Below are 113,429 nucleotides of genomic sequence, written 5' to 3'. Positions count from 1 at the left end.
GGCCTCGAACTTGAGCAGCACGGTCTTGAGCGCGCGCGCCAGCCCTGCCCGCTGCGGCGGCGTCAGGGCGGCGAAGTCCTTGCAGGGTGCGGTCGGCATCACCCACACCTCGTAGGGATAGCGGGCGCAGGCCGGCACGAAGGCGATCGCATGGTCGTCGTGGTACAGCACGCGCTTGCCGTCCGCGGCTTCGTCGCGCGCCATGTCGCACAACAGGCTGGCGCCGTGCTGCAGGAAGTATTCTCGCTCCTGCGCCAGCTGGCGCGCCGGCACCGCCGGCACGAAGGGATAGGAATAGATCTGGCCGTGCGGATGGTGCAGGGTCACGCCGACCTCGGCTCCACGGTTCTCGAAAGGCAACACGTAATGGATGTGCGGCAGGCGGCCGATGCGCGTCGTGCGGTCGCCCCACACCGACAGCAGCAGTTCGATGCGCGACAGCGGCAGCGAGGCCAGCGAGGCAGTCGGATCCTGCGTGAACACCACCACTTCGCAATGGCCGTTGGCCGGCGCGCTCGGCACCGTCACGATCGGCGGGTCGTGCGACTCCAGCGCCAGCGAGGGAAAACGGTTGTCGAACACGGCGATCTCGTAGTCGCCGGCCGGCATCTCGGTCGGGTGCTGCGGGTCGTTCATCGGCGCCAGCGGGTTGTATTGCGGCGGCGGCTGGTAGGTGCGGTTCTGGCGGAAGGCGGCGTAGGTCACCCATTCGCCGCGCAGCGGGTGCCAGCGCAGGTGCGGATTGGCATGCTGGGGATCGGCAAACGGGCTGGGCGCAGTGATGCCTTCCGGGATCGGCTGGTTGCTGTACAGGGTTAAGTTGCGTCCGTCCGGCTTCCTGAGATCTTGACTGTGCATGGCATCCAAAAAATGTCGGGCATGGAAAAGCAATGAACGCGAGCCGGCACCGGGATCACCGGTGTCCTCGCGGTCTGTGACAGGAATCGTATCATGCTGTTTTCGCCACATTTTCTCCCTAGAACGAGGGTATTTTCCGGCTATCAATGCCGTGCGGACGCAGGGCGAAATCCCGGTTTGCAGCCTGCCCTGTCGCACCTAGGGAAAGACGACCTTGCCCCTCGTCGGCAGCTGGCCTTCGTAAGTCCAGTCCTACAGAACGATCAGAAGTATTTACACATTTTGGCGCGTCAAAACCCTACGAGAGCCGCCTGGCTACGAGGGAGAGCCGCGCCGCAGCGCGCAAAAAAAAGGCCCCGGACAGTGCCGGGGCCGGAACGCATGACGGCGGACCGCCTACTTGGCCAGCTCGACCAGCACCGCCGTGTACATCTGCAGGTTCAGCAGCAGCTGTTTCTCGGTGATGAACTCGTGCTCCGAGTGGCCGGTGTAGACCTTGCCCGGCATCGCCGGCCCGAAGCTCACCGCCCCCGGGAACAGGCGCGAATTGGTGCCGCCGCCGATTGCCACCGGTTGCGGGTCCTTCATGCCGGTGAAGTACGAGAACACGTTCATCAGGGTCGGCAGGTGCGGCGCGTTCTTCTGCACCCAGGGGTCGCCGATGCGCACGGTGACGTTGGCCAGCGGCAGCCGGCGCGCCTGCCAGTCGGCCAGGGCGGCGTTGACCTCGCCGGTCAGCTGCTCGGCGGTCTTGCCCTGCGGGCGGCGCAGGTTGATCGACACTTCGATGCCGTCATCGCGTTGCGTGATCACGGTGGGGGCAAAGCTCATCGGGCCCATGAAGCTGTCGCGGTAGGCGATGTTGCCGAACTTCTCGCCGTAGATGCCGGTGCCGATCATCTCGTTGAGGTAGTTGACCACGCCGCCGGCGGTGGTGTTGGCCCACGGGCGCACCGCCAGCGCGTCGGCCAGCATGCTCACGGCGTTGACGCCGTCTTCCGGCTTGGACGAGTGGGCCGACACGCCCTTGGCCTTGACCAGCAGATTGCTGCCCTGCCAGCTGAAGCTGTACTGCATGCCTTCCTGCCTGGCGCCGCGCGCGCGGATCTGCTGCTCGAGTTCCGGCGTGGCGTTGGCGATGGTGGCGTTGGCATCCTCGGGGATCTGGGTGCGGAAGAAACCGCCGCCGAATGCCTCGACATACGGCTCGCCGGCCGGCGGTGTGGCTGCGCCGGCCTTCGGCACCGTGACGGCCACCAGGCCGGATCCCTTTTCCGCAGTCACCGCCGGGTATTCGGCGTCGAGCGTGATGTTGACCTGGGGCGGCTGGTGGGTCTTGAGGAATTCGACCAGCGGCTGCCAGTCGGATTCCTCGCCCATGTACACATACAGTTCGATGCGCTTCGACAGCGGCAGGCCCTTGTCGCGGATCGCCTTCATCGCGTACAGCGCAGTGGCGATCGGGCCCTTGTCGTCCTCGGCCCCGCGCGCCAGCAGCTTGCCCGGCTCGCTGCTGCGGTCCAGCACGAAGGGCGACTTCTTCCACTTGGCCGGGTTCACCGGCTGCACGTCGCCGTGGGTGACCACGCCCACGCGTTCGCTGCCCTGGCCCAGGCCGATGATCACGGTCCAGCCGTGGTCGGCGTAGTCCAGGCCCAGGCGCGCGGCTTCGGCCTTGAGGGCTTCCTTGAAGGCGATGTGGACCGGGTTCCGGTCGGAAGGGACGGCCTTGTCGGCCACCGTGTTGTAGCTCACCAGCTTGGCCAGGGTATCGACGATGTCCTTGCGGTAGGTGCTCGCCGCATACTTGGCGGTCCTGACCGCGACCTCGCTCGGGGCCTTGGTCGCCGGGACCGCCGAGACTGCCGGCATCGTGAAGGAAGCCAGCAGCAGGCTGGCAAGCAGTGTTTGTCGAATCATGGTTGGCTGTCTCCAATGCAAAGCTTGAGTTGCTTTATCGCAAAGAGTCTAGCATAGGCCCGTCTCGCGCCGCAGGACGGCCCCCCGGCGCCGCTTTCGGGTATCGTGAGGCCATTGCATCCACTGGAGCCACCCGCCATGACTGCCCGAAGTGTCCGCCGCCTGCACCCCGCGATGCGCGACGATATCGGCGACCTGATCACACAGCGGCCCCTGCCGGGCCGCCTGATCGACCAGATCGATCCCTTCCTGTTCCTCAACCACCACGGGCCGCAGACCTACCCGCCGCACAACCACGGGCTGCCTTTCGGCCCGCACCCGCACCGCGGCTTCGAGACCGTCACCTTCATCCTCGAGGGCATGCTGGCCCACCGCGACAATGCCGGCCACGAAAGCGTCATCCACGCCGGCGGCGTGCAATGGATGACGGCCGGGCGCGGCATCGTGCATGCGGAAATCTCGCCGCGCGAATTCCTCGAGCGTGGCGGGCCGATCGAGATCCTGCAGCTGTGGGTCAACCTGCCCGCGCGCCTGAAGATGAGCGAGCCGGCCTATACCGGCCTGCAGCGCGCCGACATCCCGGCCTTGCCGGTGGACGACGGCAAGGTGACGCTCCATCTGATCGCGGGGGAATGGGAAGGCCGGACCGGGCCGGTGCAGTCGCTCACCGGCGTGTTCATGAGCACCGTGGAGCTGCGCGCCGGCGGCCGCATCCGCTTCGGCGCGCTCGAGGGGCGCAACGTGTTCCTCTACGTCGCGCGCGGCGTGATCCAGGTGGGCAGCCATGCCGACCTGGTCAGCCCGATGCACCTGGTGGAGCTGGACGAGGAAGGCGACACGGTCGAGATCACCGCCAGCCAGGACGCGCTGCTGGTGTTCGGCCATGCCGACCCGATCAACGAAGCGGTGGTCTCGTACGGTCCCTTCGTGATGACCACGCGCGAGGAGATCGCGCAGGCCGTCAGCGACTACCAGGCGGGACGCTTCGGCTCAGCGCTGGGCTAGCGCGAGCTGGCGCCCGTCCTGGCTGGTGATGCGCACGGTGTCCGGGATGCGCCGCAGCCCCGCCTGCTCGAAGCTGAGCCGCACATCCTTGCCGAGCGCAGCGAAGCGGTATTTGCCGACGCGCACGATCTCGGTCGGCCCGTCGCCGAAGTCGGCATACAGCGTGCGCTGCTCGCCGTTGCGGGTGCCGGTGACGCTCAGGATGCGGCCATCGTCGAGCTGGTATTGCCCCTGCACGCTGTGGAAAGTGAAGGCGCCGATCCTGGCCGCGGCCGGCTGGGCGCCGACGACCTCGACGCGGCCGGTATCGACGCCTTGCGGCGCGGCGTTGGCATTCAGGGCGAAGCAGGCGGCCGCCGCCAGCAGGAGTTTGGTGCGTGTCATGGCAGTATCCTTTCGGGTCGATGTGGGCAGGCGGCTCAGCGCTGGGCCAGTGCGAGCTGGCGTCCGCTTGCGCTGCTGACGCGCACGCTGTCCGGCAGGCGGCGGCTGTTCGGGCGCTCGAAGGCGAAGCGCAGGTCCTTGCCCATCGCGACGAAGCGGTTCTTGCCGACGTGGACGATCTCGGTCGGGCCATCGCCGAGGTCGGCGTACAGGGTGCGGGTCTTGCCGTCGACCTTACCGGTCACGGTCAGCACGCGGCCGTCTTCGAGGCCGTATTCGCCCTGCACGGCGTCGAACATGAAGGGGGCCATCCTGGTCTGCTTCGGCTGGGCGCCGACGATGTCGACGCGGCCGGTGTCGGCGGCTTGCGGTGCGGCGCTGGCGTTCAGGGCGAAGAAGGTGGCGGCGGCGGCCAGCAGGAGTTTGGTGCGCATGATGGGTACTTCCTTTCAGGTCGAAAACGAGGGTCGGACCTGTGCGGCTGGGGTACTCGCGCCGCGCGGTCCACATGGTCGGTTTCGCCAGCGTCTATCAAGTGTTTGTCTGGCGATGAGAGAAGTGTAGCGAGCTGGCGCGCAGCCTCAAGCGGCAAGCGCCGAAACGCCGAAAACACGCGACGAACTGCGTAAAACCGATACCAAACGGGAGGTACATATCGGTGCGCCTTCCCGATGTCTGCATCCAGTGCAGATGTCCCGCACAGCCTGGATTTACGGGCGAAAAGCGCATGCATGGAACGTGCGTCGCGCGCCATGCAGATGCCTTACAGTAGGCTGTTTTCCATCAACCGGAACCCTCATGCAAGCCATTCCCCTCGTCGCCACCACGCGCGGCTACCCCGATACCGGGAACGTGATCGAGAACGTGCACGCCGGGGCGATCGCCGTCGTCGACACCCGGGGACGCCTGCTGTACGCAAGCGGCGATCCGCACTACCCCACCTTTACCCGCTCGGCGCTGAAGCCCTTCCAGGCCCTGCCCTTCATGCTGTCGGACGGCCCGGCGCGCTTTGGCCTGACGCGCGACGAACTGGCCCTGCTGTGCGCCAGCCATTCGGGCGAAGACATGCACCTGGAGGGCGTCAGCGCGATCCTGAACAAGATCGGCCTCGACCCCGGCCACCTGGAATGCGGCTGCGCCACGCCGCTGTTCTACGAATTCACCGGCCAGCCGGCGCCGGCGGACCGCCAGTGGACGCCGCTGCACCACAACTGCTCGGGCAAGCACAGCGGCTTCCTGGGCTGGTGCCGCCTGCACGGCGCGCCCACCCGCGGCTACGTCGAGCGCAGCCATCCGCTGCAGGCGGCGATCCGCAGCACGCTGGCCGATGCGGTGGGCATGCCGGCCGACCGGATGCCGACCGGGATCGACGGCTGCTCGGCGCCGAACTATGCGCTGCCCCTGTCGAAGCTGGCCCACCTGTATGCACGCCTGGCGCAAGGGGCGGCCGACCCGCGGCTGGGCGGCGCCATGGGCATGCTGTTCGATGCCATGACGGCGCGCCCGGACCTGGTCTCGGGCACGGCGCGCACCGACCTGGCCTGGATGAGGGCGGGCGGCGGCGACTGGGTGGCGAAGATCGGGGCCGACGCGGTGCAGGCCATCGGCATCCGCTCGGCGGGCCTGGGCATCGCCATCAAGATCGCGGACGGCAACAGCCGCGCACTGCATCCGGCGGTGTACGGCGTGCTCGACCAGCTCGGCCTGCTGGACGAGGACCGCCGCGCCCAGCTCGAGCAATACCGCCAGCCGCCGATCCGCAATGCGCGCGGCACGGTGGCCGGCGACATCCGTACCCTGTTCACGCTCACGCCGGCCAGATCGGCCAGCAGCGGCCGGCGCAGGCCCTCAGGCAGCCAGGCGGCGCAGCATGGATGCGATGGCCTCGACCACGGTGGGGTCATCCCAGTAACTGTTGTGCGACAGCGGATTCCAGCTGCGTAGCAGCAGGCTGGCGACGCCGCCGTTGGCGTTGACGATGCGGTCTTCGACCAGCTCGTGGTAGCCGCCCGGCAGCGGCTGCAGGGGCCAGCCCAGCACGTCGTCCGGATCGTAGAAGTTGATCCACTTGAAGTGCCTGGTCGGGCGCTCGATCGGGATGATGTGCATGACCTTGTGCGCGGCGATGAACACCGGGATGTTGCAGCCGGTGGTGACCAGGGCGGCGCAGGTGCCGGCGCCGAGAAACATCTTCTCGCTGGCGGTCAGCGCCCGCCCCAGGGTGCTGGACGCCCAGGCGTCGATATTGCGCCAGATGCCGGCGCCGACCGGCAGGCCCTTGGCCGCCTTCTGCGCGTCGTAGATATAGCTCGACAATACCTGGCAGCCGAGCGACTGCGCCACGAACAGCACCGGCATGCTGGGCCGCACCGCATGCGCCGACAGCAGGGTGCGAGCGATCTCGCCCTGCGCCAGTTCGTAGACCGAGCCGGGAATCTCCTTGCGGTTTTCCAGGCCGGCGGCATCGCCGAAACCGTACAGGACGAACTTGCGCAGGTCGGCGTAGCGCACCGAGCTGCGCTCGCGGGTGCGCTCCCAGATGGCGTTCTGGTTGTCCTGCAGAATCTTCTGGTAGTACACGGAGCGCATCGCCACCTGCCCCGCCAGCGCCCCGAGCTGTCCGCGCAGGCGCTCCATCAAGCCGTCGGCATAGGTGGGCGGGGTTGCCCCCATTCCGTGCACCGTGATCAGCGCCACGTCGGCCATGGCATCCTCCCCTTTGCGCGTCGCGTTGCGGTGTCGCCCGCCGCGCTTCCATTGTTGGGGATAGCGTACCAGTTTTCGCTCCCACGCACGCGTTCGCTCCAGCATGCCGGCCTGCGCTACCATGGCGTTTTTTTCCAGCCCGACGCCGATGCCAGCGCTGCTCTTTCCCCGCTACCGCGACGCCATCCGCGGCCTCGACCTGGCGCAGGTGGCGACGCCCGCGCAGATTCCCGCCGCCTTCCTGCTCGGCCGCGCAGGCCGCTACAGCAGCCATTACATCCCCTTCGAATCGGTGCACATGCAGGCGCGCCTGGTCGTGGCCGGGATCACGCCGGGTTTCGCCCAGTGGAAGAACGCGATGCGCGAGGCGCAGCGCCAACTGGCGGCCGATGGTGACGACAAGGACGACGAGCGGGTGCTGCGCGCCACGCGCCTGGCGGGCGCCTTCAGCGGCGCAATCCGGCCCAACTTCGTGGCCCTGCTGGATGCGATCGGCGTGCAGCGCTGGCTCGGCATCGCCAGCTGCGCCACCGTGTTCGGAGAGGATGCGGGACTGGTGCAGGTGAGCGCCATCCTGCGCCACCCGGTGTTCGTCGACGGCAAGAACTACAGCGGCTCGCCGGCGCCGCTGCGCCATCCTTTCTTGCGCGAGATGGTGCTGCGCTGGTTTGCCGAGGAAGCGCGCCAGCTGCCCGACGCGCTGTATATCCCGATGGGCGCCAGCGTCAGCGATACGCTGGACTGGCTGGTGGCGGAAGGCGTGATCCCGGCCGGCCGCGTGCTGCACGGGCTGCCGCATCCCTCGGGCGCGAATGCGGAGCGGGTGGCCTACTTCCTCGGCCGCAAGGAGCGCGCCGCGCTGTCGAGCAAGACCAACGGGGCGCAGATCGATGCGGCGCGCGCGCAGCTGCTGGCGCAGATGGAGGCGCTGCTGGCTTCGCGCCCTACGCGATAGTCAACTCGAACGTGGTCACCCCCTCCACCCCGCCGCGCACCCGGTCGCCCGGCGCGAGCGCCGCGACGCCGGCCGGCGTGCCGGTATAGATCAGGTCTCCCGGCGCCAGCGTCACCAGGCGCGACAGGTGGCTGATGACGTCCGCGATCGGCCAGATCATCTCGTTCAGGTTTCCTTCCTGGCGCAGCGTGCCGTTCACCTCGAGCCAGATGCGCGCCTCGTGCGGATGGCCGAGCGTGGCGGCCGGGATCAAGGGGCTGCACGGCGCCGAGGCGTCGAAGCCCTTGGCCATGTCCCAGGGCCGGCCGGCGTCCTTGGCCACGGCCTGCAGGTCGCGCCGGGTCAGGTCCAGGCCCACGCCGTAGCCCCATACCAGGGCCATCGCAGCGCGCGGTTCGATGTCGGTCCCGCCGACGCCGAGCGCGACCACCAGCTCGACTTCGTGGTGCAGGTCGCGGGTGGCGGGCGGATACGGCACGGCGCCGCTGGCCGGCACCACGGCGTCGGCCGGCTTGGTGAAGAAGAACGGCGGTTCGCGGTTCGGGTCGCTCCCCATTTCGCGCGCATGGGCGCCGTAGTTGCGGCCGACGCAGAACACGCGGCGGATCGGGAAGCGCTCGGGGCTGCCCGCGACGGCCAGCGAAGGCTGGGCGGGCGCAGTGATGACGTAACTGGACATGCGGATCCTTTCATGGACGGGACGTCCACGATCATACCCGCGCCGCAGTTCGCTTGCCGGACTGGCTCAGGCGGCGGCGCTGGGCGCTTGCGCGCGCGCCGCGGTCGCCTCCACCGACTCCAGCACGCGTACCAGCGCCGTCATGTCGACCGGCTTGACCAGGTGGTGTGCAAAGCCGGCCTCGATGGCGCGCTCGCGGTCGCGCGCCTGGCCGTAGCCGGTAATGGCCACCAGCACCGTGTCGCGGGTTTCCGGCATCGCGCGCAGCTGTTCGGCCAGGTGGTAGCCGTCGATGTCGGGCAGGCCGATGTCGACCAGCATGGCATCGGGCCGGTCGGCGCGCGCGCGCCGCAGGGCCGAGCGGGCGTCGTATTCGACCGCGGTGCGGTAGCCCTGCACGTTCAGGAGCTGCGACAGGCTGTCGACCGCATCGGCGTTGTCGTCGACCAGCACCAGGCGCAGCGGACGGTCCAGTTGCCCCCCCTCGGTGGCGGGCGCCGCGCCGGCGCCACCGGTGTCGGGCGCCGCATCGACACAGGGCAGCGCCAGCGTGAAGCTGCTGCCCAGGCCGACGCCGTCGCTGTGCGCGCCGACCTCGCCCTGGTGCAGTTCGACCAGGCGCTTGACCAGGGTCAGGCCGAGCCCCAGGCCGCCCTGCGAACGGGCCAGCGTACGGGCGCCCTGGGTGAACAGGTCGAACACGTTGGGCAGCAGTTCGGCCGGCATGCCGGAGCCGTTGTCGCTGATCGTCAGGCGCATGCGGCCGTCCTGCGATTCGAGCGCCAGCGCGATGCGCCCGCCCTTCTGGGTGTACTTGGCGGCGTTGTTGAGGACGTTGGTCACGCTCTGCACCAGGCGGGTCTGGTCGCCGCGCACGTACACCGGAAGCGGCGGCAGCGCCAGCGCCACCTCGTGCGCCTTCTCGTCGATCAGGGGACGGGCCTGGTCGAGCGCGCCCGAGACGATGTCGCGGAAGTCGACCACGCCCAGTTTGAGCTTGACCAGGCCGCGGGTGACGCGCGAGACGTCGAGCAGGTCGTCGATCAGGCGGCTCATGTGGCGCACCTGGCGGCTGATGATGGTGCTGGTCTGGCGAATGCGCGGCTCGTCCTTGAACTGCATCGACAGCAGGCTGGCCGAGCTGCTGATCGGAGCCAGCGGGTTGCGCAGCTCGTGCGCCAGCATCGCCAGGAATTCGTCCTTGGTGTGGCTCAGGCGTTCGGCCTGCACGCGCGCCGCGCGCTCGCTCTGCAGCAGCGCGTCGCGCTCCTGCGCCGACTTCTGCGCCACTTCGTACAGGCGCGCGTTGTCCATCGCGATGGCGGCCTGGATCGCCACGGCGGCGACGATGCGCTCGGTGCGCTCGGTGAACATGCCGGGCTCCGGGTGGCCGAACAGCAGGCCGCCCAGCATTTCGCCGGAGCGTGAAATGACCGGCACCGCCAGGAAACTGCGCACCGCCAGGTGGCCGGCAGGCATGCCGGCCTTGGCCAGCTGGACCGGTCCCAGGTCGGCGTAGCGTGGGTCGCGCGTGACGTCGTCGCTGCGCACCGTCGCTTTGCCCTCGAAGGTCGGGCGGAACATGGCGGTGGTGCGCGGCTCGCCGAGCCGCTCGAACTCTTCGCGCAAGGCCCCCGACAGCGTGTACAGGCGCAAGCGGTCGCCCTGCTCGTCGCGGGCGTTGTAGAAGAAGCCGCCGAAGCGCGCGCCGGCCAGCTCGGTGCCGGCGTCGGTGATCGCCTGCAGCAGCGTGTCCAGGTCGAGCGTCGAGGCCAGCGCCTGGCCGGTGCGGTTGACCATCTCGAGCACGCGCTTCTCGTCGCGCAGCGATTCCTCCACCCGTGCGCGCCGCACGACTTCGCGGGTATGGCGCGCCACGTCCTCGGCCAATGCGACTTCCTGGTCGGTCCAGTGGCGCGCACGCTGTTCGTGCAGGTAGAAGATGGCGGCCAGCCGCCCTTCCTCGATCAGGGGCACGCTGATCAGGGCGCGCGCGCAGATGCTGGCATAGCCGGCCGCATAGGGCGCGGCGCGCTGGTCGAGGGCGATGTCGTCGAGGCGCAGCGTGCGCCCGGCGCGCAGCCCGTCGATGATGGCCGGGCCGAAGCCGTCGAGTTCGCGCGATTCGCCGGCCAGGCTGGCGATGCTGCCGTCGGTCCAGTCGCGGTCCACGCTCACCATGCGGCCGGCCGCATCGACCTCGCCATAGCCGACCCGGCCCACGCCGAGGTATTCGCCGGTGAGGCTGCTCGCCGCCTCCATGACGTGCACGGCGTCGACCAGGCCGCGCAGGGTCTCGCTGAGTTTCAGGTGGAAGGCATGGCGCTGCTCGGCCAGCACGCGCGAGGTGCAGTCGGACAGCACGAAATACGCGCCGATGATCTGCCCGTCATGGCGCACCGGCGTGATCGAAGCCGAGAAATAGCGGCGTTCCAGCAGGCCGTTGCGGTAAAAGTCGGTCAGCGCATTCTCGAAGCGCACCGGCTGGCCCGCCAGCGCGTCGAGGATATAGGGCTGCAGCCGCGGCCACAGCTCAGGGCGCACCAGCGGAAAGGGCTGGCCCAGCGCGGCTGGGTGCTTGTCGCCCAACAAGTCAGCATAGGCATCGTTGTAGAACAGCCGCAGTTCCGGGCCCCAGACGATCGCCATTGGGAAATGCGACGCGACGATCAGGTCGGCGATGGCCTGCATGCCTTCGGGCCACGAATCGGATTCACTCGCGGTTTTTACGGATGGAAAGACGGGCCAGGGCCGTTGGGGCGCATGGCCGGACAGCGTCGCGCCGCATTCCGTCAGGAGGGAGAGACTGCTTTCGTTGCTCATCAGGGTAGTTCCGGTTCGATTCCGTGGCGTTCGGTCGCGCTGATTCGTGATGTGTTATCACGTCGCCAACTTCTCGTAATCGATCGATTATAACGAGCTATCCGGATGAGCCGCGCGCGATAGGCTGTGCCGGCCAACGCGCGGCGGCGCGCTCAGTCCACCGAAAAGCGGAAGCGCGACTCGGTCCGGTACACCTCGCCAGGACGCAGGATCGTATTCGGGAACTGCGGCTGGTTGGGCGAATCCGGGAAATGCTGCGGCTCCAGGCAGAAACCGCTGCGGTGGGCATAGACCTGGCCCTTGCCTGCAAGCGAGCCGTCGAGGAAGTTCCCGCTGTAGAACTGCACGCCCGGCTCTTCGGTGAACAGTTCCAGCACCCGGCCCGATACCGGTTCGTGCACGCGGGCGGCCCGCGTCATGGCCTTGCCTTGCGGCTTGTTCAGCGCGAAGCAGTGGTCGTAGCCCTGGCCGTTGCGCAGCTGGACGTCGTCCTCGCCGATGCGCGCCCCGATCGGCTGCGGCGTGCGGAAGTCGAAGGGCGTGCCTTCCACCGGCGCCAGCGCCCCGGTCGGGATCGACTCGGCATCGATGGCCACGAAGGCATCGGCATCGATGCCGAGCAGGTGGCCGAGGATGTGCCCGGCTCCGGCCAGGTTGAAGTAGCTGTGCTGGGTCAGGTTGACCGGGGTCGGCTGGTCGGTCACGGCATGGAAGCGCACCACCAGTTCGTTGTCGTCGTTGAGCTCGTAGACGACGCGGACGTCCAGCCTGCCCGGATAGCCCTGCTCGCCGTCGGGGCTGACGTAGGCCAGGCGCAGGCTGTCGCCTTCGATGGCGGCGTCCCACTTGACCTTGTCGAAGCCGGGCGCGCCGCCGTGCAGGTGGTTGTTGCCGTTGTTGACCGGCAGCTGGTAGTCGCGGCCATCGAGCGTGAAGCGCCCCTTCGCGATGCGGTTGCCGTAGCGCCCGATCAGGGCGCCGAAATACGGACTCTCGCCCTGGTAGGGTGCAAGCGTGTCGAAGCCCAGCACGACGTCGGCCAGCCTGCCCTCGCGGTCGGGGGCATGCAGTTCGGTGATGATGCCGCCGAAATCGATGATCCTGGCCACCATGCCCTTGGCATTGGTGAGCGTGAACTGGGTGATGGTGTCGCCGTCCGGCAGGCTGCCGAAGGGCGCTTGGCTGATACCGGTGCGCACGTTGAGTCGTCCTTGGTCTGGTGAATGGGCCGATCCTAACATGGGGTCCGGCAGGCCCGCGCACGCGGGCGGCCAAGCCGGCAAGGGCGACTCCGTTACCTAATTACAACAGTCGAATAGGTAGAACTACTTACTTTGCGCTGGGTCGTGCGGTTTTTTGGCCACGCGCACATGCTTCACAGAAACCGAATAAGCAAAGAGCTAATGAATCGTGGCATCATTTCGATTGAATTAGTAAGGTGAGCTTTTTGCAACAGTACGTTTCTGTCAATTGACAACGAGAACGGCGTTCGGACACCCCATTCAACCACCTGGAGAGCATCAATGAAAAAGAAGAGCCTGGCCATCGCCCTGTTATCCCTCCTGCCGCTGGGCGCCGCCCACGCGCAGACCAGCGTCCAGATCTACGGCATTGCCGACGCCTCGATCGGCATCGAAGACAATGACGCGCCGGGCGAAGACCGCCGCACCGTGATCAGCTCGGGCACCCAGTCCACCAGCCGCATCGGCTTCCGTGGCACCGAAGACCTGGGCAACGGCCTGAAAGCGCTCTTCAACATCGAAGCCGGCGTGGCCCTCGACACCGGCGCGGGCGACGCCGCCGGCACCTTCCAGCGCCGCGCCGTGGTCGGCCTGCAGGGTTCGTTCGGCACCATCACCATCGGCCGCGAATACAGCCCGATCGCCGCCGTCGCACAATCGGCCGACCCGCTGGGCCACGGCTTCTACGGTTCGACCCTGACCGGCTTCGGCGCCGGCCGCCAGACCCGCCGCCTGTCGAACTCGGTGAACTACAAGAGCGAAGCGCTGAGCGGCTTCACGGTGCTGGCCGCGTACAGCGCGGGCGAGCGCCAGACCAGCGACCCGTCGGGCAGCCTGGTGGGTGCAGCGGTCGAGTACAAGAACGGCCCGCTGTACCTGGGCGCAGGCTACCAGCAGACCGAGCGCCTGGCCACCGGCGACGACAAGGAACTCACCGTCGGCGCCGGCTACACCTTCGGCGCCTTCGACCTGCGCGCCGCCTACATGGAAGCCGATCCGGAAGGCGCCAACAACGAATACAAGTTCACCACCGTGGGCGGCGTGTTCACTGCCGGCCCGAACAAGTTCTACGCATCGCTGCACCAGCAGAAGCTGGAAACCGGCGCCAAGGGCAATGGTTTCTCGCTGGCCTACAGCTACGCCCTGTCCAAGCGCACCAACCTGTACAGCAGCTACGCCCACGTGCGCAATAACGGCCGCGCCGCATTCGGCGTGGCATCGGCAGGCGGCAGCTTCGCACCGCCGGTCACCGCGCTCGGCGCCGATCCGTCGGTGTTCAACGTGGGCGTGCGCCACTCGTTCTAAAACGCGGCGTCCCCAAATGGAAACGGCAAGTCTTGCGGGCTTGCCGTTTTTTTTCGCCTGTATTCGGCTTGATGCCGCCGCCGGCCGGCTGGCCCGGCGGGGACGCTCCGTCAGGCGGCTTTCTGCAGGTTGGTGATCAGGCCGAGCTGCTCGGAGCTCATCAACTGGTCGATGTCGAGCACGATCAGCATGCGCTCGCCGATGGTGCCCAGGCCGGTGATGTAGTCGCCGTCCGCGCCGACGCCCATCTCGGGGGCCGGGCGCAGCTGGTCCTGCGTCAGGGTGACCACGTCCGAGACGCTGTCGACCACCATGCCGATCACGTGGTTCTTGATGTTCAGGACGATGACGACGGTGAAGTGGTCGTAGACCGGCTCGCCCAGCTTGAACAGGATGCGCATGTCGACGATCGGCACGATCGAGCCGCGCAGGTTCATGATGCCCTTGATGCAGGCGGGCGCACCCGGCAGCATGGTGGGCTCTTCGTAGCCGCGGATTTCCTGAACCTTCAGGATGCTGATGGCGTACTCTTCCTTCGCCAGGCGAAAGGAGAGGACTTCCTGGTCTTGTGTGGTATTGGTGTCCATCGTTGGTCGCTTTCTGTTTTGCGGGCAAAAATAATTATTGCCTCATTGCAAGTTACGATACGTCCAAGCTGGTGCAGATACGATGGCCAAATGGCAATAGTGGGGATTTTTTTTCCAAAACGGTGCAGCGTATGACGTACATGCAACGCCTTTGCCCCGTGTTTGCACGATAGATTGTTCTACTGAAAACATAATGCCTGCGATCGGCGGTTTGCCGTGCTGGCACGGTTTCTGCATTTTATCGAACAGGATGCGCTGTTCCTACCCAGCGCCAAGGAAACCAAGCATGATCATCAGACGACTCGATGCGCGCGCCATGCGCGAGGTGCGTACCCAACTGGCAAGCCTGCTGCTCGACGCGGTGGCCGATGGCTTTTCGCTCGGCTTCCTGGCCGGGCTCGACGACGAACAGCTCGATGCCTACTGGAGCGGCGTCGAACAGGATGTCGCGCGCGGCAGCCGCGTGCTGCTCGTGGCCGAGCGCCATGGCCTGCTGGTGGGCACCGTGCAGCTCGACCTGTGCCAGAAGCCCAACGGCAGCAACCGTTCCGAGCTGCAGAAGATGCTGGTCCACTGCACCATGCGAAGGCGCGGCGTCGGCACCGCCCTGCTGGAGGCGGCCGAAGTCGAAGCGCTCGGCCTGCGCCGCGGCCTGCTGTTCCTCGACACCGAGGCCGGTTCCGACGCCGAGCAGCTGTACGGCAAGGCCGGCTATACCCGCGTCGGCGAATTGCCCGATTACGCCTGCAGCCCGAACGGCCACTGGCGTCCGACGGCCATCTGGTACAAGACGCTGTTCCCGCGCACCCGCCGCTGAAGCACGGCGCCGGCGCTGCCGCGAGCGCGGGCGCCGCGGTGGGGACCGAATGTTAATTCGGTGCACTCACGCAATGTCACGTAGAATCGTGCCGTTCATTGCATCCGCGACTCCCACGTGACCGACCGCTCCACCTCCATCGTCCGCAGGCCCCTGCGCGCCTACCTGTTCTGGCTGGTGCTGGCTACCCTGATGCCCGGGGTGATCGGCGCCTCCATCCTGTTCGTCCACCAGTACCAGAAGGGGCGCGCCCAGTTCGAGAAGAACATGCTGCAGACGGTGCGCGCGCTGGTGCACAGCGCCGACAACAAGCTGCGCGAGGGCCGCGCGATCGCCCAGACCCTGTCCACCCTCGACGCGCTCGAGGCCGGGGACTTCGCACGCGCCCACCTGCAGTCGCGCGAAGCCCTGGCGCTGGCCGGCGGGCACATGAACGTGGTGCTGCGCGACCGCAGCGGCCAGCAGCTGTTCAATACCGCGGTCGACTACGGCAAGCCGCTGCCGCTCGATCGCTCGCCCGCCCTGGAGCGCGTGTTCGCCACCGGGGAGCCGGTGGTGTCGGACGTGTTCACCGGTCCGGTGCGCAAACGGCCGACCGTGAGCGTGAACGTGCCGGTGCGCCTGCAGGGCGAGCTGCGCTACGTCATCAGCATCGGCATGAGTCCGGAAGATTTCACCGGCATCCTGACGCCGAAGTCGGTGCCGGAAGGCGCGGTGGCCTCGCTGTTCGACCGCCAGGGCACCATCTTCTACCGCAACGTCAACCGCGAAAGCTCGGTCGGCCAGCCGGTCAACCCGCTGCTGCGCAAGGCCTCGCTGCGCCAGCCGGAAGGCACCATCGATTCGCTGTCGCGCGAAGGCGTGCCCCTGCTCAGCACGTTCTCGCGCTCGCCCGCCACCGGCTTCAGCGTGGCGATCGGCATCCCGCGCGCCATCCTGCGCGCCGAACTGCTCGGGCAGCTCGCCCTGATGGCGGGGGTGGCCGCGGCGCTGTTCGCGATCGGCCTGTGCCTGGCCTGGCTGATCGGCGGCCGCCTGGCGCGCTCGGTGCAGGCACTGAGCGGGCAGGCGCAGGCGCTCGGCAAGGGCGAGACGCCGCCTCCCTTTACCGAGGTCCACGTGCGCGAAGCCGCCGAGGTGGCGGCGGCCATCGGCGACGCCGCCGCGCTGCTGGCGGAGCGCTCGCGCCAGCTGGCCGCCAAGGAGGCGGCGCTGCGCGAAGCTCACATGCTGGCGCGCTTCGGCACCTGGCACTGGAACCTGGACCGCCCCGAGATCGAAGTCTCGGATTCGGTGCCGCACATCTTCGGACGCCTGCTGCCGCCGTTCGCGCAGCAGCGCGGCACGGTGTTGCTCGAGGAATCCTGGCTGCAGGTGCAGCGCCTGAGCGGCGAACTGGTACGCGCGGGCGGCAGCGGCAAGCTGCAGCTGCAGGCCGTGCATGCGCACGGCCACCGCATCTGGCTCGACTACCGCTGCGAGAGCGTGCATGCGCCCGGCGGCCGGGTGGTGGCGCTGCGCGGCACAATGCAGGACATCAGCGAGCGCGTGCGCGCCGAGGAAGCCCTGCGCCAGGCCGACCAGCGCAAGAACGAATTCCTGGCGATGCTGGCGCACGAGCTGCGCAACCCTCTGGCCCCGATCTCGTCCGGCGCCCAGCTGCTCGGCCAGGCCGGGCTGGATCCGGCCCGCACCCGGCAGATCAGCGCCATTATCGCGCGCCAGGCGCGCCACATGGCGGGACTGGTGGACGACCTGCTCGACGTCTCGCGGGTGACGCGCGGCCTGGTGGTGTTGGCCAAGGAGCGCATCGACATCAACGGCGTGGTGCTGGACGCCGCCGAGCAGGTACAGGCGCTGGTGCGCGACAAGGGGCACCGGCTGGAGGTGCGCACCCTGGCGCAGCCCTGTTTCGTGCCGGGCGACCGCAAGCGCCTGGTGCAGGTGGTCGGCAACCTGCTGCACAACGCGGCCAAGTTCACCGAACGCGGCGGCGAGATCGGGGTGACGGTCGCCGGCGCCGGCGAGAGCGTGCTGGTGGAAGTGCGCGACAACGGCATCGGCATGCTGCCGGAGGAGCTGGAGCGGGTGTTCGACATGTTCGTGCAGGGCGAGCGCACGCCCGACCGCTCGCTGGGCGGGCTGGGCATCGGCCTGGCGCTGGTGCGCAGCCTGGTCGCGCTGCACGGCGGCAGCGTGCGGGTGGACAGCGGCGGCCCCGGCATGGGGACCACGTTCACGGTATGCCTGCCGCGCTGCAGCGCACGCGACGAACCCGCCGCTGGTACTGCGGAGGCGGCCGGCGCGCAGGGAGCGCGCCTGAAAGTGCTGGTGGTGGACGACAACGTCGACGCGGCCCAGGTGCTGGCCATGGTGGTGGGCGCGCAGGGCCACGAGGTGCGGGTGGAACACGGCTCGCTCGCTGCGCTGGCGCAGGCGGCGGCGTTCGCACCCGACCTGTGCCTGCTCGACATCGGGCTGCCCGAGATGGACGGCTACGAACTGGCGCGCCGCCTGCGCCGCCATCCGGCCACGGCCCACGCCACCCTGGTGGCGGTGACCGGCTACGGCCAGGACCAGGACCGCCGCGACAGCGCCGCGGCGGGCTTCGACCACCACCTGGTGAAGCCGGTGGACATGGCGGCGCTGGACCGGATCGTGGCCGGCGTGGCGACCGAGTCTTCCGGCGCCTGATTCAGCGCTTCACGGAACCGAAGGGGTCGCCCTTCTTCCAGCTCGGCATGGCGGGCGCGTTGGCCACCGCATAGCCCAGGTTCAGGGTGAACTGCGCCTGCTGCACCATGCCGGACAAGTCCCAGCCAGGCGAATACTCGTCGCTCACCTGGTGGTAGTCCTTCTTGAAGCCCACCATCTTGCGGCTCGAGGCCGCGTGCTCGTGCGCGAACTCGAAGTGGCCGTCGCCCGAGAACACCGCCGAGCCGACGTTAAAGGCCGGCACGCCGGCCTTGGCGAAGTTGAAGTGGTCGGCGCGGAAGTAGGCGCCCGACAGGTCCGGGATGGTCGGCGCCAGCTTCAGGCCCATGCCCTTGGCCACGGTCGCCGCGGTGTCGTACAGGGTGCTGCGCTCGGCGCCCGGCACGCCGATGTCCTTGGTCTTGCCGACGAAGTTCAGGCTGTCGAGGTTCAGGTCGGCGGCGGTCTGCGCCAGCGGCACCACCGGATTCTTCACGTAGGCGGCGCTGCCCAGCAGGCCCTGCTCCTCGGCGGCCGGCCACAGGAACACCTGGGTGCGGCGCGCCGGCTTCTTGACCGCTTCGGCGGCCATCGCCAGCAGCGCGGCGGTGCCGGAGGCGTTGTCGATGGCGCCGTTGTAGATCCGGTCCTGCCGGCCCTGCGCTCCGGCGCCGGGCTGCGCGGCCTCGTCGATGCCCATGTGATCCCAGTGCGAGGAGTACACCACCGCCTGCGCTTTCAGCTTGGGATCGGTGCCCGGCACGATGCCGACCACGTTGTACTGCTCGACCATCCGGATGGCCGACTTCAGGTCGACCCGGGCGCCGATCTTCAGGTCCACCGGACGGAAGTCGCGCCGCTCGGCCTGGGCGCGTAGGGTGTCGAGGTCGAAGCCGCCGGCGGCGAACAGTTCGCGCGCGGTGTCCTCGTGCAGCCAGCCTTCGATCGGGTTGCCGGGACCGGCCAGGTGGAAGCGCTCGTGCGAGAAGCCGTTGGCCGGCACGCTCCAGGGGTAGGAGGACGACGGCAGCGTGTGGATCAGCAGCACGCCGGCCGCGCCCTTGCGCACCGCTTCCTCGAACTTGTACAGCCAGCGGCCGTACCAGGTGTAGGCCTTGCCGGCGAAGCGATTCGGTTCGTCCGCCGTGGGCTGCGGGTCGTTGACCATCATGACCAGGATTTTGCCCTTGACGTCGACGCCCTTGTAGTCGTCCCACTTCTCCTCGGGCGCCGAGACGCCGTAGCCGACGAACAGCAGCGGCGCCTCGAAGGACAGCTGGGTGCGCCCGCTGCCGGTGCCGAACACGATGCCCTTGCCGATCTCGGGAGCGAAGCGCTTGCCGCCGGCCTGGAAGCTGACCGCGCTGCCGGGCAGCAGCTTGGTGCCTTCGATCTCGACCTTCTGGCGGTAGCCGCCGCCCGGGATCTCCTTCAGGCCGATGATCGCGGCCTGGGTCTCGAGGTAGCGCACCGCCAGGTCGCCGCCGCGCTGGCCGGTGCCGCGGCCCTCGAACAGGTCGTCGGCCAGGAAGGCCAGGTGGCCGCGCAGGACCGATTCGGAAACGGTGGGCGCCTGCTGGTGCTGGGCATGGGCGCCGGCGGACAGGGTGCATGCAAGGGCGAAGGCAAGACGGGAAGGTCGCATCGAATAATCCATTCAGGTGAAGCGGGCTTGGCAAAGGCTCATCTTAACCCAGCAGTCATAGGATGATCATTCCCGGTTGCGGCCGCGTAGCGGGGCGGCCTATACTTGCCTTCCATTCAACAGGGAACCGCCATGATCCGCACTCGCCCGATGTCACGCCGCACCGCTGCTACCGCACTGGCTGCCCTGGCCGCCCTGCCCCTGGCCCTCCGGGCCGCCCCCAACAGCAAGGAAGCCACGCCCATGTACGGATTGATCGGAAAAATGCGCGCCCAGCCGGGCCAGCGCGACGCCCTCGTCGCCATCCTGCTCGAGGGCACCGCGGCCATGCCGGGCTGCCTCGGCTACCACATCGCCAAGGACAAGAAGGATGAGGACGCGCTGTGGATCACCGAGACCTGGGACAGCCAGGCCAGCCACAAGGCGTCGCTGACGCTGCCGCAGGTGCAGGCGGCCATCGCCAAGGGCCGGCCGCTGATCGCCGGCTTCGAAAGCCACGAGACCGAGCCGGTGGGCGGGCACGGCACGATGTCGAAGAAATCGGCCTAGGCGGCCGTGGGCGCGCCCGCATAGGGCCGCGCGTCCAGCGGCAGGTCGATCACCATTCGCTCATCTTATAGATGAGCATGAAACATGAGCAAACCTTCTGAATGCCTCAGCGTGCGGTTTTCAGGTACTGCATGTACTTGGCGACGCCGGTGGCGACGTCGGTGAAGGGCTCGCTGTAGCCGGCGGCGCGCAGGGCGCCGATGTCGGCCTGGGTGAAGCTCTGGTACTTGCCCTTCAGCTTGTCGGGGAACGGCAGGTATTCGAGCAGGCCCTGTTCGACGATCTGTTCCAGCGTGAGCGGCGCCTTGCCCTCGTTGGCCAGCGCGTTGACCGTGGCCACCGCCAGGTCGTTGAAGGGCTGGGCGCGGCCGGTGCCGAGGTTGTAGATGCCGCGCTTGTCCGGGTTATCCAGGAAGAACAGGTTCACCTTGACCACGTCTTCGACGTAGATGAAGTCGCGCATCTGGGTGCCTGCCTCGTAGCCCTCGTTGGCGCCGAACAGCTTGACCTTGCCCTCTTTCTGGAACTGGTGATACTGGTGGAACGGCACCGAGGCCATGCTGCCCTTGTGCCCTTCCAGCGGACCGTAGACGTTGAAGTAGCGCAGGCCGACCACCTGGCTGCCCTTGCTGGCGCCGTGCTGCTGCCAGTAGCGGCGCATGTACTGGTCGAACAGGAATTTCGAGTAGCCGTAGACGTTGAGCGGACGCTCGTGCTGGCGCTCTTCCTTGAACACGCTGCCGCCGCCGTACACCGCGGCCGAGGAGGCATAGATGAAGGGAATACGCTCGCGCTGGCAGTACTCGAACAGCGCGATGGTGTACTCGTAGTTATTCTTCATCATGTAGCGGCCGTCGGTCTCCATGGTGTTGGAGCAGGCGCCCTGGTGCAGCACCGCCGAGAACTTGCCGTCGAATTCGCCGGCCTTCAGGCGCACCAGGAAGTCTTCCTTGTCGGCGTAGTCGGCCAGTTCGGCATCGACGATGTTGAGGAATTTCTCGGGCCGCGACATGTTATCGACCGCGAACACGCTGAAGGGCTTGCGCGCCGACAGCGCGTGGACCAGGTTGGCCCCGATGAAGCCTGCTGCGCCAGTAACCAGTATCATTTTCTACCTCTTCTCTATTCGTTCAGGCTGCGGCCAGCATCGGCTGCAGCGGTTGCCATACGTCGTTCGGCAGGATCTGTTTCATGCAGTTCTGGTGGCCCAGCGGGCACTCGCGCTGCTGGCAGGGCGAGCACTCGATGTGGAGCCACAGCACCTTGGCCAGCGCGGACAATGGCGGCGTATGGCGCGGATCGGTCGGGCCGTAGATCGCCACGACCGGGCGGCCCAGCGCGGCGCCGATGTGCATCAGGCCGGAGTCGTTGGTGACCACCGCGGCAGCCACCGAGATCAGGGCGATCGCCTCGCTCAGCGCGGTGGAGCCGGCCAGGTTGTGGGCCTGCGGCACCACGGCCGTGATCTCGTCGCAGACCGCGCGGTCCTTCGGGGAGCCGAGCAGCAGGATCTGGGCGTCCGGGCGATGGGCGCGGATGGTTTGCGCCAGCTCGGCGAAATACGAGGCCGGCCAGCGCTTGGCCGGGCCGAACTCGGCGCCGGGCGCGAAGGCCACGTAGGTCCCCGGCGGCAGCTTCAAACGCGCGATGGCGGCATCGGCCTCGCCGGGCTTGACCGACATTTCCGGCTCGGGCAGCCTGTCGGGACGCGGCAGCTGGCGCACCGGCGCATCGGCCAGGGCGGCGTAGAACTGCGCCATCGGGCGCGGCGCCGCCTTGTCGTCGTGGTGCATCACGTTGAGCAGGCCGTAGCGCATTTCGCCCTTGTAGCCGACGCGCTTCCCGATGCCGGCCAGCCAGGGAATCAGCGCGAACTTGAGCGTGTTCGGCAGCACGTAGGCATCAAGATAGCCGCGTTCCTTGAGCATGCGCGCGAAGGCCTTGCGCTCCTTCCACTGCAGCGAACCGTGCTTGAAGGGCGATTCGAGCACGGTATCCACTTCGCGCATCGCGCGCCAGACCGGCGCGACCCAGGTCGGCGCCAGCACGTCGATCGGGCGCTCGGGATGCTGCTCCTTCAGGCGGCGCAGCAGCGGCTGCGCCATGACGGCGTCGCCGATCCAGTTGGGGGAAATGACAAGCGTGCGCAACATGGTGCCTTCTTTTCGTTCCTGCATTAGTGATCCGCGATTATAACAACCGCTGCCGCCAGCCGGCGGGGGTGGCGTCCAGCCGGTGGGTCAGCTGGACGCGCTCCAAGAAGACCTCGTCGTGCGACACCACCACCAGCGCCCCGGCGTATTGCCGCAGCATGGCTTCCAGCGCGTCAAGCGAAGCCAGGTCGAGGTGGTTGCCCGGCTCGTCCAGCAGGAGCAAGCGCGGCGGCGGATCGGCGTACAGGGCGCAGGCCAGCGCGGCCTTCAGCCGTTCGCCGCCGCTCAGCTGCCCGCTGGGCTGCGCCACCTTGCCGGCGTCGAGGCCGACCTGGGCCAGATAGGTGCGCAGGCGGTCCTGCCCTGTGCTCCGGTTCCGTTCCAGCAGCTGCGCGAGTGTGCTGCGCGCCGGGTCCAGCGTCGCCAGGCGCTGGTCGAGCCAGGCGCAAGCGAGGTCGCGCCTCACATGGCCGCCGAGGGGCGCGAGCAGGCCCGCGATCACCTTCAGCAGGGTCGACTTGCCGCTGCCGTTCGGACCCGTGATGCCGATGCGCTGCCGGCCGCCCACGGCCAGGTCGATGCGGCGCAAGTGCGGGGGCACGAACGGCAGCTCGACGGCATCCAGCGCCAGCACGCGGCGCTGGGCGGCGGCATCCACCGGGCTGGCGTGCAGGCGCAGCGCGCCGTCGTCGCCGAGCGCCTGCGCCGCCTCGCGCACGCGCTCGCCGTGCTGGCGGCGCGCTTCCTCGTGCTGCCGGTGCAGGCGCCCGCCGCTGGCTTCGCTGCGTTCCTTCTGCCGCCCCAGCAGGATCCTGGCCTGGTTGGCGGCCTTGCCCTCGCGCGCGCCCTGCGCCTGGCGCCGCTGCTGCCGTTCGCGCTGCGCGCACATGGCGCGCTCCTCGCGCCGCATGTGCTGGCGCGCATGCTCGAAGGCGTGCATGGCGCTGGCCTGCTCGGCGGCGCGCGCTTCAACGTACAAGTGGTAGTTGCCGCCATAGCTGCGCAGGCCCTGCGGCGACAGCTCGACGATGCGCTCCATCTGCCCCAGCAGGACGCGGTCGTGGCTGACCACGATCAGGCCGCGCTTCCAGCCGCGCAGCTGGGCCGCCAGGGCCGCACGGCTGGCGCCGTCGAGGTGGTTGGTCGGCTCGTCCAGGATCAGGAAGTCCGCATCCGAGAGCATCGCCCCCAGCAAGGCCACCCGCATCGCTTCGCCGCCGCTCAGGCGGCCGGCGGGCGTGGCGGCGTCGAGGTGGCCAAGGCCGGCTTCGTCGAGGGCATGCCGCAAGCGCGCCGGCAGGTCCCAGCGCTCGCCCACCAGCTCGAAGTCGTCAAGCGCGATGCTGCCGGCGTCGATGCGCGCCAGGGCATCGAACACCTCCTGCACGCCGGCCAGCAAGGCCACCGAGCCGCGCGTTTCCCGGTCCACCTGCTGCGACAGGTAGTGCACCCTGCCGGTGCGGATGCAGCGGCCGCCCGACGGCGCCAGCTGGCCCGCCAGAAGCCGCGCCAGCACGCTCTTGCCGACGCCGTTGCGGCCGACCAGGCCGGTGTGGCGGGTGTCGAATTGTTCGGTAAGGCCGGACAGCAGGGTCCTGCCGTCGGGAAGAACGAAAGATGCGCTGTCGAGCGCGAGAGACGCGTGCGTCATGAGACCTCCAAGGATGCCGGAACTCCCCTGCTGTTGCGGGAAGATGGGAAGAACTGGCCGTCAAGCAGACGGCGGCATCAATGGCGCATCGGACGAACCCTCGCTGAGAAAATGAAGTGGTCGAATGATATCAAAAACATCCGGTGGCCGGACTCTCAGGTCGCGTCCACGCCGCCGTCCCGCATCGGGATGCCGTGCAGCGCGTTGCGCCAGCTGTTGCCGATGTTCCCGCATACGAGGCGGCAGAACGAGGCCGCCTGCTGCTGCAGCATGCGCTGGTGGTTCGCCTGCAGGAACTTCCCGAGCGCTTCGTACAAGTCCCACATCAGCTCGTCGGTGTCGTGGTTGCCGAGCTTCGCCGGGATCGGCGTGTCCGGGTCGAGCATGGCCGCGCGCAGGGCCTCGATCATCTCGGGCACCGGCATCCGGCGCCAGGTCGCGGCCAGCCGCGGCATGTGGTGGAAGATGTGGCGCAGGTAAATGCGGTTGTGCGCATACGCATCCCAGTAGGCCTTGCCGCGTTCGGTCTGGCCCAGGAAGGCCTGGAAGCGGCCCAGCAGCGTGTCGCCGGCCGCGCGCACGGGATCGCGCGCGGTGAGGACGCTGACGCCGAATGCGTCGAGGATGCGGTCGATCGGCGTGGCGACACCGATGCGGTTCGCATCCGGCGCCTTGCCCCACAGGAGGCCGACGACCAGGTTGTGTTCCGCGTCGATCGGGTGGACGATGGCCGAGCCGGAGTCGCCGTGGTCGACGAACTCGCCGCTGCGCCCGTCGATGAACAGCATGTCGTGGAAGCGCTCGAGGTTGGCGGCCACGCCGCTGTAGTGCATGGCGACCACGCTGCCGCGGGTCAGGCCGGTGGAGGCGCCGCGCTTGGCGATGGCCAGCGGCAGCTCGTCGTTGCCGACGTCGTGGGTGCCGCTGACGGCGCCGATCTCGTGGATCCAGGCCTGTCCGGCGTCGTAGTAATAATCGAGGCTGGCGATGGCCGCATCCACCAGCGAGCACTCCTGCGCCTGGACGGTCGTGCCGATCTCGTCGCACTTGGCCTTGGCCGGCTGGTAGACGGTGGCGCCGACCTCGCCCAGCACGTGGGCCGCCGACAGCGCGTAGCAGCTGCCGTCGGGCTTGCGGACGATGCAGCCGAGGGTGCCGAAGGCATAGCCGGCGCTGAGCTTGATGCCGCCCACCAGCGGGCGGTACTTGCTGCCATCCTCGTACACGGCGCGCCGCTCGGACTGCGCCTCGCAGCGGATGATGGGCGCGTGCTCGATCACGTCGGTGAGGAAGCCGTCGACTTCGAGCGGGATCTGTTCTTCGGGAGGCACGCAGGACAAGGGCCGCTTGCGGCTGAGGTGGACGCAGATCGCCAGTTGGCCGCTGGGCTGGCCGCCCACGCGTTTGACGCCGATGCTGGTGCCGTGCACACCCGGAATGTTCATGGCAGTGGCGTGGAAGTACTCCTTCGCCTGCTTCATCTGTTCGAAGCTGAGCTCGTCCATCGTTGCTCTCTCCCCTTAGAAAGTAACGCTGCGGAAATTAGAATTTCTCTAAGAAGGTGGCAATTTAGCACTAAGTGGTGGATGAGTCACGGGGTATTTACACTGGGTGCATAGTGCGGCGCAAACTGTCGGCAGATGCTTACGTCACCGGACCACCTACAGATAGTTCGCGTAAAGGTAGTGTAATTGATCAATGATTGATCTACGCGATCAGCTGCTCGCGAATCTGCAATTCTCCTTCATCTTGAAAATACTTCAAAGCAAGTTCACTATCTGTTGTGAGTGCTCAAGAATTTTGCACCTATGTTCAACCGACACGATAACTGAGGAAGGAACATGGAACATTACAGTCAGCGGGTGAGAAACAGCATCCTTCCCTTATCCATCGGGGACACGCTTCCAAAAGCATTTGAGGAGTGGTCTGTTACTGAAAACGTCGTTGATCACGAGACACCTCAGGAAACCTGCGAATTGTGCGGCCAAGAATCGTTGCGATATCACTTCGAGATCCGTAACAGTCTCAACAGGAACACGATTTGGGTCGGATCGCAGTGCATCCTTAGGTTCGGACTCTCTGTGTTCGAGAATGGCCGTGTTCTTTCCTCGGAAGATGCCAAGAAAAAGATCAGTCGCATCATGGACCAGCTACGTCAGGATGCCTGTCTCCGTGCACTTGAGAGAGTGGCCGAGGCGGAAGACGATAGTGAAATTCTTACTATTGCATTGAATTACTTTAAGAAAAACAAGTACCTATCGCCTAAGCAAGCCTTTGTCGTTCTTTGGCGACTAAACAAACATCGGATCGACCATAGTCCTTCATTTTTCAAAATTGACCTAAAGCACGACAGGTCTAAGGCTCAACTACGGGAAATGGAATTGAGTCGTGTGCGTGTATTGTGGCCAGCACTGAGTTCTTCCCAGCGTGAAATCGCCATTCGCTACGGTCACACCCCACCGCCAGCGTAACTCATCACCTCACTCGACAACAGCGACTATATGAACGCAGAGGCTCGCTTCTCTTCGCGAAGCGACAAATAAAGGCCACCCGATGGGTGGCTCTCGATTTCTAAACCCTTCTTGGCGGAGCAACCAAAGGATTCGCCCACGTCCCGCAGGCCGCCCTTGCGCGAGTACGCGCAAGGCTTCGAAACTGCCGCCTTGGCGACCACGCAGAGCCCGCAGGGGCTCTGCTTCTCTCCGCCATGAAACAAATAAAAAATGGCCACCCGAGGGTGGCCATTTTCCATTTGTGTTCCTGGCGGAGAGAGGGGGATTCGAACCCCCGGTAGGCTATGAACCTACACACGCTTTCCAGGCGTGCGACTTAAACCACTCATCCATCTCTCCTGATGGGGTCTCGTGTGTCCACGAAGCCGCCTATTATAGCAAGGATTCTCTTCTATACAAGACTGTTCCGGCATCAATCGTGATGTCGCCTTGTCAGCCGCCCCGAGCACGTGCTGTCGTCTTCCTGACACACCCTTTACGCGCAGCGCATGAAAATGCCGCCTCCAGGGCGGCATTGCCGTTTCCGGCGGGCGGCGCGTGGTTTTCCTCAAGCGGCGCGGGCGGCCTGGTGATATTGTTGCCAGAATTTAACTCTTCAATCCCGCCGTGAAACGCAAAGTCCTGTATTACGTCGTCTTTACCGTCGCTGCGGCCGGCGCCGCCGCCGGCAGCTGGATCGCCAGCCTCAAGTCCCCGTCTGCTCCTGCCGCCACCGCACCCGCCGCCGGCCCGGCCGTGGACGTCAGCGCCATCGCGGCCGACCTGCAGACCATGCTGGCGTCCTACCGCAAGATCATCGTGCTGACGCAGGACGAAGCGACCCTGCCGGCGGACGAGCGCGCCCACGCCAACCGCATCGGCCAGCAGCTGTTCCACGAGAACCAGGAGCGCATCGGCAAGGTCGACGCCGCCCTGGCCCAGCTGCTCGCCTCGAACAAGCCGGGCCGCTTCGATGCGCTCGGCACCCTGCTGGATTACGTGGAATCCGGCGAAGGCCTGTACGACGCCGACCGCCTGGCTTTCCGCGAGCTGATGCAGTCGCTGCTGGCGCAGGTGGCCAAGGATTCGTCGCTGCCGGCGATCAAGCTGCACAAGCGCATCTCGGAAGACCTCGATGCGCTGGCCGAGATCGAGCGCAACTACGAGAAGGAAATCCGCGCCGTGTTCGGGCGCTTCGAATCGCGCTCGATCGTCCTCAAGCGCGAGAAATGGGACAGCTACGTCGCCTACCTGAAGACCCTCTACCGGCGCGACAACATCCTCAAGGAATACGGCGTGGTGATGCCCTACCCGGCCAGGCCGGAAGCGCCCGCCCCGTCTACGCCGGCGCCGGCGCCGGTTGAAGACGGCGAGATCTTCGGCAAGACGCTGCCGAAGAAGACCGTGGTGCTGACCTTCGACGACGGCCCGCACCGCCGCTACAGCGAGGAGATTGCCGCCATCCTCAAGCAGTACAACGCGCCGGCGATCTTCTTCAGCGTCGGCCGCAACATCGGCACGCTGGACGCGCAGGGCAAGGCCAGGCTGAACGGCGGCGCGGACGTGATGCGCCGGCTGAAGCAGTCGGGCTACGTGCTGGCCAACCACAGCTTCTCGCACGCACAGCTGTCGAAGCAGACCGGCGACGGCCTGAAGGCCGAGATCCTGAATACCGACGCGCTGCTCAGGGCGGTCGATCCGCAGCGCTCGAGCCTGTTCCGCTTTCCCTACGGCGCGCGCAACCGCGAAGGCCTGCAGGCGCTGGCGAATGCGCAGCTGAAGTCGGTGATGTGGAACATCGATTCGCTCGACTGGGCGGATCCGGTGCCCTCTTCCATCGCCGACCGCGTGCTGCGCACCGTCGACAAGGAAGGCCGCGGCATCATCCTGTTCCACGACATCCACGAGCGCACCGTCAAGGCGCTGCCCGCCATCCTCGACCGGCTCACCGCCGAGGGCTACCAGTTTGCCGGCTGGGATGGCGAGACCTTCAAGGTCTCCGACGCGGCGGCGCCCGCGCCGGTGCAGCGCACGGCGGCCACCGGCTATGCGAATTCGTGGGCGATCGTGGTCGGCATCGACAAGTACCAGAAGTGGCCGCAGCTCCAGTATGCGGTGCGCGATGCCGACGGCGTCGGGCAGCTGCTGGTGCAGAAATTCGGCTTTGCGCCGGAGCGCGTGATCACCCTCCGGAACGAGCAGGCCACCCGCAGCGGCATCCTGGCCGCTTTCCACGACCGGCTGGCGCACGGCAACCTGCAGCCGAACGACCGCATCTTCGTGTTCTTCGCCGGCCACGGCGCCACGCGCAAGCTCAGCTCGGGGCGCGACCTGGGCTACATCGTGCCGGTCGACGCCGACCCCAACAACCTGGCCACGGATGCGATTCCGATGACCGAAATCCAGAACATCGCCGAGAGCCTGCCGGCCAAGCATGCGCTGTTCGTGATGGACGCCTGCTACAGCGGCCTGGGGCTGACGCGCGGCGCCGCGAATGCCTCCTTCTTGCGTGACAACGCCAAGCGCCTGGGACGCCAGATGCTGACCGCCGGCGGCACCGACCAGCTGGTGTCGGACGGCGGGCCGAACGGGCACTCGGTGTTCACCTGGACCCTGCTGCAGGGCCTGGGCGGCAAGGCCGACCTGAACGGCGACGGCCTGATCACCGGCACCGAACTGGCGGCCTACGTGGCGCCGGCGGTGTCGAGCGTGTCGCAGCAGACGCCGGCCTTCGGCAGCCTGCCGGGTTCGGAGGGCGGCGAGTTCGTGTTCGAGCTGCCGGAAGAAAGCGAGTTCCTGAATACCAGCACGGCGCAGCTGTCGAACGATGCGATTGCGCTGAATACCAGGCTGGATGCGCAGGCCTCGACGCCCGCGGCCACGGTGGTGATCAAGGACCTGCAGGGTGGCGAGACCAAGCTGGTGGCGCCGGCGGCGGTCCCGGTCTCCAACCGGCAAAAGGCGCAGCGGGCCAACGACCAGGGGCTGCTGCTCTATAAAGAGAAGCAGTATGCGCAGGCCGAGGCGCAGTTCACCGAGGCGCTCAAGCTGCGGCCGAACTTTGCGCTGGCGGCCAACAACCTGGGCTTCGTGTTCTACAAGCAGGAACGGTTTGCAGAGGCGGCGCGCTGGTTCGAGAACGCGGTCAAGATGGATCCGTCCCGGGCGATCGCGCACATGAACCTGGGCGATGCGTATGCGCGCGGCGGGGAGAAGGAGAAGGCGAAGGGAGCGTACAAGACCTACCTGGAGCTGGCGCCGACGGGGTCGGGGGCGGCTTACGCGAAGCAGCAGTTAGAGAAGATGTAGATCGTAGGGTGGGCGGGTACCCCGCCCACGCGGTGATCGTTCGCAGCGAGATCATCCGGCGCGACAACCGAGCCGATGACGATCACCGCGTGGGCGGCAAAGCCGCCCACCCTACGGAAACACGACGAGCTCCACGAAAAAAAAGCCCGCTCCTCTTGCGAGGATGCGGGCTTTACTACTTAACAGGCCGACGCCGTTACGCGGTTTCTTTCAGCTGATCCAGGATGGCCGGGTTTTCCAGGGTCGAGACGTCCTGCGTGATGTTCTCGCCCTTGGCCAGCACGCGCAGCAGGCGGCGCATGATCTTGCCGGAGCGGGTCTTCGGCAGGTTGTCGCCGAAGCGGATTTCCTTCGGCTTGGCGATCGGACCGATTTCCTTGCCCACCCAGTTGCGCAGTTCGGTCGCCAGCTTCTTGGCGTCTTCGCCGCTCGGACGGGCCTGCTTCAACACCACGAAGGCGCAGATCGCCTCGCCGGTGGTCTCGTCCGGCTTGCCCACCACGGCCGCTTCCGCGACCATCGGGTGCGCCACCAGGGCCGATTCGATCTCCATCGTGCCCATGCGGTGGCCCGAGACGTTCAGCACGTCGTCGATGCGGCCGGTGATGGTGAAGTAGCCGGTGTCCTTGTTGCGCACGGCGCCGTCGCCGGCCAGGTAGTACTTGCCGCCCAGTTCGTCAGGGAAGTAGCTGGTGCGGAAGCGGTCCGGATTGTTCCAGATGGTGCGGATCATCGACGGCCATGGACGCTTGACCACCAGGATGCCGCCCTGCCCGTTCGGCACGTCGGCGCCGGCTTCGTCCACGATGGCGGTCATGATGCCCGGCAGCGGCAGCGTGCATGAGCCCGGCACCAGCGGGGTGGCGCCCGGCAGCGGGGTAATCATGTGGCCACCGGTCTCGGTCTGCCAGAAGGTGTCGACGATCGGGCAGCGTTCCTGGCCGACGTTCTTGTAGTACCACATCCAGGCTTCCGGATTGATCGGCTCGCCGACCGAACCCAGCAGGCGCAGGCTCGACAGGTCGTAGTTCTTCGGGTGGACCTTCGGGTCCACGTCCGAGGCCTTGATGAGCGAGCGGATCGCGGTCGGCGCGGTGTAGAAGATCGACACCTTGTGCTTGGCGATGGTGTCCCAGAAGCGGCCGGCGTTCGGGTAGGTCGGCACGCCTTCGAACACGATCTGGGTGGCGCCCGCCGCGGTCGGGCCGTAGGTGATGTAGGTGTGGCCGGTGACCCAGCCGATGTCGGCGGTGCACCAGAACACGTCGTCCGGCTTGAGGTCGAAGGTCCATTTCATCGTCAGCGCGGCCCACAGCAGGAAGCCGCCGGTCGAGTGCTGGACGCCCTTCGGGGTGCCGGTCGAGCCCGAGGTGTAGAGGATGAACAGCGGGTGTTCCGCATCCACCCATTCCGGTTCGCACGCCGCGCTCTGGTTGTCGACCAGTTCGTGCAGCCAGGTGTCGCGGCCTTGCTGGAAATTGATGTTGCCGCCGGTGCGCTTGTAGACGATGACGTCGCGGATGCTGTCGCAGCCGCCCATGGCCAGGGCTTCGTCGACGATGGATTTCAGCGGCAGCGCCTTGCCGCCGCGCTTCTGCTCGTCGGCGGTGATGACGGCCACGGCGCCGGCGTCGATGATGCGTTCCTGCAGCGATTTTGCCGAGAAGCCACCGAACACCACCGAGTGGGTCGCGCCGATGCGGGCGCAGGCCTGCATGGCGGTAATGCCTTCGATCGACATCGACATGTAGATGATGACGCGGTCGCCCTTCTTGATGCCGCGCGACTTGAGGCCGTTGGCGAACTTGCAGACGCGCTCGTGCAGCTCGCGGTAGCTGACGTGCGTTGCGGCGCCGTCGTCGGCCTCGAAGATGATCGCGGTCTTGTCGGCGTTGCCGTTGCTCAAGTTGCGGTCGAGGCAGTTGTACGACGCGTTCAGCTGGCCGTCGGCGAACCACTTGTAGAACGGCGCGTTCGATTCGTCGAGGGTGCTTGTGAAAGGCTTGTGCCAGTCGATGTTCTCGCGCGCCAGGCGCGCCCAGAAACCTTCGTAGTCGCTGGCGGCCTCGGCGCACAGCTTTTCGTAGGCTTCCATGCCGGAGATCGCGGCCTTGGCTGCGAACTCGGCCGGCGGCGGGAACACGCGGCTTTCCTGCAAGCCTTGGATTTGATCTTGGTTGCTCTCGTTCTCGGCCATCTTCGTCTCCATTGGATAGTAAGGTTTTTAATGAACACCTTAGGGGCGCTCGCTTACTGAGCCCTTACAAGGGTTTTCGTCGAATGCCATTCTACCAACGGCATGCCGAAGCCGTGAAGGAAGCCCGGCATGCGCGCGCTGTCGGGTGTAGAATGCTCGGCTGTATTTGTCCAGCATCCAGGAGCCGCATCCCGATGGCGCAGTTGATTCCCCCGACCGAAGCAAAGAAACTCAGTCCCCTCAATAACCTGATCTTCGCCAGCCGCTGGCTGCAGCTGCCGCTGTACCTGGGCCTGATCCTGGCGCAGTGCGTGTACGTGTTCCATTTCTGGGTCGAGCTCAAGGACCTGATCGGCGCGGCCATGGGCAACGCCGCCTCGCTCCAGCACATCCTCGACGTGGTCACGGTGCCCGGCGCCACCCGTCCGGACAAGCTGACCGAGACCACCATCATGCTGGTGGTGCTGGGCCTGATCGACGTGGTCATGATCTCGAACCTTTTGATCATGGTGATCGTCGGCGGCTACGAAACCTTCGTCTCGCGCATGCACCTCGAAGGCCACCCGGACCAGCCCGAATGGCTGTCGCACGTGAACGCCTCGGTACTCAAGACCAAGCTGGCGATGGCGATCATCGGCATCTCGTCGATCCACCTGCTGAAGACCTTCATCAATGCGGCGAACTACAAGCCGGAAACCATGATGTGGCAGACCATCATCCATATTGCTTTCCTGCTGTCGGCCATGGCCATCGCCTACACCGACCGCATCGTCATGACCACGCACTCCAAGCACTGAGCGAACCATTCTTCCCCTCCTGATCGAGAAACCCATGGCAACCGTTATCACCCAGAGCGACCTCATCGAATCGGTCGCGGCAGCCCTCCAGTACATCAGCTACTACCATCCGGCCGACTATATCCAGCACCTGGCGCGCGCGTATGAGACCGAGCAAAGCCCGGCCGCGAAGGACGCCATCGCCCAGATCCTGACCAACTCGCGCATGTGCGCCGAAGGCAAGCGCCCGATCTGCCAGGACACCGGCATCGTCAACGTGTTCCTGAAGATCGGCATGAACGTGCGCTTCGAGGGCTTCACCGGCTCGGTGACCGACGCCGTCAACGAAGGCGTGCGCCGCGCCTACGGCTTCGCCGACAACAAGCTGCGCGCCTCGATCGTGGCCGACCCGCACTTCGAGCGCAAGAACACCAAGGACAACACCCCGGCCGTGGTCCACATGGAACTGGTCGAGGGCGACACCGTCGACGTCAAGCTCGCTGCCAAGGGCGGCGGCTCGGAGAACAAGACCAAGTTCGTGATGCTCAACCCGTCCGACTCGCTGGTCGACTGGGTCATCAAGACCGTGCCGCTGATGGGCGCCGGCTGGTGCCCGCCGGGCATGCTGGGCATCGGCATCGGCGGCACCGCCGAAAAGGCGATGCTGATGGCCAAGGAGTCGCTGATGGAAGACATCGACATGTACGAGCTGAAGCAGCGCGGTCCGCAGAACAAGCTGGAAGAGCTGCGGATCGAACTGTGCGACAAGATCAATGCGCTGGGCATCGGCGCCCAGGGCCTGGGCGGCCTGACCACCGTGCTGGACGTGAAGATCAACATGTACCCGACCCACGCGGCCTCCAAGCCGGTGGCGATGATCCCGAACTGCGCCGCCACCCGCCACGCCCACTTCGTGCTGGACGGCTCCGGCCCGGCCTACATCGAACCGCCGGCGCTGTCCACCTGGCCGGAAGTGCACTGGACCCCGGACACCGAAAAATCCAAGCGCGTCGACCTGAACACCCTCACCAAGGAAGAAGTCGCTTCGTGGAAGCCGGGCCAGACCCTGCTCCTGAACGGCAAGATGCTGACCGGCCGCGACGCCGCGCACAAGCGCATCCAGGACATGCTGGCCAAGGGCGAGCAGCTGCCGGTGGACTTCACCAACCGCGTGATCTACTACGTCGGCCCGGTCGACCCGGTGGGCGACGAGGTCGTCGGCCCGGCAGGCCCGACCACCGCGACCCGCATGGACAAGTTCACCGACATGATGCTGGAGAAGACCGGCCTGATCTCGATGATCGGCAAGGCCGAGCGCGGCCCGGCGGCGATCGAATCGATCCAGAAGCACAAGTCGGCCTACCTGATGGCGGTCGGCGGCTCGGCCTACCTGGTCTCGAAGGCGATCAAGTCCGCAAAAGTCGTCGGCTTCGAAGACCTGGGCATGGAAGCGATCTACGAATTCGACGTGACCGACATGCCGGTCACCGTGGCCGTGGACTCCACCGGTACCTCGGTGCACACCACCGGTCCGAAGGAATGGTCGGCCAAGATCGAATCGCTGAAGGGCATTCCGGTCACCGCCGCGTGATGCTGCGTGGGCGGATCGTCCGAGACGCCCACCTCTTCGGCCATGAGCACTCCATCCCTCTCCCCTGACGCCCCGGTCGGCATCTTCGACTCGGGCGTCGGCGGCCTGTCGGTACTGCGCCACATCCAGGCGCAGCTGCCGCACGAACACCTCCTGTATGTCGCCGACTCCGGTTTCGCCCCCTACGGCGACAAGCCGGAACAGGTCGTCATCGAGCGCGTGCTCGGCATCGCCGCCTTCCTGGTGGCGCGCGGCGTCAAGGCGCTGGTGGTGGCCTGCAACACCGCCACCGTGGCCGCCGTACGCATCCTGCGCGAGCGCTATCCCGCCATGCCGATCGTCGGCGTCGAGCCGGGCCTGAAACCGGGCGCGGCCGGCACCCGCAAGGGCACGGTCGGCGTCCTGGCCACCGAGCGCACCCTGGCCGGCGAAAAATTCCTGCTGCTGCGCGACCAGATCGTCGACGCAACCGGCGCCCGCTTCCTGCTGCAGCCCTGCGTCGGCCTGGCCGACCAGATCGAGTTCGGCGAGCCGGGTTCCCCGGCCCTGGAGGCGATGCTGGAACGCTACATCGCCCCGCTGCTGGCCCAGGGCGCCGACACCCTGGTGCTGGGCTGCACCCACTACCCGCTGGTACAGGCCTCGATCGAGCGCGTCATCCGCCGCCATACCGATGAGCAGATCACGCTGATTGACACCGGCGAGGCCGTGGCGCGCCAGCTGGCGCGCCTGCTCGCGGCGGCCGGCCTGCTGCGCCCCGCCGGCGGCGCCCCGGCCGAGCTGACCGGTTTCACCAGCGCCAGCGGCATCGCCCTGGGCGCCGCCTTTGCCAGCCTGCTGGGGCAAAAACCGCCCGTGCACGAGCTCGCGCTCGCGGCAACACCGACGAACCCGACGGGCACGCACATTTAGACTTGCCAGTTCGCGAAGCGCTTTGTATAATCTTGTTCTGTCTCGGAAACAGCGAGACACAAAGCAAGACAATGGTGGCTGTAGCTCAGTTGGTAGAGTCCAGGATTGTGATTCCTGTTGTCGTGGGTTCGAGTCCCATCAGCCACCCCAAGAATTCAAGCAAAAAGCCCAGTCTCCGGACTGGGCTTTTTGCTTTCTGCATCGCGTGCCGGCGCTGCGTCGGTATCGGATCAATGCGCTGCGGCCGGCGGCGCCAGCCAGGCCAGCCCAAAAAAAATGGGCTGTGATTCACCGGAATCTTGTTGATTTCGCCGGCGGCCTTGGCTTTCGCATACACATCCGGATCGGTACCGCCGACGAACCAGAACATGGAAGGCGTTTCCCATGCGGTGCCGAAGGAGCCTAAATCCTCGCTTGCGGGCGCGGCGCCGACCTGGCGCACGCGCTCCGGATCGAAATACCGGCGAAACGCGTCGCCGACCCGCTTGCTGGCCTCGGCATCGTTGAAACCCAGCGGGTAATGGTCGAGGCTGGTGAACTCGGGCGGCCGTGGCGCGCCCGATGCGGCTGCCTCCGCGTTGGCAATGCGCTCGATGGCCGCCAGTACGCGCTTGCGCACGCCGCTGTCGAAGGTGCGTACGTTGAGCTTGATGACGGCAGTGTCGGGAATCACGTTTTCCTTGGTGCCCGCCTGCAGCGCACCGATCGTCACGACAGCGGACTCGTCAGCGGCAACTTCACGCGAGACGATGGTTTGCAGGCGCATCACCGTCGCGGCTGCCATGACGACGGGGTCGATACTGGCCAACACTGTTTCAGGAGGGTTTTCAGCTTGCGCATCCATTGTCGTCTCTCCGTGTCGTAAAGCAAGCCGGGCGCCTGGTCGGCACCGTCGCAGCCAGCTGTCGCATGCTAGCACTGTCACTACGGGGGAGTATGTACGCCGCGGCGAGCGACGGGGCGGCGCCCTGGGCGCCGGGTCGCGCAGCACCGCAGCATGCACTAGTGATCGACTTTTACATTCACCGTCGCTATCCTCGAAGTTCCGGCAACCTCGCCACCCACGTGGCACCCCCGATGACCCTACAGCCGCCTCCCAGCCCGATCACCCGCCTGACGGAAAAGAAGCGTCCCGCGGTCAGGTACGCGATCCGGATCCTGATCCTGTTCTGCGTGCTGCTGGTCGCGGCCCAGGGCTGGAGTGCATGGAGCGCGCGCGACAGCCGGCTGGCCGAGAACGCGTCGGCCACCTCGAACATGGCCGGGGCGCTGGCGGCCCAGGCCGAGAGCACGGTGCGGATCGTCGATACCGTGCTGGCCGGCGTGGTCGAGCGGGTCGAGCACGACGGCATCGCCTCCGCCGCGTCCGACCGCCTGAACAGCCACATGCGCAACATGGTGAAAGAGGTGAAGGAGCTGCACGGGTTGTTCGTGTATGGCGCCGACGGCAGCTGGCTGGCCTCCTCGCTCGAGCGCCCGGTGGTCGGCAACAACATCGACCGCGACTATTTCCAGCACCACCTCAGGAACCCGAGCCGCGATGTCTACATCGGCAAACCGATCCGCAGCCGGTCCACCGGTATCTGGGTGCTGCCGGTATCGCGCCGCATCGACCGTCCCGACGGCAGCTTCGGCGGGGTGGCGCTGGGCACCATCCAGATCGCCTTCTTCGCCAACCTCTACGAGAGTTTCGACGTCGGCCGCGAAGGCGTGGTGCTGCTGGCGCGCGACGACGGCACCCTGATCTACCGCCGCCCCTTCAGCGAACAGCAGATCGGCATCGACGTCTCGAACGGGCCGATCTTCCAGTCGATCCGTTCGTCCGGCCCGGTCGGCACCGCCATCCTGCGCTCGAACATCGACGGCGTGGTGCGCCTGTACGGCTACCGCCGGCTCGACAATCTGCCGCTGGTCGTCGCCACCGCCCAGTCCAAGAAGGAAATCCTGGCCGAATGGCGGCAATCGACACTGCTCCTGTCGGCGGCCACCCTGCTGGTGGTGCTGCTGCTGGCGGGCGTGGGCGCGCGCCTGGTGCGCCAGATCATCATCCGCGACGAGCTCGAGACCGAACTGCGTCTCGCGAAAAAGAACCTGCAAGAACGCAACCAGGAGCTGACGGTACTGGCCATCAACGACGGGCTGACCGGCATCGCCAACCGCCGCCATTTCGAGGAGGCCCTGCGGCTGGAACTGAAACGCGCCAGGCGCACCGGGGCGCCGCTGTCGCTGGTGCTGCTCGATATCGACTTCTTCAAGAAGTACAACGACCGCTACGGCCATGTGGCCGGCGACGACTGCCTGCGCCAGGTGGCGGCCGCGCTGCGCGCCACCCTGGTGCGCCCGACCGACCTGGCCGCGCGCTACGGCGGCGAGGAGTTCGCCATGATCCTGCCGGCCACCGGCCAGGTGGGCGCCCGCTACGTGGCCGAGCGCCTGCGCCTGGCCATCCTGGACCTGAACATCGCGCATGCCGACAATCCCCACGGGATCGCCACCATCAGCGCAGGCGTCAGCACCTTCCACGGCGCGCCGGGCGAGGACGACGATCCGGACGCCTTCGTCAGGCAGGCCGACGCCCTGCTCTACCGCGCCAAGGCGCAGGGCCGCAACCGGGTCTGCAGCGATCTCGACAATACTGACCAGGCGCCGGCGCCGCCGCTCGCAATGTGAGCTGCCCGTCCTGCGTGAAAGCCTGCGTCCAAAACGACAACACCCCACAAGTTGCTGACTTGTAGGGTGTTGTCGTCGCGCTCCCGGTCGCCGCCCGGAGTGAACCGAACGGCTTTCTTCGTTGCGCGTTTCCAGCCGCAGCCTCGCCCACGCTATCTGCGTGGTGCGCGCCGTCGATCAGGACCGCCGATTAAATGGCGCAAATATTTCCGGCCTTTTCGCCTTTGGGTCCGGTCGAGCGAACGAACGAAACACGCTGGTTTTCCGCCAGGCTTTTAAAGCCCTGCGATTGAATATCCTGGAAATGGGCGAACAGGTCGCCACCGCCTGCATCAGGCGTAATAAAGCCGAAGCCTTTCGAATCGTTGAACCATTTCACGGTGCCGGTTTGAGTAGTCATGTTGATTTCCTTTTGTTTGCATGGACAAAATTGTCCGGGGCGCACAATCGACCAAGAGAAGGAGTAACGGGAGGAAATCAAACGGGACTGCCAAAAGGCAAGACAGGAGAGAAAGACCAACAATAACAACGACTTGATGTAGTGCCAGACAGAAGATACAGGGCTTTCGCCAATTCGCCTAATTATTTCGGATTTAATTTCAGCAGTGTGTATTTATATAGAGTTTCAGTAAATAAAGAAAAACGGCTGTTATGATGCAGAAACCCACTCGACGCGAATCTCGCGAAATTGGGAATCACACAAGGCAATAATGAAGAAACAGCGACTGGACGTTTTCATCCGAGATAATCTGGAACCGATACTGCAGGCATGGGAAGATTTTGCCCGCACAATTGAGCCGCCGGCATTGACGATGGATGACACCGAGTTGCGCGACCATGCCCGCCAGATGCTGCTCGCCTTCGCCGCCGATTTGGCAACCCCGCAATCGGAGCACGAGCGCGCGGAAAAATCGAAGGGCCTGGGCAAACGGGAACACGGCGACACGGCTTCCGAAACGCATGCGGAAGCGCGCCTGCTGTCCGGATACACCGTCGTCCAGCTGGTATCCGAGTACCGCGCCCTACGCTCGAGCGTGCTGACGCTCTGGGCCGCCGACGCCCATGCACACCCCATCACCGACATGGCCGACGTCACGCGCTTCAACGAAGCAGTCGACCAGGCCCTCGCCGAGTCGGTCGCGCGCTACGAATCGCTGGTGAAGCAATCGCAGAACATGTTCCTCGCCATCCTCGGCCACGACTTGCGCAATCCGCTCGGTACCGTGGTGAGCGGCTCGAGCTTCCTCATGCAGGCAGTCGACATCCCACCGAAGTACATCCTGGTTGCCACGCGCATGTTCAACAGCGCCAAGCGCATGAGCAAGCTGATCAACGACCTGATCGACTTCACCCGCACCCACCTCGGCCCGGGTATTCCGATCCGCGTCAAGCTGGGCAGCATGGTGGAAATATGCGAAGAAGTCGTCAACGAGCTGCGCACCTTCCATCCGGAGAAAATGATCGAGCTCGCGGCTCCCCCGCAGCTGGACGCCATCTTCGACGACAGCCGAATCGCCCAGGCGCTGTCGAACCTGATCGGCAATGCGGTCCAGTACGGCAGTGCCGAGGTTCCGGTCCGGGTCCAGTTGACGACGCACGGTGACGATATCGCGATCACGGTCCACAACCAGGGCGCCCCGATTGCGCCCGACAAGCTGGCGAATATCTTCGACCCGCTGGTGCGCATCGCCGCCGGCGTCGGCGCCGACTATACCGAGCGCACCAGCCTCGGCATTGGCCTGTTCATTTCGCGTGAAATCGCCCATGCGCACGGGGGACAGCTTGGCGTTGCGTCGAACGCGGCCGACGGCACCACGTTCACCATGCGCCTGCCCCGTCTTCCCAAGGGGTTCCAGGGCGCCGCGGATGCTGCGCCGGGGGCGTGACAGCAGCCCGGGCGAGCACAAGGGTCCTGGCTTGCCTTGTGCCCGGCAGCCGCAGCGGTTCGCCGAAACGTGCCCGGCCTTCCGGTCGCTTCGGCCGGGCGCCGACGCGCCGGCTGCGCATATAAAAAAACCGCCTGCGATGCAGGCGGCTTTTACTGGGGTGCGATCCCGTACTCAGTAGCGGTTCGGATTGTTCGGACGGGCGTCGTGGCGGTTCGGGATGCCGTCGCCGTCGCGGTCGCGGTCGCGACCATTGCGGATGCCGTCGCCGTCGCGGTCGCGGCGGGCCATGCGGTGGTCGGCGCGGATCCAGCCGCCGCGGTCGAGGTACCAGCCGTTACGATCCTGGCGCCAGACCGGCTGCTGGTAGACGTAACCGGCGCGGACCCGCTCGTAGTGGCCGCGTTCCCACACGTAGCGGCGGCCGTTCCAGCTCCAGTAGCCCGGCACCCACTCATGGCCGCGGCGGGCGGCGGGAATCGACTCATGGCGCAGCGGCGGCGGCGCCTTGTGCACCACGATCACTTCAGTGCGGCCCTGGGCCTGGGCCTGGGCCGGCGCGAAGGCGGCGGCACTGATCAGGACAGCTGCGGTAGCGGCAAGAACGCTTTTCATGGTACTTCTCCTTTCGGTTGTGTTGGAACCACTATAGCCAGCCTCGACCGCGTACGGGAGGAATGAAAGAAGTTCTTACAATCGAAACATGCCGCCACGAAAATGTAACTGAGGTAGACAACAACGCCCGAAAACAAAACAGCCGGCGGATGCCGGCTGCTTCGGTCGGGAGGAAAAACCGGATCAGTCCAGCTTCCAGGCGTAGTCGACCTTGGCCCAGGTCTGGGCCGGTGCGCCATCCTTGGTGCCCGGCTTGAACTTGCACGAGGACAGGCCTTTCAGGGCTGCCTTGTCCAGGTTCTTGAAGCCGCTCGACTTCTCGAGCTTCGATTCGGCCACGGTGCCGTCGGCATTGACCAGGAAGGATGCCGAGGTGGTGCCCTGCTCTTCGTTCATCAGCGACGCTTTCGGGTACTCGACCGAGCACTTCTTCGGATCGAACGAAGCCGGCACTTCAGCAGCGAAGGTAGCGCCTGCGGCGGTGGCGAGGGTCATTGCAGCGATCAGTTTCACGGTCAGGTTTTTCATGGTTTCCCCAATAGGTTTCTAGGTTTTGTTTAAGGTTGCAGTCTCACTGCGTGCCGGCCCGCGGGCCGGCCTTCTTCTCTCTTAGAATTCTTCCCACTCGTCGCTGGCGACGGTGGCGGCCTTCTTCGGCTTGGCATCCGGCGCGGCCGGTGCTTCGCCCTTGGCGGCGGCCGGCGCCGGGTTCGATGCCGATGCTGCAGGCTTCTTCGCGGCCGGCTTCTTCAGGGCCGGTGCCGGACGCTTGACGGCGGCCGGGCGCACTGCCACGGCGGTGCCGGTGGCGACCGGAGCCGGCGCTTCCACCTGGTACTGCTCGCCCTCGCTCAGCTTGAAGATGCTGACGACGCGGGCCAGTTCGCTCGCCTGGTCCTGCAGGCTCTGCGCGGCGGCAGCGGCCTCTTCGACCAGGGCGGCGTTCTGCTGGGTCATGCCGTCCATCTCGATGATCGACAGGTTCACCTGTTCGATACCGGCGCTCTGCTCGGCGCTGGCGTTGGCGATTTCGCTCATGATGTCGGTCACGCGCTTGACGCTCGTCACCACTTCATCCATCGTCACACCGGCCTGGCCGACCAGCTTGCTGCCGCGTTCGACCTTCTCGACCGAGTCGCCGATCAGGGTCTTGATCTCTTTCGCTGCCGCAGCCGAACGTTGCGCCAGGTTGCGCACTTCCGATGCCACCACCGCGAAGCCGCGGCCCTGTTCGCCGGCACGGGCCGCTTCCACCGCGGCGTTCAGCGCCAGGATGTTGGTCTGGAAGGCGATGCCATCGATCACGCCGATGATGTCCGAGATCTTGCTGGCCGAGCTGTTGATCTCGCCCATGGTGCCAACCACCTGCGACACCACTTCGCCACCCTTGCGTGCCACGTCCGAGGCGGTTGCGGCCAGGGCGTTGGCTTGACGGGCGTTGTCGGCGTTCTGCTTGACGGTCGAGGTCAGTTCTTCCATCGCCGACGCGGTCTTCTCCAGCGAGCTGGCCTGCAGTTCGGTACGCGAGGACAGGTCGATGTTGCCGGCCGCGATTTCACGCGAGGCGGTGCCGATGGTCTCGGTGCCGCGGCGCACCTGTTCGACGATGCCGACCAGGCTGTTGCGCATTTGTTTCATTTCCACCAGCAGGCTGCCGCGGTCCGATTCTTCGGTCTCGATCGCGATCGACAGGTCGCCGTGGGCGATGCTGCCGGCGATCTTGGCGGTGTAGGCCGGCTCGCCGCCCAGTTGCTTGCGCAGACTGCGCGAGATCACCCAGGCTGCGGCCACGCCCATGGCGACGGCGGTCAGCAGCATGCCGATCATGAAGTTACGGGCATTGACGAATTCCGACTCGGCATCGGTCTTGCTCTGGGCGTTCTGCTTTTCTTCCAGCGCCGCCAGTTGGTCCAGGGCCTCGGTCCACTTCTTCTGCACCGGGCGCACTTCACGGATCATCACGCGGGTGGCGTCCATGGCGTTATTCGACAGGTAGAGTTCCGATGCCTTGGCGATAGCTGGCATGGCCGTGCCTTCGAATTCCTTGATCTGGGCCAGCAGGCCTTTTTCCTTGTCGCTGGCGTGGGTGGCAAACAGGGCCGACAGCTTCTTCTGGGCGTCGTCGTACTTGCGGGTCTGCTCCTTGAACTTGGCCAGTTCCGGCTCCATGTCGGCCGGGTCGGTCATCAGGGTCAGGACGCGCAGCGAGGCCACGCGGTCGCTGACGTTGTTGCGCATCTCGATCACGAGGCTGGTCGACACATTGCTCACGCTCACCACCTTGTCGAGGCGGTCCTGGATCTGTGCCATGCGCATGATGCCGACCACAGTCACCACGATGAGCAATACCAGTACCAGTGCGAAGCCGAGCGCAAGGCGGGTACCGACCTTCAAGTTATTCAAAAAAGACATTCCTGTTCATCCCTGTATCTATTGATCGAATTCGCCCGGTACCTGGCGCCGTGCGACGCGTCGCGTAGCCATCATTGGCTTACGTACATTTCCGACAGGATAAATCAAAAGTTCTGCCTGGAAACTCGAAATCGATTGTCGCATCCGAACTTGTTTCAGCTCAACAACGGTGTTGATTTCGTTCAACTTGCGGGGAGCGAAGGAAATTATGCGTTCACAATTGCCGGACGGCAAGCATTTCAGATCTTGACTATACAATTCCTGCAACAAAATGTATCAATTTGCCGACAAGAAACAAAAAGGCGTACCGGAGTACGCCTTTCGATAGAGGAAGCGGGCGCTTGCCCGCTCAGGCGGCGACCGGCATGCGCGCCGCGGCTTCCAGCAGCAGGGCCGGGTCGGCGCCCGCCAGCTTCTTCGGATCGGACAGCGTCTGGCGGAAGGCGCGCGCCCCCGGCAGGCCGGTCATGATGCCCAGCATGTGACGGGTGATGCTGTTGAGCTTGAGCCCGTGCTCGCGATGCAGGCGCAGCTGCTCGGCGATGTAGGGAGTCATGGCTTCCAGCACCTGCACCCGGGTTTTCACGGGCGCATCCAGGTCGCCGTAGAACAGGCGGTCCCAGCTCGCCATCACCCAGGGGTTATGGTAAGCCTCGCGGCCCAGCATCACGCCGTCCACGTGCTGCAGGTGCAGGGCGATCTCCTCGTCGGTCTTGATGCCGCCGTTGATGATGATTTCCAGGTCCGGGAACTCGCGCTTGAGCTGGTAGGCGACTTCGTAGCGCAGCGGCGGGATTTCGCGGTTTTCCTTGGGCGACAGGCCCTTCAGCACCGCGTTGCGGGCATGGACGATGAAGGTACGGCAGCCGGCGTCGGCGATGGTGCCGATGAAGTCGCGCACGAAACCGTATTCCTCGTTGTAGTCGATGCCGATGCGGTGCTTGACCGTGACGTCGACCGAGACCGCGTCGCGCATCGCCTTGACGCAGTCGGCCACCAGCTGCGGCTCTCCCATCAGGCAGGCCCCGAAAGCGCCCTTCTGCACCCGCTCGGACGGGCAGCCGCAGTTCAGGTTGATCTCGTCGTAGCCCCACTGCTCGCCCAGCTTCGCGCCCTTGGCAAGGTCCGCCGGGTCGCTGCCGCCCAGCTGCAGCGCCACCGGGTGCTCGACGGCGTCGTAGCGCAGGTGGCGCTCGACGTCGCCGTAGACCAGGGCGCCGGTGGTCACCATCTCGGTGTACAGCCAGGTATGGCGGGTGATCTGGCGATGGAACACGCGGCAGTGGCGGTCGGTCCAGTCCATCATCGGGGCTACCGACAGGCGGCGGCTCGGCAGGGAGGATGGGGTGGGGTCGATGCGATTCAGGGAACTCATGCGTGAAGTCGGAGGATGGCCGGCGCGCGCCGGAAAACCCGACATCATAAGCCAAAGCCGCCAATCCCGCCGACGCGGCTGCGCGCCGGATGAGGCAGCTTTGCCAACCCAGGCAAACTTTCTCGCCTTAAAAGCAACAAACCCAATACGCGAAGCGGCGAGTCGATCTACAATCGCGACTAATTTCCGTACAGAAACCACCCGCCAATGAACGTACTCCCCCGCTCCTCCGCCCAGGATCCGCTCGCGCAGCACCGTCGCGCCGTGCGCCTGAATCCGCGCGACGCCAATGCCCATGCCCTGCTCGGCCTGGCCCTGCTCAAGGCGCGCCAGCTCGACGAGGGCGTCGCCAGCCTGCAGCGCGCGCTGCAGCTCAACCGGAAACTGCGCGGCGTGCAGGGCGTGCTGGCCGCCGCCCTGTTCGACATGGGGCGCTATGCGGACGCCGCCGAGACTTACGAGAAGGCCTTGCGCTTCGATGACGGCGCCGACCTGCGCCAGGGCCTGGTCGATTCCCTGCTGCGCCTCGCCTCGACCCTGCACAAGGACAAGCAGACCGAGGAAGCCGTGGCCTGCCTGGAGCGCGTGCGCGCGCTCGACCCCGACAACCTCGACGTCCAGGTCGATCTCGGCAACCTGCTGTACCAGCTGCAGCGCCACGAAGAGGCGGCCGCCCACTTCCGCGCCGTGCTGGAGCGGCGCCCCGACCATCTGACCTCGCTGATCCGCCTGGCGCAGGCCGAGCGCGTCCTGAAGCGCTTCGGGGAGGCGCGCGAAGGCTTCGAGCGCGCGCGCGAACTGGCGCCGGAACGGCCCGACCTGATGGTCGACCTGGCCAATACCCTGCGCGCCGAAGGCAAGCTGCTGGAGGCCGCCGCCCTGCTGGAGCGCGCCTCCGCGCTGGCGCCCGACAGCGTCGAGCTGCTGCATGCGCAGACCGGCATCCGCTTCGCCCTGGGCGAGTGGGAAGAGGCCCTGCGCCTGGCACGCCGCGCCTTTGAACTGCAGCCCTCCGCGGCGGCCCACAGCGTGATGCTGTTCATCCTGAGCCATACCTGCCTCGACCCCGAAGAGCTGAACCGCGAGCACTTTGCCTTCGGCCAGCGCTGGGAGCCGGCGCTGCGCGCGCTGCGCCAGCCGCATGCCAACGAGCCCGATCCGCAGCGCAAGCTGCGCGTCGGCTTCGTCTCGGCCGACCTGTACGAGCATGCCGTCACCCGCTTCGTGGCGCCGGTATTCGACGCGCTGCGCGGGCACGAGCGCGTCGACCTGTATGTCTATTACAACAACAATATCCAGGACGGCATGACCGCCCAGTTGCGGGCCTGCACGGCCGGCTGGCATTCGATCGCCGACCTGGACGACGAGGCCGCCGAGCGCCTGATCCGCGAGGACGGCATCGACATCCTGGTCGACCTGTCCGGCCACTCGGCCCTGAACCGCCTGTCGCTGTTCATGCGCAAGCCGGCCCCGGTGCAGGCCACCTGGATCGGCTATGCCGGCACCACCGGCATGGAAGCGATGGACTATATTTTCTCGGATCCGTTCGTCACGCCCGAAGGCCGCTACGACGACCAGTTCACCGAACAGATCGTGCGCCTGCCGCTGGCCGCGCCCTTCCTGCCCGACCCCTACGCCCCGCCGGTGAACGAGCTGCCGGCCCTGCGCAACGGCCACCTGACCTTCGGCAGCTTCCACCGCGCCTCCAAGCTCAGCCGGGACGTGATCGCCCAGTGGTCGAAGCTGCTGCACGCCGTGCCGGACGCAAGGATGCTGCTCGGCGGCCTGCAGGCCGGCATCGACGACGTCCTGATCGACTGGTTCGCGCAGGAAGGCATCCCGCGCGAGCGCCTGCTGCTGCGCAACCGCGCCAGCGTCTACGAGTACCTGAAGCAGCACTACGACGTGGATATCTGCCTCAGCCCCTTCCCCTACAGCGGCTCGACCACGGTCGGCCATGCGCTATGGATGGGCGTGCCGACGCTGGCGACGGTGGGCGCCACCAACCCGAGCCATGCGGCAGTCTCCTTCATCGCCCACCTCGGCCTGCGCGACTTCATCACCGACAACGAAGACACCTACGTCAAGCTGGGCGTCTTCCTGTCGCAAAACATCCCGGCCCTGGCCGCCATGCGCGCCACCATGCGCGAACGCTTCGTCAACTCGGTGCTGGGCTACCCGGGCGTTACGGCGGCAGGCCTGGAGCATGGACTGCGCCTGATGTGGCAGCGCTGGTGCGCGGGCGACGCGCCGGCTCCGCTGCGGGTGCGCCTGTCCGACCTGGCGCCGCCGCAAGCGTAAGCGTTCGCTATCGACGCCGACACGCCGCCTCCGGGCGGCGTTGTCGTTTACAACAGTCTCGGCATGGCCATTTGGACATCGTTTCGCCAGTGCGAAAAATATTTTAAAGAATTTCCGTGCGGCACTTAATGCCGGATTGAAACTGGTCGCCCTGTACTTGTGAGAGCGAGTGACGCACTCGAAAACGAATCGAATCCTTAGGAGCCATCATGCTGAGCCTTCACACCAACAACGCTGCACTGTCCGCACAAAACTCGATCAGCCGCACCCAGAGCTCGCTGTCGACCTCGATGACCCGCCTGTCGACCGGCTACCGCATCAACTCGGCCATGGACGACGCCGCCGGCCTGCAGATCGCCTCGCGCCTGAAAGCCCAGACCTCGGGCATGGCCGTCGCCATGCGCAACACCCAGAACTCGACCTCGATGCTGCAGACCGCCGAAGGCGCGCTGGACGAAGTCAGCAACATGCTGGTGCGCATGAAGGACCTGGCCACCCAGGCTGCCGACGCCTCGTCGACCGCCGACGACAAGAAAGCCATGCAGTCGGAATACGACGCCCTGGGCCTGGAACTGTCGAACGTCCTGAAGAACACCACCTTCGGCGGCACCAAGCTGCTGGTCGGCGGCACCGTTGCTTCGTCGATGACCTTCCAGATCGGCGCCTCGTCGAGCGAGACCATGAGCGTCAACCTGGCCGCCGACATGTCGCAAGTCGTGTCGGACGTGACCTCGTCCACCGTCAACTACGCCGGCACCGCCGGCGGCACCGAACTGACCAGCGCTGCCAACGGCGCGATCACCAAGCTGGAAACCGCGCTGGCATCGGTCAACAAGGTCCGTTCGGGCCTGGGCGCCGCGGCCAACCGCCTCGAGCACGTGTACAACAACCTGTCGAACATCAGCACCAACAGCAAGGCCGCAGCCGGCCTGATCATGGACGTGGACTTCGCGACCGAGAGCGCGAACATGACCTCGAACCAGATGCTGCTGCAAGCCGGCACCGCCATGCTGAAGCAGTCGAACAGCATGTCGTCGATGGTCATGTCGCTGCTGCAGTAACGGTCTTCCTTCCGGTGTGATCGCTCCGGAATAGCCAAAGGCCAACCGCAGTCCCGGTTGGCCTTTTTTGTTTGATTCATCCCTGCCCGGCATCTACCATGGCCAGCATCGCTCCGCTCGTTCCCGCCCTTCCCGCGCTGACTCCGGTCACGCCTCCCCTTCGCAGCGGCGACCTGGGCGCGCTGCCGCCGGCCGTCGCCTTCGCCGCCGAAGCCGCCGAACTGGCGCTGCCGGCATCGCAGCCGCAAGCGGCGCCGCCCACGACCGGCGCCGCCGACCCGGCCGCGCTGCGCCCCGACCAGGTGTTTTTGGCGCGCCAGATGGCCTATGCCACGCCGGACGGCCGCAGCCTGGCGTCGAATTGGCGCGCGATGGTGCGCAACTACGGCGACCAGCAGGCGCGCCACGACCTGCTGGCGCGCGCCGGCATCCTCGCGCCGCTCCAGCTGGCCACGGGACAGCAGGGCCAGTCCGTGAGCAATCCGCAGGCCCAAGTGCAGCCGCCGCACGATGCCTGGCGCTTTACCGTGCATGCGGGCAGCCCGCGCGAACACCACCTCGCCGTCATGGCCGAACCGGCCGACACGCCGCCGGGCCGCCGCAAGCGCCCGCGCTTTGCCCTGCGCCTGGAACTGAGCCTGGCCGACGGCACGACGATGATCGTACAGGTCGAGCCGATGCCGGACGGGATCGCGCTGGAACTGTGCGCACCCGATGCCGCAGCGCTGGCGCGCCTGCGCGAGCTGCAAGCCGACCTGGAAAAGGCGGTGGCGCGTTCCGGCCTGCGGGTGGTGCGCTGGCGCTTTCGCGACACGCTCCCGCCGGGTAAACCGCATGCGCTCATGCCGGCCGGCGAAGCCGCCAACGCCCTCAGCCTGCCGGTGTTCCGCGCGCTGGCGGAACTGGCCCTGTTGCTGCCGCTCGCGCCGCAGGCGGATGCGCCCGCCTGAGGCGGCGCAGTATTACGGCCCGGGGCGCGCGGCCAGCCAGTCGCGGCACGACTGCCGAAAGTGCTCGATCTTGGCTTCGGAAGCCGCCGGGAACACCAGCGGCGCCGTGCTCCAGCTCGACTTCGGCACCAGCTGGCAGACCTGGTGGTCTTCCTCGAACACCTTGCGGTTGATGGCGGCGGTCGACGTGAACAGGGGCGCCAGCAGCTGCGCCGCCCGCTCGTTCGCCAGGTGGGTGCCGAGCAGGCGGCTGCTGAAGTGGGTGTTCTGTCCGTCCTGCGCCGGCAGGAAATGCTGCAGCGAGTACGAATACCCGAAGGTCGACGAGATCATCGTGAACGGGAACAGGTACACGCTCATGTAGCCTTCGTAGCCGTAGTCGATCGCGAAGTGGCGCTTCAGGCTGCGCAGCTGCTTGTCGACCCGCGCGTTCCCGAGCGGCGCGTACCATACCGAATTGCGCCCCAGGTACTCGTTGCTGCCGGCCTCCAGTTCGAGCATGCCCAGGGTCTCCGGGTGCACCATCGAGATGTGGTAAGGCTCGAGCGCGTTCTCGACGGCCACCGGCCAGTAGCAGCGGAAGCTGCCGGCGTTCAGGTCGAGCCGGTTGGCGATGTTGAAGCCGATGTTCTCCAGCAGTGCGGCCGCTTCGCCCAGCTGCTCGTACAGCGCCATGCGCGGCGCGATGCCGACGAACAGGAAGTCGCCGCACCAGTCCAGGCGGTAGGTGTTCAGGCGCGCGCGCGAGGTGTCGCAGCCGGCGAATTCCTCGGCCATCGGCACGATCACCCTGCCCTTGTCGTAGGTCCAGCCGTGGTAGCGGCAGGTCGCCGGCCCGTTGCCGGCCTCGCCGTCGAACATGCGCGCGCCGCGGTGCGGGCACAGGTTGTCGAAGGCGAGCAGTTCGCCGCTGTCGTTGAAGACGACCAGGTCGCCCAGCGGCGTCTGCATGCGCAGGTAGTCGCCCGGAACGGGCAGTTCATTGCGGTGGCAGGCCAGGTGCCAGTGCTCGCGGAACAGTCGTGCGTCGAAATCCTTCATGCCGGCTTCACAGTTTTTTCGCCGGGGCGGTGTACATGGTGGCGCCCTCCGGCACGCTGCGCATGACCGTGGCGCCGGCGCCGATGCGCGCGCCCGCGCCGACCTTCACCTTGGGCAGCACGCGCGCGCCGCTGCCGAAGAAGCAGGCCTCGCCTACCCGCACCCAGCCGGTCAGGTCGACGTGCGCGCTGAGGGTCGAATACGCGCCCAGGTCGACGTCGTGGCCGACGCTGGCCAGTGCGTTCACCGCGACGAAGTCGCCCACCCTGGCGTCGGCCGAGACCATGGCCTGCGGGCACACCACCACGCCCTCGCCCAGCTTCGCCGTGCGCGCCACCACGGCGCTCGGATGCACCAGCTGGGCGAAACGCGCGCCTTTCGACAGCAGGAGCGTGGCCAGCGCGCGCTTGGCGGCCGGATCGCCGACCGCCATCACCAGGCAATCGCTTTGCTGCGGCTGGAAGGCCTCGATTGCGCCGAGATAGTCGAGCCGGTAGTCGTAGCCGTCCAGCGCCGCCGCGCTGCTGTCGAGGAAGCCCGTGAACGGGGTGCCGCAGTCTTCGGCCCAGTTGATCAGTTCGCGGCCGAAGGCGCCGGCCCCGACCAGGATGTAACGCAGCGTATTCATTTGCACAGGTAGCCTCCGTCGATCACCATGCTCGTTCCCGTTACCCAGCGCCCGGCGGGGCCGAGCAGGAAGGCGGCCGCGTGGGCCACATCGTCCGGCTCGCCGAAGCCGAGCAGGTGGTGCTGTTCATAGGCTTCCATGGCCGGGGCGGTGCTGCCGCGCGCCAGGCGCTCGTGCATCGGCGTGCGCACTGCACCGGCCGCGATCGCGTTGACGCGGATCCCGCGCGGTGCGAATTCGCAGGCGAGCGAGCGCACCATGCCGTCGATGCCGGCCTTGGCCGCCGAGTAGGCCGCCATGCCGGCCTGGCCGGAGGCGCCCGCCACCGAAGACATGAACACCAGCGCGCCGCCATCCGTCATTGCGCCCTTGGACGCCATGGCGCGCGCGATGCCGAGGGCCGCGAACAGCGAGGCGCCCATCACGTCCTGGACCTGCTGCTGGCGCAACAGGCGCACCGGTCGGATGGCCTCGACACCGGCCGCATGAAAGACCCCTGCGAATGGGCCGTGCTGCCCGGCCAGCGCCTTGATCCAGTCGGCGGTGGCGTCCAGGTCCTGCATGTCGAACGTGGCAGCGAGGTGGCCGTTACCTTTTAGCGATGCCAGCGCTTCTTCGACGCGCGCGGCATCGCGTCCGGCGGCGATCACCCGGCCGCCGCAGGCCGCGATCAGCGCGGCGCTCGCGCGTCCGATGCCGGACGAGGCGCCGGTGACCAGGTAGGTGCCGCCGGCAAGGTAGTTGTCGGAATAAATCGTCATCGTTCGATGGTCTCGCAAACGCGCAGCGGCCCCAGCGCCAGCGAGGCGGAGGCCCAGGAATAGCCGACGCCGAAGCCGAACATGGCCAGCCGCATGCTGCCGGCGCGTAGTGCCGGGGCCAGCTCGCTCGTCATCAGGAGCGGGATCGAGGCCGAACTCGTGTTACCGAAGCGCTCGATGTTCATCGGCGTCTTCTCGAGCGGCAGCTTGGCCTTCTTGGCCAGGTGCTTGAGCATGAACAGGTTCGCCTGGTGGAACAGGAAGGCGCCGTGCGCTTCCATCGCGACATCGGCACATTCGAAGGTGCGCGCCACCAGCGGCGGCACCGCGCGCAGGGTGAAGTTGAAGATCTCGCCGCCATCCATGTAGAGCGCGTCGAGCTTGCGCCCGTCCAGGCGCGGGTCGCTGCCCGCAAGCGGGTCGCGGAAGGCGCCCTGGGGCACGATCAGGTTGTGCGCGCCGCGGCCGTCGGTGCCGAGGATGAAGTGGGCCACGTCGGCCGCATCGTCGGCATCCTTGCCGGCCTCGATCGCGGTCACGGTGCCGGCGTCGCCGAACAGCAGCGCGGTGGCGCGGTCCCGCGGGTCGACGATGCGGCTGATGGTGTCGCCGACCGCCAGCAGCACGCGGCGGGCGGCGCCGGTCTGCACCATCGACATCGCCAGCCACAGGCCGTAGGGATAGCCCGAGCAGCCCAGGTTGACGTCGAAGGCGATGCAGGCCGGCGAAGCGCCGAGTTCGGCCTGCAGGGCGCAGGCGGTGGCGGGCAGGCGGTAGTCCGGCGTCTGCGATACGAACAGGATGGCGTCGACCGAACCGGGCTCCCAGCCGAGCTTCTCCAGCAACTGCACTCCGGCCTCGCGGCACAGGTCGCGTGTGGTGACGCCGGGCAGGACCTGGCGGCGCGACTGCACGCCGATCAGCTTGACCACGTCGTCCACCGCCTTCTCGCCGAAGGCGGCGGCAAAGCCGCTGTTGTCCAGCGTCTGGCGCGGCACGCAGGAGACCACGCCGGCGATGTGCGCCCCGCGCGTGCGCGCTTCCCGTCCGATCGGGCCGCTCATGCTCAGCCTTTCGCCTTCTCGATCAGGGCTTCGATGTCGCCGATGGTCTTGCAGGCGGCCAGCGCAGTCCCGTCGAGCATCACGTTGAAGCAGTCGTCCACCAGGGCGATGGTCGAGACCAGCGCCAGCGAATCCCACTGGGCCTCGGCGCCGGTCAGGTCGAATTCCGGGGTGATCTGGGACGGATCGATCTCGAAGATCTCTGCCATCCCTTCGTAAAATTTGCTCATGCTTTGTCCTGTTCTAGAGTTAAGAGACACCCGGCCCATGAATAGCCTACGCCAAAGCCGAGCAACATCAAAGTTTTCTGTGTGGTGAAGCAGCCCTGTTCGCGCATCGCGACCAGCGCCAGCGGAATCGTCGACGACACCGTGTTGCCGCATTCCTCGACGTGGATCGGGAAGCGCGCCGGTTCCACGTCCAGCTTCTTGCGCAGCGATTCGAGCATGAAGCGGTTGGCCTGGTGCAGCACGAAATAATCGATCGCGCTCTTTTCCGTGTGCGCCTTGTCGAGCAGCGCGTGGGCCGCGCGCGGTACCTCGCGCAGCGAGAAGGCCAGCACGTCGGTGCCGGCCATGTACAAGTGGTCGCGCGAACGCACGTTGCCGGAGTCGTCGCTGTACTCGCGCGCCGATTCCTCCGAGCGCGGGTTGCGGAAGCCCCCGGTCTCGACCATCAGCTTGTCGCTGCCGCGGCCGTCGGTGCCGAACACGAAGGGGCCGATGGCCGGTCCGCTCCCCTCGCCCGCCACCACCGCGGTGGCGGCGGCGCCGTCGCCGAACAGCGTACGCACGCTCTTGTCGAGCGGGTGGATGTATTTCGAATAGGTGTCGGCGGTCAGCACCAGCACGCAGCGCGCCGCCCCGGTCTCGACCAGGCCGCGCGCCAGCGACAGGCAGTAGACGAAGCCCGAGCAGCCCAGGTTGACGTCGAGCGCGCCCGCGCTGGTACGGATGCCGAGTCGGTGCTGCAGCACGCAGGCGGTGGTCGGCAGCACGTAGTCCGGAGCCTGGGTGCACAGGATCACGAAGTCGACATCCTGCGGCGCCACCGTGCCGCGCGCGAACAGCGCTTCGGCCGCGCGCGCGGCCAGGTCGCCCGCGGTCTCTCCGGGAGCGGCGATGCGGCGGCTGCGGATGCCGGTCTTCTCGAAGATCTTGTCGGCGCTCCAGCCCGGGTACAGGCGGCCCAGTTCCTCGTTGTCGAGGATGGTGGCGGGCAGGTGGCCCGCGATGTCGGCGATCCGTGCGGTCGGCATGTCAGCGTGCTCCGGCTGGTGATACTTGGGGGTCGAGGATCAGGTCGATGATGCGCTGCTGGTCGTCTTCGGCCAGCCCCGGATAGATCGGCAGGCACAGCACCTGGTCGGCGGCGCGGCTCGCCACCGGCAGGTTCTCCGCCGCGGCCGACAGCATCCCGCGGTACATCGGGAAGCTCGAGATCAGCGGATAGAAGTAGCGGCGCGCGACGATGTCGTGCTCCTTCAGCAGCGCATGCAGCGCGTCGCGGCCGAGCGGATAGCCGGGACCAACCAGGATCGGGAAGTAGGAATGGTTGGCCGGGCCGCGTCCGGCCGGGCGCACGCAGGTGATGCCGGCCAGGCCTTCGAAGGCCTCGGTGTAGCGGCACGCCACCTTGCGCCGCGCCACCATCGCGGCCTCGACGCCCTTGAGCTGGAGCAGGCCGAAGGCGGCGTTAATCTCGCTCATCTTGCCGTTGATGCCGGCGGCGACCACCGTGGTCTCGTCGACGAAGCCGAAGTTCTTCAGGCGGTCGATGCGCTGCTTGGTGCGCGCGTCCGGGCTGACGATGGCCCCGCCTTCGAAGGTGTTGAACACCTTGGTCGCGTGGAAGCTGAGCACCGACAGGTCGCCGCAGTTCAGGATGCTCGCGCCGTCCTGCTCGACGCCGAAGGCGTGGGCGGCGTCGTAGATCACCTTCAGGTTGTAGTTGTCGGCGATCGCCTGGATCGCCCGCGTGTCGCACGGCTCGCCGTAGCAGTGAACCGGCATGATCGCGGTGGTGCGCGGGGTGATGGCCGACTCGATCTTGGCCGGGTCGAGGTTCAGGTTCACCGGATCGATGTCGACGAACACCGGCGTGATGCCGTTCCACAGCAGCGAGTGCGAGGTCGCGACGAACGAATACGGCGTGGTGATCACCTCTCCCGTGATGCGCAGTGCCTGCAGCGCGGTCAGGAGCGCCAGGGTGCCGTTGGCGAACAGGCTGATGTACTCGACGCCGAGGTGGCGGCACAGTTCCTGCTCGAGCTGCTGGTGGAAGGGCCCGCCGTTGGTCAGCAAGCGGTTGCTCCAGATCTGCTCGAGGTAGGGCGTGAACTCCTCCAGCGGCGGCAGCTCCGGTTGGGTCACGTAGATCGGTTGACGCTTGCTCATGATTGGCCTCGCTGTTGATCAACCCACCGTGCCGACGATCGACACGTCGCGGTTTTCCGGGATTTCGTTGTACGACAGGACGTGCAGGCCCGGGGCGAACAGGCGGGCATAGCGCGCCAGCAGCGGGCGCACCTGCGGCAGCACCAGCAGCAGCGGCGGGGTATGCTGCTGCTTCATCTGCTCGCGCGCCACCGGCATATTGATCTGCAGTTGCGACAACAGCTGCGGATCGATCGGGTAGTTGTCGAGCGCTACCTTGCCGCCGCCGTTCTGGCGCGCCTGGTTCAGGGAGCCGAGCAGCATGTTTTCCAGCTCGGCCGACAGGTTAAACGCCGGCATGTCCTTTTTCTTGCCGAACAGCCCGGCCACGATCTGGCGCCGCAGCGCGCAGCGCACTTCGGCCGCCAGCAGGATCGGGTCCTTGGTAGTCTCGGAGCTGTCCAGCAGCGTGGTGGCGATCACCACGATGTCCTTCAGCGACACGCCCTCCTGCAGCAGCACGCGGAACACGCGCAGCAGCTGGGTGTGGGTCAGCGCCTTCTCGAGCGCCGCCGCCAGCTTGGGCGACAGCGCCTGCAGGCGCTCGATGATCGCCGGCACGTCCTCGTGGCGGAACAGCTCGTGCAGGTACTCGCGCACCACCTTCGAGGCGTGGGTGGCGATCGCGCTCGGCACCTCGACCACCTGGTAGCCCAGGCCGAGCGCGTCCGCCTTCTGCTCCGGCGCGATCCAGGTGATCGCCATGCCGTAGGCCGGCTCGATGCCCGGGATGCCATCGAGTTCGCCGTACACGTTGGGCGACGGGATCGCCATCAGGTGCTCCGGCATCACCTCGGCCTCGGCCACCACCACGCCCGACAGGCTGATCGCATACTGCGAGGGACGCAGCGCCAGGTCGTCGCGCACGCCGATGCTCGGGACCAGCATGCCCATCTGCTCCGACAGGCTCTGGCGCACGCCCTTGATGCGCTTGGTCAGCGGCTCGCCCTGGGTCTTGTCGATCATGCCCACCAGCTTGTAGCCGACCGCCACCGTCACCGGCTGCACCACGGGCAGCGCCTGCCAGTCGAGTTCGGGCGCGCGCTCGTCGCGCAGCGCCGCCTCGATCGCGGCCACGCCGGCGTTGTCGGGGGCCTTGACGTTCTTGGTCAGTCTCCAGCCGACATAGCCCAGCACGCCCGCAAAGACGAAAAAGGTAATGGTTGGCATGCCCGGCACCAGGCCGAGGATGATCATCACGCCGGCCGCCGAGAACAGCACCGCAGGCTGGGCCAACAGCTGGCCGCCCACCTGTTTCTCGAGGTCGCCCGATTCGCCGATGCGGGTCACCAGGATCGCGGCGGCGGCCGACAGCAGCAGGGCCGGGATCTGGCCGACCAGGCCGTCACCGATGGTGAGCAGCGCATAGACCTTGGCCGCCTCGCCCAGCGGCAGGCCGTGCATCAGGGCGCCGATGGCGATACCGCCCACCAGGTTGATGATCAGGATCAGGATCGACGCGATGGCGTCGCCGCGCACGAACTTGGAGGCGCCGTCCATGGCGCCGTAGAAGTCCGCTTCGGCCGCTACGTCCTTGCGGCGCTGGGTCGCCTTTTCCTGGTTGATCAGGCCTGCGTTCAGGTCGGCGTCGATGGCCATCTGCTTGCCCGGCAGCGCGTCCAGGGTGAAGCGCGCCGACACTTCGGAGATCCGCTCCGCACCCTTGGTGACCACGATGAAGTTGATGATCATCAGGATCACGAACACCACCAGGCCGACCACGAAATTGCCGCCGATGACGACGTTGGCGAAGGATTCGATGACATGGCCGGCCGCGTCCGGGCCGGTATGGCCGTTGAGCAGCACCACGCGGGTCGAGGCCACGTTCAGCGCCAGGCGCATCAGGGTGGTCCCGAGGATCACGGTCGGGAACACCGAGAAGTCGAGCGGCCGCTTGGCCGTTACCGCCACCAGGATCACGATCAGCGCCAGCACGATGTTGAACGTGAACAGCACGTCCAGCAGCACCGGCGGCAACGGCAGCATGATCATGGCCAGCAGCGCGATCAGGAAGATCGGACCGGCGAACTTCTGGCGCCTCAGCTCCGAGACGAAGGCGTTGAAGTTGGTGGAAATACTCATGCGGGAACCTCACTCAGGTGAGATGGAACGACCACCTCGTTGGGGAACCGCGGGGGCGCCTGGCGCCGGCCTGCACGGAACGCGTTCAGTTGTAGGACGTAGTTCAGGACCTGCGACACCGCCCCGTACAACTGGGCTGGGATCTGCTGCTGGACCTGGCTGGTGTTGTAGATCGCGCGCGCCAGCGGCGGCAGCGACAGGGTCTCGACATGGTGCTCGCGCGCGATGCGCCGGATGTACAGCGCCATCTCGTCCACGCCCTTGGCGACCACGAACGGGGCTTCGGCGCGGTCGACGTCGTATTTCAGCGCCACCGCGTAATGCTCCGGATTGACGATCACGACGTCTGCCGTCGGCACGCTCTTGCGCACGCTGCGCTGGGCCAGCTGGTTCTGCAGCTGGCGGATGCGCTGCTTCACCTCGGGCCTGCCCTCGTTGCTCTTGTGTTCTTCCTTGATTTCCTGCTTGCTCATGCGCTGGTTTTTGGTGAACAGGAAGGCCTGCACCGGCACGTCGACCAGCGCGAACACCACGAACACCGCCACCATCGCGCCCAAGCCGTCCAGCATCAGCGAGGTGCCGCCGACCAGCGCGTCGCTCAGGGGCATGCGCTGCAGCTCGACATAGGACTTCATGCCGGAGCTCATCACGTGCCACAGCACCAGGCCCAGCACCACGGCCTTGGCGGCGGACGTGGCGAACCCGATCCAGTGCTTTTGCGAGAACAGGTTGCCCAGGTTGGTGATGGGGCTCAGGCGGCTGAACTTGGGCGCCATGTTCTTGCCGGACGCGACCCAGCCCCCCGGAATCACGCCGGCGGCGACGATCGCGGCCGGCACCGCCAGCAGCGGCAGCACCATCTTCACCAGCAGCGTCAGGGCGCCCGTGAACACCACCGACATCGCATTTTCGATCGCGCCGGCTTCGCCGAGCGGCACGAACACCAGCCGGAACAGCCCGCGGAAGGACTCCAGGTAGCCCGGCAGCAGCACGGCGAACAGCTTCAGGCTGGCCAGGATGCCGATCGCGGTCGCCAGATCCTTCGAGCGGACGACCTGGCCCTCCTGGCGCGCCTTCTTGAGCTTCTGCGCCGAGGGCTTTTCTGTCTTGTCGCCGCCGGTACCGTTATCGGCCATGCGCTATCCTCATCTGCTCCTGCAGCATCTCCAGGATCTGGTTGGTCATCGCGACGTAGTGTTCGGGGATGAAACGCACCACCTGCACCAGCATCAGCAGTCCGAAGATCGTCACCAGCGAGAAGCCCAGCGAAAACAGGTTCAAACTCGGCGCGACCCGGTTCAGGAAACCGAACCCGATCTGCACCACCATTGTCGAAAACACGATCGGCAGCGCCAGCAGCACCGCCGCCGAAAACACCCAGGCCAGGTTCAGCGCCACCGCTTCCAGCAGCAGCGGCCCGTAGCCCGCGCCTACCGGCCAGGCCTTGAAGCTCTGGCCCACCACGCCCATCAGCACCAGGTGGCCATCGATCCCGAAGAACACCAGGATCGCCAGCAGCGACAGCAGGCCGGACACAACGTCCGAGGCCTGGCCGTTGACCGGGTCGTTCATCTGCGCCATCGAAAAACCGACCTGGCTCGAGGCCAGGAAGCCGAGCATGCCGATGACGGCCATCGCGAACTGCAGCGCCAGTCCGATCACGCCGCCGATCACCGCCTGTTCGAACATCGCCACCACGCCGGCCAGCGAGAACGGGTCGGGCATGATAACGCCCTTCGTCACCGGCAGCATCATGAAGCTCAGCGCCACCGACAGCAGCGCGCGCACCGGTATCGGCACCGTGCCCTCGCCCAGCACCGGCGCGGTCGAGAGCATGGCCATGATGCGGCAGAACGGCCACCACAGGGCATTCATCAGCGGCAGCAGGAAGCCGACCAGCTCCATTCTTTCGCCGTTCCCGTCAGGACGCGAGCGTGGCCGCGCGCTGGAACACCGAGATGCAGTAATCCATCAGGGTGGACGTCATCCAGTGCCCCGCCAGGATAACCGCGGCCAGCGTCACCAGCAGGCGCGGCAGGAAGCTCAGGGTCTGCTCGTTGATCTGGGTCGCGGCCTGGAACAGGGCCACGATCAGGCCCATGACCAGGCCCGGCACCACCAGCACCAGTACCAGCAGCATCACGACCCGCAGGGCCTCGGCCACCAGGTCGACAGCGATATCGGGACTCATTGAATAAATTCTTTCGTTCGGTCGCTTGTGGCTAATAACCATGGATGCTGCCGACCAGCGTGTTCACGGTCAGGGTCCAGCCATCCACCAGCACGAACAGCAGCAGCTTGAACGGCAGCGAAATCACCAGCGGCGACAACATCATCATGCCCATTGCCATCAGCACCGAGGACACCACCAGGTCGATGATCAGGAATGGAATGAACAGCATCGCCCCGATCTGGAAGGCGGTCTTCAGCTCCGACAGCACGAAGGCCGCCAGCTTGACGGTGAAGCCGCGCTGTTCGGGCGCCAGGTTGGCCGGCTCGCCCGCCAGGTGCGCGACCTGGGCCAGCGAAGTCTTGCTGGTCTGGGCCAGCATGAAACGCGACACCGGCACCTCGGCGATCTTCAGCGCCTGCTCCAGGCCGATCTTGTCGCGGTCGTACGGCAGGAAGGCATCGCGCCACACGGCCTCGCCCACCGGGCGCATGACCAGCAGGGTGAGGATCAGCGCCATGCCGGTAATGATCCGGTTCGGCAGGCCCTGCTGCAGGCCGAGGGCCTGGCGCAGCAGCGACAGCACGATCACGAAGCGGGTGAAGCTGGTCATCATCATGACCATCACGGGCAGCAGCCCGAGCAGGGTCATCAGGACCAGGATCTGCGACTTGACCGTCAAGCCCTGGGTCGAGCCGGGAATCACGCCGGGCAGGATGCTCGCTCCCTGCTGCTGGGCCGCCGCAGGGAGCGCGCAGGCCAGCAGTCCGATCAACAGCGCACCGCCGAGCAGCGGCGCGGCGCGACGCACAGCGGCGCCGCGAACAGCCAACATCATGACGTCAGGGCATCCAGGTTCAGGCCGTCGAGGTCGATGACCTTCAGGCCGTACTGCTCGCCGGCGACCACGACTTCAGCGCGGCCGATCGGCGCGCCGTTCACCTTGATGACCAGCGGCTCGCCGGCCAGCGCATCGAGCGGCACCACCGAGGAGGGGCCGATCGCCATCAGTTCCTGCAGCGAGATGCGGGCCGAGCCCACTTCCAGCGTCAGGGTCACCGGAATGCGGCGCATCATCTGCGGCAACTGGCGCGCGGCGTTCTTGCCCGCGATCGCGGTGGCCGCTTCGACGCCGTCGAGGTCGTCGATGATCACGTCGCCCGCGATTTGGCCGCTGAGTTGATCGTTGAGGTTCATATCCATTTACTCGGCATCTTCAAAAGAGGTTAAACAGAGCTTTCCTTTGTGCTCGGCCACGGCGGCCGTGAACAGCCGCGATTCGTCCAGCAGCACGTCGGCGCGCCCGACCGACACCGGAATGATGTCGCCCACCTTCAGCTCGAACAGCGCGCCCAGCGTGGTTTTCTTGCTGACCAGGCGGCCGTTGAGCTTGACGAACAGGCCGGTGGACATGCCGTCGTTGCCGGCGCGCGTCGTGCGCACGTTGCTGCGCTCTTCCTTCAGGCCCTGCAGCACGTGCGACATCAGTTCCTGGTCCAGGCCGATCCAGCAATGGCTCTGCTGTTCGCCCGGGGAGTCCTTCGGTCCCTGCGTGGACAGGGTCACGCGGATCACCCAGCCGGCCTTGCCCGGCGCGCTGGCCGGGCCGGGAGCTTCGACCACGGCGGCATCCGCGCCCGGCACTTCCACGCCGACCGCCGCCAGGCCCTCGGCCACGCGTGCATGCAGCTGTTCGGCCAGCTGCGTGGTCAGGGTCGCCGCCAGCCGCTCCTCGGTCGCGGTCACGCGTTCGAGGCTCGGATCGCGCGGCGCACTGGGGGCGGCGTTCTTGCGACCATAGCGGCCTTCCAGCAGCCCCAGCAGCAGGCTGCGCTCGAACGCCACTGCGGCGGTGCCCAGCGGGCCCGCGACCGCCAGCCAGCGCAGGCCCTCCTCGTCGGGGGCGCGCTCGAAGGCTAGGCCGGCGAGGCGCCACGCGCCCCAGTAACGGCGTCCGCCCGGCCCGGCCATCGTCGTGCCAAGGGCATCGGCGAAACGGCGCGCGAACTTCGGCAGCAGGTGTACCGGACGCCCGAGCAGGCTGGGGTCGAGCACCTGGTAATCAGCCAGGTTTTTACCGGAATGACCGGCCTGGTCCTTGCGCGATCGGTCGATTGGATTCATCGGCATTGTTTATTGGTCACTGGGAAACAGCGAATGACTTTTTTTCATTCCTCAGGGAAACTATTATACATGGAGATTTACGCCAAAGACTTTGACATTCGCCTTTGATTTCCCACTTGCCCTACGGTAATATCTCTTCTATCGCAGCGCATCAACCGGCCTCTTCCCAGTACGTACGAGGGAGAACCCCAGCAAGGGGGCAAGAACAAAACGGCCGTTCGTAGACATCGATTTAACAAACTTCGCTCGTTATTGAGCCTTTAGTCGACAAAACAAGACACACTTTGTCGTCTCCACACAACAAGCGCACTACATCTTTTCGCACTGGATGACGTAATGGGAACTGAACTTGCCGGTCTGATCAAAGCTGACCTCGCCGCACTGACAAACGACGCCAACCGCCTTGCGATCGCCCCGGCCGTCGATTTCCCGGCCGGTGCCGCGTTTAACAATTCTCAAACTTCGTTCTCGTTTACCCAGACCATGAAGGATGCGATCGCCAGCGTGGACCAGGAAGACCGGGCCGCTGCCGACCGCATGGCGGCGGTGGATGCCGGCAAGAGCGACGACCTGGTCGGCGCCATGCTGGCCAGCCAGCAGGCCAGCCTGTCCTTCTCCATGCTCATGCAAGTACGTAACAAAGTCATGGGCGCGGTCGACGAACTGATCAAGCTGCCGGTCTGACCTCCCCGTTCAAGAAAGACGAAGAGAACCTCCCGTGATTTCGACCCTCAAGGCCGCCTTTGGCGGCAAGAAGCTGGCAATGCCCGACCTGCCGCCGGCACTGCGCAACAACCTTACCCTGCTGCTCGGCCTGGCCGTGGCCGTCACGGCCGCCATCATGCTATTCCTGTGGCAGGACCAGTCGAGCTACAAGCCGGTGTTCGGCGCCCGCGAAAAGGTCGCCGCCAGCGACATGATGAGCGTGCTCGAAGCCGAAGCCATCCCCTACCGCGTCCACCCGGAAAGCGGCCAGGTGATGGTGCCGGCCGGCGAACTGGGCAAGGTACGCATGCTGCTGGCCGCCAAGGGCGTGACCGCGCAGCTGCCGGCCGGCCTCGAGCTGATGGACCGCAACGATCCGCTCGGCGTGTCGCAGTTCGTGCAGGACGTGCGCTTCCGTCGCGGCCTCGAGGGCGAACTGGCGCAGAGCATCCTGACGATGGACGCGATCGCCTCGGCGCGCGTGCACCTGGCCATCGCCAAGTCGAGTTCCTTCGTTGCCGGCGCCGGCGACCAGTCGTCGGCATCGGTGGTGGTGGCGGTCAAGCCGGGCCGCTCGCTGTCGAACGAGCAGATCGCCGCCATCGTCAACATGGTGTCGAGCAGCGTCGCCAACCTGAATCCGAGCCGCGTGTCGCTGGTCGACCAGGCCGGCAACTACCTGTCCTCGCGCGTCGACCTGAGCGACGGCTACGACGGCCTGGCCCAGGGCCAGGGCGACAACAGCGCCGCCAAACGCTACACCGACGAGGTGCGCAGCAACGTCAACGAATTGCTGGCGCCGGTGCTGGGCGCGAACAACTTCAAGCTCTCCGTCACCGCCGACGTCGACAACGACAAGATCGAAGAAACCCAGGAAAAGTACGGCGAAGCCCCGAAGGTCACCAGCGAGGCGATGCGCGAAGAGATGGAGCGCAACCGCATGGCGCTGGGCGTGCCGGGCACCCTGTCGAACCGCCCGCCGCAGCAGGCCGATCCGGCCGCGGCCCAGGCAAACGCGCAGAATCCGGACCCCGCAGCCAAGCCGGATGACGGCAGCGCGCGCAAGAACGCCACCACCCGCCAGTACGCCTATGACCGCGCGATCACCCAGATCAAGCGTTCGCGCGGCCGCCTGAAGAAGCTGTCGGTGGCGGTGGTGCTGAACAATGCCAGCGCCGCCAACTCGAAAGTCGGCTATACCCCGGCCGAACTGGCGAACATCGAGAAGATCCTGCGCGGCGGCCTCGGCATCGACGCCGCGCGCGGCGACGTGCTGACCGTGTCCAGCCTGAGCTTCCCGGCCGTGGCGCCGGCCCAGGAATGGTGGCAGGAACGCGACAACGTGGTCGACATGACGAGCTACGGTATGTATGCTCTCGGCGCCCTGCTCGCCTACCTGCTGCTGGCCCGCCCGCTGCTGCGCGCAGTGACCTCGCGCCTGGCGCCGCAGCCGCCGCTGATGCCGGCGGCGCCGGCCCTGCCCGGCGCGCCCGGTGCGGCGGCCAACCCCGTTGCCGGAACGGCCGCGGCCCTGCCGGCCGCGGCGCCGGCCGCCGCCGTCCCTGCCGCGCTGGGGGCGCCGGCTGTCGCCGCCGCTCCAGGCACGATGCCAATGGTTCCGCTGCTCGAAAACTACGACCTCCCGCCGGCCGGTTCGGCCGTCGATGTGATGGTCGACCATCTGAAAGTCCTCGCCGGCAAAGAGCCCGAGCGCGTTGCCGAAGTCGTCAAACAATGGGTACAGAAAAAACATGGCCGAACTGAATAACGAAGGCATGGACGCCGTCCTCACCCCGGTCGAGCAGGCCGCCATCGTCCTGCTCTCGATCGGCGAGGAAGGCGCCGCCGCCGTGCTGCGCTGCCTCGAGCGCGAAGAACTGCTGGAGCTGACCCAGGTGATGTCGCGCATGAGCGGCATCAAGGTCGACTCGGTCAAGACCGCGGTCCAGAACTTCTTCGACGACTACCGCCAGCAAAGCGGCCTGCACGCCGCCTCGCGCAGCTACCTGAAGCGCTCGCTCGACCTGGCGCTCGGCAGCGACATCGCCAACAGCGTCCTGAACACGATCTATGGCGACGAGATCCGCCCGATGATGGCGCGCCTGCAGTACGCCTCGCCCAAGTGGCTGGCCGAGTTCATCTCCAGCGAGCACGTGCAGATGCAGGCCGTGTTCCTGGCCTTCCTGCCGCCGGCGCTCGGCTCCCAGATCCTGGAAGCGCTGCCGCTCGAGGGCCGCGAGCTGGTCCTGCTGAACATGGCGCACCTCGACGAGATCGAGCGCGACGTGCTGCACGAACTCGAGGAGCTGGTGAACCGCTGCCTGTCCGCGCTCGACACCCAGAGCGCGAGCGTGGAAGGCGTGCGCCAGGTCGCCGAGATCCTCAACCGCCTGCAGGACAACCGCGCCGGCATGGTGGAGCTGCTGCGCGCCCACGATCCGGAAGTCGTGTCGCAGATCGAGATGTCGATGTACGACTTCTTCATCCTGTCGCGCCAGACCGAACAGGTCATCACCCGCCTGCTCGACGAAGTGCCGCTCGAGCAGTGGACGATCGCGCTCAAGGGCGCCGAGCCGCAACTGCGCGACGCCATCCTGGGCGCGATGCCGAAGCGCCAGGCGCAGAGCTTCGAGGACCTGATGCGCCGTTCCGGTCCGGTGCCGATGTCGCGCATCGAGCAGACCCGCCGCGAGATCATGGCCACCGTCAAGGGTCTGGCCGACGCCGGCGAAATCGACATCGCACTGTTTGCCGAGGCGACCGCCGAATGAAGCAGTTCCGGCCCTATCACTTTCCGCCGCTGTACCAGCTCACCAGCGCATTGCCGAAAGGTTCGACCGCAGGCAATGGCGCCGGCTCGGCCGAGGAATGGCAGGCGGCGCTCAGCGACGGCTACCGCCAGGGCCAGCGCGAAGGCTACGAGGCCGGCCTGGACCAGGGCCGCGCCGACGGCTATCCGACCGGCCAGGCCGAGGGCCTGCAGCGCGGCATCGAGGAAGGCCGCGCCATGGCGCTCGGCGAGTTCGAGCAGCTGTCCAAGCCGATCGACGCCATGCTCAAGGGCCTGAAGAAACTCAAGACCGACATGCGCGCCGCCCAGCGCAAGGAAGTCGTGGACCTGGTCGGCAAGATCGCCCGCCAGGTGATCCGCGCCGAACTGGCGCTGCAGCCGGTGCAGCTGCTGGCCCTGGTCGAGGAAGCGCTCAGCGTAATGCCGCCTTCGCGCGACCAGGTTGAAGTGTTCCTAAATCCGGAAGAACTGCGCCGCGTGCTCGAGCTGGATCCGAAGCGCGCCAAGAAGTGGACGCTGCTGCCCGACCCGGCCCTCGAGCCGGGCGAATGCCGGGTGCGCTCCGGCGACAATGAAGTCGATGCCGGCTGCCAGGGCCGCCTGTCGGCGGTGATGGACCAGGTGCGCGAGCAGCTGCTCGACGAGGAGGACGGCGAATGACCGCCCTCGCCGCCAGACTGCGCGCGGTCGAACTGGGGGCGGTGCCGGTCGCCACCCCGACCGGCCGCCTGGTCGGGGCCCAGGGCCTGCTGCTGGAATCGGTCGGCTGCCCGCTGCACACCGGCCAGCGCTGCCGCATCGAGACCGTCGACGGCGGCTGGCTGGACGCGCAAGTGGTCGGCTTCAAGGAAAAAGTCTCCTACCTGATGCCCTTCAAGAAGGCATCCGGGCTGGCGACCGGCGCGCGCGTGCTCCCGGCCCAGGAAAAGAACGACCTGATGATCGGCCCGTCCTGGATGGGCCGCATGGTCAACGGCATGGGCGAGCCGATCGACGGCCTGGGCAAGCTCGGCGGCGACGAGCCCCTGTCGACCGCGCCGCCGAAAGTCAACCCGCTCAGGAAAGCCCCGGTCGAGGAAGCGCTCGACGTCGGCGTGCGCGCGATCAACGCGATGCTCACGATCGGCAAGGGCCAGCGGGTCGGCCTGATGGCCGGCTCGGGCGTGGGTAAATCGGTGCTGCTCGGCCTGATCACGCGCCAGACCGTGGCCGACGTGATCGTGGTCGGCCTGATCGGCGAGCGTAACCGCGAGGTACGCGAGTTCGTCGAGAAGTCGCTCGGTCCGGACGGATTGAAGCGCGCCGTGCTGGTGGTGGCGCCGGCCGACGAGTCGCCCCTGATGCGCGTGATGGCGACCGAACTGTGCCACTCGATCGCGGCCCACTTCCGCGACCGCGGCCAGAACGTGCTGCTGCTGTGCGACTCCCTGACCCGCTACGCGATGGCGCTGCGCGAGGTCGCGCTGTCGCTGGGCGAGCCGCCGGCCACGCGCGGCTATCCGCCCTCGGTGTTCTCGAATCTGCCGCAGCTGGTGGAATCGGCCGGCAACGGCGAGAACCCGAAAGGCAGCATGAGCGCGATCTACACCGTGCTGGCCGAAGGCGACGACCAGCAGGATCCGGTGGTCGATTCGGCGCGCGCGATCCTGGATGGCCACATCGTGCTGACGCGCGAACTGGCCGAGCGCGGGCACTACCCGGCGATCGACGTGGCCCAGTCGATCTCGCGCTGCATGGCGCAAGTGGTGGACCAGGAACACACGCTGGCCGCGCGCAAGCTGAAGGCGGCGCTGGCCAGGCATGCGCGCGTGCGCGACCTGATCCCGCTCGGCGCCTACGTGCCGGGCGCCGACCCGGAAACCGACAAGGCGGTGCGCCTGCATCCGCACATCGAGGCCTTCCTGTGCCAGGGCACGCGTGAAGAGGCGCCGATGGGCGGCTGCGTCGAACAACTGAAAGCGATGATGGCATGAGCGCAGGAACCAAAGAGCGCACCATCGCCAGCCTCGGCACCCTGGTGGAGCTACGCAGCCTCGACGTGGACCGCCTGCAGGCCGACCTGGCCAGCCAGGAAGCGACCCGCGCGCGCTACCAGAACAACCTGGCGCGCCTGGATGCGCTGGCGACCGGCAGCGGCCCGACCGGCACGCTGCCGCCGGTGCTGGCGCTGAACTGCGGCGCCTACAAACAGAACGTGATGGCCATGGCCGACCTGCACCGCACCGACCTGGCGCTGCACGAGGCGAACATGGCGGTGGCGCAGCGCAAGCTGACCGAGGCCTGGACCAAGCGAGAACTGCTGGGCAAGGTGCTGGAACAGCAACAGGACCTGCACGCCCGCGAACAGGAGCGCGCGCTGCGCAAGCGCGAAGACGATATCGCCACCCAGTCATGGATGGCAGGCCGGCCGGCCGCATAACAAGAGCAAGGAGAAGCACATGGCAATCACCGCACCAACCTACGATCCGGTCAATACCGCCAATTCGCTGGCGGACAAGTACGTCATGGCGCGCCAGCAGATCCTCGACGTGCAGAACAAGGAAGCCTCCGCCACCCTGAAGGGCCTGACCGAGCTGAACTCGGCAATCCTGGCCTTCCAGAGCAGCCTCACCACCGTGCTGGGTTCGGGCAAGAGCATGTATGCGCAGGCGGCCACCTTCAGCGACATCGCCTTCGGCAGCGCCACCGCCAGCGCTACCGCGGCCGCCGGCACCTATTCGTTCTTCGTCAAGCAGCTGGCCGCAGCCAACCAGGTGTCGTACACCGCCCTCACCGACGACACGGGCGTCGGCGGCATGCTGAAGATCAACCTGGGCACGAGCGGCACGGGCGGCGTCACCACCATCGAGGTCGACATGGCCTTGGCCGACGCCGACAACAACGGCACCCTGACCACGCGCGAACTGGCGACCGCGATCAACGGCGCCACCGGCAATACCTCGCTGGTCACCGCATCGATCGTCACCACCGGCACCGACGCCGGCGGCCGTCCTATTTCGGAACTGGTGCTGACCGCGAAGAACACTGGCCTCAACAGCAAGATCACGCTCGACACCAGCGGCGTCACCGGTGTCTCGAGCCTGAAGGAGGCCAACGAAGCCCTGCCCGCTGCCCTGCGCGTGCGCACCCTGGTGGCGGAGCAGGACGCCGAAATCCGCATTGGCTCCGAAAACGGCACCGCGATCACCCAAGCCACCAACACCTTCACCAACATCGACGGCGTGAAGATGAGCTTTACCAAGGCCCACAAGAGCGGCGACGCGCCGCTCACGATCACGGTCGGCGCCGACAGCGCCGGCACCACCGCCAACGTGCAGGCCTTCGTCGACGCCTACAACAAGCTCAAGGGCGTGCTGAACAGGCTGACCTATGCCGGCGACCCGTCCACCGGCGCGGCCGCGGGCGCCTTCGCCCACGACGGCGGCATCCGGGCGCTCAACGACCGCATGGTATCGCTGCTGCGCCCGACCACCACCGGCGACACGCTGGCCTCGTTCGGCATCATCGCAACCAAGGACGGCAGCCTGGAGCTGCGCAGCGACCGCCTGCAGGCCCAGCTGGCGCTCAAGCCGACCGGTCTCGACGTCATCATCGGCAGCGCTTCGTCATCGCCCCCGACCGGGATCGCCGGCGCCCTCGACAAGTTCCTCAAGGGCTGGAGCAGCAGCGCCGACGGACAGATCAAGAAACGCAAGGAAGCCACCACCGACAAGCAGGAGCTGCTTGCGGACCGCCAGGCCTTCCTCGACAAGCAGCATGAAGCGGCCTACAGCCGCTACCTGAAACAATTCACGGCCCTGGCCTCGATGCAGGGCGTGATGAACAACAACGTGTCGATGTTCGATGCCCTGTTCGGCAACGACAAAAAGTAAACAAGCACCTTTCATACGGAACCGATCATGTCCTATCAGGAAGCCTACGGCAGCTACCACGCCGTCAACCTGGATGCGCAGACCTCGCGCGCCTCGCCGGTCGAGCTGGTCCTGCTGCTCACCGACGGCCTGCTCGACGAACTGGCGCGCGCCCGCGCCCACATCGCCGCGCGCCGCTATGAAGCCAAGGCGGCCAGCATCGACAAGTGCGTCGAGATCATCAACGGCCTGTCCAGCTCCCTCGACTTCGAGCAGGGCGGCGAGACCGTCGCCAACCTGGCGCGCATCTACGATTTCTGCGCCACCCACCTGCATGGCGCCGGCATCAAGCTCGACCCGGCCATGGTCGACGAGGTGATCCGCATCCTCACCACGATCCGCCAGGGCTGGAAAGGCGTCCAGGAGCGCAATGGATAGGACGCGCGCCATCGACGGCCTCGCCGGAGTGCTGCTCGACGCCGGCGCACGCGCCGACTGGGAGCTGCTGGGCCGCGCCGTGCGCGAGCTCGGGCCGCAGTTGCAGGCGCTTGGCGCAGGCAGGCGCTGGAACGCCGCCGAACTGGCTGCGCTCGAGCGCCTGCGCCAAGCGCACGCGGGCGCGGCTGATGCGGTAGCCGCCGCCAGCGCCCGGCTGCAGGCGAAGATGAACGACATGATCGCCAACAAGGAAGGCTGGATGGCCTATGCCCTCGCGGGCGAACCCGAACCCGGTACCACCCAACGATGAACATCACGATGAATAGCGCTTCCCTGCCAGCCTCCGGCGACGCCGCCCTCAAGGAGGCGGCATCCGCGGACAGCCTGCCGCTCGACCCGGCACTGGCTGCGGCCCAGCCGGGCGTGCCCGCACCGCTGCCCTTCCTGCAGTTCATGCAGTTCATGCAGGCGGATGGCGCGCTGCCGGCCGAGGCGTCGGCCGAGGCGTCGCCGGAACAGCCGGCCGCCGACGGCGTCCCGGTCGCCGAAGCGCAGGAAAACGACAGCGGCAGCGGCGATGCCGCCCAGCCGCTGCTGGCCGCCATGAACATGCCGCTGATGCCGTCGATGATGGCGACGCCGTCCGCCCTGCCCGCCATGCGCCCTGGCGCCGGCATGCAGGAACGCTCGGAGCGCGCCGGGAGCGCGCTCCCGTCGGCGGCAAGCGCCGCGGCCGCGGGCGCGCTGCCGCTGCCGTCCACGGCGAACGCCGCAGCCGCAATCGAGCTTCCGCCCGCGTCCACGGCGCGCGCTGCAGCGGTCGAGCTGCCGCTTGCGGCCGCGCGCGAACCCGCCGCCGCGCAAGTGGCCCGGGCGGTTGCCGGGTCGGCGGCGCCAGGCGACGGGGCCGACCGCCAGGCCGCGCCAAACACTGGTGCCGGCGACGCGAACACCGGCGACGCGAGCTCCGGCGACGCAAACGCCGGCTTCGTCGTCGCCCCGGCTGCCACCGGCGCCCCCCAGCCCCAGCGCGGCGGCGCCGCCCTGAGCCTGTCCGGCCCGCCGGCCGCGTGGCGCCAGAGCCTGCAGGAAGCCCTGGGCGAGCGCCTGAACCTCCAGCTCGGCAAGAACGCCGAGCAGGCCGTGATCCGCCTCGATCCGCCGATGCTGGGACGGGTCGAGATCTCGATCCGCCATGCTGCCGGCAGCCTGGAAGTGAACATCACCGCGACCCACAGCGAGGTGCTGCGCCAGCTGAACACCGTGAGCGACAACCTGCGCAGCGACCTGGCGCAGCGCCAGTACACGGACGTCTCGGTCAACGTCAGCCAGGCCACGCCGCGCACCCAGGCCGGCGCCCAGGCCGGCGCTTTCGGCGCCGGGTTTGCAGACCAACAGGGCCGCGGCCGCCAGCAAGGCCAGGACCAGGACGAGCGCGCCCCGGGCACGGCCCTGGCCGAAGCCAACCAATCCACCACCGCGTTCTCGCTGAGCGGACGCGCCTGAGCACCTAGACCATGAACAGCAAAGCCAAACTGATCGCCGCCTTCCTGGGCGTCGCCCTCCTCGCCGCCGGCGCCGCCGGCGGTGCGATGTGGTACCTGGCGCCCGGCCAGCAGCATGCGGCCGGGGCCAAGGCCGAAGCACCCAAAAAGGAACTGGAAAAGAAGCCGACCAAGTACGTCACCCTCGACAAGGTGATCGTGATGCTGCGCCGCGCACCGAACGAACCGGCGGCCCACTACCTGTCGGTGGACCTGGTGCTGGCCACCACCGCGGAACTGGAAAAGGAAACCAAGGAACACCTGCCGCTGCTGCGCAGCATCGCAGTGTCCGCGCTGTCGGCGCACACGCTGGCCGAAGCCAATGCCATGACCGTCGACCAGTACGCCGAACAGCTGAACCGGACCTTCAATGCCAGTTATGAAAGGGAAAACCATGAGAAGCCGTTTTCCGAAGTCATGATCGGCAAGCTGATCATTGAGTAAAGAGCGATCGACGGGAACATCGTGGCCTATCTAGCCGACTATGCCGACACCGGCGCCGCCGCCCTCTACGGCGAGGCGCCCGCCAACGCCGGGATGACGCCGGGCGAGGAGCAGCGTCACCTGCTGGCCTATGCGCCGCTGGTCAAGCGCATCGTGCGCCAGCTGAATTCGCAGGTGTCGGGGGCGGTTTCGCGCGAGGACATGGAGCAGATCGGCCTGATGGGACTGCTGGAAGCGCTGCGCCGCTACGGCACCCCGGACCAGGGTTTCGGCAGCTATGCGAGCCTGCGCGTACGCGGCGCCATCCTCGACGAGCTGCGCCGCCAGGACTGGCGCCCGCGCGCGGTGCGCCAGGACAGCCACCGGGTGCGCGACGCACTGCGCGAGCTGACCCGCAAGCTGGGCCGCGAGCCGCTCGAGAAGGAAGCCGCCGCCGCGCTCGGCGTCACGCTCGAGGAATTCCGCCAGCATGTGCTGGACGACTGCGCCGAAGAGATGCTCAGCTTCGACGAAGTGCTGCAGGAAGCGACCGAGCATGCGCACGGCGCCCCGAGCCCGGAAGAAGCCTACCTGGTGCGGCGCAGCCTGGAGCAGGTGCTCGGCAGCCTGAACGAAAAAGAACAGCGTGTGATCCAGATGATCTACGAGTTCGAACTGAGCTACAAGGAAATCGCCGCCGTGCTCGACCTGTCCGACGCCCGCGTCTGCCAGCTCAACAAGAGTGCCCTGGCAAAGATGAAGGCCGCGCTGCAGCGGGCCTGACCCATTAACAAGAAAGGCTTACGTCATGCAGCAATTACTCGGAATCGCGATCGTGCTAGGAGCCGTCTTCGGCGGCTTCAGCCTGATGGGCGGCACCTTCTCGGCCATCTTCCACCCGGTCGAGCTCCTGATCATCGGCGGCGCCGCGTTCGGCGCGCTGGTGCTCGGCAACCAGCGGCACGTGCTGGCGGAAATGACGCACCAACTCAAGAAGGTGGCTGCACGCAAGAAGCACGATTCGGAATTCCAGCGCCAGCTGCTGCTGCTGATGTACGAACTTCTGCAGACCGCGGCCGGCGGCCTGAAGGCCCTCGACGCCCACGTGGAGGCGCCGGCGGAAAGCCCGCTGTTCCAGCGCTACCCGCGCATCCTGGACGAGCCGAAGCTGCTGGCTTTCATCGTCGACAACTTCCGCCTGATGGCCATGGGCAAGATCAACGCCCACGAGCTGGAAGGCGTGCTGGAGCAGGAACTGGAAGCCATCCACGAAGAACTGACCCAGCCGGCCAAGTCGCTGCAAAAGATCGCCGAGGCGATGCCGGGCTTCGGCATCCTGGCTGCGGTGCTGGGCATCGTGATGGCGATGTTCTCGGTGTCGGCCGGCGCCGATTCCGGCGAGATCGCCGAGAAGGTCGGCGCCGCGATGGTCGGCACCTTCATCGGCATCTTCTTCTGCTATGGCATTCTGGAACCGCTGGCGAACATGATGAAGCAGCTGGTCAATTCGGAAGCGTCGACCATGGAGACCGTCAAGGTGGTGCTGTGCACCCACGTGGCCGGCAAGCCCGCCCTGCTGGCGATCGACGCCGGCCGCCGCCTGATCCAGCTGAACACCAAGCCCAGCTTCGCCCAGCTGGAACAATGGATCAACGCCATGGGCGGCGAGGACGAATCGCAGAACAAGCGGCGCCGCGGTAGCGACCGCATGGCGGGTTGATCGTGTCGAACGCCAAAGACAAACACGAAGCCACCATCGTCAAGCGCGGCGGCGGCAAGCATGCGCACGACGAACACGGTGGCGCCTGGAAGGTGGCCTTCGCCGATTTCTGCCTGGCCTTGATGGCCCTGTTCCTCGTGCTGTGGCTGATCGCCGCGCGGGAACAACAGCAGCTGAAGAAAATCGTGCGCGACGTGACCGACAGCGGTATGCTCGAGGGCGGTTACAAACCGCAGATCGCATCCGAGCCGAGCGGCAGCCTGATCGAGCGCTTCCAGCTGCCGGTCGCCGGCAACGGCGGCAGCACCGGTCCGGGTGGCGCGAGCCAGCCGCGGGTGGCCTACGAGTCGCCGGAAGAACTGGCCGCGCTGTCGAAAGCGCTGGGCGAAATGAGCCGGGAAGCCGGCCTTGCCGCCAACCTCGACACGGTGGTGACGCCCTACGGCCTGCGCATCATGCTGCACGATACCGACAAGCAGGGCATGTTCATGCGCGGCAGCGCCCTGCCGACCGGCCGTTTCGTGAAGCTGTTGCGCAAGATGGGCCCGCTGTTCGCGCAGATGGAAAACCAATTGCTGATCGTCGGCCACACCGACGCCTCGCGTTTCGCCGGCCCCGACAAGGGCGGCTATTCGAACTGGGCGCTGTCGACTGACCGCGCGCTGTCGGCCAGGGCCGAGCTGCTGGGCGGCGGCATGCGTAGCGAAAGCGTGCTGCAGGTGGTCGGCATGGCCGACCGCGGCCCGCTCGACGCAGGAGAGCCGCTGGCCGGCGTGAACCGCCGCATCGAGTTGCTGATCCTGACCAGCAGGCAGTCGCGCCTGGTGGCGGGCATGTTCGGCAAGCCCGGCCCCACCACCCCGCTGGGGAAGGAGGCGTCGATCGAGATGCCGGACGCGGCCGCGCTGGACAAACTGCGCGGCCAGTTGCCGAAGTAAGGGCCAGCATATGAGTATTCAATCGAAAACCCGAGGAACCCGCATGAAAATCACCGGTGCGATCACTCCCACCGTCACCGTCGGCACCCAGCGCGTGACCGTGCAGGCGCCTGCCGAGGCGCAGGCGGGCAGCGCCGCCGCGGCGAACGCCGGCATGCCCGCCCTGCAATCCGAGGTGCTGCAGCCGGCCGCCCAGGCCCTGCGCGCGATGCCGGATTTCGATGCCGCCCGCGTGGCCGAGCTGCGCGATGCGCTGGCCAAGGGCGAGCTGCCGTTCGATCCGGGCCGCCTGGCCGGCCTGATCCAGCGCTTCCACGGCGGAGGCCGCGGATGAGCCGTCTTACCCGACAGCAGGCCAACCTGCTGCTTGCCGACGGCGTCCAGGCCGATGTGCGCGACAGCGCCGAGGTGCTGGCCCTGCTCGAACGCCAGTTCGAGGCCGCGTTACACCACCGCAGCAGCGAGCTGACCCTGCTGGCCGAACAACTCGCGCCCCTGCTCGATGGGATGGAAGCGCGGCGCCAGCAGCGCGTGTCGCTGGTGCGCGCCCTGCTGGGCGACGGCGCCACCATGGCGCAATGTATCGCCGGCCTGGCCGAGCCGGCGCGCGGCGCGCTGGCCGCGGCCTGGACTGCCCTGGAAAGCACGGTGCAGGCCTGCAAGGCGGCCACGACCCGCAACGGCGGCCTGTTGGCCGAACAATACACCGTGATGCAGCGCGTGCTGCACGGCGAGGACGACACCTATGCGCCACGCTGATTTCTCGATGCCTTCGCTGCAGCCCACCGCGCCGACCGCCGGCACCCGTCCGACCGCCGCCCTCGGCGAGGCCGGCGGCGAAGGCTTCGGCCGCATGTTCAGCGAAGTGCAGGGCGAAGTCGCCGCCTATATCCAGAACGGCGACGTGGCCGAAGCGGGCAGCGGCGCGGCAGGCTTGTCCGCCGAGGGCGCCCTGTGGCGCGCACGCGCGGCGGGCCTGATCGGCGGCGAGGCCGAAGTCGACGGCCCGGACGGCGTGGGCGGATCGACCACGCCGGAGCAGCAGGCATTCTTGGAAAGCATCGCGCCATGGGCGCAGCAGGCCGCGCAGCAGCTGGGCGTGGCGCCCGAGCTGGTGTCGGCCCACGCCGCGCTGGAATCGGGCTGGGGCCAGCGTCCCCTGAGGAACGCGGGCGGCGCCTCGAGCCACAACCTGTTCGGCATCAAGGCCGGCGCAGGCTGGGACGGCGCGGTGAACGAGTCGGCGACCACCGAATACATGGGCGGCGCCGCGCTGAAGACGCGCGAGCGCTTCCGCTCCTATCCGGACGCGGGCGCCGCCTTCCGCGACTATGCCCGCATGCTGAGCGATAACCCGCGCTACAAGGATGCACTGGGCGTCGGCAGCGATGCGCGCGCCTTTGCCCAGGGCCTGGCGCGCGGCGGCTATGCGACCGATCCGGCCTACGCGGCCAAGCTCGAGCGCCTGGCCACGAAACTGCAGCGCAGCGAAGGATAAGCCATCGAGCCTGCTTCAGCGGCCGGCGCCGGCCGGCATGTCGAGCGGCTCGACGGTGCCGGCGTCTGCCACGCGCATGCGCACGACCTGCCCGCTTGCCGCATTGCGCACCCGCACCACGGCGCCGCGCGCACCGGCGTCGAGCGCCTCGCCCGCCATGCTGACCTCGATGCCTTCGTGGCGCGCCACCATCAGGACCTGGTCGCCGCGCTTGACCACGATCGGCGCGGCCAGCTGGTTGGCGCGCAGCACTTCGCCGGAGCGCAGGTTGCGCCGGCTGGTCTGGCCGACGGCAGCGTCGGGTGCGCCGATGGCGTCCCCGATCAGCGTGACGTCGCGCCGCTCGAGCGTGATGTGCTCGTCCGTCAGCACCTCGCCAGCCCTGAGCGGCATGGCGGTGACGGCGACCTGGGCGCTGACCCGGGCGCGCACCACGAAGTCGTGGCGCCAGCCGGGCGCGACCGGGCAGCGCGCGACGAAGCGCATGCGCGCGAACTGGCGGGTGTCGACGGCCTCGACTTCGACCGGCGCACTGCAGGACGGGGCCGGGCGCGCGCTCACCACGCTGAGCTCGACTTGGGGCTCAGAGAGGCCGCTGCTTAGCAGTTGCTTGTCGATTTGGCTACGGGCTGCTTGCTCTATCGTTAAAGAAATAGATTGCGCAGCTTCGACTGTGGCGCATAAAAGACAGGTTAGAATGCCGATGGTTGCCGTACGGAAAGCAATCATTGTTAAATAGAGGGTCGCAATCGAAACAAATGAACGGCCATTTTACAGAAACAATTTGCAGGTCACCGACAGAGGTTCGACATGACGATTAATTTCAAGGAAGCCCTCGGCGTGCACGCCGACGCGCTGCAACTGCGCGCCGATCGCACCCGCGTGCTTGCCGCCAATATCGCCAACGAGAGCACGCCGGGCTACAAGGCGCGCGACATCGACTTTGCATCGGCGCTGCAGGAGCAGATCGACGCCGAAGCGGGCGAACCGACCCTGTCGACGGAAGGTCCGCTGTTCCGCGTGCCCTACCACCCGAGCGCCGACGGCAACACCGTCGAGATCGGCGTCGAGCAGGCCGCTTTCTCGCAGAACGCTTCCGACTTCCAGACCAGCCTCACCTTCATCAACATGAAGCTGCGCGGCCTGGCCAAAGCCATCAACGGGCAGTAATGCGGGCCAGTAACCCGGACCACTAGAGGAACCAGCATGGGCTTCAAGGACATTTCGAATATCGCCGGTTCGGCCATGGCGGCGCAGACCGTCCGCCTGAACACGATCGCCAGCAACCTGGCCAATGCCAACGCCGTGGCCGGCTCCGAGGGCGACGGCTACCGCGCGCGCAAGCCGGTGTTCGCTTCCGTCATGGGCGAGGACGGCGGCGCCCGCGTGCAGGTGCTGGACGTGGTCCAGTCGAGCGAGCCGCTGCGCAAGATGTACGAGCCGGACAATCCGGTGGCCGACGCCGACGGCATGGTCTACTACGCCAACGTCAACGAAGTGGCCGAGATGGCGGACATGATGGCCGCCTCGCGCGCCTTCGAGACCAACGTCGAAGTCATGGGACGCATCAAGAACATGCAGGCTTCGCTGCTGAAGTTGGGCGAGAGCTGATCCCATGGCTACCACTACCGCCACCAATCCGTTCGGCTTCCCGGCGAGCGCCACCCCGGCCTCCGACAAGATCGCCACCAGCGTTGCCACCAGCGAGAACAAGGACATGTTCACCAAGCTGCTGGTCGCCCAGATCCGCAACCAGGACCCGCTCGCGCCTTCGGACCCGAGCCAGTTCGTGAACCAGCTGTCGCAGCTGTCGCAGACCGAGGCCTTGCAGCAGCTGGCCCAGACCACCAGCGCCAGCGCCAGCGTGCTGCAAAGCCTGCAGGTGCTGGCGATGGGCGCCCAGGTCGGCAGCGAAGTCACGGTCGAGACCAGCCGCGTGCGCCTGGCCGAAGACAAGATCAGCGGCAGCGTGCAGCTCGGCGGCGCCAGCAGCGCGACCAGCCTGGTCCTCACCGGCGTCGACGGCCAGCAGCATCGCATCGCCCTGCCCCCGCACGGCGCGGGCAGCCTGCCGTTTACCATCGATCCGGTCGCCCTCGGCCTCGCGCCGGGCAACTACGGCATCAGTGCCGAAGCGGCGGACGGCACCCGACCCGCGGTCGAAGTCACGGGCCGCCTCGACAGCGTGCGCATGTCGGGCGCCGGCGGCATCGTGCTGCAGGTCGCGGGGCTCGGCGAAGTCGCACCATCGGCCGTCACTGGCTTCAACGGCAAGGCCACTGCCCTCGCCTCTACCGAACACTGAAAGGAAACTCCATGAGCTTCAATATCGCACTGTCCGGCATCCAGGCCATCAACGAGCAGCTGGAAGCCGTCTCGAACAACATCGCCAACGCCGGCACCTACGGCTTCAAGAGCAGCCGCGCCAACTTCGCCTCGGTGTACGCCGGCGAACAGGCGAACGGCGTCGAAATCGCCTCGCTGACCCAGAACATCGGCCAGAACGGCAGCCTGCAGACCACCGGCCGCGGCCTCGACGCCGCGATCCAGGGCCGCGGCTTCTTCACCAGCCGCGACGCCCAGGGCGTGATGCAGTACACCCGCGTCGGCATCTTCAACGCCAACAAGGAAGGCTACCTGGTCGACGCCGCCGGCCGCAAGGTGCAGGGCTACGGCCCGAGCGTGGGCGGCGCGCTGGGCGTGATGGGCGACATCAAGATCCCGACCGGCCAGATCCCGGCCGTGGCCAGCACCAACGTCGCCTTCGTGGGCAACCTGTCGGCCGACTGGACCACGCCGGCCACCACCACCTTCAGCCATACCGACCCGACCAGCTACAACATGGTCAAGCAGTCGGTCGTGTACGACTCGCTCGGCACCCAGCACACCGTGTCGCAGTACTTCGTCAAGACCGGCGCGAACACCGTGTCCGTGCAGTACAGCTTCGACGGCGCCGCGCCGACCGCCGCCCCGACCACGCTCACCTTCGACGCCAAGGGCCAGATCTCGGGCGCCAGCAAGAGCGGCACCCTGACCCTGACCCCGACCGGCGGCGCAGCGCCGCTCGCCTTCATCGTCGACTACACCGGCACCACCAAGTTCGCCGGCGAAGCCACCACCACCACCAACCGCAGCGATGGCTATGCCTCGGGCGCCTTCGTGGGCGTGGAGCTGGCCGAGGACGGCTCGGTGGTGGCCAAGTACAGCAACGAACAGCAGCAGGTGGTCGGCACCCTGGCCATCGCCACCTTCCCCGACGAAGGCGCGCTGGCCCAGACCAGCGACACCAGCTGGATCGCCAACAACACCTCGGGCGCCCCGCTGTACAGCACCCCGGGCATCGGCCTGGCCGGCAAGCTGTCCAAGGGCACGCTGGAAGGCTCGAACGTGGACATCACCTCGGAACTGGTCGGCCTGATGACCTCGCAGCGCAACTACCAGGCCAACTCGAAGGTGATCACCGCCGAGAACCAGATGATGCAGGCCCTGATGCAGGCGCTGTAAGCCTGACCACGCCCCATGGATAAACTGATCTTCACGGCAGTCAGCGGCGCCGAGCGCACCATGCGTGCGCAGCAGGTGCACGCCAACAACCTGGCCAACATCGAGACCGCGGGCTTCCGCGCCAACCTCGAGCTGGCCGCGACCCAGGCCCTGCAGGGCGGCTACGGCTACGACAGCGTGCACCTGTCGAAGGTCGACGCCGACACCATCTCGACCCGCGCCGGCGCGGTGCGCGAGACCGGCCGTCCGCTCGACGTGGCCATCAACGGCAACGGCTACCTGGCGGTCCAGTACGGCGACGGCGAAGCCTATACCCGCGCCGGGGCGATCGACATCGACGCCAACGGCGCGCTGTCGGTGCATGGCCATCCCCTGATGGGCGAAGGCGGCCCGATCGTACTGCCGCCGCACCAGGAGATCGAGATCGGTCTCGATGGCACGATTTCGGTGCTGACCGAAGGCGCGACCCTGATGCAGCCGGTCGACAAGCTGCGCCTGGTGAATGCCGAAGGCGCGGAACTGACCAAGAACGAAGCGGGCCTGATCGTGTCGCGCCAGGGCGATCCGCTCCAGGCCGATCCGAACGTCACCGTGCGCGGCCGCGCCCTCGAGGGCAGCAACGTGTCGGCGGTGGAAGAGATGGTCGCCGTGATGAGCCTGAACCGCAGCTTCGAGATGCAGATGAAGCTGTTCAAGGCCAGCGACAGCATGAACGAAGTAGGCAACCGCCTCATCGGCGCCTGACGCCAAACCACACAACTAGGGAGTACCCATGAATCCAGCAATGTGGATCAGCAAGACCGGCGTGCAGGCACAGGATGCCAAGCTGCAGGCGATCGCCAACAACCTGGCCAACGTCAACACCGTCGGCTTCAAGCGCGACCGCGTCGTGTTCGAAGACCTGTTCTACCAGGTCGACGCCCAGCCGGGCGCCCAGAGCGCGGACAACACCATCTCCAACGGCGTCCAGCTGGGTAACGGTACCCGTATCGTCGGCACCCAGAAGGTCTTCACCAACGGCAACATGCAGACCACCAGCCAGCCGCTCGACGTCGCCATCAACGGCGCCGGCTTCCTGCAGGTGCGCCGCCCGAACGGCGAACCGGCCTTCACCCGCGCCGGCCAGCTGCAGGTCGACAGCAACGGCACCCTGACCAACGCCCAGGGCCTGGCACTGGTGCCGCAGATCACCGTCCCGCAGAACGCCACCGCCATCACCATTGGCGAGAACGGCATGGTCTCGGCCACCGTCGCCGGGTCCACCACCCCGACCGAACTGGGCCAGCTGACGCTGACCAGCTTCGTGAACCCGGCCGGCCTGCTAGCACTGGGCGAGAACCTGTTCCAGGAAACCGCCGCGTCGGGCACCGCCAACGAAGGCCGTCCGGGCGACGGCGCCTTCGGCAAGCTGAAACAGGGCGCGCTGGAGGGCTCGAACGTGCAGGTGGTCGAAGAGATGGTCGACATGATCGCCGCCCAGCGCACCTACGAGATGAACACCAAGGTGCTGTCGGCGGCCGACAACATGCTCCAGTACCTGGCACAGGCTGCACGCTAAATAATGAAACCCGTTACCGCGGCGCTGTGCGCGCTGCTCACTTCTCTGGTCCTGATCGGCTGCGCCTCGGCGCCGCCGCGCCAGGCCATGAACGACGACGACGATTTCGTGCCGATGGCACGGACCGCGTCGCGCGGCGTCTCGGGCGGCGTCTTCACCGGCGAAGCCGTGTCGCTGACCTCGGATAGCCGTGCCTACCGCGTGGGCGACGCGGTCACCGTCATCCTCCAGGAAACCACCCAGGCCAGCAAGCGCGCCGGCACCAGCTTCTCGAAAGGCTCCTCGGTCGCCGTCTCGCCGCTCGGCGCGCTCGGCAAGACCTTCGGCAAGACGGCCATCGACCTGTCGGCCGACCGCAATTTCGAAGGCGACGCCACCAGCACCCAGCAGAACGCCCTGTCCGGCGCGCTGACCGTGATCGTGCAGGAAGTGCTGCCGAACGGCCTGCTGCGCGTGGCGGGCGAAAAGAACCTGACCCTGAACCAGGGCGAGGAATTCGTGCGCCTGAAGGGATTCATCCGCGCCCAGGACATCGACAACGACAACCAGGTGTCCTCGCTGCGCGTGGCCAATGCCCGCATCGCCTATTCGGGCAAGGGCGCCCTGGCCGACGCCAACCAGCCGGGCTGGCTGACCCGTTTCTTCAACAGCCCGCTGATGCCGTTCTGAGGACGACATGATTCAAATTTCTAACATTAGGCGCGGTTTTCGAATCATGTTGTGCGCGACCGTGCTCGCGGCAAGCGCCCTGCCCGGCGCCGCCTCGGCGGCGCAGGCGCTGCGCAACCTGGTCAGCGTCGAAGGCGTGCGCGAGAACCCGCTGGTCGGCTACGGCCTGGTGGTCGGCCTGAACGGCAGCGGCGACTCGACCCAGGTCAAGTACGCCAGCCAGTCGGTGGTCAACATGCTCAAGCAGTTCGGCGTGCGCCTGCCGGAAGGCGAAGACGCCAAGAACAAGAACGTCGCCGCCGTCATGGTGTCGGCGGTGTTCCCGCCGGGCTACCGCCGCGGCCAGGCGATCGACGTCACCGTGTCCTCGCTGGGCGACGCGAAAAGCCTGCGCGGCGGCACCCTGCTGCTGACCCAGCTGCGCGCGGCCGACAACGAAATCTATGCGCTGGCCCAGGGCAACCTGGTGGTCGGCGGCCTGAACGCCACGGGTAAAAGCGGCTCCTCGGTGACGGTCAATACCCCGACTACCGGCCGCATCCCGAACGGCGCCATGATCGAGCGCGAGATCGCCACCGACTTCGCCACCCGCCCGCAAGTGATGCTGCGCCTGCGCCAGCCGCACTTCGAGACCGCCACCAACGTGGTCAACGCGATCAACGCCAGATACGGCCCGATCGCCACCACCGCCGACGGCACCAGCGTCGAAGTGGTCGCGCCCGCCAACCCGACCGAGCGCGTGGCCTTCATGGCCAAGCTGAACAATCTGTCGGTGGAAGCCGGCGTGGAGGTGCCGAAGGTCGTGTTCAATTCGCGCACCGGCACCGTGGTCATCGCCGACGGCCTGCGGGTCAAGGCGGCCGCGGTCACCCACGGTTCGCTCAAGGTGATCATTTCGGAAAGCTCGCGCGTGTCGCAGCCGGGTCCGTTCTCACGCGGCCAGACCGCGGTGACGCCGGAATCGAAGCTGTCGGTGGACCAGGGCTCGGGCCAGATGTTCCGCTGGCCGGCCGGCGCCAAGCTGCAGACCATCATCGACGTGGTCAACAGCCTGGGCGCCTCGCCCGACGATATCATGGCGATCCTGCAGGCGCTCGACCAGGCCGGCGCGATCGAAGGCGAACTGGTGGTGATCTGATGAAGATCGACCAGCAACAGCCGATCCCGCTGCAGCCCGGCGCCGAAGCGCCGGTCGCCGCCGCAGCCGCGCAGCCCGATACCGCCTATGTCGCGAAAGCCGGCAAGGCCGCGGTCGAGTTCGAACGCTTCTTCATTTCGCACATGCTCAAGGAGATGCGCTCCTCGACCCGCGCCATGGCCACCGAGGACAGCGTATTCAACAACCGCGTCAACCAGGACATGCAGGACATGGCCGACGACCTGCTGGCCGGGAACATGGCGGGCCAGCGCGCCTTCGGCATCGCCGACGCCATCCTGCGCCAGCTGGTGCCGGACGCCAAGCCGGGCAAGAAGACCTGAGGCACGGAGCCTGCCAAAAAAAGCTTTGCATTAAAGCTTAACAATCAGCAATAAACGGTCGCCTATACAGGGTGTACCCCTGCTCGAGAAAGAATCAGCATCATGGCCATCATCAATAACGCCCTGTCGGGCGCGCTTGCCGCCCAGATGGCGCTGAGCGCCAGCAGCCAGAATATCGCCAACTTGCAGACCAAGGGCTACACCCGCCAGGCTGCGCTCTTGAGCGCCGTCGGCCCGGATGCCAACCCGCGCTCGAGCGGCAACGGCGTGCAGGTCAGCGCCCTGCTACGCTTCTCGGACGGCTACAAGAGCCAGGCGATGTGGCGCGCCGCCTCCGACCTCGGTTCGTATTCGCAGACCCAGCCCTACCTGAGCCAGCTCGAGAACGTGATGGGCGACGAGACCGCCAGCCTGTCGGCCGGCATCGACCAGTTCTTCGGCGCGCTCAACGCGGTCGCCGGCGATCCGGGCTCGACCCCGCTGCGCCAGCAGGTGCTGACCTCGGCCGGCCTGATGGCGGAACGTTTCAACGGCCTGAACAACGTGTTCAACGCCCAGTTGCAATCGGTGCGCACCCAGCGTAGCGCGATCGTCGATGCGGCCAATGCCCAGATCGCCTCGATCGCGCGCCTGAACACGCAGATCAGCCAGGCCCAGGCCGGCGGCCTGAGCGCATCGGCCATGATCGATGCGCGCGACCAGGCCATCGACGACCTGGCCAGCAAGATGGGCCTGGAAGTCTCGGACAATGCCGACGGCACCCGCGACGTGTCGCTCAAGACCGGCCAGGCGCTGGTGCTGGGCGGCATGTACGGCAGCCTCAAGGCGGCCCCGACCGCCACCTCGCCGCAGGAATTCTCGCTCAGCTTCGCCGGCACTTCCTACGTGCTCGACGCCGCCAAGCTGGGCGGGCAGCTGGGCGGCCTGGCCAGGTACGAAACCGAAAAGCTGGTGCCGCTGCAAGGCGACATCGCCGACATCGCCAGCCAGATCGCCTCCAAGGTCAACACCCAACTGGGCCTCGGCACCAAGCCCGACGGCACGCCTGGCGCCCCGCTGTTCGTGTACACCACCGGCAGCAATGCCGACATGCTCAAGCTGAGCAGCGGCTTCGTCGCGGCCGACCTGGCCTTCTCGGGCGACGGCACCCCGGGCGACACCGGCAACCTGCAGAAACTGGTGGCGATCAAGAGCGAGCCGATCACGGTCGGCACCATCGGCACCGTGTTGCTGAGCGATGCCGACGCCCAGATCGTCGGCAAGCTCGGCGTCGACAGCCAGCTCAACAAGGCCGCCCTGAAGACCGCCCACACGGTGCGCACCCAGTCGGTGGACGACTGGCAGTCGACCAGCGGCGTGAACCAGGACGAGGAAGCGGTCAACCTCGTCGAGTACCAGAACATGTACCAGGCGAACATGAAAGTCATCGCAATCGCCAACCAGCTCTTCGATGCCACCCTGGCGATGATGGGTTAAGGGAACACACCATGCGTATCGCGACCACCCAGTACCAATCGACGATGAACCAGTCGATCCAGAACAACCAGGAGCGCATTACCCACCTGACGCAGCAGATGTCGGCCAACAAGCGCATCCTGGTGCCGTCGGACGACCCGGTCGACAGCGTGCGCCTGGCGCGCCTGGCGCGCGAGGAAGCGACCGTGCAGCAGTACCGCGACAACATCGCCTCGATCAAGATCCGCCTGACCAAGACCGAGGGCTACCTGAGCAACATGGCAACGGAACTGGTCCAGGGCCGCGACGTGCTGGTCTGGGCCGCGGACGGCAGCAATGCGCCGTCCGACCTGAAGGCCATGGTCACGCCGCTCGAGTCGCTGCGCGACAGCGTGCTGTACAACGCCAACTCGATCGACCAGGAAGGCAACTACAACTTCGCCGGCACCCTGACCAAGACCGCGCCGATCAAGTACGATCCGACGGCCCCGCTCGGTTCGCGCTACACTTACGTCGGCAATACGAATTCGCAGAATGTCGTGGTTGGCAACGGCATCACCCAGCCGGCCAACCAGAACCTGAAAGGGATCGAAAAGCTGTTGAACCACCTCGAGCTCACGATCACCACACTCAAGGCACCCGGCGTCACTGCCAACGACCCGACGGTGCGCTCGGTGCTGGCCGATGCCCTGGACGGTTTCGACGAGGCGCACGACATGCTCACCAGCAAGGTGGCGACCCTGGGGGGATCGCAGAACATCATGAAGACCCTGGACGCCAACCACGCCAACGTCAGCCTGTCGAACAAGATCGCGATCACCGACATCGGCGCGCTCGATGTCGGCGAGGCGGCCACCGCGCTCAACGGTTATTCGAGCGCCCTGCAAGCCACCTACAAAGCGTATAGCCGTATCGGCACCCTGTCCCTGTTCTCGGTGTTGTAATCTCGTATGGAAGCTGCCCTTCGCCCCGCCAATCCAGGCATCGCCCACCCCACCGCCGCCGGCGCCACGCCGGTGTCGGCACGCGCCACCGCCATCAAGCCGCTCGACGCGGACAGCCGCGCCGTTACCCAGGTCGCGCCCGCCACTGCCCCGCTCCAGCGCGGCATCAAGTGGGACACCCGCTTGCAGGGCGACGTTGCCCGCGCCCAGCAGGCGGTCGATTACCTGGAGCGCGTCGCCTCCCAGCTCGAAGCCCTGAAGGCCGACCTGAGCGCCAAAATTTCCGGCCGCGCCGACCCGGCGCGCCAGATCGCAGCCCGTTCGCAACAGCTCGGCAGCCTGCTGGAGGCGCGTCGCAAGCAGGCCGGCGGCGGCGTCGACGCCCAGCTCGGCTTCAGCGATGGCCAGGCGGCCATGACGCGCTTCCGGATCCGCGGTTTCGACCTGGCGGCGCTGCAGTCGGGCAGCCAGCAGACCTATGCCTTCTCGGTCGGAAGCAACGGCGGCCCGCAACTGAGCGCCACCATCGAACCGGGCATGACGCCGGAAGAAATCGCCGCCCGCCTCGACCGCACGCTGTCGCCGGTGAAGGTGCGCGTCGCGCTCGACGACAAGGGCCAGCTGCTGTTCAGCGCGCCGGAGTCGGAATGGCCCGGCATCAAGGACGCCATCGCCATCTCGGGTCGCGGCCGCGTGGACGCAAACGAAGATCCGGCCAGCCTCGCGCCCCAGCGTTGGGACATCGGCGATCCGGATGCCCTGCGCCAGAGCCTGCGCGAAGTGCTGCAAGCCCTGGCCCGCGTGCGCCGCTCGCAGGACGCCGCCAGCGCGGCGCTGAGCGCGGCCATGGCGCGCACCGGCCAGTCGGCCATTCCGGAAGCGGAGCTGGCGGTCATCGCCGGCGATTTCAGCGCCACCGCAGCCAGCCACGACTACCAGTCGCTGCTGGCGATCACCTCGGCCCTGGTCGGCGTGAGCCGGGAACGGGTGCAGGCGCTGCTCGGACTGCGCTGATCCTTCCTTCCATATAAAAAAAGCTCCCACCGCAACTGCGGGGGAGCTTTTTTACTTGCCTGCTGCGGGATCAGAAGCCGTATTTCAGGCCCGCGCTCCACACGTTGGCACGGGCGCCATAGTCCTTGGTCTTGCCGTAGCGCTCATATTCCGCCACCAGTGCCGTGTTCTGGTTAAGCTTGTACTCCACGCCCAGACCGGCGTAGCCGCTGGTGTCGTCCTGCTTGAAGTTGCCCACATTGGTGTTCAGCTTGCGCTCGTTGTGCGAGATGCCCAGCTTGCCGTAGGCCGACACCTGTTCGTTGACCGGCATCGTGTACTTGGCGGCGACATAGGTACCGTAACCTTCGGTGCTGCCGCGCACCCCGCCATTGGCGAAGTCGGTCTTGTGGTGGTTGGTCCAGCCGGCTTCGACACCCATGCGCTCGTCGAACTGGTAGCCGCCGAACAGCTTGCCGTCGGCCTTGTGCGCGTCGACGGTGCTGTTCTTGGCAGTCACGGCAGAGGCGCCGACATAGCCGCGGCCGGCAGTAGTCTGGGCTTGGGCGCTAGCTGCAAGGGCAGCGGTGGCGATCAGTGCAATCATCAGATTTTTCATGCGAACTCCTTTTAATCATCTTTGAACTGTGTCGCAATTCACAATGAATCGCGTTGTGACCACAATAACATTGCATCCACGCTAAGCCCAAGCGAATGGCCGGTAAGAACTGTAACAAGATGAAAAATAGAGACCAGATCAGCACTTATGTGCGCCAGATGACGGACGATGCGAAATATTGCTGCACGCGCACAATTTTTTGAGGCATAAAAAAACCCGCTGCGAACAGCGGGTTTTTTCAGAACTGCGACAACGCGATTACGCGCCTTCGCGGCTGGCCTTCTTGCGCTCGTGCTCTTTCAGGAAGCGCTTGCGCAGGCGGATCGATTTCGGGGTGATCTCGACCAGTTCGTCGTCTTCGATGAACTCGACGGCGTATTCAAGCGACATCTGGATCGGCGGCACCAGGCGCACCGCTTCGTCGGTACCCGACGAGCGCACGTTGGTCAGCTGCTTGCCCTTGATCGGGTTGACGACCAGGTCGTTGTCGCGCGAGTGGATGCCGATGATCATGCCTTCGTACACCGGGGTGTTGTGCTCGACGAACATGCGGCCGCGGTCCTGCAGCTTCCAGATCGCGTAGGCGACGGCGGCGCCGTCATCCTGCGAGATCAGCACGCCGTTGCGGCGGCCGGCCAGGTCGCCCTTGCTGGTGTCGACCGGTGCGTATTCGTGGAACACGTGGCTCATCAGGCCGGTGCCGCGGGTCAGGGTCATGAATTCGCCCTGGAAACCGATCAGGCCACGGGCCGGGATCAGGTATTCCAGACGGACACGGCCCTTGCCGTCCGATTCCATGTTTTGCAGGTCGCCACGGCGGCGGCCCAGCTCTTCCATGACGCCGCCCTGGTTCGCTTCTTCCACGTCGACGGTCAGGTTCTCGTACGGCTCGCACTTGACGCCGTCGACTTCCTTGAACACCACGCGCGGACGCGACACGGCCAGCTCGAAGCCTTCACGACGCATGTTTTCCAGCAGAATGGTCAGGTGCAGCTCGCCGCGGCCCGACACTTCGAAGATGGTGTCGTCGTCGGTCGGCAGCACGCGCAGCGCCACGTTCGACTTCAGTTCGCGCTCGAGGCGGTCGCGCAGCTGGCGGCTGGTGACGAACTTGCCTTCGCGGCCGGCCAGCGGCGAGGTGTTGACCATGAAGTTCATGGTCAGGGTCGGCTCGTCGACGGTCAGCATCGGCAGCGCTTCCGGGGTATCGACGGCGGTCACGGTCACGCCGATGCCGATGTCCTCGATACCGTTGATCAGCACGATGTCGCCGGCAACGGCTTCTTCCACCTGCACGCGCTCCAGGCCCTTGAAGTTCAGCACCTGGTTGATGCGGCCCTTGACCGGGTTCTTGTCGTCCTGGCCGTTCAGCACCAGCACGTCCATGCCCGGCTTGATGCGGCCGCGGTTGATGCGGCCGATGCCGATCTTGCCGACGTACGAGGAGTAATCCAGCGAGGTGATCTGCATCTGCAGCGGGCCGTCCGGATTGTCGTCACGCACCGGCACGTATTTCAGGATGGCGTCGAACAGCGGCTTCATGTCGCCGTCGCGCACGCTCTCGTCCAGGCCGGCGTAGCCGTTCAGGCCCGAGGCGTAGACGATCGGGAAGTCCAGCTGCTCGTCGGTCGCGCCCAGCTTGTCGAACAGTTCGAAGGTCTGGTTGATGGCCCAGTCCGGACGTGCGCCCGGACGGTCGACCTTGTTGACCACGACGATCGGCTTCAGGCCCAGGGCCAGCGCCTTGCGGGTCACGAAACGGGTCTGCGGCATCGGGCCTTCCTGGGCGTCGACCAGCAGCAGCACCGAGTCGACCATCGACAGCACGCGCTCGACCTCGCCGCCGAAGTCGGCGTGGCCCGGGGTGTCGACGATGTTGATGTGGGTGCCTTCGTACTCGACCGCGCAGTTCTTCGACAGAATCGTGATACCGCGTTCTTTTTCGATGTCGCCGGAGTCCATCACGCGGGTGTCGACCGCCTGGTTTTCACGGAAGGTGCCGGATTGGCGCAGCAGCTGGTCCACCAGGGTGGTCTTGCCGTGGTCAACGTGGGCGATGATTGCGATATTACGAATCGCGCGTTTGGTGTCTGACATGTGTGTTTTCAACAGTGAATGTTGCGTGATGGTCGGGGTCGGCGATGATTTGATGCACATGACCGCTTACCGTAGCCCGCTACTATAGCACGCTATGTGGCTTGCTGCACCGCAGCGAGCGGGAATTTCGATGAATGCCGCCGTCGATTGTAATGGCAATGCATTGCAGGAAAATGACGGACGGTTCCCCATTGCTGCCGCGTGGCGCGGCAGCAACGGTAAGCGGGCGCTTACTGTGGCGCCGCGATCAGGCGTTCCGGCGCCAGAATCGCATATTCCTGCAGGTTGGCCGTGCCCAGCAGCTTGCCTTCGTGGTAGACCCGCACCCGGCCCAGTTGCGCCGGCACTGCGATCGCTTCCTTGCCGAGCGCCAGGCGCTGGCCGTTCAGGAAGCGCTTGGCCAATTCGGACGTGAGCTCGACCGACGGGAAGCTCGACAGCAGTGCATCGACCGGCGCCAGCAGCGACAGCGGATCGGGATGCGCTTGCAAGTTTTCCAGCGTGATCATGCGCTCGGTGGACAGCGCCCCCACCTGCACGCGGCGCAGCGCGTTCAGGTGCGCGCCGCAACCGAGCGCGGCGCCGATGTCCTCGCCCAGCACGCGCACATAGGTGCCCTTGCTGCAGGTGACCAGGATCTTCAGGTAGGGCGCGCTGTAGTCGACCAGCGACAGGGCGTGGATCGTCACCGGACGCGCTTCGCGCTCGAGCGTGATGCCTTCGCGCGCGTATTCGTACAGGGCCTTGCCGTCGCGCTTGAGCGCGGAATACATGGGCGGGACCTGGAAGATGGGGCCGCGAAAGCGCGCCAGCGCCGCTTCGACCTGTTCGCGCGTCACGTCCACGTCGCGCTGCTCGATGACCTCCCCTTCGGTGTCGCCGGTGGTGGTCATGATGCCGAGGTGGACCGTCGCCTCGTAGGTCTTGTCGGCTTCCAGCAGGTCTTGGGAGAACTTGGTCGCCTCGCCGAAGCACAGCGGCAGCAGGCCGGTGGCGAATGGGTCGAGGGTGCCGGTATGGCCGGCCTTCTTGGCATTCAGGACGCGCTTGGCCTTGAGCAGGGCGTCGTTCGAAGACAGGCCGACCGGCTTGTCGAGCAACAGCACGCCGTCGACCGGATCGCGCGGCTTCTTGGGCGGGCGGGCGTTCACTGGCTGTCCGACTCGTCGTCCTGGCCGAAATCGGCGGCGCGCACGGCGTTGGCCTGGTCGATCAGGGCCGACATGGCCAGGCCGCGCGTGGTCGAGGTGTCGTGCACGAAGTGCAGCTGCGGCAGGGTGTGGATGTGCAGGCGCTTGCCCAGCAGGTTGCGCAGGTAGCCGGCCGCTTTCGACAGGCCTTCCAGAGTCTGCTTGACCTCTTCGGGGCTGTCCTTGAGCAGGGTGAAGTAAACCTTGGCGTGGGCGTAGTCCGGGGTCAGCTTGACTTCGCTGATGGTGACCATGCCGACGCGCGGGTCCTTGAGTTCGAAGGCGATCAGTTCCGACAGGTCTTTCTGGATCTGGTCGGCGACGCGCAGGCCGCGCTGGGGGATGCTTTTGCTGTGTTTTGCCATGATGTTACTGCTCGTGTTGTTCTTGTGATGTCGGGGCGCTAAAAACAAGGGCCAGGCCCCTCGCGGCATCGCCGCGAAGCGTCCTGGCCCTCATGGTACGCCCAATGTCGAAATTACAGCGTACGCGCCACTTCGGTGACTTCGAACACTTCCAGGGTATCGCCCACCTGGATCTCGTTGTAGTTCTTCAGCGACAGACCGCACTCGAGGCCGGCACGGACTTCTTTCGCATCGTCCTTGAAGCGCTTGAGCGAGTCGATCTCGCCGGTCCACACGACGATGTTGTTGCGCAGCAGGCGAACCGAGGAGGAACGCTTGACCACGCCATCGGTGACCAGGCAACCAGCGATCGCGCCGACTTTCGACACCATGATGACCTGGCGAATTTCCACCTGGCCGGTGACGGTCTCGCGCTTCTCCGGCGCCAGCATGCCCGACAGTGCCGTCTTGATCTCGTCGATCGCATCGTAAATGATGCTGTAGTAACGGATGTCGACGCCATTGGCTTCGGCCAGCTTGCGTGCGGAAGCGTCGGCACGGGCGTTGAAGCCGATGATGACCGCTTTCGAGGCCACCGCCAGGTTGACGTCCGACTCGGTGATGCCGCCGACCGCCGCATGGACGATCTGGACGCGCACTTCCGAGGTCGACAGCTTCTGCAGCGAACCGACCAGCGCTTCCTGCGAACCCTGCACGTCGGTCTTGACGATGAGCGGCAGGTTCTTGACTTCGCCTTCGGCCATCTGGTCGAACATGTTCTCCAGCTTGGCGGCCTGCTGCTTCGCCAGTTTGACGTCGCGGAACTTACCTTGACGGAACAGGGCGATCTCGCGCGCCTTGCGCTCGTCCGCCATCACCATCACTTCTTCACCGGCGCTCGGCACTTCGGTCAGGCCCTGGATCTCGACCGGGATCGACGGGCCGGCGCTTGCCACCGGCTTGCCGTTCTCGTCCAGCATCGCACGGACGCGGCCGAACGAGGAACCGGCCAGCACGACGTCGCCGCGCTTCAGGGTACCCGACTGCACCAGGATGGTGGCGACCGGGCCGCGGCCCTTGTCGAGGCGGGCTTCGACCACCAGGCCACGGGCCGGGGCTTCGGTCGGCGCCTTCAGTTCCAGCACTTCGGCCTGCAGCAGGACTTGCTCCAGCAGATCGTCGATACCGGTACCGACCTTGGCCGACACCGGGACGAACGGCGAATCGCCGCCGTATTCTTCCGGCACCACGCCTTCGGCCACCAGTTCCTGGGTGACGCGATCGGTATTTGCGCCCGGCTTGTCGATCTTGTTGATCGCCACCACCAGCGGCACGCCGGCGGCTTTCGCGTGGGCAATCGCTTCCTTGGTCTGCGGCATCACGCCGTCGTCCGCCGCCACCACCAGGATGACGATGTCGGTGGCCTTGGCGCCGCGGGCACGCATGGCCGTGAAGGCCTCGTGACCCGGGGTGTCCAGGAAGGTGATCATGCCGCGCGGGGTGTCCACGTGGTATGCACCGATGTGCTGGGTAATGCCGCCGGCTTCGCCCGACGCCACCTTGGCGCGGCGGATGTAGTCCAGCAGCGAGGTCTTGCCGTGGTCGACGTGACCCATGACGGTCACCACCGGGGCGCGCGAGGTCGCTTCGAACTCGGCGTGCTCGCCCTGGTCGGCCAGCAGTGCTTCCGGATCGTCGACGGCGGCCGGGAAGGCCTTGTGGCCCATCTCTTCCACCAGGATCATCGCGGTTTCCTGGTCCAGCACCTGGTTGATGGTGCACATCTGGCCCAGCTTCATCAGCTGCTTGATGACTTCCGACGCCTTCACCGACATCTTGTGGGCCAGTTCGGCCACGGTGATGGTTTCCGGCACGTGGACGTCCTTGACGATCGCCTCGGTCGGCGCCTGGAAGTTCGATTCGCGGTCTTCGCCATGCGACGAACGACGTCCGCCGCTGCGACCACCGGCGCGCCAGCCGTCACGGCCGCCGCTACCCGTGCCCGGACCGCCGCGGCCCTTGTTGGCGCCGCTCGGTGCGCCGCGCTTCTTGGCGTCGTCCGACCAGGTCGAGGAGACATTCGCCGACTTGATCGACTTCTTGTCGCCCGGCTTCTTGTCGCCCGGCTTGGCTTCGCCCGGCTTCTTGTCTGCCGATGCGGCAGGCTTGTGCAGGGTACCGGCCGGCGCTGCGGGAGCAGCCGGCTTCGGCGCCGGCTCCGGCGCCTTGATGACGCGGCGCGGCTGGCTCATCATGAGCTTGATCTGGGCCACTTCGTCAGCCACGGCCTTGCGTGCGCGCTCGGTGGCGGCAGCGCGTTCGGCGGCTTCCTTGGCGGCTTCCTCGGCGCGCTTCTTGACTTCCAGGGCAGCAGCCTGGGCAGCTTCTTCGGCAGCGGCGGAGACCGGCGCGGCAGGCGCCGGAGCGCTTGCGGCGGCTTTCGCAGCTGCGGCGGCTTCGGCGGCTTCGCGCTTGGCTTTCTCGGCCGCGTCACGCTTGGCCTGTTCTTCGGCAGCCTTGGCTTGGGCAGCCTCTTCCGCTTCCAGCTTGGCCAGGCGTTCCTGCTTCTCGCGCAGGTCTGCTTCCTGGCGGGCGATCAGCTCGGTCTGGCGGCGCGCCTCTTCGTCGCGGCGCGCCTGCTCGGCGGCATCGATCACCGGGGCGGCAGCCTCGGCGGCTTTCGGCGTGACCAGGTCGTCGCGCTGCACGAAGGTGCGCTTCTTGCGGACTTCGACCTGGATGGTGCGCGATTTGCCGCTGGCGTCAGCCTGCTTGATCTCGGTGGTTTCCTTGCGGGTCACCGTGATCTTCTTCTTTTCGCCGGTTTCGGTTGCGCCGTGGGTGCGGCGCAGGTGGTTCAGCAGCTTGTCCTTATCATCTTTCGACAAGGGATCTGACGTCGAACTTTTTTCGACGCCGGCCGAGCGCAGCTGTGTCAGCAGCAGGTCTGCGGGCATCTTCAGTTCGGTGGCAAATTGGGCTACGTTGTTACTCGCCATTCAGTCCTCTTTTCTATGTGTCGCTGAGATGATAAAGATTTGCAAATTACGCCTTGGCCGTTTCTGCCAGGCTCCAGGCCTTCGCCTGCAGCGCCTTGGCGCGGTCATCGTATTTGCTGTCGACCAGCTTCATCTCTTCGTCGGTCACATCACTAAATTCATTCTTGATCAGGTCGCGGGCACGGTCCGACGGCAAGGCCAGGATGGCGCCGAATTCGTCGTAGGCGAGTGCCGCGAATGCTTCGACCGTCTTGATGCCAGCCAGGCCAAGCTTTCCGGCGGTGGTACGGTCCATGCCTTCCAGGTTCACGAGGGCTTCTTCCATCCCTTCGAGGCCCTCCTCGGAAGCGATCGCTTCGGTCACCAGTGCGTCACGGGCACGGGTGCGCAGTTCGTTGACGGTGTCTTCGTCGAACGACTCGATTTCCAGCATTTCGGAAATCGGGACATACGCGATTTCTTCAAGGCTCGAGAAGCCTTCGTCCACCAGGATATCCGCCACTTCCTGGTCCACGTCCAGCTTTTCCATGAACAGGGTACGGATGGCTGCGGTTTCCTGGGCCACCTTGTTGGCCGATTCCTCGGCCGTCATGATGTTGATCTTCCAGCCGGTCAGTTCCGAGGCCAGGCGCACGTTCTGGCCCGAACGGCCGATCGCGATCGCCAGGTTCTCTTCGTCGACCACCACATCCATGGCGTGCTTGTCTTCGTCGACCATGATCGACGAGACGTTGGCCGGCGCCAGCGCGCCGATCACGAACTGGGCCGGATCGTCCGACCACAGCACGATGTCCACGCGCTCGCCGCCCAGCTCGCCGGTCACGGCCTGCACGCGCGAACCGCGCATGCCGACGCAGGTGCCGATCGGGTCGATGCGCTTGTCCGCGGTGAACACCGCGATCTTGGCGCGCACGCCGGCGTCGCGGGCAGCCGATTTGATCTGCAGGAGGCCCTGCTCGATCTCCGGCACTTCCAGCTCGAACAGCTTCATGATGAATTCCGGCGCGGTACGCGACAGGATCACCTGCGGGCCGCGCATGTTGCGGTCCACGCGCAGGATGTAGGCGCGGACGCGGTCGCCGATACGCAGGTTCTCTTTCGGGATCATCTGGTCGCGCGGCAGGCGCGCTTCGATCTTGCCCGATTCCACGATGGCATCGCCGCGCTCCATGCGCTTGATGGTGCCGGTCACCAGCGAGTCGCCGCGCTCGAGGAAGTCTTGCAGGATCTGCTCGCGCTCGGCATCGCGCACGCGCTGCAGCACGACCTGCTTGGTGTCCTGGGCAAAGCGGCGGCCGAACTCGACCGATTCGATCGGGTCTTCGATGTATTCGTCGACTTCGATGTCCGGGATTTGTTCCACGGCTTCGAAATGCAGGATTTCCTGGTCGGGCAGCTGCAGGCCGGCGTCGTCGGGAACGACGTGCCAGCGGCGGAAGGTCTCGAATTCGCCGGTGTCGCGATCGATGCTCACGCGAATGTCGACCTCGCCTTCATAGCGCTTTTTCGTGGCTTGCGCGAGCGCGAATTCGAGCGCTCCGAAGACCACTTCCTTATCGACGTTCTTTTCGCGCGCGAGCGCATCCACCAGTAACAAAATTTCGCGACTCATGCTTTGCGACTCCTAAAATCCACCTGCGGCACCAAGCGTGCCTTGTCCAATTCGGCCAGCGTAAATTCCAACAACGCCGAACCATCTTTATTATCAAATTCCAGACCGACCTTGTCGCCCTCGACGCCGCGCAGGATACCGGTGAAGGTTTTCCGGTTCGCGGTGCCCGGCATGGCAACCCGCAGCTTCACCGTGCATTCGTGCCCGGCAAAGCGCGCAAAGTCGGCCAGGGTCCGCACCGGGCGATCGAGGCCCGGCGACGATATTTCCAGCCGTTCGTAATCCACATTTTCGACGGTCAGCACGTGCGACAACTGGTGGCTGACGGTGGCGCAGTCCTCGACCGTGATCGGGCCCTTCTCTTCCACGACGTCAGCTGGGAAATCGATGTACACGCGCAGGATTCCGCGCTCGCCCCGTTCGACGTCCACGAGTTCGTAGCCGAGGCCACTGACTGTTTTGGCGATGAGTTCAAACTGCTGCACGGCACTTCTCCAGGACTCGAAAACGATTTACCAAAAAAAAAATGGGCATCTGCCCATCTTTTTGTATTCACAACCCAACCAGATGAAAGCACTTGCACCAAAAAAATACTGGGAAGAACTTTGATTAGGCTGCACATTATACAGAAATCCCGCCTCTCTCGCAATCGCCGGGGCAAAAATGCGCTCAGCTAGCGAAAAAAGCAACAGTTGGCAGGATAGCCATACAGGGGCATGGGCTGCATTCTACGGCATTGCAGCATTGCGTGCCCGATGCCGTAGAAATTTCTCGCAAAACCCTTAACCGCGGCGGCCGCGGCGCGGAAGACCGTGGTCGGAACCGCGCGGCCCCTGGCCGCCGCGACGGCCGCCGCCGGTGCCGGCAAAGCCGAAGGTGGTCTGCAGCGGATCCGGCTGCTTCGGACGGCTGCTGCCGCCCTTGTTAGCGCCGAAGCCGCCGGCATTGTTGCCGCCGCGGCCCTTGCCGCCGGCGCCCTTGGCGCCCTGGCCCTGCGGACGACCGCCGGCAAAACCGCCCGGTCCCTGCTGGCGCGGCACGCCGGCACGCACCACCGGCGGGCCGAACGGATCGACGTTGCGGTTGGCGTCGGCGCGGTCGATGCGGTTGCCGTCCGAACGGCGCGCATCGTCGTGCTTGCCGCCCTGCCCTTTGCCGCCCTTGCCCTTGCCGGCTTCGGGAGCGCCCTTCTTCTCGACGCCGAAGGCGGCCATCAGCGCACGCACGTCGTTTTCCTGCAGCTCTTCCCAGCGGCCGCGCTTCAGGCCGGTCGGCAGGGTCATGGCGCCGTAGCGGGTACGGATCAGGCGCGAGACGGTCAGGCCGACCGCCTCGAACATGCGGCGCACCTCGCGGTTGCGGCCTTCGCCGATGACCACGCGGTACCACTTGTTGATGCCTTCGCCGCCGCCGTCCTGGACCTTCGAGAACGAGGCCAGGCCGTCGTCCAGCTCGACGCCGGCCAGCAGCTTCTGGCGCATGCCTTCTTCCAGCTCGCCCAGGGTACGCACGGCGTACTCGCGGTCGATGTTGTAGCGCGGGTGCATCAGGCGGTTGGCGAGGTCGCCGGAAGTCGTGAACAGCAGCAGGCCTTCGGTGTTGAAGTCGAGGCGGCCCACGGCCAGCCACTTGCCGGTCTTCATGGTCGGCAGCCGGTCGAACACCGACGGACGGCCTTCCGGATCGTCGTGGCTGACGATCTCGCCGGCCGGCTTGTGGTACACCAGCACGCGCGGCGGCTTGCTGTTGTTGACCCTACGCTGGATCAGCTTGCCGTTGATGCGCACCGCATCGGTCGGCAGGATGCGCTGGCCGATGTGGGCCGGCTCGCCGTTCACCGACACGCGGCCGGCGACGATCAGTTCTTCCATGTCGCGGCGCGAACCCAGGCCGGCCTCGGCCAGCACCTTGTGCAGCTTCGGCGCATCGTCGTCGGCGGTCAGGTCGCGGCGCGCCGGTTTGCTGGCGGCCTTGCCGCGACCGCCATCGTTGGCGTCGAAGTCGTCCGAGGTGACGAAGGAGAACACCGCGTCGGCTTCGTTGCCCTTGCCGCCCGGCTTGCCCGGCTGCTGTTGCTTGCCCTGCTTGCCCGGCTGCTTGCCTTGCTTGCCCTGCTGCTTGCCAGGCTGCTGGGCCTGCTGACCCTGCTGGCCACGCTTGCCCTGCTTCTGCTGGTTGCGGCCGCGGCCCTCGCGCCTGGCTTCGGCCGGCTGCTCGGCGCCCTCGTCCGCCTGGACCGGCTCGGCCGGCGCATCGGCGACGGCTGCCGCGGCCGACTCGTGCAGGCGTGCTTCGCGTTCCTGGCGCTTCTCGCGCATCTGGCGCGGGCCGCGCGGCTTGCGCTGGCCGGCGTCCGCGGCTCCGGCTGCCGGAGCGGCTGGCTGCGCTCCCGCTGCGGACGGCGCCGGATCAGCCGCAGCCGCAGGTGCAGCTGCGGCCGGCGCAGCCTTGGCGGCGCGCGGCTTGCGCGGCTTGGCGGCCGGCGCTTCGCCCTGCTCGCCTGGCGCGGCAGCGGCCGCAGGCGCCTCGGCGGCGGCCTCGGCCGGCGCTGCGGCTTTGCGGGTACGCTTCGGCTTGGCGACTGCGGCCGGCTGTTCGGCGGCGCTCACGGGCGCCGCTTCCGGTGCGGCGGCGGCGGCCGGTTTGCGGGTGCGCTTCGGTTTGGCGGCGGGGGCGCCTTCAGCCTCGACGGGCTTGTCGTTCGGTTCAGTTGGGTTCATCGTTCGTGTCTTTATTGTGCTGACCCGGCCCAGCGGCTGCCGCCGACTCATGGTCAAAATTCCGGTCAAGAATCGGGACGTCGACGGGCATGGCGTCCGTCTCGGTGTCTGTCTCGTCGGCGTTCGCTGCCTCGGCCGCGGACGCCCTCTCAAAGTTATCGTTCAGTGCCGCTTCCAGCGCTTCCAGGCTGCGGCTGTCGGGACCCTCGGCCACCGGCTGGAGCGGCGGCAGTTGCGACAGCGACGCCAGGCCGAGGTCGTCGAGGAACTGCTTGGTGGTGCCCAGCAGCGCCGGCCGCCCCACCACCTCGCGGTGGCCGACCACGTCGATCCAGCCGCGGTCCTCGAGCAGCTTGATCGTCTGCGAATTCACGGCCACGCCGCGGATTTCCTCGATGTCGCCGCGCGTCACCGGCTGGCGATAGGCGATGATCGCCAGCGTTTCCAGCGTCGCGCGCGAATACTTCGGCGGTTTCTCGGGCGACAGGCGGTCGAGATAAGGCTTCATCTCGGGCCGGCTCTGGAAGCGCCAGCCGGATGCCAGGCTGACGATCTCGATGCCGCGCCCCTGCCAGTCCTGGCGCAATTCTTCCAGCAGGATCTTGATCGTGTCGCTACCGACACCAGCATTGAGCTGGCGGCCATTCGCGTCGACCTCGGCGAAGAGCTTCTTCATGCCGTGGATCGTCATCGGCTCGCGCGCGCACAGCAAGGCGGTCTCGAGGACGCGCTTGGCCTCGTCAGTATTCATATCGCGGTGTCGTCACGCTCGAATGCAAGAATCAAATCAAAACCGATCTAGCGGATGCCAGCCACGGAGCCGACATCGGCCGCGGTGCGAAGGTGCTGCGCGCAAAACTCTGGAATCCGTGGCCCGGGGCTGGAATGCGCCGGGCTGACAAAGGTGACAGGCCTGGTGCCCGTCACGGCTGCCCGCGTGCCAGGCGGGCGACAGCTGTTGGTCTTTCGGCCCCCGGGAATCGCCTGGTGCACCAGAAGGCTGGCGCGCGGAAGGCGGGTTCGTCGGGCCTACGGGGCGGGCAAGCGCCATCGTTACTGACAACTGGCGGCCATTGTAACCGATAAAACACGGGAACGGACAAGGCGAAAGCCTGCACCGTTGCGCAGCACCTGTTTGCTCAAGCGGCGGACAGTTTTTCCGACAAGATTGCCGACACGCCCAGGAAGGCCGGGTAGTCCGCCGTGATCACGTAGGTCGGGACCTGGGCCAGGTAAGCGCTGAAGCGCCCCTTCTGCTCGAAACGGCGGCGGAACGACGAGTTGGCAAAGCGCTCGCCCAGGCGCGGCACGATGCCGCCGCCGATGTACACGCCACCCTGCGCGCCGAGGGTAATGGCCAGGTTGCCGGCGACGGTGCCGAGCATCCCGCAGAAGCTTTCCAGCACCTCGTCGCAGAGCGCGCACTCGCCGGCCAGGGCGCGGCGCGAGATCTCGGGGGCGGCCAGGTTGTCGCGACGTCCGGCGCGGTCGCTCAGGGCGCGGTAGATCAGTTCCACGCCGGCGCCCGACAGCAGGCGCTCGGCCGAGACATGCTCGAATTCGCGCCAGGCGTACTGAAGGATGGCCACTTCGGTCTCGTTGACCGGCGAGAAGCTGACGTGGCCGCCTTCGCTGCGCAGCGCGGTCCACCCCGCCGCCGACGGGATCAGGCCGGATACGCCCAGGCCGGTGCCGGCGCCCAGCAGGCCCAGCGGAGCGTCCGGCACGGGCGCGCCGCCGCCGACCTGGCGCTTGTGCTCGCCCAGGTGCGGCAGCGAACGCGCCAGCGCCGAGAAATCGTTGACGACCAGCAGGGTGTCGAAGCCGCACGCCTGGCGCAGCGCCTCGATCGAAAAGGCCCAGTGGTGATTGGTCATGCGCACCTGGTCGCCGCTGACCGGATTGGCAATGGCGATCGCGGCGTGGCGGATGCCATTGTTCAAACCGGCGACCTGGGGCAGCGCCAGATAGGCGCGCACGGCATCGGCCAGGGTCGGGTACTGCTGGCAGGACAGGACTTCGATGGCCTCGAAGCGCCCGGGCCCGCTCTCCAGCGCAAAACGGGCGTTGGTGCCGCCGATGTCGGCAAGCAGGCGCACGCCGCCGGCATGGGCGATGGAGACGGGATCGAGGCTGGAGGGGAAGGCGGTCATTGCAGCTAATTAAGGAGCGATGACCAAGCTTACTAAACTTTGTAGTACTCTTACAAGTACATTCTGTAGTTTAGGTACATCCACCTGTAGCAGCTACCCTACTCGCATCGCTTTGACGCAACACATTAAGTAGTCGAACTACCTCAGCAGCTGGCCGGCGCCAGCCCCGGGTCGGCGCCGCGCCGTGCGTTCCAGGCGTCCAGGCCGCCGCGCAGCGGGCGGGTGCGGTGGAAGCCGTTGGCGAGGAATTGCTTGGCCACCTCGGCCGCCGTCACGTCGTTCGGGCAGCTGCAATAGACGACCACGTGGCGATCCCTGTCGATGGAGGCCATCAACTGGCCCGGCTCGCAGGCGTGGAACAGCAGCGCGCCGGGAATCGCCGCGTCGAGCTGCTGGGCCGTCAGGCCGCGTGCGTCGACAATCACCGGGTCGTGGCCGCCCTCGATCAGCGCCATCAGTTCGGCGATGTCGATGCGCGGCACCGCCAGGCGGGCGCGCTGGCGGCGCCGCTCCACGTACTTGACGGCGATGAACAGGGCCAGCAGCGTGGCCAGTACCGCCAGCGCAGTGCCGCCGGCGGTCTCGAGCCAGCCGAGCAGCTCTTCGACGCTGTCGTGGAACACGATGCCGAGCAGGATGCCGGTGCCGCTCCATAGCGCCGCCCCGGCGCCCGAATAGGCGAGGAAGGCGCGGATGGGGGTGCCGATCGCGCCCGAGAGCGGCGCGGCGATGGTATTGAAACCGGGGACGAACTTCGACACCAGCAGCGACTTCGCGCCGAAGCGCCGGAAGCGGTCCTCGGTCTGGTTGACGCAGGAATCGGGCGACAGCGAGATCTTGCAGAGCAGGTGCAGGATGCGCTTGCCGTAGAAGCGTCCGGCGCGGAACCAGAACATGTCGCAGATGAGGCAGGCGCCGACCGCGGCGAGCAGGCATAGCTGCCAGCCGAGTTCGCCGTCGACCGAGAGCGCGCCGGCCACCACCAGGATCGGGAAGGCGGGTATGGGCAGGCCGAACTGCTCGACAAGCACGATGCCGAACACCATCAGCACGCCGTAGGTCTGGATTAGTTCAGCAAGTTGGCCCATCGCGTCATGGTACTGCAAAACAGCCGGGGCCACATGGCCCCCTCCCTGCTTCAGGCGGCAACTGCGGCAACTGCAGCGGCCTCGATCGCCGGGTAGAACGCGTGATCTTCGCGCTGGATCCGTTCGAACAGATGGCGCAATACCCGGTTGGCGTCCGCGCGGAAACCCTCCGGCTCGAGCGCCACCTGGCGCGCCGTATTCCACTTCGCCGCAAAGCCGAGGTAAGCCTGGGCAATGTCCTTCATTTCAGTGCGGTAGGCGCGGCTCATGTTCACCAGGCGCGCATCCGCGCATGCTTCCAGCGCCGGGTACAGGCTGCGATCCTCGACCGCGAGATGCAACTTGATGATCCCGCTGACTTCCACGATCTGCGCCGCGATCGCCGCAGCGTTGTCCGTCACGCCCGCGCGCGACAACTGGCGCAGGCGCGCAATGCTGGACAGGATGTCGATGTGCTGATGCTTGAACTTCTCGATGTTCACGATAAACCCTTTCTCTCAGGACAGGGTTTCATCTTAGCATAATATGTAATTCAAATACCTCTTTAAAACGGCCGCCCGGCTCCCGGAATCGCCGCCAGCAGGCTGCGCGTGTAGGCGTGCTGCGGATCGCGGTACAAGGCGTCCGAATCGGCCATTTCGACCACGCTGCCGTGGTGCATCACCATCACCTGGTCGGCGATGTACTTCACCACCGACAGGTCGTGCGAGATGAAGATGTAGCTCATGCCGTACTCGTCCTGCAGGTCCTGCAGCAGGTTCAGCACCTGGGCCTGGACCGACACGTCGAGCGCCGACACCGATTCGTCGCACACCAGGATCTCGGGCTTCATGGTCAGGCAACGGGCGATCGCGATGCGCTGGCGCTGGCCACCGGAGAACTCGTGCGGATAGCGGTGGAAAGCCTGCTCCGGCAGGCCCACCCGCCTGAGCAGCTCATGCGCCATGCCGATGCGCTCGGCGTCATCCGCGCCGATGCGGTGGATGCGCATCGGCTCGAGCAGGATCTGGCCCACCGTGAAGCGCGGATTCAGCGAGGCGTAGGGATTCTGGAAGATGATCTGGATGCGCCGCTTGTAGGCCTGGTAGTCGCGGTCGGACATGGCCAGCAGGTCGCGGCCGCCGAACATGGCGCTCCCCGCCGTGGCGCGGTGCAAGCGCAGCAGGGTCAGGCCGACCGTGGTCTTGCCCGAGCCGGATTCCCCCACCACCCCCAGCGTCTTGCCGCGCGCCAGGGTGAAGGAGACATCCTTGACCGCCTGGAACTCGCGTTTTTTGAACAGGCCTTCGCGCAGCCAGAAGCTCTTGGCCAGGTTACGCACTTCCAGCAGAGGCTGGTCGCCCGGTGCGGTGCCGCGGGTACGCTGGGGCAGCTGCGCATCCGGCGCGAAGCGGCCTTCCAGGTAGTCGTCGATCACCGGCAGGCGCAGCGGCCGCTCGTCCAGCTTCGGGCGGCAGTGCAGCAAGGCCCGCGTATAGGCATCCGCCGGCGCGCCGAACACCTGGGCGGCGGCGCCCTCCTCGCGCACCTCGCCATGGCGCATCACGATCACGCGGTCGGCGATCTCGCTCACCAGCCCGAGGTCGTGGGTGATGAACAGCACCGACATCCGGTGCTTCTTCTGCAGGCGCGCGATCAGGTCCATGATCTGCTTCTGGATGGTGACGTCGAGCGCGGTGGTCGGCTCGTCGGCGATCAGGAGCTGCGGTTCGCAGGCGATCGCCATCGCGATCATCACGCGCTGCTGCTGGCCGCCCGACATCTGGCTCGGGTAGGCGTCGATCTTTAGCGCGGGGTCGGGAATCCCGACCTCGGCCAGCAACTCCAGCGTGCGGGCGCGCGCCTGCTTCGCATTCATGCCCATGTGCCGGCGCAGCACCTCGCCGACCTGGAAGCCGACCGTGAACACCGGGTTCAGCGAGGACATCGGCTCCTGGAAGATCATGGCGATGTCCTTGCCGCACAGCCTGCGCCGTTCCGCCAGGGGCAGCGCCAGCAGCTCGCGGCCGTCGAAGCGCGCGCTGGAGCCCGGATCGACGATGGTGGTGTCGGGCGGCAGCAGTCCCATCACCGCCAGCGAGCTGACCGACTTGCCGCTGCCGGACTCGCCCACCAGCGCCACGGTGCTGTTGCGCGGCACGTCGAAGGAAACCCCCTTGACGGCTTCGACCGTGTTCTTCTTGTCGACGCGGAAGGAGATGCGCAAATCGCGCACCTGCAGCAGAGGGGTCGGGTCGGTCGTCATTTGAGCTTCGGATCGAGGGCGTCGCGCAAGGCGTCCGCAAACAGCGAAAAGGCGGTCACCAGCAGCGCCATCGCGCTGGCCGCGGCGGCCAGCTGCCACCACTTGCCGAGGATGAGTTCATTCTGCGCCTCGTTCAGCATGCTGCCCCAGGACACCACGCCGACCGGCACGCCGAAGCCCAGGAAGGACAGGATCACCTCGGCCTTGATGAAGCCGACCACCAGGATCGACATCTGCACCAGGGCCACGTGCGAGACGTTCGGCAGGATGTGGCCGAACATGCGGCGCCACGGCGAGGCGCCGATGGCGTCGGCCGCCATCACGTATTCGCGCGCCTTGTGCTTGATGTACTCGGCGCGCATCAGGCGGTAGGGGCCGGTCCAGCCGGTCAGGCCCAGGATCAGGACGATCGTCGCTATCCCCTTCTGCTGCAGCACCGCGGCCACGGTCAGGATCATCAGGATCGACGGAATCGAGGTGAAGATGCTGTAGAACCAGTTGAACAGGTCGTCGACCAGGCCGCCGTAGAAGCCCGACAGCGCGCCGAACAGGGTGCCCAGCGCCACCGCGACGAAGGCCGCCACCAGGCCCACCACGATCGAGGTCTCGCCGCCCTTGATGGTCTTCTTGACGATGTCGTGGCCCCACTTGTCGGCCCCGAAAGGCAACGTGGTCGCCTTGGCGACCGGCGGATGGCTGGCGCGCACCTGCGCCTTCAGTTCGGCCAGGTCGGCGGCCAGCGGGTCGAAGGCGTTCGGCGGCGTCTCGCGCGGCAGCTGGGCCGCGGCCAGCGCGCGCGCGCCGGCATCGGCGCCGATGAAGCCGGGCGGCGCGTAGTTGACCGCCACCTCGTCTTCCCAGTCGGCGGCGATCAGGCCGGCGCCGGACAGGATCACCATCAGCAGGAAGCCGGCCACCACCGCCAGCGCGGCCATGGCGATGCGGTCGGCGCGCAGGCGGCGCCAGGCCAGCGCCCACAGGCCGGGCGACTGCAGTTGCGTGCTCATTCCATCCCTCATGTCAGTTGCACCCGCGGATCCACTGCCTGGTACAGCAGGTCGGCCAGCAGGTTGAACAGCATGGTCGCGGCCGCGACGTAAACCGTGATCGCCTTGATCACCGGGAAGTCGCTGCGCTCCACGGCCAGGATGACTTCGCGTCCGATGCCCGGGATGCCGAAGAAGCGCTCGAGCAGGAAGGCGCCGATGAGCAGGGCCGGCAGGTTCGCCATCACGTGGGTGATGATCGGGATCGCGGCATTGCGCAGCACGTGCACCCAGACCACGCGCCGCTCGCTCAGGCCCTTGGCGCGCGCGGTGCGCACGTAGTCCTGGTTCACTTCGTCGAGCACAAAACTACGATACAAGCGCAAGGTCGGCGCAATCGATACTGCGAGGCCGATGATGATGGGCAGCAGCGCGTAGCGCAGCAGGTTCTCGCCCAGGCCGTTGCCCCAGCCCTGCACCGGGAACAGTCCCAGCTTGTAGGCGAACACGTACTGGAACACGATGATGTAGACCAGGATCGAGATCGACATCCCGACCGTGCAGGCCACCATCACCGCGCGGTCGGTCAGCGAGCCGCGGACAAAGGCGATGGCGAGCGCCAGCGCGATGCCGAGCACGGTTTCGAGGATGGTGAGCGGCACCAGCACGGTCAGGGACGGTCCCAGGCGGCTGGCGATGATGTGCGACACCGGCTCGCCGGTGCTCCAGGCATTGCCGAAGTCGAAAGTGAGGATCTGCTGGATGAAGATCCACAGCTGGCTTGGCCACGGCTGGTCGGTGCCGAGCTGGCGCCGGATGTTCTCGATGGCCGCGGTATCGGCCATCTTCCCCGCCAGCAGGTAGGCCGGATCCCCGCCGACCCAGTTGAACAGCACGAACACCAGCACCACGACCCCGAGCATGGTCGGCAACATCTGCCACAGCCGGCGGACGATAAAGCTAAGCATGGAACTCCTGAAGTGTGGCGGGCCGAAGGGCGTAACGATAGCGCATATTCTGCCGGGTTGACAGCCTGCCATGCCGCTGCGCTTCCATTCCTTTTTATTGCCACGCCATAACCCTAAATGGGCATTTTGTAAAGACGTGCGCAACACAGTTGTTTTTTTCTCTTGTAAAGACGATTCGATTGACAACGTATGTACGTCAATGTTTTTATTGCCCCGCAGGAAAAGATGCCGGAAATACATTTTCACGGCAATGTCATCGAAACCCTCCGCGGCCGAGGTCAGAACAAAAGCCGAGGAGCTTTACCCGGGATACTCGACATGATGGTTGAAACAGTATTGTCGCGCTCAGTGCGATTGATGTTTGCGGGGGGCATGGTCGTTGCCGCTTCCGCCTATGCGCAGGACGCGCAACAGGGGCAAGCTGCCGCCACCGAAGGCCAGCAACTGCAGCGCGTGGAAGTGACCGGTTCGCGCATCGCGACCGCCAACCTCGAAAGCGTGAGTCCGGTGACCGTGGTGGGCGCCAAGGACATCAAACTGGAAGGCACGCGTTCGGTGGAGAACCTGCTGAACAACCTGCCGCAGGTCTTTGCCGACCAGGGCGGTTCGATCTCGAACGGCTCCTCCGGCACCGCGACCGTCAACCTGCGCAACTTCGGCGCCGACCGCACCCTGGTGCTGGTCAACGGCCGCCGCCTGCCGGCCGGCTCGCCGCGCAATACCGCGGCCGACCTGAACCAGATCCCGGCAGCGCTGATCAAGCGCGTCGAGGTGCTGACCGGCGGCGCATCGGCCATCTATGGCTCGGATGCGGTCGCGGGTGTCGTCAACTTCATCATGAACGACAATTTCCAGGGCGTGCAACTGGAAACCAACTACGCGTTCTACAACCACCAGCAGAACGGCGGTCCGGTCGCCGATGCCGTCAAGCGCCGCAATTTCCCGCTGCCGGACGACAAGGGCGCCGACGGCAAGGTCAAGGATGCCAACCTGCTGCTGGGCGGTAATTTCGCCGACGGCCGCGGCAATGCGGTCGCCTTCTTCGGCTACAAGAAAGAGGATCCGCTGCTGCAGTCCGAGCGCGATTTCACCTCCTGCTCGCTGGACGGCTTCAGCTCGGGCAACACCTTCAACTGCGGCGGTTCGGGTACCAGCTTCCCCGGCCGCTTCTTTACCGCCGCCGGCCAGCGCACCGTGGCCGACGCCAACGGCAATACCCGTCCCTACGTGGCCGCCACCGACCAGTACAACTTCGGCCCGCTGAACTATTTCCGCCGTCCGTCCGAGCGCTATACCTTCAGCAGCTTCACCCACTACGACATCAACGAGCAGGCCCGCCTGTACACCGAGGCCAGCTTCCACGACGACCATACCGTGGCCCAGATCGCGCCGTCCGGCCTGTTCGGCTTCGACGCCTCCGGCGCCAATGCGATCCGCTACGAGAACCCGTTCCTGACCCCGGCCTGGCGCCGCGACCTCGGCCTGACCGCCCCCGGCCAGACCGCCGACGCCCTGATCTTCCGCCGCAACGTGGAAGGCGGCGGCCGCCAGGACGACCAGCGCCACACCTCCTACCGCGGCGTGATCGGTGTCAAGGGCGATATCGGCAACTGGACCTATGACGCGTTCGCGCAGGCGGGCAAGGTGCTGTACTCGGAAACCTACTTCAACGACTTCTCGAACGTGCGCATCGGCCGCGCACTGAACGTCGTCACCGGCGCCAACGGCCAGCCGGTATGCCAGAGCGTGGTCGACGGCACCGACCCGAACTGCGTCCCGTACAACATCTGGTCGCTGGGCAAGGTATCGCCGGAAGCCTTGAAATATCTGCAAACCCCGGGCTTCCAGAAAGGCAGCACCTCGCAAACCGTGCAGGGCCTGAACCTGTCGACCGACCTGGGCGAATACGGCATCAAGCTGCCGACCACGTCGCGCGGCGTCGGCCTGGCGCTGGGTTGGGAACACCGCACCGAGAAACTGTCCCTGGATACCGACACTGCCTACCAGACCGGCGACCTGGCCGGCCAGGGCGGCCCGACCTTCGGCGTCAGTGGCCAGTTCAGCGTGCGCGACTACTACGCGGAAGCCCGCATTCCAGTGCTGGAAAAGCTGCCCTTCGCCGATCAGCTGACCATGACTGCGTCCTACCGCCGCTCGGACTACTCGACCGGCCAGAAGACCAACTCGTATGGTTTCGGCGCCGAATGGGCGCCGGTGCAGGCCGCCAAGGTGCGCTTCGCCTACCAGCGCGCCGCCCGCGCCGCCAACGTGGTCGAACTGTTCACCGCAAGCGGCCTGGGCCTGTTCGGCATGGCGAGCGATCCTTGTGCAGGCGCCAAGCCGACCGCCACCCTGGCCCAGTGCCAGCGCACCGGGGTGACCGCGGCCCAGTACGGCACCATCGAAGACAGCCCGGCCCAGCAGTACAACGCCATCTTCGGCGGCAATACCAAGCTGGCGCCGGAGAAATCGGATTCGTACACGCTGGGCCTGGTGCTGACGCCGATGCGCAACCTGAGCCTGACCATCGACGCCTTCGACATGAAAGTCGAAGGCACGATCGGCGGCATGCCGGCGTCGACGACGCTGACGCAGTGCCTCCAGACCGGCGATCCGAAGTTCTGCTCGCTGATCACCCGTGACCGCCTGGGTTCGCTGTGGGCGCTGCCGACCGCGAACATCATCGCGACCAACCAGAACCTGGGCATGCGTTCCACCCGCGGCCTCGACCTGGGCGCCAACTACAGCATGAAGCTGGGCGCCTACGGCGGCCTCGACCTGTCGTACATCGGCACCGTGCTGGACGAGTTCAAGTCCGAAGACTTCCCGGGTTCGGGCGAGTACGACTGCGCCGGCCTGCACGGCACCACCTGCGGCACGCCGCTGCCGAAGTACCGCCACAAGATCCGCGCGGTCTGGGGCACGCCATGGCGCGGCCTGGAACTCGGCGTTACCTGGCGCCACATCAACGCGGTCAAGCTCGATGCCACCAGCAGCAACCCCTTGCTGAACGCCGAGTTCGAGCCGGCTGACGAACGCCTGGCTTCGCGCGACTACCTGGACCTGGTGGGCCAGTGGGCGTTCCACAAGAACCTGACCCTGCGCATGGGCATGAACAATGCGCTGGACAAGGATCCGCCGGTGACCGGTGTCGTGGCCGCGGTGTTCGGCAACGGCAATACCTACCCGCAGGTGTATGACGCCATGGGCCGTCATATCTTCCTGAACCTGACCGCCAAGTTCTGATACGGCGGCGTGAATGAAAACGGCGCACCTGCGGGTGCGCCGTTTTTTTATTCCCGCCTCATGCCGGGAGAAAGCGGGCGCAGGCCCTTACTCCTGCCGCACACGGCGCTGCTTCACCGCCGCCGCCAGCCCCTCCAGCACCCCGATGCTGGTCTCCCAATCGATGCACCCGTCCGTCACCGACTGGCCGTAGACCAGCTCCTTGCCCGGCACCAGGTCCTGCCTGCCGCCCACCAGGTGCGACTCGATCATCACGCCGACGATGCGGTCGTCGCCCGCCGCGATCTGGCCCGCGATGTCGGCGCAGACCGGCACCTGGTTCTGCGGGTTCTTGCTGCTGTTGGCGTGCGATGCGTCGATCATCAGGCGGCTGGCCAGGCCGTTGGCCGCCAGCTGGCGGCAGGCCTCGTCCACGCTGGCCGCGTCATAGTTCGGCGCCTTGCCGCCGCGCAGGATGATGTGGCAGTCCTCGTTGCCGGCGGTCGAGACGATCGCCGAATGGCCGCCCTTGGTTACGGACAGGAAGTGGTGCGGCTGCGAGGCCGCCTTGATCGCATCGGCGGCGATCTTGATGTTGCCGTCGGTGCCGTTCTTGAAGCCGACCGGACAGGACAGGCCCGAGGCCAGCTCGCGGTGCACCTGCGATTCGGTGGTGCGCGCCCCGATCGCGCCCCAGCTGATCAAATCGGCGATGTACTGCGGGCTGATCACGTCGAGGAACTCGGTGCCGGCCGGCAGGCCCAGCTCATTGATGTCGCGCAGCAGTTCGCGCGCCATGCGCAGGCCGTCGTTGATGCGGAAGCTGTTGTCCATGTACGGGTCGTTGATCATGCCTTTCCAGCCGACCGTGGTGCGCGGCTTCTCGAAATACACGCGCATCACGATCTCGAGCTCGCCGGCAAAACGCTGGCGCAGCGGGGCCAGGCGGCGCGCGTACTCGAGCGCGGCCTTCGGGTCGTGGATCGAGCACGGGCCGACCACCACCATCACGCGGTCATCCTGGCCGTGCAGGATGCGGTGCAGCGCGACCCGCGCTTCCGCCGCGGTCTGCTCTGCCGCCGGGGTCACCGGGAACTCGCGGATCAGGTGCGCGGGCGGCGTCAGTTCCTTCATTTCGCGGATGCGTAAATCGTCTGTGCGAGGCATGCTGTACTCCGTGTTGTTTGGCTGGGGCTGAAAACGAAAAAACCGCCATCGCTGGCGGTTTGTCTGGATTTGCGTCGGACTGTTCTTGAATCTCGCGTGAACCTGCCGCTACTCCACCGCCAAGGGGCTGGAATGGCTAAAGTAAAAATAGCAGGTAAAGAAAACGTGCTGGCGCATGAGAAGTCCGGGGCGGTCCGGAGACCTTGTTCGCCTGACTATAACGCCATTATGTAACCGTTGGCAAGCCTTTTCCGGGCCATCGGCCCGGGCGCCGGCCCCGGCAAACCGCCGCAGGCGTGGCCGGCGGCGCATCGGCGGACGCGCATGGTTGCGCCCTGCCCTCCGCGCCGGCCAGCACATCACGCCGGTTGCTGCGGCAGGATTTGGCAACCGGTTGCGGGAACCCCACAACTGTTCCCGACCTTTCCGCACACCTTGACCGCGATCAGTCGACGTTCACCCAGCAATGCAAAAGTTGCACCAAGCCCCTGGCTGCTCCGCGCCGATATTGCATTCTCTTAAGAAAAGTCTTTAAGTCATTTGACTGTCGTCAATAAAACGTGCGGATGCTGCGGGAACCAACCCAACCACTGGAGTCCGGACATGACTGAAACCCTGCTCTCGCGCGCCCTGCGGCGCATTTTCGCCGGCGGCGGCGCCGCCGGCCTGATGTCGGTCAGCTATATGTCGGTCGGCGTCGCCGTGGTCGCGGCGCCTTCCGCACTGATGGCGCAGGAAGTCGCGCCGAAACCCATCGCCCGCGTCGAAATCACCGGTTCGAACATCCGCCGCGCCCAGGCCGAGACCGCCTCGTCGGTGCTGACGGTGAACCGCGCCGACATCGAGCGTTCCGGCAAGACCTCCGTCGCCGAACTGCTGCAGACGCTCGCCGTGGACAACCAGGGCTCGGTGCCGGTCAACTTCGGCAGCGGCTTCGCCGCCGGCGCGTCCGGCATTTCGCTGCGCGGCCTCGGCACCGCATCGACCCTGGTGCTGCTCAACGGCCGCCGCATGGCGCCCTACGGCCTGGCCGACGACGGCCAGAAGGTGTTCTCCGATCTCAACGTCATCCCGTCCGACGCCGTCGAGCGGGTCGAGATCCTCAAGGACGGCGCCTCCGCCATCTACGGTTCCGATGCGATTGCCGGGGTGGTCAACATCATCCTGCGGCGCGACTTCCAGGGCACCACGGCGCGCGCCATGGTCGGCACCGCCGAGGCCGGCGACGGCCAGCACCAGAACGTCGCGCTCACCTGGGGCAGGGGCGACCTCGACGCCGACCGCTACAACGTGCTGCTGAACTTCGAATACAAGCGGACCGACGCGATCTGGAACCGCGAGCGCGGCAACCGCGACTACATCGGCAAGGCCGACCTGCGCCCCTGGGGCTTCTCGGCCCAGGAAGCGCTGGGCGGCACCGGCGCCATCACCGGCAACAACGCATCCGGCAACGCCATCAACGGCAACGTGCGCAATCCCGCCACGCTCGATTACTACAACCGCGGCAACCCGGCCGGGGTCGGCTTCACCCGGCAGTTCCCGAATGCCGCATGCAGCAACTTTACCAACCATCCGCAGGGCGACCCGGGCGGCGGCTGCCTGGTCGACGCCGCCTTCCTGTACAGCCAGATCCAGCCCAGGACCGAATACGTCTCGCTGTTCGGGCGCGGCACCGCCATGGTCCGCCCGGGTCTGGAGGCTTATGCCGAGCTCAACTTGTACAGCAACCTGACCCGGTCGTCCGCGACGCCGTCCTCGGTCAGCGCCTCGGTCGGCTATCCCGGGGGGCCGGTCAGTAACGCCGGCGCGCAGTTCGGCCCCACCCACCCCGACAACCCCTACTTCGGCACCGCGGCGCGCCTGCGCTACCTGGCGGCCGACGTCGGGCCGCGCCGTTCGGACATCGACTCGACCTTCACGCGCGCCCTGCTCGGCCTCAAGGGCAGCAACTACGGATGGGAGTGGGATACCTCGCTGCTCTTTTCGCAAAGCAAGGTGAACAACGAACGCACCGGCTACCTCGCACGCGACGCCACCTTCGCCCTGCTCGACCCGAGCCCGACCAACGTGGCCGCCGCGATCGCCAACAACCCGGCTTACCGCGCCCTGCCGCCCGGCACCTACTGGCGCATCGCCGAGAACGCCGGACTGAATTCGCCGGCCGTGTACGCCGCCCTGTCGCCGACGATCAGCAACGACGCCCGTACCAAGATCGCCCAGGTCGACTTCAAGGCCACGCGCGAATTCGGCAAGCTGCCCGGCGGGCCGCTCGGGGTCGCCGTGGGCGCCGAGTTCCGCCACGAGTCGGCCGAGCTGCAGCCCACTTCCGGCACCGAACGCGGCAACATCATCGGCCTCGGCTATTCGGCCTACGACGGCCAGCGCAACGTGACCGCCCTGTACGGCGAAGTGCTGGCGCCGGTGTGGCCCGGCGTCGAACTGACCGGCGCCATGCGCTACGACCATTTCACCGACGTCGGCAACGCCTGGACGCCGAAGGCCGGCATCAAGTGGACGCCGGTGCGCAACTTCGCCTTGCGCTCGACCTTCGCGCGCGGCTTCCGCGCACCGAGCCCGGCCGAGAACGGCGTCGGCGGCCTGGCGGCGTTCTCGACCGCCGCCGATCCGCTGCGCTGCGGCCTGGGCGTGCAAGCGGCCTGCAACCCCGCTTCGATCGCCATCATCACCTCGCCCAACCCGGCCCTGAGCCCGGAACGCTCGAAGAGCTGGAACGTCGGCGTGATCTGGGATCCGCTGCCGCGCACGAGCATCTCGGTCGACTTCTGGCAGATCAAGCGCAAGAACGAGATCAACCAGCAGCCGATCGACGCCGCCATCGCCGCCGGCAGCGTGTCGCGTGACCCGAGCACCGCGGTGCCGACCATCCCGGGCGACCCCGGCGCCATCACCGCGGTGCTGGCCCGCTACGTCAACTCGGCCAGCACCAAGGTGCGCGGCATCGACCTCGATGCACGCCAGAGCTTCGCGCTGCCCAGCGGCTACGGCAACCTGGTGTTCGACGCGAAGTACACCTACCTCGACAAGTGGGAGCGTACCGAACGGGACGGCACCAGTGTCGACTATGCCGGCACCCACGGCAACTGCGACGTGACCAACTGCGTCGGCACGCCCGACCACAAGCTCAACCTGCGTGCCAGCTGGGAGCGCAGCAACTGGCGCGTGTCGCTCAACGCGAACTACCGCGGGCCCATCGAAAACAGGCTGTTCAAGGACGATCCCGACTGCGCCACCCACTTCGCCAACGGCAACGATGCCCCGGCCGATTGCGAACTGGCCTCGTTCACGACCGTCGACCTGGTGTTCCGCTGGAAGCCGCAGCAGCGCTGGGAAGTCTTCGGCTCGATCCAGAACCTGTTCGACAAGAAGGCCCCGCTCGATCCGCTGACCTACGGCGCGGTGTCGTACAACCCGCTCGACTACTACGGCGCGATCGGCCGCTTCGCCACCCTGGGAGCGCGCTACACCTTCTGAAGCCGGCGGCGGCTGCCTGAGGCAGGGCGCGCATACCGCGTCCTGCCCGGGCGCCGCTGCGCGCCATCCACCTCAAACGGAGCCCAAGATGACCGAAACCCTCCTGTCCCGGACCATGGTTTCCGCGCCCCGACCCTGTTCGACCTGTACGGCCCGCAGTCCACCACCAACAGCTCGGACACCTACAACGACCCGGTGCTGTGTCCGAACGGCGTGCCGGCGCCCGGCGCCAACCCGAACGTGGCCTGCGGCCAGCAGCAACTGGTGCGCGGCGGCGGCAACCCCAATCTGTCGCCGGAGCGCTCGCGCACCTACAGCGCCGGCATCGTGTTCGAACCCATCAAGAACCTCACCCTGTCGGCCGACTACTGGAACATCCGTCTCAAGGACCAGATCAACTCGCTGGCCGAGCAGACCATCTTCGGCAACTACGCGAAATACCGCAAGCTGTTCGCCTACGAACCGGCCGGCACCACTCTGCAGTACGTGCTGGCCATCACCGACAACCTGGGCGAGGTGAAAACGCGCGGCCTCGACCTGTCGCTGGCCTACCGCATGCCGAACACCCTTCTCGGCAACTTCAGCGTCAACCTGGACGGCACCTACGTCAACAAGTACGACTACCAGAACGAGCCCGGCGGGCCCTTCACCGAAAACGCCGGTCGCTACGCCGACGCCACCGCGGTCTTCCGCTGGCGCCACAACCTGCTGTTCACCCTGAACCGCGGCGACTGGAGCTTCAACCTGAGCAACCGCTACATGTCGCACTACACCGACCAGAACACGGCGGTGGCGCCCGAGTTCTTCAACAAGGTCGGCCATTATTCGACCTGGTCGATCGCGGCCATCTATACGGGCAACAAGAAGGCCGAGCTCACCGCGGGCATCAAGAACCTGTTCGACGAGGAGCCGCCTTTCACCAACCAGGTCACCAACTTCCAGCTGGGCTACGATCCGCGCTACACCGATCCGCTCGGCTTCACGGTGTATGCGCGCGTGACCTACCGCTTCTGACAAGGGCGTGCCTTGCCAGGTAATGGACGAAAAAAAACCGGCCGCCAGGCCTAATGCCGTTCAGTTAAGGTAGCTTCTTGACCTTTCGAACGGCATAGCGCTTCGGCGCTGCCTTGACGGCCCGGTCGCATTTGCGGCCGGGCCGTTCGTCTTTCAGGAGGCTGACCAGCCTTTCC

Annotated in this window: 100 protein-coding genes, 2 tRNA genes and 1 pseudogene (1 of these 103 running past the window's edge); 50 read left to right on the top strand and 53 right to left on the bottom strand. The window is 66.5% G+C overall.

Annotated features, from left to right (window positions below; all coding sequences use genetic code 11):
* Both galT and AB3347_RS21265 read right to left on the bottom strand, forming a co-directional pair.
* Positions 1 to 858, bottom strand: the 5' portion of a protein-coding gene (gene galT / locus AB3347_RS21270; protein ID WP_369093713.1) for a galactose-1-phosphate uridylyltransferase. The gene continues 267 nt to the left of window position 1, outside the view; the window shows 858 of its 1,125 coding nt (coding positions 1-858); the start codon lies at positions 856 to 858; its stop codon lies beyond the left edge, outside the window.
* A 396-nt stretch (positions 859 to 1,254) separates the two neighbouring features.
* The gene (locus tag AB3347_RS21265) at positions 1,255 to 2,778 is read right to left on the bottom strand and encodes a dipeptidase (protein WP_369093712.1); all 1,524 of its coding nucleotides are present in this window, start codon (positions 2,776 to 2,778) and stop codon (positions 1,255 to 1,257) included.
* A gap of 138 nt (positions 2,779 to 2,916) precedes the next feature.
* On the opposite strand from AB3347_RS21265, the gene AB3347_RS21260 reads away from it, so the two are divergent.
* Positions 2,917 to 3,783 (top strand): pirin family protein, encoded by an 867-nt coding sequence (locus AB3347_RS21260; RefSeq protein WP_369093711.1) that lies wholly within the window; start codon positions 2,917 to 2,919, stop codon positions 3,781 to 3,783.
* On the opposite strand, the gene AB3347_RS21255 is transcribed toward AB3347_RS21260, so the two are convergent.
* Complete coding sequence (locus AB3347_RS21255) at positions 3,769 to 4,167, bottom strand: hypothetical protein (RefSeq protein ID WP_369093710.1); 399 nt, start codon at positions 4,165 to 4,167, stop codon at positions 3,769 to 3,771. The two genes, AB3347_RS21260 and AB3347_RS21255, sit on opposite strands and share 15 nt — an antisense overlap.
* 35 nt (positions 4,168 to 4,202) lie before the next feature.
* Complete coding sequence (locus AB3347_RS21250; RefSeq protein ID WP_369093709.1) at positions 4,203 to 4,601, bottom strand: hypothetical protein; 399 nt, start codon at positions 4,599 to 4,601, stop codon at positions 4,203 to 4,205.
* Positions 4,602 to 4,965: 364 nt separating this feature from the next.
* Here AB3347_RS21250 and AB3347_RS21245 point away from each other — a divergent pair, with 364 nt between their 5' ends.
* A complete protein-coding gene (locus tag AB3347_RS21245) occupies positions 4,966 to 6,111 on the top strand; it encodes an asparaginase (protein WP_369093708.1) in 1,146 nt (381 codons plus the stop codon).
* Here the strand turns inward: AB3347_RS21245 and AB3347_RS21240 are convergent.
* Positions 6,016 to 6,873, bottom strand: coding sequence for a hypothetical protein (locus tag AB3347_RS21240; RefSeq protein WP_369093707.1), 858 nt, complete (start codon positions 6,871 to 6,873; stop codon positions 6,016 to 6,018). The two genes, AB3347_RS21245 and AB3347_RS21240, sit on opposite strands and share 96 nt — an antisense overlap.
* A 148-nt stretch (positions 6,874 to 7,021) precedes the next feature.
* Here AB3347_RS21240 and AB3347_RS21235 point away from each other — a divergent pair, with 148 nt between their 5' ends.
* Positions 7,022 to 7,828, top strand: a complete 807-nt coding sequence (locus AB3347_RS21235) for a hypothetical protein (RefSeq protein WP_369093706.1) — start codon at positions 7,022 to 7,024, stop codon at positions 7,826 to 7,828.
* On the opposite strand, the gene AB3347_RS21230 is transcribed toward AB3347_RS21235, so the two are convergent.
* From AB3347_RS21230 to AB3347_RS21220, 3 genes are all read right to left on the bottom strand, one after another.
* Positions 7,818 to 8,507 carry a fumarylacetoacetate hydrolase family protein gene (locus AB3347_RS21230; RefSeq protein ID WP_369093705.1) on the bottom strand — a complete coding sequence of 230 codons (690 nt, stop codon included), beginning with the start codon at positions 8,505 to 8,507 and terminating at the stop codon, positions 7,818 to 7,820. The two genes, AB3347_RS21235 and AB3347_RS21230, sit on opposite strands and share 11 nt — an antisense overlap.
* A 66-nt stretch (positions 8,508 to 8,573) precedes the next feature.
* A complete protein-coding gene (locus AB3347_RS21225) occupies positions 8,574 to 11,330 on the bottom strand; it encodes a GAF domain-containing protein (protein ID WP_369093704.1) in 2,757 nt (918 codons plus the stop codon).
* 152 nt (positions 11,331 to 11,482) lie between these two features.
* Positions 11,483 to 12,529, bottom strand: coding sequence for an aldose epimerase family protein (locus tag AB3347_RS21220; RefSeq protein WP_369093703.1), 1,047 nt, complete (start codon positions 12,527 to 12,529; stop codon positions 11,483 to 11,485).
* A 324-nt stretch (positions 12,530 to 12,853) separates the two neighbouring features.
* On the opposite strand from AB3347_RS21220, the gene AB3347_RS21215 reads away from it, so the two are divergent.
* Positions 12,854 to 13,876: a porin gene (locus AB3347_RS21215; protein ID WP_369093702.1), complete on the top strand. Its 1,023-nt coding sequence runs from the start codon at positions 12,854 to 12,856 to the stop codon at positions 13,874 to 13,876.
* 110 nt (positions 13,877 to 13,986) lie between these two features.
* On the opposite strand, the gene AB3347_RS21210 is transcribed toward AB3347_RS21215, so the two are convergent.
* Positions 13,987 to 14,463 (bottom strand): chemotaxis protein CheW, encoded by a 477-nt coding sequence (locus tag AB3347_RS21210; RefSeq protein WP_369093701.1) that lies wholly within the window; start codon positions 14,461 to 14,463, stop codon positions 13,987 to 13,989.
* 286 nt (positions 14,464 to 14,749) lie between these two features.
* On the opposite strand from AB3347_RS21210, the gene AB3347_RS21205 reads away from it, so the two are divergent.
* Entirely contained in the window at positions 14,750 to 15,280 is a 531-nt protein-coding gene (locus AB3347_RS21205; RefSeq protein WP_369093700.1) for an N-acetyltransferase family protein, read from the top strand.
* 117 nt (positions 15,281 to 15,397) lie between these two features.
* Complete coding sequence (locus AB3347_RS21200) at positions 15,398 to 17,974, top strand: ATP-binding protein (RefSeq protein WP_369093699.1); 2,577 nt, start codon at positions 15,398 to 15,400, stop codon at positions 17,972 to 17,974.
* A gap of 1 nt (position 17,975) precedes the next feature.
* Here AB3347_RS21200 and AB3347_RS21195 read toward each other — a convergent pair whose 3' ends face one another.
* Positions 17,976 to 19,619, bottom strand: coding sequence for a M28 family peptidase (locus tag AB3347_RS21195; protein ID WP_369093698.1), 1,644 nt, complete (start codon positions 19,617 to 19,619; stop codon positions 17,976 to 17,978).
* Between the two features lie 132 nt (positions 19,620 to 19,751).
* Between AB3347_RS21195 and AB3347_RS21190 the strand changes: the two genes are divergently transcribed.
* Positions 19,752 to 20,168 (top strand): putative quinol monooxygenase, encoded by a 417-nt coding sequence (locus AB3347_RS21190; protein ID WP_369093697.1) that lies wholly within the window; start codon positions 19,752 to 19,754, stop codon positions 20,166 to 20,168.
* 106 nt (positions 20,169 to 20,274) lie between these two features.
* On the opposite strand, the gene rfaD is transcribed toward AB3347_RS21190, so the two are convergent.
* The 4 genes from rfaD to AB3347_RS21170 all read right to left on the bottom strand — a co-directional run bounded on the left by rfaD (position 20,275) and on the right by AB3347_RS21170 (position 25,477).
* Complete coding sequence (gene rfaD, locus AB3347_RS21185; protein ID WP_369093696.1) at positions 20,275 to 21,276, bottom strand: ADP-glyceromanno-heptose 6-epimerase; 1,002 nt, start codon at positions 21,274 to 21,276, stop codon at positions 20,275 to 20,277.
* Between the two features lie 22 nt (positions 21,277 to 21,298).
* Positions 21,299 to 22,321, bottom strand: coding sequence for a lipopolysaccharide heptosyltransferase II (gene waaF / locus AB3347_RS21180; protein WP_369093695.1), 1,023 nt, complete (start codon positions 22,319 to 22,321; stop codon positions 21,299 to 21,301).
* A 37-nt stretch (positions 22,322 to 22,358) separates the two neighbouring features.
* A complete protein-coding gene (locus AB3347_RS21175) occupies positions 22,359 to 23,972 on the bottom strand; it encodes an ABC-F family ATP-binding cassette domain-containing protein (protein WP_369093694.1) in 1,614 nt (537 codons plus the stop codon).
* 155 nt (positions 23,973 to 24,127) lie between these two features.
* The gene (locus AB3347_RS21170) at positions 24,128 to 25,477 is read right to left on the bottom strand and encodes a hypothetical protein (RefSeq protein ID WP_369093693.1); all 1,350 of its coding nucleotides are present in this window, start codon (positions 25,475 to 25,477) and stop codon (positions 24,128 to 24,130) included.
* A 336-nt stretch (positions 25,478 to 25,813) separates the two neighbouring features.
* Between AB3347_RS21170 and AB3347_RS21165 the strand changes: the two genes are divergently transcribed.
* The gene (locus tag AB3347_RS21165; RefSeq protein ID WP_369093692.1) at positions 25,814 to 26,443 is read left to right on the top strand and encodes a hypothetical protein; all 630 of its coding nucleotides are present in this window, start codon (positions 25,814 to 25,816) and stop codon (positions 26,441 to 26,443) included.
* A gap of 290 nt (positions 26,444 to 26,733) precedes the next feature.
* On the opposite strand, the gene AB3347_RS21160 is transcribed toward AB3347_RS21165, so the two are convergent.
* Positions 26,734 to 26,824 (bottom strand) — tRNA-Ser (locus AB3347_RS21160).
* A gap of 267 nt (positions 26,825 to 27,091) precedes the next feature.
* Between AB3347_RS21160 and AB3347_RS21155 the strand changes: the two genes are divergently transcribed.
* Positions 27,092 to 29,773 carry a polysaccharide deacetylase family protein gene (locus AB3347_RS21155; protein WP_369093691.1) on the top strand — a complete coding sequence of 894 codons (2,682 nt, stop codon included), beginning with the start codon at positions 27,092 to 27,094 and terminating at the stop codon, positions 29,771 to 29,773.
* Positions 29,774 to 29,969: 196 nt separating this feature from the next.
* Here the strand turns inward: AB3347_RS21155 and acs are convergent, their stop codons facing one another.
* Entirely contained in the window at positions 29,970 to 31,970 is a 2,001-nt protein-coding gene (gene acs / locus AB3347_RS21150) for an acetate--CoA ligase (protein WP_369093690.1), read from the bottom strand.
* 194 nt (positions 31,971 to 32,164) lie between these two features.
* On the opposite strand from acs, the gene AB3347_RS21145 reads away from it, so the two are divergent.
* The 4 genes from AB3347_RS21145 to AB3347_RS21130 all read left to right on the top strand — a co-directional run bounded on the left by AB3347_RS21145 (position 32,165) and on the right by AB3347_RS21130 (position 35,399).
* Complete coding sequence (locus tag AB3347_RS21145; protein WP_369093689.1) at positions 32,165 to 32,767, top strand: TIGR00645 family protein; 603 nt, start codon at positions 32,165 to 32,167, stop codon at positions 32,765 to 32,767.
* Positions 32,768 to 32,801: 34 nt separating this feature from the next.
* Entirely contained in the window at positions 32,802 to 34,337 is a 1,536-nt protein-coding gene (locus tag AB3347_RS21140; protein WP_369093688.1) for a fumarate hydratase, read from the top strand.
* A 42-nt stretch (positions 34,338 to 34,379) separates the two neighbouring features.
* Positions 34,380 to 35,249, top strand: coding sequence for a glutamate racemase (gene murI, locus AB3347_RS21135; protein ID WP_369093687.1), 870 nt, complete (start codon positions 34,380 to 34,382; stop codon positions 35,247 to 35,249).
* Positions 35,250 to 35,323: 74 nt separating this feature from the next.
* A tRNA-His gene (locus AB3347_RS21130) sits at positions 35,324 to 35,399 on the top strand.
* 427 nt (positions 35,400 to 35,826) lie between these two features.
* Here the strand turns inward: AB3347_RS21130 and AB3347_RS21125 are convergent.
* Positions 35,827 to 36,015 (bottom strand): annotated as a pseudogene (locus AB3347_RS21125) (peptidase dimerization domain-containing protein); the annotation flags it as partial.
* Between the two features lie 311 nt (positions 36,016 to 36,326).
* On the opposite strand from AB3347_RS21125, the gene AB3347_RS21120 reads away from it, so the two are divergent.
* Positions 36,327 to 37,919 (top strand): diguanylate cyclase, encoded by a 1,593-nt coding sequence (locus tag AB3347_RS21120; RefSeq protein ID WP_369093686.1) that lies wholly within the window; start codon positions 36,327 to 36,329, stop codon positions 37,917 to 37,919.
* A 190-nt stretch (positions 37,920 to 38,109) separates the two neighbouring features.
* On the opposite strand, the gene AB3347_RS21115 is transcribed toward AB3347_RS21120, so the two are convergent.
* Positions 38,110 to 38,319 (bottom strand): cold-shock protein, encoded by a 210-nt coding sequence (locus tag AB3347_RS21115; RefSeq protein WP_305821136.1) that lies wholly within the window; start codon positions 38,317 to 38,319, stop codon positions 38,110 to 38,112.
* A gap of 310 nt (positions 38,320 to 38,629) precedes the next feature.
* Between AB3347_RS21115 and AB3347_RS21110 the strand changes: the two genes are divergently transcribed.
* Positions 38,630 to 39,805 carry an ATP-binding protein gene (locus AB3347_RS21110; RefSeq protein WP_369093685.1) on the top strand — a complete coding sequence of 392 codons (1,176 nt, stop codon included), beginning with the start codon at positions 38,630 to 38,632 and terminating at the stop codon, positions 39,803 to 39,805.
* Between the two features lie 174 nt (positions 39,806 to 39,979).
* Here the strand turns inward: AB3347_RS21110 and AB3347_RS21105 are convergent, their stop codons facing one another.
* The 4 genes from AB3347_RS21105 to dusA form a co-directional block, all read right to left on the bottom strand.
* Complete coding sequence (locus AB3347_RS21105) at positions 39,980 to 40,420, bottom strand: hypothetical protein (protein ID WP_369093684.1); 441 nt, start codon at positions 40,418 to 40,420, stop codon at positions 39,980 to 39,982.
* Between the two features lie 183 nt (positions 40,421 to 40,603).
* Positions 40,604 to 40,948 carry an energy transducer TonB gene (locus tag AB3347_RS21100; RefSeq protein ID WP_369093683.1) on the bottom strand — a complete coding sequence of 115 codons (345 nt, stop codon included), beginning with the start codon at positions 40,946 to 40,948 and terminating at the stop codon, positions 40,604 to 40,606.
* An 81-nt stretch (positions 40,949 to 41,029) separates the two neighbouring features.
* On the bottom strand, positions 41,030 to 42,832 hold the full coding sequence (locus AB3347_RS21095) for a methyl-accepting chemotaxis protein (protein ID WP_369093682.1): 1,803 nt from the start codon (positions 42,830 to 42,832) through the stop codon (positions 41,030 to 41,032).
* A 349-nt stretch (positions 42,833 to 43,181) separates the two neighbouring features.
* Positions 43,182 to 44,207, bottom strand: a complete 1,026-nt coding sequence (gene dusA / locus AB3347_RS21090) for a tRNA dihydrouridine(20/20a) synthase DusA (protein ID WP_369093681.1) — start codon at positions 44,205 to 44,207, stop codon at positions 43,182 to 43,184.
* A 207-nt stretch (positions 44,208 to 44,414) separates the two neighbouring features.
* On the opposite strand from dusA, the gene AB3347_RS21085 reads away from it, so the two are divergent.
* The 3 genes from AB3347_RS21085 to AB3347_RS21075 all read left to right on the top strand — a co-directional run bounded on the left by AB3347_RS21085 (position 44,415) and on the right by AB3347_RS21075 (position 48,519).
* Positions 44,415 to 46,508, top strand: a complete 2,094-nt coding sequence (locus AB3347_RS21085; RefSeq protein WP_369093680.1) for a tetratricopeptide repeat protein — start codon at positions 44,415 to 44,417, stop codon at positions 46,506 to 46,508.
* A 209-nt stretch (positions 46,509 to 46,717) separates the two neighbouring features.
* A complete protein-coding gene (locus AB3347_RS21080; RefSeq protein ID WP_369093679.1) occupies positions 46,718 to 47,569 on the top strand; it encodes a flagellin in 852 nt (283 codons plus the stop codon).
* A gap of 98 nt (positions 47,570 to 47,667) precedes the next feature.
* Positions 47,668 to 48,519: a hypothetical protein gene (locus AB3347_RS21075; RefSeq protein ID WP_369093678.1), complete on the top strand. Its 852-nt coding sequence runs from the start codon at positions 47,668 to 47,670 to the stop codon at positions 48,517 to 48,519.
* A 12-nt stretch (positions 48,520 to 48,531) separates the two neighbouring features.
* On the opposite strand, the gene AB3347_RS21070 is transcribed toward AB3347_RS21075, so the two are convergent.
* The 14 genes from AB3347_RS21070 to AB3347_RS21005 are packed head-to-tail and all read right to left on the bottom strand — an operon-like array spanning position 48,532 to position 60,830.
* Entirely contained in the window at positions 48,532 to 49,560 is a 1,029-nt protein-coding gene (locus AB3347_RS21070) for an aromatic ring-hydroxylating dioxygenase subunit alpha (RefSeq protein WP_369093677.1), read from the bottom strand.
* 7 nt (positions 49,561 to 49,567) lie between these two features.
* Positions 49,568 to 50,188, bottom strand: coding sequence for an acetyltransferase (locus tag AB3347_RS21065; RefSeq protein ID WP_369093676.1), 621 nt, complete (start codon positions 50,186 to 50,188; stop codon positions 49,568 to 49,570).
* Positions 50,185 to 50,949, bottom strand: a complete 765-nt coding sequence (locus AB3347_RS21060) for an SDR family NAD(P)-dependent oxidoreductase (RefSeq protein ID WP_369093675.1) — start codon at positions 50,947 to 50,949, stop codon at positions 50,185 to 50,187. Before AB3347_RS21060 ends, AB3347_RS21065 begins: the two co-directional genes overlap by 4 nt.
* Complete coding sequence (locus tag AB3347_RS21055) at positions 50,946 to 52,013, bottom strand: ketoacyl-ACP synthase III (RefSeq protein WP_369093674.1); 1,068 nt, start codon at positions 52,011 to 52,013, stop codon at positions 50,946 to 50,948. The genes AB3347_RS21060 and AB3347_RS21055 overlap by 4 nt, the downstream gene beginning before the upstream one ends.
* A gap of 2 nt (positions 52,014 to 52,015) precedes the next feature.
* A complete protein-coding gene (locus AB3347_RS21050; protein WP_369093673.1) occupies positions 52,016 to 52,243 on the bottom strand; it encodes an acyl carrier protein in 228 nt (75 codons plus the stop codon).
* Positions 52,240 to 53,271 (bottom strand): ketoacyl-ACP synthase III, encoded by a 1,032-nt coding sequence (locus AB3347_RS21045; protein ID WP_369093672.1) that lies wholly within the window; start codon positions 53,269 to 53,271, stop codon positions 52,240 to 52,242. Before AB3347_RS21045 ends, AB3347_RS21050 begins: the two co-directional genes overlap by 4 nt.
* Before the next feature lies 1 nt (position 53,272).
* Positions 53,273 to 54,409, bottom strand: a complete 1,137-nt coding sequence (locus AB3347_RS21040) for a DegT/DnrJ/EryC1/StrS family aminotransferase (protein WP_369093671.1) — start codon at positions 54,407 to 54,409, stop codon at positions 53,273 to 53,275.
* Positions 54,410 to 54,427: 18 nt separating this feature from the next.
* Positions 54,428 to 56,530 carry a flagellar biosynthesis protein FlhA gene (locus AB3347_RS21035; RefSeq protein ID WP_369093670.1) on the bottom strand — a complete coding sequence of 701 codons (2,103 nt, stop codon included), beginning with the start codon at positions 56,528 to 56,530 and terminating at the stop codon, positions 54,428 to 54,430.
* The gene (flhB, locus tag AB3347_RS21030) at positions 56,527 to 57,666 is read right to left on the bottom strand and encodes a flagellar type III secretion system protein FlhB (RefSeq protein WP_369093669.1); all 1,140 of its coding nucleotides are present in this window, start codon (positions 57,664 to 57,666) and stop codon (positions 56,527 to 56,529) included. The genes AB3347_RS21035 and flhB overlap by 4 nt, the downstream gene beginning before the upstream one ends.
* The gene (fliR, locus tag AB3347_RS21025) at positions 57,656 to 58,435 is read right to left on the bottom strand and encodes a flagellar biosynthetic protein FliR (protein WP_369093668.1); all 780 of its coding nucleotides are present in this window, start codon (positions 58,433 to 58,435) and stop codon (positions 57,656 to 57,658) included. The genes flhB and fliR overlap by 11 nt, the downstream gene beginning before the upstream one ends.
* Positions 58,436 to 58,451: 16 nt before the next feature.
* On the bottom strand, positions 58,452 to 58,721 hold the full coding sequence (gene fliQ, locus AB3347_RS21020; protein ID WP_369093667.1) for a flagellar biosynthesis protein FliQ: 270 nt from the start codon (positions 58,719 to 58,721) through the stop codon (positions 58,452 to 58,454).
* Positions 58,722 to 58,752: 31 nt separating this feature from the next.
* The gene (fliP, locus tag AB3347_RS21015; protein WP_369093666.1) at positions 58,753 to 59,538 is read right to left on the bottom strand and encodes a flagellar type III secretion system pore protein FliP; all 786 of its coding nucleotides are present in this window, start codon (positions 59,536 to 59,538) and stop codon (positions 58,753 to 58,755) included.
* Entirely contained in the window at positions 59,535 to 59,903 is a 369-nt protein-coding gene (locus AB3347_RS21010; RefSeq protein ID WP_369093665.1) for a FliM/FliN family flagellar motor switch protein, read from the bottom strand. Before AB3347_RS21010 ends, fliP begins: the two co-directional genes overlap by 4 nt.
* The gene (locus AB3347_RS21005) at positions 59,904 to 60,830 is read right to left on the bottom strand and encodes a hypothetical protein (RefSeq protein WP_369093664.1); all 927 of its coding nucleotides are present in this window, start codon (positions 60,828 to 60,830) and stop codon (positions 59,904 to 59,906) included.
* 330 nt (positions 60,831 to 61,160) lie between these two features.
* On the opposite strand from AB3347_RS21005, the gene AB3347_RS21000 reads away from it, so the two are divergent.
* From AB3347_RS21000 to AB3347_RS20920, 17 genes are read left to right on the top strand one after another with little or no spacing between them, the layout of a single operon-like run.
* Positions 61,161 to 61,508 carry a flagellar hook-basal body complex protein FliE gene (locus AB3347_RS21000; protein ID WP_369093663.1) on the top strand — a complete coding sequence of 116 codons (348 nt, stop codon included), beginning with the start codon at positions 61,161 to 61,163 and terminating at the stop codon, positions 61,506 to 61,508.
* Between the two features lie 34 nt (positions 61,509 to 61,542).
* Positions 61,543 to 63,297 carry a flagellar basal-body MS-ring/collar protein FliF gene (gene fliF, locus AB3347_RS20995; RefSeq protein ID WP_369093662.1) on the top strand — a complete coding sequence of 585 codons (1,755 nt, stop codon included), beginning with the start codon at positions 61,543 to 61,545 and terminating at the stop codon, positions 63,295 to 63,297.
* Complete coding sequence (locus tag AB3347_RS20990) at positions 63,281 to 64,300, top strand: FliG C-terminal domain-containing protein (RefSeq protein ID WP_369093661.1); 1,020 nt, start codon at positions 63,281 to 63,283, stop codon at positions 64,298 to 64,300. Before fliF ends, AB3347_RS20990 begins: the two co-directional genes overlap by 17 nt.
* Complete coding sequence (fliH, locus tag AB3347_RS20985; RefSeq protein ID WP_369093660.1) at positions 64,297 to 64,980, top strand: flagellar assembly protein FliH; 684 nt, start codon at positions 64,297 to 64,299, stop codon at positions 64,978 to 64,980. The genes AB3347_RS20990 and fliH overlap by 4 nt, the downstream gene beginning before the upstream one ends.
* Positions 64,977 to 66,293, top strand: a complete 1,317-nt coding sequence (fliI, locus tag AB3347_RS20980) for a flagellar protein export ATPase FliI (RefSeq protein ID WP_369093659.1) — start codon at positions 64,977 to 64,979, stop codon at positions 66,291 to 66,293. Before fliH ends, fliI begins: the two co-directional genes overlap by 4 nt.
* Positions 66,290 to 66,739 (top strand): flagellar FliJ family protein, encoded by a 450-nt coding sequence (locus AB3347_RS20975; RefSeq protein WP_369093658.1) that lies wholly within the window; start codon positions 66,290 to 66,292, stop codon positions 66,737 to 66,739. The genes fliI and AB3347_RS20975 overlap by 4 nt, the downstream gene beginning before the upstream one ends.
* Positions 66,740 to 66,758: 19 nt before the next feature.
* Positions 66,759 to 68,192, top strand: coding sequence for a flagellar filament capping protein FliD (fliD, locus tag AB3347_RS20970; RefSeq protein WP_369093657.1), 1,434 nt, complete (start codon positions 66,759 to 66,761; stop codon positions 68,190 to 68,192).
* Positions 68,193 to 68,219: 27 nt separating this feature from the next.
* A complete protein-coding gene (gene fliS / locus AB3347_RS20965) occupies positions 68,220 to 68,609 on the top strand; it encodes a flagellar export chaperone FliS (protein WP_369093656.1) in 390 nt (129 codons plus the stop codon).
* On the top strand, positions 68,602 to 68,919 hold the full coding sequence (locus AB3347_RS20960) for a hypothetical protein (protein ID WP_369093655.1): 318 nt from the start codon (positions 68,602 to 68,604) through the stop codon (positions 68,917 to 68,919). The genes fliS and AB3347_RS20960 overlap by 8 nt, the downstream gene beginning before the upstream one ends.
* Before the next feature lie 8 nt (positions 68,920 to 68,927).
* Entirely contained in the window at positions 68,928 to 70,115 is a 1,188-nt protein-coding gene (locus AB3347_RS20955) for a flagellar hook-length control protein FliK (RefSeq protein ID WP_369093654.1), read from the top strand.
* A gap of 11 nt (positions 70,116 to 70,126) precedes the next feature.
* Positions 70,127 to 70,597, top strand: coding sequence for a flagellar basal body-associated FliL family protein (locus tag AB3347_RS20950; protein WP_369093653.1), 471 nt, complete (start codon positions 70,127 to 70,129; stop codon positions 70,595 to 70,597).
* Positions 70,598 to 70,618: 21 nt separating this feature from the next.
* Positions 70,619 to 71,359, top strand: coding sequence for a FliA/WhiG family RNA polymerase sigma factor (locus tag AB3347_RS20945; RefSeq protein ID WP_369093652.1), 741 nt, complete (start codon positions 70,619 to 70,621; stop codon positions 71,357 to 71,359).
* 25 nt (positions 71,360 to 71,384) lie between these two features.
* Positions 71,385 to 72,296, top strand: a complete 912-nt coding sequence (gene motA / locus AB3347_RS20940) for a flagellar motor stator protein MotA (protein WP_369093651.1) — start codon at positions 71,385 to 71,387, stop codon at positions 72,294 to 72,296.
* 2 nt (positions 72,297 to 72,298) lie between these two features.
* Complete coding sequence (locus AB3347_RS20935; protein WP_369093650.1) at positions 72,299 to 73,234, top strand: flagellar motor protein MotB; 936 nt, start codon at positions 72,299 to 72,301, stop codon at positions 73,232 to 73,234.
* Between the two features lie 43 nt (positions 73,235 to 73,277).
* Positions 73,278 to 73,568 carry a flagellar biosynthesis anti-sigma factor FlgM gene (gene flgM / locus AB3347_RS20930; protein WP_369093649.1) on the top strand — a complete coding sequence of 97 codons (291 nt, stop codon included), beginning with the start codon at positions 73,278 to 73,280 and terminating at the stop codon, positions 73,566 to 73,568.
* Positions 73,565 to 73,993, top strand: a complete 429-nt coding sequence (flgN, locus tag AB3347_RS20925; protein WP_369093648.1) for a flagellar export chaperone FlgN — start codon at positions 73,565 to 73,567, stop codon at positions 73,991 to 73,993. Before flgM ends, flgN begins: the two co-directional genes overlap by 4 nt.
* On the top strand, positions 73,980 to 74,732 hold the full coding sequence (locus tag AB3347_RS20920) for a glycoside hydrolase family 73 protein (protein WP_369093647.1): 753 nt from the start codon (positions 73,980 to 73,982) through the stop codon (positions 74,730 to 74,732). Before flgN ends, AB3347_RS20920 begins: the two co-directional genes overlap by 14 nt.
* Before the next feature lie 15 nt (positions 74,733 to 74,747).
* On the opposite strand, the gene flgA is transcribed toward AB3347_RS20920, so the two are convergent.
* A complete protein-coding gene (gene flgA / locus AB3347_RS20915; protein WP_369093646.1) occupies positions 74,748 to 75,296 on the bottom strand; it encodes a flagellar basal body P-ring formation chaperone FlgA in 549 nt (182 codons plus the stop codon).
* Positions 75,297 to 75,542: 246 nt separating this feature from the next.
* Here flgA and flgB point away from each other — a divergent pair, with 246 nt between their 5' ends.
* The 12 genes from flgB (at position 75,543) to AB3347_RS20855 (ending at position 85,355) form a co-directional block, all read left to right on the top strand.
* Positions 75,543 to 75,902: a flagellar basal body rod protein FlgB gene (flgB, locus tag AB3347_RS20910; protein ID WP_369093645.1), complete on the top strand. Its 360-nt coding sequence runs from the start codon at positions 75,543 to 75,545 to the stop codon at positions 75,900 to 75,902.
* A 36-nt stretch (positions 75,903 to 75,938) separates the two neighbouring features.
* Positions 75,939 to 76,343, top strand: coding sequence for a flagellar basal body rod protein FlgC (flgC, locus tag AB3347_RS20905; RefSeq protein WP_369093644.1), 405 nt, complete (start codon positions 75,939 to 75,941; stop codon positions 76,341 to 76,343).
* Positions 76,344 to 76,347: 4 nt separating this feature from the next.
* Entirely contained in the window at positions 76,348 to 77,037 is a 690-nt protein-coding gene (locus AB3347_RS20900) for a flagellar hook capping FlgD N-terminal domain-containing protein (RefSeq protein ID WP_369093643.1), read from the top strand.
* Positions 77,038 to 77,048: 11 nt separating this feature from the next.
* A complete protein-coding gene (locus tag AB3347_RS20895; protein ID WP_369093642.1) occupies positions 77,049 to 78,236 on the top strand; it encodes a flagellar hook protein FlgE in 1,188 nt (395 codons plus the stop codon).
* A 15-nt stretch (positions 78,237 to 78,251) separates the two neighbouring features.
* The gene (locus AB3347_RS20890; protein WP_369093641.1) at positions 78,252 to 78,980 is read left to right on the top strand and encodes a flagellar basal body rod protein FlgF; all 729 of its coding nucleotides are present in this window, start codon (positions 78,252 to 78,254) and stop codon (positions 78,978 to 78,980) included.
* A 28-nt stretch (positions 78,981 to 79,008) separates the two neighbouring features.
* Positions 79,009 to 79,794 carry a flagellar basal-body rod protein FlgG gene (flgG, locus tag AB3347_RS20885; RefSeq protein WP_369093640.1) on the top strand — a complete coding sequence of 262 codons (786 nt, stop codon included), beginning with the start codon at positions 79,009 to 79,011 and terminating at the stop codon, positions 79,792 to 79,794.
* 3 nt (positions 79,795 to 79,797) lie between these two features.
* Complete coding sequence (gene flgH / locus AB3347_RS20880; RefSeq protein WP_369093639.1) at positions 79,798 to 80,463, top strand: flagellar basal body L-ring protein FlgH; 666 nt, start codon at positions 79,798 to 79,800, stop codon at positions 80,461 to 80,463.
* 46 nt (positions 80,464 to 80,509) lie between these two features.
* Positions 80,510 to 81,601: a flagellar basal body P-ring protein FlgI gene (locus AB3347_RS20875; RefSeq protein ID WP_369093638.1), complete on the top strand. Its 1,092-nt coding sequence runs from the start codon at positions 80,510 to 80,512 to the stop codon at positions 81,599 to 81,601.
* Positions 81,601 to 81,942: a rod-binding protein gene (locus tag AB3347_RS20870; protein ID WP_369093637.1), complete on the top strand. Its 342-nt coding sequence runs from the start codon at positions 81,601 to 81,603 to the stop codon at positions 81,940 to 81,942. Before AB3347_RS20875 ends, AB3347_RS20870 begins: the two co-directional genes overlap by 1 nt.
* 102 nt (positions 81,943 to 82,044) lie before the next feature.
* The gene (flgK, locus tag AB3347_RS20865; RefSeq protein ID WP_369093636.1) at positions 82,045 to 83,418 is read left to right on the top strand and encodes a flagellar hook-associated protein FlgK; all 1,374 of its coding nucleotides are present in this window, start codon (positions 82,045 to 82,047) and stop codon (positions 83,416 to 83,418) included.
* Positions 83,419 to 83,429: 11 nt separating this feature from the next.
* The gene (gene flgL / locus AB3347_RS20860; RefSeq protein WP_369093635.1) at positions 83,430 to 84,341 is read left to right on the top strand and encodes a flagellar hook-associated protein FlgL; all 912 of its coding nucleotides are present in this window, start codon (positions 83,430 to 83,432) and stop codon (positions 84,339 to 84,341) included.
* Between the two features lie 6 nt (positions 84,342 to 84,347).
* Complete coding sequence (locus AB3347_RS20855; RefSeq protein WP_369093634.1) at positions 84,348 to 85,355, top strand: hypothetical protein; 1,008 nt, start codon at positions 84,348 to 84,350, stop codon at positions 85,353 to 85,355.
* Positions 85,356 to 85,425: 70 nt separating this feature from the next.
* On the opposite strand, the gene AB3347_RS20850 is transcribed toward AB3347_RS20855, so the two are convergent.
* The 15 genes from AB3347_RS20850 to AB3347_RS20780 form a co-directional block, all read right to left on the bottom strand.
* The gene (locus tag AB3347_RS20850) at positions 85,426 to 85,953 is read right to left on the bottom strand and encodes a porin family protein (protein ID WP_369093633.1); all 528 of its coding nucleotides are present in this window, start codon (positions 85,951 to 85,953) and stop codon (positions 85,426 to 85,428) included.
* Positions 85,954 to 86,211: 258 nt separating this feature from the next.
* Positions 86,212 to 88,050: a translational GTPase TypA gene (typA, locus tag AB3347_RS20845; protein WP_369093632.1), complete on the bottom strand. Its 1,839-nt coding sequence runs from the start codon at positions 88,048 to 88,050 to the stop codon at positions 86,212 to 86,214.
* 230 nt (positions 88,051 to 88,280) lie between these two features.
* On the bottom strand, positions 88,281 to 89,201 hold the full coding sequence (gene truB, locus AB3347_RS20840; protein ID WP_369093631.1) for a tRNA pseudouridine(55) synthase TruB: 921 nt from the start codon (positions 89,199 to 89,201) through the stop codon (positions 88,281 to 88,283).
* Complete coding sequence (gene rbfA, locus AB3347_RS20835; RefSeq protein ID WP_369093630.1) at positions 89,198 to 89,605, bottom strand: 30S ribosome-binding factor RbfA; 408 nt, start codon at positions 89,603 to 89,605, stop codon at positions 89,198 to 89,200. The genes truB and rbfA overlap by 4 nt, the downstream gene beginning before the upstream one ends.
* Positions 89,606 to 89,718: 113 nt before the next feature.
* Positions 89,719 to 92,583 carry a translation initiation factor IF-2 gene (infB, locus tag AB3347_RS20830; RefSeq protein WP_369093629.1) on the bottom strand — a complete coding sequence of 955 codons (2,865 nt, stop codon included), beginning with the start codon at positions 92,581 to 92,583 and terminating at the stop codon, positions 89,719 to 89,721.
* A 46-nt stretch (positions 92,584 to 92,629) separates the two neighbouring features.
* On the bottom strand, positions 92,630 to 94,195 hold the full coding sequence (gene nusA / locus AB3347_RS20825) for a transcription termination factor NusA (RefSeq protein ID WP_369093628.1): 1,566 nt from the start codon (positions 94,193 to 94,195) through the stop codon (positions 92,630 to 92,632).
* Positions 94,192 to 94,680: a ribosome maturation factor RimP gene (rimP, locus tag AB3347_RS20820; RefSeq protein ID WP_369093627.1), complete on the bottom strand. Its 489-nt coding sequence runs from the start codon at positions 94,678 to 94,680 to the stop codon at positions 94,192 to 94,194. Before rimP ends, nusA begins: the two co-directional genes overlap by 4 nt.
* Positions 94,681 to 94,977: 297 nt before the next feature.
* Positions 94,978 to 96,915: a 23S rRNA pseudouridine(2605) synthase RluB gene (rluB, locus tag AB3347_RS20815; protein WP_369093626.1), complete on the bottom strand. Its 1,938-nt coding sequence runs from the start codon at positions 96,913 to 96,915 to the stop codon at positions 94,978 to 94,980.
* Positions 96,902 to 97,666, bottom strand: a complete 765-nt coding sequence (gene scpB / locus AB3347_RS20810) for an SMC-Scp complex subunit ScpB (RefSeq protein WP_369093625.1) — start codon at positions 97,664 to 97,666, stop codon at positions 96,902 to 96,904. The genes rluB and scpB overlap by 14 nt, the downstream gene beginning before the upstream one ends.
* A 388-nt stretch (positions 97,667 to 98,054) precedes the next feature.
* Entirely contained in the window at positions 98,055 to 99,068 is a 1,014-nt protein-coding gene (locus AB3347_RS20805; protein WP_369093624.1) for a glucokinase, read from the bottom strand.
* A gap of 143 nt (positions 99,069 to 99,211) precedes the next feature.
* Positions 99,212 to 100,156 carry a VTT domain-containing protein gene (locus AB3347_RS20800; RefSeq protein ID WP_369093623.1) on the bottom strand — a complete coding sequence of 315 codons (945 nt, stop codon included), beginning with the start codon at positions 100,154 to 100,156 and terminating at the stop codon, positions 99,212 to 99,214.
* A 50-nt stretch (positions 100,157 to 100,206) separates the two neighbouring features.
* Positions 100,207 to 100,638, bottom strand: coding sequence for a hemerythrin domain-containing protein (locus tag AB3347_RS20795; protein WP_369093622.1), 432 nt, complete (start codon positions 100,636 to 100,638; stop codon positions 100,207 to 100,209).
* 62 nt (positions 100,639 to 100,700) lie between these two features.
* Positions 100,701 to 102,401: an ABC transporter ATP-binding protein gene (locus tag AB3347_RS20790; RefSeq protein ID WP_369093621.1), complete on the bottom strand. Its 1,701-nt coding sequence runs from the start codon at positions 102,399 to 102,401 to the stop codon at positions 100,701 to 100,703.
* Positions 102,398 to 103,408: an ABC transporter permease gene (locus tag AB3347_RS20785; RefSeq protein WP_369093620.1), complete on the bottom strand. Its 1,011-nt coding sequence runs from the start codon at positions 103,406 to 103,408 to the stop codon at positions 102,398 to 102,400. The genes AB3347_RS20790 and AB3347_RS20785 overlap by 4 nt, the downstream gene beginning before the upstream one ends.
* 8 nt (positions 103,409 to 103,416) lie before the next feature.
* Complete coding sequence (locus tag AB3347_RS20780; protein WP_369093619.1) at positions 103,417 to 104,355, bottom strand: ABC transporter permease; 939 nt, start codon at positions 104,353 to 104,355, stop codon at positions 103,417 to 103,419.
* 372 nt (positions 104,356 to 104,727) lie between these two features.
* Here AB3347_RS20780 and AB3347_RS20775 point away from each other — a divergent pair, with 372 nt between their 5' ends.
* On the top strand, positions 104,728 to 107,601 hold the full coding sequence (locus AB3347_RS20775; protein ID WP_369093618.1) for a TonB-dependent receptor: 2,874 nt from the start codon (positions 104,728 to 104,730) through the stop codon (positions 107,599 to 107,601).
* Between the two features lie 87 nt (positions 107,602 to 107,688).
* Here AB3347_RS20775 and aroG read toward each other — a convergent pair whose 3' ends face one another.
* Positions 107,689 to 108,747, bottom strand: coding sequence for a 3-deoxy-7-phosphoheptulonate synthase AroG (aroG, locus tag AB3347_RS20770; RefSeq protein WP_369093617.1), 1,059 nt, complete (start codon positions 108,745 to 108,747; stop codon positions 107,689 to 107,691).
* 603 nt (positions 108,748 to 109,350) lie between these two features.
* Between aroG and AB3347_RS20765 the strand changes: the two genes are divergently transcribed.
* Together AB3347_RS20765 and AB3347_RS20760 are read left to right on the top strand one after the other, a co-directional pair.
* Positions 109,351 to 112,239 carry a TonB-dependent receptor gene (locus AB3347_RS20765; RefSeq protein WP_369093616.1) on the top strand — a complete coding sequence of 963 codons (2,889 nt, stop codon included), beginning with the start codon at positions 109,351 to 109,353 and terminating at the stop codon, positions 112,237 to 112,239.
* A 12-nt stretch (positions 112,240 to 112,251) separates the two neighbouring features.
* On the top strand, positions 112,252 to 113,253 hold the full coding sequence (locus AB3347_RS20760) for a TonB-dependent receptor (RefSeq protein ID WP_369093736.1): 1,002 nt from the start codon (positions 112,252 to 112,254) through the stop codon (positions 113,251 to 113,253).
* Positions 113,254 to 113,429 lie beyond the last annotated feature (176 nt).

Source organism: Massilia sp. X63 (assembly GCF_041023745.1).
Classification (GTDB): Bacteria; Pseudomonadota; Gammaproteobacteria; order Burkholderiales; family Burkholderiaceae_D; genus Telluria.
This window is presented reverse-complemented; position numbering and strand designations above follow the sequence as displayed.

What these genes read in the sequence shown, in the direction of transcription:
- AB3347_RS21265 (WP_369093712.1), bottom strand. Translation starts at nt 2,778, where the DNA reads ATGATTCGACAAACACTGCTTGCCAGCCTGCTGCTGGCTTCCTTCACG.
- AB3347_RS21260 (WP_369093711.1), top strand. Translation starts at nt 2,917, where the DNA reads ATGACTGCCCGAAGTGTCCGCCGCCTGCACCCCGCGATGCGCGACGAT.
- AB3347_RS21255 (WP_369093710.1), bottom strand. Translation starts at nt 4,167, where the DNA reads ATGACACGCACCAAACTCCTGCTGGCGGCGGCCGCCTGCTTCGCCCTG.
- AB3347_RS21250 (WP_369093709.1), bottom strand. Translation starts at nt 4,601, where the DNA reads ATGCGCACCAAACTCCTGCTGGCCGCCGCCGCCACCTTCTTCGCCCTG.
- AB3347_RS21245 (WP_369093708.1), top strand. Translation starts at nt 4,966, where the DNA reads ATGCAAGCCATTCCCCTCGTCGCCACCACGCGCGGCTACCCCGATACC.
- AB3347_RS21240 (WP_369093707.1), bottom strand. Translation starts at nt 6,873, where the DNA reads ATGGCCGACGTGGCGCTGATCACGGTGCACGGAATGGGGGCAACCCCG.
- AB3347_RS21235 (WP_369093706.1), top strand. Translation starts at nt 7,022, where the DNA reads ATGCCAGCGCTGCTCTTTCCCCGCTACCGCGACGCCATCCGCGGCCTC.
- AB3347_RS21230 (WP_369093705.1), bottom strand. Translation starts at nt 8,507, where the DNA reads ATGTCCAGTTACGTCATCACTGCGCCCGCCCAGCCTTCGCTGGCCGTC.
- AB3347_RS21225 (WP_369093704.1), bottom strand. Translation starts at nt 11,330, where the DNA reads ATGAGCAACGAAAGCAGTCTCTCCCTCCTGACGGAATGCGGCGCGACG.
- AB3347_RS21215 (WP_369093702.1), top strand. Translation starts at nt 12,854, where the DNA reads ATGAAAAAGAAGAGCCTGGCCATCGCCCTGTTATCCCTCCTGCCGCTG.
- AB3347_RS21210 (WP_369093701.1), bottom strand. Translation starts at nt 14,463, where the DNA reads ATGGACACCAATACCACACAAGACCAGGAAGTCCTCTCCTTTCGCCTG.
- AB3347_RS21205 (WP_369093700.1), top strand. Translation starts at nt 14,750, where the DNA reads ATGATCATCAGACGACTCGATGCGCGCGCCATGCGCGAGGTGCGTACC.
- AB3347_RS21195 (WP_369093698.1), bottom strand. Translation starts at nt 19,619, where the DNA reads ATGCGACCTTCCCGTCTTGCCTTCGCCCTTGCATGCACCCTGTCCGCC.
- AB3347_RS21190 (WP_369093697.1), top strand. Translation starts at nt 19,752, where the DNA reads ATGATCCGCACTCGCCCGATGTCACGCCGCACCGCTGCTACCGCACTG.
- rfaD (WP_369093696.1), bottom strand. Translation starts at nt 21,276, where the DNA reads ATGATACTGGTTACTGGCGCAGCAGGCTTCATCGGGGCCAACCTGGTC.
- waaF (WP_369093695.1), bottom strand. Translation starts at nt 22,321, where the DNA reads ATGTTGCGCACGCTTGTCATTTCCCCCAACTGGATCGGCGACGCCGTC.
- AB3347_RS21175 (WP_369093694.1), bottom strand. Translation starts at nt 23,972, where the DNA reads ATGACGCACGCGTCTCTCGCGCTCGACAGCGCATCTTTCGTTCTTCCC.
- AB3347_RS21170 (WP_369093693.1), bottom strand. Translation starts at nt 25,477, where the DNA reads ATGGACGAGCTCAGCTTCGAACAGATGAAGCAGGCGAAGGAGTACTTC.
- AB3347_RS21165 (WP_369093692.1), top strand. Translation starts at nt 25,814, where the DNA reads ATGGAACATTACAGTCAGCGGGTGAGAAACAGCATCCTTCCCTTATCC.
- acs (WP_369093690.1), bottom strand. Translation starts at nt 31,970, where the DNA reads ATGGCCGAGAACGAGAGCAACCAAGATCAAATCCAAGGCTTGCAGGAA.
- AB3347_RS21145 (WP_369093689.1), top strand. Translation starts at nt 32,165, where the DNA reads ATGGCGCAGTTGATTCCCCCGACCGAAGCAAAGAAACTCAGTCCCCTC.
- AB3347_RS21140 (WP_369093688.1), top strand. Translation starts at nt 32,802, where the DNA reads ATGGCAACCGTTATCACCCAGAGCGACCTCATCGAATCGGTCGCGGCA.
- murI (WP_369093687.1), top strand. Translation starts at nt 34,380, where the DNA reads ATGAGCACTCCATCCCTCTCCCCTGACGCCCCGGTCGGCATCTTCGAC.
- AB3347_RS21120 (WP_369093686.1), top strand. Translation starts at nt 36,327, where the DNA reads ATGACCCTACAGCCGCCTCCCAGCCCGATCACCCGCCTGACGGAAAAG.
- AB3347_RS21115 (WP_305821136.1), bottom strand. Translation starts at nt 38,319, where the DNA reads ATGACTACTCAAACCGGCACCGTGAAATGGTTCAACGATTCGAAAGGC.
- AB3347_RS21110 (WP_369093685.1), top strand. Translation starts at nt 38,630, where the DNA reads ATGAAGAAACAGCGACTGGACGTTTTCATCCGAGATAATCTGGAACCG.
- AB3347_RS21105 (WP_369093684.1), bottom strand. Translation starts at nt 40,420, where the DNA reads ATGAAAAGCGTTCTTGCCGCTACCGCAGCTGTCCTGATCAGTGCCGCC.
- AB3347_RS21100 (WP_369093683.1), bottom strand. Translation starts at nt 40,948, where the DNA reads ATGAAAAACCTGACCGTGAAACTGATCGCTGCAATGACCCTCGCCACC.
- AB3347_RS21095 (WP_369093682.1), bottom strand. Translation starts at nt 42,832, where the DNA reads ATGTCTTTTTTGAATAACTTGAAGGTCGGTACCCGCCTTGCGCTCGGC.
- dusA (WP_369093681.1), bottom strand. Translation starts at nt 44,207, where the DNA reads ATGAGTTCCCTGAATCGCATCGACCCCACCCCATCCTCCCTGCCGAGC.
- AB3347_RS21085 (WP_369093680.1), top strand. Translation starts at nt 44,415, where the DNA reads ATGAACGTACTCCCCCGCTCCTCCGCCCAGGATCCGCTCGCGCAGCAC.
- AB3347_RS21080 (WP_369093679.1), top strand. Translation starts at nt 46,718, where the DNA reads ATGCTGAGCCTTCACACCAACAACGCTGCACTGTCCGCACAAAACTCG.
- AB3347_RS21075 (WP_369093678.1), top strand. Translation starts at nt 47,668, where the DNA reads ATGGCCAGCATCGCTCCGCTCGTTCCCGCCCTTCCCGCGCTGACTCCG.
- AB3347_RS21070 (WP_369093677.1), bottom strand. Translation starts at nt 49,560, where the DNA reads ATGAAGGATTTCGACGCACGACTGTTCCGCGAGCACTGGCACCTGGCC.
- AB3347_RS21065 (WP_369093676.1), bottom strand. Translation starts at nt 50,188, where the DNA reads ATGAATACGCTGCGTTACATCCTGGTCGGGGCCGGCGCCTTCGGCCGC.
- AB3347_RS21060 (WP_369093675.1), bottom strand. Translation starts at nt 50,949, where the DNA reads ATGACGATTTATTCCGACAACTACCTTGCCGGCGGCACCTACCTGGTC.
- AB3347_RS21055 (WP_369093674.1), bottom strand. Translation starts at nt 52,013, where the DNA reads ATGAGCGGCCCGATCGGACGGGAAGCGCGCACGCGCGGGGCGCACATC.
- AB3347_RS21050 (WP_369093673.1), bottom strand. Translation starts at nt 52,243, where the DNA reads ATGAGCAAATTTTACGAAGGGATGGCAGAGATCTTCGAGATCGATCCG.
- AB3347_RS21045 (WP_369093672.1), bottom strand. Translation starts at nt 53,271, where the DNA reads ATGCCGACCGCACGGATCGCCGACATCGCGGGCCACCTGCCCGCCACC.
- AB3347_RS21040 (WP_369093671.1), bottom strand. Translation starts at nt 54,409, where the DNA reads ATGAGCAAGCGTCAACCGATCTACGTGACCCAACCGGAGCTGCCGCCG.
- AB3347_RS21035 (WP_369093670.1), bottom strand. Translation starts at nt 56,530, where the DNA reads ATGAGTATTTCCACCAACTTCAACGCCTTCGTCTCGGAGCTGAGGCGC.
- flhB (WP_369093669.1), bottom strand. Translation starts at nt 57,666, where the DNA reads ATGGCCGATAACGGTACCGGCGGCGACAAGACAGAAAAGCCCTCGGCG.
- fliR (WP_369093668.1), bottom strand. Translation starts at nt 58,435, where the DNA reads ATGGAGCTGGTCGGCTTCCTGCTGCCGCTGATGAATGCCCTGTGGTGG.
- fliQ (WP_369093667.1), bottom strand. Translation starts at nt 58,721, where the DNA reads ATGAGTCCCGATATCGCTGTCGACCTGGTGGCCGAGGCCCTGCGGGTC.
- fliP (WP_369093666.1), bottom strand. Translation starts at nt 59,538, where the DNA reads ATGATGTTGGCTGTTCGCGGCGCCGCTGTGCGTCGCGCCGCGCCGCTG.
- AB3347_RS21010 (WP_369093665.1), bottom strand. Translation starts at nt 59,903, where the DNA reads ATGGATATGAACCTCAACGATCAACTCAGCGGCCAAATCGCGGGCGAC.
- AB3347_RS21005 (WP_369093664.1), bottom strand. Translation starts at nt 60,830, where the DNA reads ATGCCGATGAATCCAATCGACCGATCGCGCAAGGACCAGGCCGGTCAT.
- AB3347_RS21000 (WP_369093663.1), top strand. Translation starts at nt 61,161, where the DNA reads ATGGGAACTGAACTTGCCGGTCTGATCAAAGCTGACCTCGCCGCACTG.
- AB3347_RS20990 (WP_369093661.1), top strand. Translation starts at nt 63,281, where the DNA reads ATGGCCGAACTGAATAACGAAGGCATGGACGCCGTCCTCACCCCGGTC.
- fliH (WP_369093660.1), top strand. Translation starts at nt 64,297, where the DNA reads ATGAAGCAGTTCCGGCCCTATCACTTTCCGCCGCTGTACCAGCTCACC.
- fliI (WP_369093659.1), top strand. Translation starts at nt 64,977, where the DNA reads ATGACCGCCCTCGCCGCCAGACTGCGCGCGGTCGAACTGGGGGCGGTG.
- AB3347_RS20975 (WP_369093658.1), top strand. Translation starts at nt 66,290, where the DNA reads ATGAGCGCAGGAACCAAAGAGCGCACCATCGCCAGCCTCGGCACCCTG.
- fliD (WP_369093657.1), top strand. Translation starts at nt 66,759, where the DNA reads ATGGCAATCACCGCACCAACCTACGATCCGGTCAATACCGCCAATTCG.
- fliS (WP_369093656.1), top strand. Translation starts at nt 68,220, where the DNA reads ATGTCCTATCAGGAAGCCTACGGCAGCTACCACGCCGTCAACCTGGAT.
- AB3347_RS20960 (WP_369093655.1), top strand. Translation starts at nt 68,602, where the DNA reads ATGGATAGGACGCGCGCCATCGACGGCCTCGCCGGAGTGCTGCTCGAC.
- AB3347_RS20955 (WP_369093654.1), top strand. Translation starts at nt 68,928, where the DNA reads ATGAATAGCGCTTCCCTGCCAGCCTCCGGCGACGCCGCCCTCAAGGAG.
- AB3347_RS20950 (WP_369093653.1), top strand. Translation starts at nt 70,127, where the DNA reads ATGAACAGCAAAGCCAAACTGATCGCCGCCTTCCTGGGCGTCGCCCTC.
- motA (WP_369093651.1), top strand. Translation starts at nt 71,385, where the DNA reads ATGCAGCAATTACTCGGAATCGCGATCGTGCTAGGAGCCGTCTTCGGC.
- flgM (WP_369093649.1), top strand. Translation starts at nt 73,278, where the DNA reads ATGAAAATCACCGGTGCGATCACTCCCACCGTCACCGTCGGCACCCAG.
- flgN (WP_369093648.1), top strand. Translation starts at nt 73,565, where the DNA reads ATGAGCCGTCTTACCCGACAGCAGGCCAACCTGCTGCTTGCCGACGGC.
- AB3347_RS20920 (WP_369093647.1), top strand. Translation starts at nt 73,980, where the DNA reads ATGCGCCACGCTGATTTCTCGATGCCTTCGCTGCAGCCCACCGCGCCG.
- flgB (WP_369093645.1), top strand. Translation starts at nt 75,543, where the DNA reads ATGACGATTAATTTCAAGGAAGCCCTCGGCGTGCACGCCGACGCGCTG.
- flgC (WP_369093644.1), top strand. Translation starts at nt 75,939, where the DNA reads ATGGGCTTCAAGGACATTTCGAATATCGCCGGTTCGGCCATGGCGGCG.
- AB3347_RS20900 (WP_369093643.1), top strand. Translation starts at nt 76,348, where the DNA reads ATGGCTACCACTACCGCCACCAATCCGTTCGGCTTCCCGGCGAGCGCC.
- AB3347_RS20895 (WP_369093642.1), top strand. Translation starts at nt 77,049, where the DNA reads ATGAGCTTCAATATCGCACTGTCCGGCATCCAGGCCATCAACGAGCAG.
- AB3347_RS20890 (WP_369093641.1), top strand. Translation starts at nt 78,252, where the DNA reads ATGGATAAACTGATCTTCACGGCAGTCAGCGGCGCCGAGCGCACCATG.
- flgG (WP_369093640.1), top strand. Translation starts at nt 79,009, where the DNA reads ATGAATCCAGCAATGTGGATCAGCAAGACCGGCGTGCAGGCACAGGAT.
- flgH (WP_369093639.1), top strand. Translation starts at nt 79,798, where the DNA reads ATGAAACCCGTTACCGCGGCGCTGTGCGCGCTGCTCACTTCTCTGGTC.
- AB3347_RS20875 (WP_369093638.1), top strand. Translation starts at nt 80,510, where the DNA reads ATGTTGTGCGCGACCGTGCTCGCGGCAAGCGCCCTGCCCGGCGCCGCC.
- AB3347_RS20870 (WP_369093637.1), top strand. Translation starts at nt 81,601, where the DNA reads ATGAAGATCGACCAGCAACAGCCGATCCCGCTGCAGCCCGGCGCCGAA.
- flgK (WP_369093636.1), top strand. Translation starts at nt 82,045, where the DNA reads ATGGCCATCATCAATAACGCCCTGTCGGGCGCGCTTGCCGCCCAGATG.
- flgL (WP_369093635.1), top strand. Translation starts at nt 83,430, where the DNA reads ATGCGTATCGCGACCACCCAGTACCAATCGACGATGAACCAGTCGATC.
- AB3347_RS20855 (WP_369093634.1), top strand. Translation starts at nt 84,348, where the DNA reads ATGGAAGCTGCCCTTCGCCCCGCCAATCCAGGCATCGCCCACCCCACC.
- AB3347_RS20850 (WP_369093633.1), bottom strand. Translation starts at nt 85,953, where the DNA reads ATGAAAAATCTGATGATTGCACTGATCGCCACCGCTGCCCTTGCAGCT.
- typA (WP_369093632.1), bottom strand. Translation starts at nt 88,050, where the DNA reads ATGTCAGACACCAAACGCGCGATTCGTAATATCGCAATCATCGCCCAC.
- rbfA (WP_369093630.1), bottom strand. Translation starts at nt 89,605, where the DNA reads ATGGCAAAACACAGCAAAAGCATCCCCCAGCGCGGCCTGCGCGTCGCC.
- infB (WP_369093629.1), bottom strand. Translation starts at nt 92,583, where the DNA reads ATGGCGAGTAACAACGTAGCCCAATTTGCCACCGAACTGAAGATGCCC.
- nusA (WP_369093628.1), bottom strand. Translation starts at nt 94,195, where the DNA reads ATGAGTCGCGAAATTTTGTTACTGGTGGATGCGCTCGCGCGCGAAAAG.
- rluB (WP_369093626.1), bottom strand. Translation starts at nt 96,915, where the DNA reads ATGAACCCAACTGAACCGAACGACAAGCCCGTCGAGGCTGAAGGCGCC.
- scpB (WP_369093625.1), bottom strand. Translation starts at nt 97,666, where the DNA reads ATGAATACTGACGAGGCCAAGCGCGTCCTCGAGACCGCCTTGCTGTGC.
- AB3347_RS20805 (WP_369093624.1), bottom strand. Translation starts at nt 99,068, where the DNA reads ATGACCGCCTTCCCCTCCAGCCTCGATCCCGTCTCCATCGCCCATGCC.
- AB3347_RS20800 (WP_369093623.1), bottom strand. Translation starts at nt 100,156, where the DNA reads ATGGGCCAACTTGCTGAACTAATCCAGACCTACGGCGTGCTGATGGTG.
- AB3347_RS20790 (WP_369093621.1), bottom strand. Translation starts at nt 102,401, where the DNA reads ATGACGACCGACCCGACCCCTCTGCTGCAGGTGCGCGATTTGCGCATC.
- AB3347_RS20785 (WP_369093620.1), bottom strand. Translation starts at nt 103,408, where the DNA reads ATGAGCACGCAACTGCAGTCGCCCGGCCTGTGGGCGCTGGCCTGGCGC.
- AB3347_RS20780 (WP_369093619.1), bottom strand. Translation starts at nt 104,355, where the DNA reads ATGCTTAGCTTTATCGTCCGCCGGCTGTGGCAGATGTTGCCGACCATG.
- AB3347_RS20775 (WP_369093618.1), top strand. Translation starts at nt 104,728, where the DNA reads ATGGTCGTTGCCGCTTCCGCCTATGCGCAGGACGCGCAACAGGGGCAA.
- aroG (WP_369093617.1), bottom strand. Translation starts at nt 108,747, where the DNA reads ATGCCTCGCACAGACGATTTACGCATCCGCGAAATGAAGGAACTGACG.
- AB3347_RS20765 (WP_369093616.1), top strand. Translation starts at nt 109,351, where the DNA reads ATGACTGAAACCCTGCTCTCGCGCGCCCTGCGGCGCATTTTCGCCGGC.